Genomic DNA, 115,343 nt, shown 5'->3' on the forward strand with positions numbered 1-115,343 from the left:
CCATGTTAAAAATGACGCCAGCCATTCCGTCGCCAACAATCACAGCCATTATGCGGGCGGCAATGAGTTGTATCGGGTCGAAACCAACCGCGTCCACGGCGTAAAAGGGGGCGAAGAGCGGCTGACCGGTAAAGGCAAGCTTGATGCGGTAGTCGATACCTATGTTGTGGGTTCGGGCACTAAACTTCGCCTTGAATGCGGAGAGAGCGCTATCGAACTCAATGCGAATGGCCAGATTAATATTGTGGGTAAAGGCTTCAATATTTTCGTGCAGGGCGATGGTCATATCACCACCTCTGGCGGCAAACTGAACCTGAACACAGATGGTGCGAAGCCAGGCACTAGCGCACCGGGCTCCAGTCATAAACAGAACATCAGCCAGGCGGTGGAGAACCTGTTCCCGCCGAAGCAAAAAGGCCAGGCCGCGCCCGCTGCACCAAAGGCTGCGGCGGCACCGGCGAAAGGGGCGGCTGCACCGTTGGCCAATTCTGCTTCTGGCGATAAGAAGAGCAAATATGACTACTCGGTAGATGAAATGGTCAAAAAGCAAAAAGGACTTAAAGCCACGCCAGTGAAATGGGATAAAACCAAAAAAGGCTTTGTAAACGCAACCGAGGATGATATTAAAAAATATGTCGATCCTGCCAACCACATGGAAGGCAAAGACAAATATCAGTTTGTGGATCTTTCCTCCTCAGCCGGGATTAGCAAAGAGGATATGAGCACTTTCCTTAAAGATAAAGGCACGCTGTCCGGTCAGGAACAAACTTACCTGGATGCAGCTAAAAAATATAATGTCAATGAGGCATACCTGGCCGCGCATTCCGCGCTGGAGACGGGAAATGGCACCAGTGAGTTAGCTAAAGGTGTCATGGTTAATGGAACCAAAGTTTACAATATGTACGGTATCGGCGCGCTTGATGGCAATGCGGTAAAAACCGGTGCTAACTATGCCTATAAGCAGGGCTGGACAACGCCGGAAAAGGCGATTGACGGCGGCGCTAAATGGATATCTGATAAGTTTGTTGGCTCTGGTCAGAATACTTTGTATAAAATGCGCTGGAATCCTGCCTCTCCGGGAACACATCAGTATGCGACAGACGTTAACTGGGCTACTGCTCAGACAACCAGCATGAAAAAAATGTTCGACAGCTTTCCGAATGCGAATCTTTCTTATGATATACCTGAGTTTAAATAAGGGACTGATAAATATGATTTCTCCTCTGAAAAATGCAGTGTTGTTGTGTGCGCTGCTGTTCCCTGCCGTTCAGGTGAATCTGGCTACTGCGGCGACAAGCCTCACAGTCCCTGCTGCATTAACCGCGGCTGATTTTAGTGTGGAAATAAACAATCATCCTTTTTCTTTAGGTGATAAATGGAGCGATGAAACTCAGAAGCAAATGGGCGCGCAGATAAGTGAAAACTTCGTTGGCGATGTGCCTGCCGGTGACACCAGTTATAAATACTACCAGCACAAGTATGATGGTTTTGAAATCTACACTGCGAACCTGTTCTGGCAAAAAGAACAGCGTGATATTGATAGCTATCTTATTGCACAAATCACTATAAATACGCCTGCTATCAAAACAGCCAGAGGCGTAGGGACCGGTGACAGTCAGGATATGCTGGTCAGTAAATATGGTCAGGGCACAGTGGATGACAGTGATAATCAGCACTGGTTATATTATGACGCTGATAACAAGCGCATGTCATTTCAGCTAGAGAATAAAAAAATCAGTCATATTATGATGACGATTAATACTGATGAATGAAAATAATCCTGCGTGACACGTCACGCAGGATTAAATTAATTTTTGAATGTTAACTCTTCATAGAAAGCTTTTAATTTTGTCATTGGCTGTTAATTTATTGATTCTGAGGTGTGTGAGTTAATAAAAAAACCACAGTTATCTGTGACAGGAACAACTGTATACAACAACTTACCATTTGGTGAGTTGAATAATCAGTTAAAAAATAGACCGGTCAGCATGGTAAAACAGCGCCACTGAATCAACTCATCAGGTAAAACTATGAAGTTATTTGTTAATGTGATGCTCTTGATTATATCTTTCATTTGCCCGATAGGCGTTGCGACATCTTCACAAGTATCTTTGACTCACTACAATAGCTTAGACAATGTTTCAAAGGTCTTTAGTGATCAGGGTGTTGTCTCCCGTTTAAAATCTGTTTTAGGTAATGATTATGATAACTTCAGCCAGAACTTTGATGTTTTTGGCGAACCACATAAAACAGATGACGGCGGTATATTCGTTGAGGGCTGGTTAAAAGATCTCTATCTTGTGCAAGCGTCTGCATTCGTCATACAGGCAGATGGCAAAATTTATGCTGCCTGGATAATGCCAGACGAAAGCAAAATTCATTATGTCACTAACGCGCCTGAAGGTAATAAGATTCAGGATGATATTGCACACTGGTCTAAGCGTTTTGATAATGAATAGTCAGCCATTCTTTGTCATGACTTTGATCGATTTTTTCGTGAAATTTATATATTCGCCAAAATTCATTGCAGGTTAAAATGTTTAAAATTTTATGCATTTTAATGTTTTCCTTTCCATTAATTGCCTTTGCAAACGATTTTTGTCAACTTAAGGCTGGAAACGCCAACGCAAAAGGCGTGCGTTTCGATAATACAGATAATGTCTACAAGGTTGGCGGGTCAGGACGGTTGCAGTTTTATTCTGCGCCTGATAGCCGTTGTGCAGAAAAAGATGTTTTTGTGGTGCCTGGCAATGAACTATATGCTTACGTCGAGTATGGAAAGTATTACAGCGTAATGTATGTGGCCAATGACGGAAACCAGGTTAATGGCTGGGTCGAGAAATTCAGATTAGTTGAAACACATACTGGTATCGCACCCAATTATGATGAAAATAAATAGTTAATTCCTCTGCTGTTAATAACATCCCGTTTTTACTTTCCCCATATGGAAATCTATTATGAATTACCAATTCAATGAGGGCGCCTTTGCGCTTTTTCCTGCTGCCTGGCAGGACACCACCATGAATATTCTCCGCGACGAAGCCAGTGGGCTGGCATGGGTTGTAAGCCGTGGTGTTATTTCTGAGGGCAGTGATGCGGAAAAAGAATTCCAGCGTCAGTGGGACACGTTGCGGAGTCAGATGGGTCACATCCAGCAGAGTGAGTTTGTACGCGTGACGGCGGGTGTAGATAACACCCTACACGCAATTGAAGTTGAAACTATGTTTGACCGTAACGGGCAGGCCGTGTGGCAGAAACAGCTGGCTACGCAGGTGCCGGACTCGAACACCTTAATGATTTTTACGCTCTCCACGATGCGCCCATTCAATGAAGAAGACGGACAGCGCTGGAGTGCTTTTAAACAAAGCCTGACTCTGAACACGCCACGGAAAGCATAACTTATGGATAATCCTGCGGCCCGCGTGGGCGATGAGATCATTCACTCCAGCATTTTTGCTGATATCACCAGCATTGTGGCAGAAGGTGCGGCGTATGCCGTCATTGGTGCCGCAGTGGGTACTGCTATCGTCTCGGCAGCGCCACTGCTGGGTACAGGGGCGGCAGCGGCGAGTGTCGCTGCCGTGGGTAACAGTTGCCTGCTCAGCGGTATTCTTGGCGGTATACTGGCCAATGCCGTGGGTCTGTCACAGGAGATCAGCAAAGCGGCCGATGGCCTGGGAAACATGATATTCCCGCCGTCACCCGCCGGTGTGATATCCAGCGGTTCAGACAACGTTTACGTAAATGGTCTTTTAGCCGTGCGCGCGGCCGGGATGCTCACGCCCGGCGAGACACCGCCACCGGAACCGCAATCACCGAAGAGCTTTGCCGACTACGGCGGCATGCTGCTCTCTGCGGTGGGCCAGTTTGGCAGTGCAATGTGGCAACCTACGGTCGCCTCCGCCGATGCGGGCACCTCTCCGCTGGAGCAGGACAAAGTGGCCTGTGAAAAACACAGTGGACCGCAATATCTGGCGCAGGGATCCAAAAGCGTCTTTATCAATGGCCAGCCTGCGGTGCGCGCAAAGGATAAAACCACCTGCGATGCAACTGTAAGCGACGATGTGTCCCCCAATGTCATCATTGGTGGTGAAACGGTCACGGTCAGAGAGATCAAAAGCGGCAAGGTGCCAGGCCTGGCTGTGATGATGATCGGCCTTTCTCTGATCCGTGGTCGCCCCAGTCAGATCCTCAAAAACATGCCCTGCGCGCTGGCCGGTGCCGTGGGCGGTATGGCAGCAGACATGGCCATCAACGCGGCTTTCTCGTCGCTGTTCCCGGTTCATGCGGCGACCGGCGTCAAAGTCCTGAATGATGATGCCGAGCGCGATTTTTCCCTTCCCGGACGTTTCCCGCTTGGTTTTCAGCGCAGCTATAACAGCCTGACTCAGCGCGCTGGCCTGTTTGGTCAGGGCTGGGCCACGGTGTTTGACAGTTACCTGACGCTGGAAGGGAATCGGGCGACCTGGTTTGATGACAACGGACGCGAACTGAGCTTTGACGTGCCCGGTGAAAAAGAGGTGCTCTACAGCATCAGCGAAGGGTTGATGGTGCGGCGCAACGAGTCAGGCGATATCGCCATTGCCGATGACGACGGTGCGGTCTGGCGTCTATACCGACGCACGGCTGCTGATCCGCAGGTGCTGCGTCTGGCTTCACTCAGCGACGAGTACGGTAATGCGCTGGAGATGGGCTGGGATGAACAGGCTCGTCTGGTGCGTATTCATGACGCGCCGCTGGCGATCGACGTTACGCTGCACTACGACAACAAACATCACGCGCGGCACCCGACATCAGCCAGCCATTTTGATGGCGATCAACACTGGCCTCTGACGCGCTGGACATACACTGAGCAGGGCCAGCTTGCCAGCGTTACTGATGCCGCTGGCGTTGTGTCGCGGCGTTTCAGGTACAACGACGACGGGTTAATGGTCTGGCATCAGCTGCCCGGCGGGCTGGAAAGCGAATATCGCTGGCAGAAGCTGGATCACTGGCGCGTAGTTGAGAACCGCACCAATACCGGTGATGGCTGCCACATGCATTACGATCTCAAGGCGGGCATCACGAGGGTTTCAACCTATGACGGTCAGCAGCGCGAACATCACTGGAATGCTGCGGGACTCATCACCTGTTTTATCGACGAGCGGGGCGAGAAGTGGCGCTACGAGTGGGATGAAAACGAACTCCTGACGCGCCGCATCGATCCGCTGGGCAATGCGGTGAGTTTCACCTATGACGATCTGGGCAACCGGATTGAAGAGAAAGATGCTGACGGCGGTGTGCAGGCTGTGCAATGGCTGTCCCACCGTTCGCTGCCGACAGTGGTTGCCGGAGCAGATGGTTCTACCACGAAGTACTATTACGATCCCCATCATGGCCTTGAGCGCGTCGTTGATGCGCTCGGGCAAAGCACGCTCTATAAACGAGATGAATTCGGACTGGTTGTCGAGGAGATCGACGCAGCGGGTAACAGCTACCGCCGGGAGTTTAACGATGCCGGCCAGGTTATCCGTGAAACCGACTGCTCAGGGCTGACCACGCGCTACCGTTATCATTCGCTGGGATGGCTCAGCTCTGTCATTGCGCCGGATGGTGAAGAAACCCGTTATCACTATGACGCAGCAGGCCGTCCTCTTCAGCTGGAACGTGCAGAGGGATGGGAAGAGCGGTTGCACTGGAGTGAAAGCGGACTGCCGCTGGCCTATGAGTCGGCTGATGGCAAGCGCAGTGAGTTCCGTTACGACAACGTCGGGCGATTGATTGCCAACCGCAATGCAGAGGGTGAGACGGTTCAGCGAAGCTGGGACAGCCGTGGCCGATTGACGGCGCTGCAAAACGAAAACGGAGAACAGTATCAGTTTGAGTGGGGCGCGGATTCTCTGTTGCTGGCTCAGGTCGGGCTGGATGGCGTTGCCACGCGATATGATTATGACGCAGCGGGCCGCACGGTATCACGTACCTTTGCCGCCGGGCATCCTCAGTCCATCACCCATCGCTATCACTGGAGCCGTGCGGGACAACTGCTGGCGCGGACCACGCCGGAAGGCCAGACGCGCTATCACTACAGTGGCGGCGGTCAGCTGGGTAAAGTGTCGCAGCATCTGCCGCTGTCTGACGCGGAGTGGAGCCAGCAGGCCGAGCAGGAGATCACCTTTAAATATGATGCGCTGGGCCGCATCGTTGCTGAACAGGGAGAGCAGGGCGAACTGGCGTGGGAGTATGACGCGCTGGGTAACTGCACAGCCTTAACCCTGCCGGATGGTCGCAATCTCAGGCAGCTTTATTATGGCAGCGGTCATTTACTGAGCATCGCGTTAGACAACCTGCCGGTCACCGAGTTTACCCGTGACACGCTGCACCGGGAACTGAGCCGGACGCAGGGCGGCCTGACCATGCGCAGTGAATATGACCGGTCAGGCAGACTGCGCCGCCGTGACGTGTTCAGGGGAGACGCGCAGCGTCCTGCGCCGCGCGTCTGGTCCCGGCGTCGCGACTTCGATTACGGCAACAACCTGATCCGTGAAGAGCGTGACGATAATCCGTTCAGCCAGACGTTATGGAACTACGATAACGCCGGCCGGCTGTTGTCCCAGGACGGCGCACAGCCGGGCAATGAACAGTGGCGCTGGGATGGCGCAGGCAACCCGCTGGATCGCCATAGTGCCGCGCACGTGATGCATAACCGTGTCACAGAACTGAACGGTATCCGCTGGCAATATGACATTCATGGCCGTACCACTGAGAAGGATGATGGTCAGACCCGCTGGCGATATCGCTACGATGGTGAGCATCGCCTGACGGACGTCATCAGCGAGCCACGGGACCGTAATAAGCCGCGCACTAAGGTGAGTTTTCGATACGATCCGCTAGGACGCCGCATCAGTAAAACCAGCCAGCCGCTGTTACAGGGAAGACCGTCTGGCAACGCCGTCACGACGCGCTTTGTGTGGGAAGGCTATCGTCTGCTGCAGGAAATCCACGACGGTACACCGCTGACCTACGTTTACAGCGACAGCCAGAGCTATGAACCGCTGGCCCGTATTGATGGTGTGGAAAGCCCGGAGATTTACTGGTTCCATAACGCGGCCAACGGGATGCCGGAACTGCTGACTGACGCTGAAGGGCAAAAAGCCTGGGAAGGCATCAACAGCCCGTGGGGCAAACTGCTGCGCGAGTCCAGCCAGCGGATGCCGTTCGTTCAGCAGAACCTGCGTATGCAGGGCCAGTACCTGGACCGGGAAACCGGACTGCACTACAATCTGTTTCGTTATTATGATCCGGACAGCGGACGGTTCACCCAGCAGGATCCGATAGGGCTGGCTGGCGGGATTAACCTTTACCAGTATGCGCCGAATGCGCTGGGATGGGTGGATCCGTGGGGGTTGATGAAGTGTAAAGACCCTGCGAAAGAAGCAACTAAGTGGCAGGGTCCAGAAAATCCCGATTATCCAGGAATTGATGTTTACAAGAACAGGAAGCTTAAAAAAGGTACAATTCTCTATGCTCTTTATCCTAACGGCGACCAAAAACCTGCATATGTAGTGACATTCCCTACTGTTAGACAATACAGAAATAATGCGTTAGGTTATCACCAAGCTTTGCAAGTTAAATTAGATCCACGCTGGCCTGTTCGTACAAAATTAAGAGCATTTTATGTAAGTGAAGATATTGATGTTGCCTATGGTAGAGCAGCAGCAAATAAAATTTATGGCGATGGTGGGGGACTTCAGTTCTTTATACCAGAAGAATTTAGACATTTGCTAACCCCAGGAAAAATCATTGATATATGAAAAAGTTAAAATTTAAACCAACTACAGGCGCATTAGTCATAGATGAAAAATATTTGGAAATTACAAGTGAAGAGCTTTTTTGTAAAAGCGAGCTTTACAAAAGATTACAAAGGTCAGGTTCTATAAAAAGCCTTATGCCTCATCATTATCTTATCGACTCAATAATTTTCCATAATAAAGAATTTGAACTTCGTATTAGGCCAATATGTTTTAATTTTCCATTCATGGTTCAACTTGTGGATAAAGGAAGTGAATATTATCATTCTTTAAATGATTGGAATAGGCGAACTGACATTGAAATGTTAAATGAATCAGTAAGAGACTTGTCTAAATGGCTTAGCTCATCTCTGGAACTAGGATGTCCTGATTTTATTGAAACTGAAGTAGTTAGATGGGGGTTTCCTTGGGGGAATGTGTCAGTTTCATACGAGACAAGATCATTTAACCATGGTATATATATAATTTGGGATGCAGGGTTATAAAATAAATTTATAATTGCAAATAGTTAGGTTGGTTAAATTGAAGTAATTTACATATTAAAAATGCAATAATTGATGGAAGTCGCAAGAATAAAAACTTTCAATACGGGCCATAGATGTTTGTTTCATGAATTATCATAAGGTTACGGGTGACAATAGTCTTTCTACAGATGATGAGATGGAAATTTGGAAGCAGTTATTTAATGTTTGGCAGTGATGCTTGAATTAATTCAAATAATTTTTGGGTTATGCTTTGCTTCACTTCACAGTGGCAATCTTACTGCCGTGTTTAGAAAGTGATTGTTTTTAAAGTTTTTTCATGTGACATGTAAACCCTATATTAGGGCTGTTGAGTCAAGAAGCGAGGGGTGGGGTAACTATTTTTCTGCAATCAAAAAACGGTAAGCTTGTTTTTATATTGCCTGCATGTTGATATATGGTTTTGGGGCAGCAATAATGGTTTTTCCATTTCGCATTTCAATATCTAAAAACTCTCTTTTTACCCTGTTGAGCCTATAAGGAGATAAAATGAACCTGCCAGGAATGAATCCCGAAAATAACTTACCGGGTTATGACATCGCGAGACTGACCGGTTATGGGGCACCTGATTTTGATTTCAAAGCGCTGGGTGCAGCAATGGATTGTACCCGGGAGTTTTATCAGGCTGGCATCATCTATGCAGATGGCGCACAGCGTTATCTTGTCCGGCCTGGTCAGCGTCATCCTAATGGCCAAAGTGGTATCGTCACACATCTTATTGTGACCAAAACGCCTAAGCAAGCCACAGCGTCTGATACGGGCAAGTCACTGAGTGAAGCAGTCAGCGCGACCTCAATGGGCACGGAGATTGCCTCGACCGTTCTTTCCTGTGGTGCCATGATTATCACCGCTGGCGTGGCGGTTATCGGTGCTTCAGCAACGCCGATAACGGCTGGCAGTAGCGGCGTGCTTGTCGCCATTGGTTATGCCGGTGCTGCGGCAACAGGTGTGCAGTGTATTAATGGTATCTACCGGGTTTATGATCTCGTCGAAAACGGTGGTGAAAACGTCGCGTGGCTGGACTCTCAGGAGTGGTACGTTGCCACTTCAACGTCTCTTGACCTTATTTCACTTGCCAGTGTGGGCGGTGCATTAAAAGAAGCCCTGGCAACATGGCGAGCGATGAAATCGGTCTCTTCTTTAAAAGCTACGGAGTGGCTCAGGAACTATCCAAGGCAGGACAGGGCGCGGCTTACTGAATTAATCATCAAAGCACAAAACCCGGGTATAACTAATAAAGAGCTCAAAGCCGCCATCCGTGCAGGACTTTATCCAAAACGTTTCCCTGTAGAGCCGGTGCAAAAAGAACTTGTTAAGCAACTCGCACAGGTCGTCACCAGTGCAGCGGCTGTGGCTGGCAGTGCTGTCAGTGGTATCATTGCTGCTCCAGGTAACGTCCCGCGTACCGGACGCTACATCGTGGGAACAATCCAGTCACTGGCGGTAATTTAATGCAATTTTTATCATGGCTTATTGGACGTAATATCACTGAACTCCTGCAACAGGGGCGCGAAATAGATCAGGCAATCGCACGGCAGGATGATTCCATACTTGCCCGATCTACTTCAGAGCTTGAGCGCTATTTTAAACAGCCTTCTGAGGCGCTGCCCCGGCAAAATGGCTTCCCCGTTGCAATTGTGCTGATGCTGTTACTGGTTGCATTTGCATTTAATCTGCTGACATTTCTGCACGCTTTACCTCCTCTGAGTCCACAGATGCATGCGTTAAGTTTTTTTGTTCCCTCCATTGTTGTTATTGGCGCGATACTCACGTCCAGTTACCTGCTTGCGCGAGGCCATACAGCGGGTGTGGCGGGACTGGCTTATGTCTGTGCAATATTGCTTATATCGACTGTTTTACTCCTGAGCTACAGCGTTGTTACTGCTAGCCACTCGGGCCTGTGGCTGATTCTGGCACTCGCTGCTTTAGTGGGTGCTCGCTGGGTACTGAATGGGCAGGGTTTCGTCCTGTTTGCCATTTACTGCCGGACACAACGCCTTGCCAGCGTCGCATGAAATAACCCATACGGGTCTGTAGTGCTGTTATCGCGGAATATCCATTCCGCGACTCTCGTCATACCATCCACTTTTCTCTCAAACCTTAGGCCTGAAACTAAAAGCCAGATGTAAGTTACTCCCTGGTGAGTATTGATGATGAGAATAGCTCTGCGATATTCAGGTTTCCCTGGCTTGATTTCGATTTAGGTAACAACCTCAACCCTGAAGAGTGCGACGATATCTTTTCAGCAGACATCATGTAACTACGATAATGCAGGTTGTTTGTTGCCTTATAATGACTTGCAGCCAGGTTTTGAGCAGTTGCGACGGGACAATGCAGGCAACCCATTGGATTGCCCCATACGGGTTCAGACATCATGCATAACCGCCGTGAACTATATCCGCTGGAAAAATGATATCCATGGTTATCACACCCGGGAAGGATGACGGTCAGACCCACTGGCACTTCCGTTACGAGGGTGAGCACCGTTTGACTGACTTTTTCAGCGAGCGGCGGGACCACAATAAGCCATGCAAGAAGGTTAACCTCCACTACAATGCACAAGTGTGTCGCATCAGTAAAACCAGCAAGCAACTTGGACTAATCTTATTTATAGTTTTAAGACTAAGTTGTCCAGGGAAATGTAATGCATGTGAGGACATAGCTCATCATTCGCACAAATAGTTCCCTTATGTCTTAATCACTAATGATGATTCGGAAGACATCTTTCGGTAGTGAGATCTCCAATGAATCCCAGAGATTTTATCATCTGTTCTAGCCCCCGTTGCCCGGTTACGGTCAGAGCAAAATCATGACTAAGCTGTATTTAATAATGTTGAAAGAAAATGGTGATTAAGGGTTTTTTGCTTATGGCAAAGCTGTCCCGTTTGCCGCAATTAATTGATCAGCTAAGAGAGATAGGTTTAAATGTATGCTATTAATGATTTAATTTTACTGGCTGATCAAGCTACTCTTAAGTGGAAATTTAAGGGTGAAGCATTGTCATTGGCTTTATCCGAGGTCGATCAGGTGTTGGTTGATGAAAGCAGAGATTTAATATTTGTTCTTGATCAGAAGAGAAGTTTGCCTGAAAGACTCATTATAATAAATGCGCAAGGAAAAATCTTATCATCTTTTTCACCGCCCGATGGTGGAGGATTTTACTACATGACGGTGGATTCAAAAAAAGAGGTCTTAATAGTCTGCGTTTTTAATGGAAAAATTGATGGCTGGAGTGACTGGTATTTCTCTTTCCATCAGAGAACTGATCAACTGGTGCGGTTATCACGGGCTTACTGATGCTGAAGAAGTAAATATTAATCATGATGGTCCCACAGAATGATGCTGGCCCTCTGCACCTGTAACGCCCGTGTTATACTAATGATTAAAAGGCCAGTTAATGCAGTCGGATGAGGGTGTGGATGTATCAGAAGTATAGCCTGTGAGGTGGGTAGTGTATTGTAAAGAAATAGCTCAAAAGTTATTAATTGAATTTCTGAATCTAAAAAATATTCTGATCAATGATGGCGAGTGTAACTGGATTAGAGGCGTTTTATCAATAATAGAAAAACTCAGGATTTCTATCCACTCTCAGGGAGTTGAATCAGCTACTTATTGTAAGGAGGCCTGCGATGCATGGAGGTTAATGTTTAGCGGAAATGGTTCTTTCTCTGATTATCATCTCTGGCATGATGATTACAATGAGAGGGTTAAACGTAATATTCCACTCGATTCAATAAAATGTAATATCGCTAAGATACTCGATTCAGAGGGAAAATATTAAAGTACTTATCTGGATATTATCAGTTCTAAACTTTTTTATCTATCATTTCATAATGCGATGGAAAACGTTTCCACTCTGTTGCGTTTTCTAAAAGTGCCATGCAGACAAGCAACACTAGCGCCGTGCATACACAGGAAAGCTTATGGAGAATCATATGGCAACCTTACATTATGACCTATGCGTTATGTGAACAACGTTGTTGAAAATAAGTCAGGTTGCGATAAGCTCTTCAATCAGGCGTTTTGCACAGGCAAGGAGAAATGCAATCAGATTCCTGACTTTTATATCAGACCTCTTTAATCATTAATAGGTGTTATATATGCAAAATAAGATCTTTTCCGGCTATGGGATAACCCTTGTAGACAGGGATGGGATTCTTATTGCTTTGTTTGATTCGGGCAAGCTTGTTACTGAATATCTTGAAGCTGAAATCAGCATGGATGAAGCGATAAAAATCAAAAAAAGCCAACAGGATGCCTATGAAGTTATAATGTCATTAGGTGACAGGATTAAAAAAGACCACCAGAAAACATGAAGTGTTTACATGTTTCTATCATAAGTTTTATTCCAACATATGAGAAGTTTTTGTTTAAGATGCTTCATTTATTTTATTATAACAGTATAATCAGGTCAGTTTAATAATATCACGTGTCGCTAAGGTAGTGATGATGGAAAAAATGATATTTAGTGGTTATGGCATGTTCATCACTGAAGAGAATGGTAAGTATTACATAAATTTTGATGAAGGTGGCGTTGTAAATAAGGATGTCAGATATGAAATAAATGAAAAGGAGGCTGTAGAAGCTTGCTGTAGTGGACAGGGTGCCTATGAAATAATGTTAATTTCTCAGTCCAGAGCAAGTAAATCTAATCTGTGATGCATTATTTTTCCTAAACTCATTTGAATACGTCAGGGTAAATTAAGACCTGCTGATTCGGCACTCGATTTATCGCATCAGAAGAGAGTAAAGAGCGGGTTTCAGAAGCATACATGATGATATGTTTTTTAAAAATTCAATTGCCGGACTATCTAAATTTTGCAGATCTCTTAACCCACTATTAAGGCATTCCTATTCCGCTCAATGCAAAATAGAGGTTAAATGAAAATCTCCAGAACAGCTGTGAAGCGTCTTCAGAATATTCCGTGGTTTACTAATACAGGTAAAGGCGGTTATTTGAACAACATAAAAAAGATAACTGCTGAATCAGATTTTATCAGCCGTATAACTAGCGACGACTAGGAAAATGTATCGCTTCAGGCGGGTAATGCGATAACCGGGTATCTGGCCATAAAGCAAAGCTTGAAATATCAGAACTGGAATGATCTTGTCAAAGAAGCAAAAGAGATTATTGATATTGAAATCATACCCTTCATGAAGAATCCCACTTCATTAGATGATGATATCCTGTTCAATAATGTGAAGTGGGATTTAGTCAGTTTTCTTGCTGAAGATGCTTATAAATCATATTTACCTAACTCGCAATTTTTTGGTCGGCTGATGATGATTTATGAAAATGGATACATACCCTGTGGATAGGAAGGGCAATGGCCTTCCGGGAGACTTGTTATCTACTGATGCAGGCTCATCTATGATGTTGCTGTGTTAGCACCAACACCAGCCTTTAAGGACGATGATCCTCCGCCAGCCCGGTTAACCCCATTAAGATGGCAAGAACGTGAAGAGGTTATCAATCCCTTATCCCTGCTGGAGAGTGTGATACCGGGAGCTATTATGATGATCAATATACGGATTAGTATGAAAAAAACGTCACATCGAAGAAAAAGTGTTCTGTTAATACTGAGTTTCTTTTTGTTTAGCAGGTTCGCAGAAGCGAAGATGCAAAATAAAGATATGTGGAGCTTTATCCCTCAGTTGAGTGCTTCACTTAAATCTCTCTCTGTGAAAGATCTCACTCAGTTTCCGCTGGCACTGACATTAGAAACCCAAAATGATTACATCAACATTTATCAGGCTAATTCGATAAAACTGGAAGATGATGCGAAAATTACTGATATTGAGTTGCGTGTCAGTAAATCATCCGGCGACGTCGCCCCTTTTCTGAGCTTTTCTCCCGATGGTAAATGCACAACCCTTAATGATGTCAGAAAACACTATCCGGAGGTTAAGTTGAGTGACTATCCTCGTGGCCAATCTGAAAATGAAGTAACTAGCTACTCATCTCCCCCGGATATGGATGGTCAGGTAATCACATTTTCTTTTGCTGTCAAAAATCCGGATTGCCTGAGTAAAGTGATCATCACGGCTAAAGAGTGAAGCTGGTGATGTTGAACATATTTCCGATTCAGCACGATAGTAATTGCAGCATAATGACGCTTAGCACCATACGTTTCAGAAGCGTACAGCCTCACAGCGGCTACACCGGGTAATGGCTCGGTCTCGTCCAGTCCAAAACCTCTAAGGCAGCGCGGTTTGTTTCTAATGCCTGGGCTGAATGCGGCATTTCCTAATTCTTCGAACATAAATATTTTAAGAGAACTATATGACCGAGATGCTATTTAGTGACTATGGGATTGATATCGTAGTAAGAGATGGAGTTTTCTATATTCAATATGATGATGGCGGTTTAGTCAGTAAAGAGATTGAGTCTGAAATAAGTAAGGACGAAGCACTCAAAGCTCAACATAGCCCGGCTGATGCTAATGAAGTCATTTTGTTAACCCAGATCAGAGATGGAATTAACATTGCTAAATTTTAAGCGTACTATACGGGCCTGATTATGTGAGTTTTGCCAGGAACATTTTATGTGCTTCTGCTCTTAATTAATCCGCCAAAACCTCTTTCAGCAATCAATGCTTATAAATGTTCAACGCCATAGAAAATGATGCTTACAAGATCAGATAAAGAATCAGACAGGCCGTGTTTATCATTATGAATTTCATTTATCACTTAGGTGTAGATACGATGACTCAGCAAGCGTTAAGGGAGCACCTGTTTTATTTAATTAATAAATATGTTCCGGAAAGCAATAGAAGTGATTTCTTCGAAAGTATTCTAAAAGATGATGTTCCTGTAAAAGGGATTCTTGCAGACCTGAACAGGGTAAAAGATGTCACTATGGATGAAAAAGATGGAGATTTATTAAGAGAGATTTATTTTAATTTTTGCTAAAAAGCGGCAAAGATCGTGCGTTTCAGCGACTTATTTTTTATAGACGTATTGGAGCGAAATCGGCTGCATGATGATGACCGGATTCCACACCAACACCAGGTCAGTGATGGAAGACTGTCTGGTCCTGCTGCAACTGAAGCTGGTTCATTTAAAACGGAGAGTGATTTTATGATGGATCTCTTTAGTGGACTGTCGTTGAAGAGGTAAGGGCAGAGTTATGATCGTGTCTCAATCTGTAATAACAAGGACGATCTTTTAAATATGAGCTTAAAATACGCAGCGGGAGAACTGGTTTTTAATGACTCGTTGATTGTAACCCCAAAAATAACTAAGCATGAGTTAATGGTAATTCCTGGGTTTATCTGGGAGCCATGGCCAGATAATGGCGGGGACACAGTTTCATATAGAAGTATTTTCCCACTTAAAAGCAATAACAGTGGCGATATTTATTTGGTTGTCAATTTTATTGAGCCCGGGAACTCAGCCGCTTTAATATCGCACTGGAGTTTTGCACCAGAAAAATTGTTGATGGGTGAGCAGAAAAGCCTGACTAGGGACGTAACTCAAAGATTAAAACGTTGGTTTAAGGAACAGGCGAGAACTTCATTACCTTTAAGCGGTGCCTGGGGCAGCATTGATTTAGCTTATGATGTTTATAACAGAACGGCTACAATCAATTGTCACTATCGTTCAGGCTGAGCTTAATATGAAGGATGATATATTCTTGTTAATGGATTTAGCAACAAAAAATGAGTACTCAATTCCAATGAAGGGCATCAGGTACAAATTTGACAGCATGGAGAAACAGCCACTTACACAAGATGACTGGCATGATATGGATACGTTAATGCACTATTTTGGTCCTTAGCGTTTGCTGAACAACGAAGAGACACGACTAAGAAACGTTGTAGCGCTTTACCACCACGCAATTGAAAAGGAATTTATATGATAGATCTAAGATTGTCAGAGTCTGAACTCAGAACATACGCCAGAAAATATGCACATCTACTCCCTGAGCTATCGCCTCAACTCATCAACCGGATGGCTTACGAACATCAGCCAATGCCTGATGAAAAGCCAGTGAAACCTGAGTGGATGCATACGCTGAAAAAAAGTATTTCTGACGTTGAAGCCTTAGATAAAGCCAAAGGTTTACTCATTGGACTGGCTGTTGGTGATGCAGTGGGGACCACTCTGGAATTCCAGACTCGCGACAGTTCTCACATTTACGATATGGTGGGCGGTGGTCCTTTCAATCTCAAGGCCGGAGAGTGGACCGATGACACCTCAATGGCACTGTGTCTGGCAGAAACGTATATTGAAAAGGAAAGCTGTGACACTGATTTATTCAGGAAAAAGTTAATTCAGTGGTACAAAACGGGGCATAATAGCGCGAATGGAGTTTGTTTCGATATCGGTAATGCGACCCGCTATGCTCTCGAACAAGTAATTAAACATGGTACTGATTGGATTGGTAACACCGCCCCTGATACAGCAGGGAACGCCTCGTTGATTCGTCATGCACCCGTAGCAATTTTTAGGCGAAAATCATTCATTGATGGCTGGCGTGATGCCAAAAGACAAAGTACAGCAACACATCGAGCACCAGAGTCAATAAATAGCTGTCAGTACTTAAACTCCATTTTACATTACCTTTTAAACGGTTTAGGTAAAAATGAAGCCTTCGCGCCTCATAAAATGTCTTTAATGGTAAGACCTCTGATCATCAATGCCGGTGAATATAAAGAAAAGCATCGTGACCAAATCCGCTCCTCCGGTTACGTTATCGACACACTGGAAGCAGCATTATGGGCTGTCTGGCATACAAACAATTTCAAAGATGCCATTTTGCTGGCGGCAAATCTTGCTGATGACGCTGATAGCGTGGCAGCCACCGCAGGCCAGTTAGCAGGCGCTTTGTATGGACTGTCAGGCATCCCTGCAGAATGGGTTGATAAAATAGTCGATAAAGACAGAATCCTTTCGATGGCAGAAAAGCTGTTTCACCTTGCACCGGAAGAAACGGATTAATTTCAGGTAGGGGATTCTTTTGTTGCGCTGATATAACCCGGAAGGGTCGCTGGCATTCGTTATGAATGCTCTCACCAGCGGCCCGGCGTTAGATACTCCGTAAGCCATTTCCTCCCCTTGCCCATATTCATCCTGCCTGCCCGAACGCAATCTTTTTCCTATGACCCACCCCTTGCTTGAACCCATTCCCTGTGCCAAACCCCCTGAAAAACCCACCTGTCATCACTATTCCCTCTGGCTATAACCTGCCGTTATACCCTCCTGCTAAACAAGCATTCGTCACCTTTCAGAACGCATGAAATAGTGGTTTCAGAACCTGATCTTTTGGCTGAAACGAGAGACAACATGCTAATCCCACAACCCTATTTACTCTTTCTTGGCGATGTTACCGATCCCCTCGCGGCAAAAACGGCGCGCGGTATTCATATCTGGCGGCCGGACCAGTGCGTTGGCGAAATTAAACTGCCGGGCTGCACGGTCAGTCTGGGTCTGGATGAACTGGATATTCCCGGCGCTAAAGTGCGCGGCGCAAAAACGCTGGTGCTGGGCACGGCGAATGCCGGCGGCTATCTGCCAGCGCACTGGCTGGAAACGATTAAAAGTGCCATTCAGGCAGGTATGAATGTGGCCAGTGGTCTGCACCACCGGCTGGTGGACGAACCGGAACTGGTCGCGCTTGCGCAGGTTGCTGGCGTTGAGCTGTTCGACCTGCGTCATATGCGTCCGGCGCTCAGTGTGGGCAGCGGTAAGAAGCGCTCAGGTAAGCGCATCCTGACCGTGGGTACGGACTGCTCTGTGGGCAAGATGTACACCTCTCTGGCGCTGGAAGCTGCGATGCGTGCGCGCGGCATGAAAGCTGATTTTCGTGCCACGGGACAGACCGGCATTCTGGTCGCAGGGGAGGGCATCGCTGTGGATGCGGTTATCGCTGACTTTATTGCCGGTGCAGCAGAGGCGCTCTCACCGGCAAATGACGAGGACCACTGGGATATCGTTGAAGGGCAGGGCTCATTGTTCCATCCCTCCTATGCGGGCGTGAGTATGGGCCTGATGCACGGTGCCCAACCGCACTGGCTGGTGATGTGTCACGAAATGGGACGTCCTCATATGCGTCATTTGCCACACCAGCCCATGGTCAGCCTGCAGGCGTGCGTGGAAGCCAATCTGCGTGCCGCGCAGGTGACCAGTGAGTCCGTTCAGCTTGCTGGCTTTGCTATCAACACCTCCAATTACAGTGAAGAAGAGGCGCTCGCTTTTTGCGCCGAAATCAGCGCTGAGTTCGGCTTACCGGCCACGGATCCGGTGCGTTTTGGTATTGATGGGATCGCCGCACTGCTTCAGGAGCGTGGCTGAAATGCGACAGTTGCAGATTGATGTGGTGGAGCTGCCGCTGGCCCGCCCCTTTGCTATCGCACGTGGTACACGTACCGCCGTGACGGTCATCCGGGTCACACTGGAGCAGGAGGGTTTCATCGGGCAGGGCGAATGTACCCCGACGGCGCGTTACGATGAGTCGCCGGAGAGCGTTCAGACTATGCTCGAAGCCGTTCGTACTGAGGTAGAGTCGGGCCTGAGCCGTCATGATCTGCAACAGCGTTTACCCGCCGGTTCTGCGCGCAACGTGCTGGACTGTGCGCTGTGGCGACTGGATGCCGCCCGGGCGAATCAGACGCTGTGGCAAATGAGTGCGTGCTCTCAGCATGAGTCAGTCATTACGGCAGAAACCCTTAGCCTGGATACGCAGGAAAATATGGCTCTCGCGGCGGCGGATGCCGTGTTACGTGGCGCCATCCTGCTCAAAATTAAGCTCGACCGCAGTGAGATTCTGGAAAAAGTGGCGGCGATTCGTGCGGCGGCACCGCATGCCACGCTCATTATCGATGCCAATGAAGCGTGGTCGGGGCTGGACCTTGAAAGCCTGCTGGTGGCATTGAAGGCCTTCAATATTGCGATGGTCGAGCAACCGCTTCCCGCCGGACAGGATCATGACCTGCAACGCTTTAAGCATCCCATACCGGTCTGTGCCGATGAGAGCTGCCATACACGGGTGGATATTGCCGGATTACGCGATCGTTACGAAATGATCAACATCAAGCTGGATAAGTGCGGTGGCCTGACGGAAGCGCTGGCGATGGCGGATGAAGCCCGGACGCTGAATATGCGCATCATGGTCGGTTGCATGCTGGGCTCGTCACTGGCCATGGATGCGGCATTGCCCGTCGCGGTTAACGCAGAGTTCGTCGATCTGGATGGCCCCATCTGGCTTGCCGCCGACAGTTCTCCTTTTTTGAGCTACTCCGAAGGCCGCATCTGGCTATAACTCTGCGAGGCGACGATGACGGACACAGAACGTACTTCCCCTGCAACCGGTGCTGCCTCGTCATCCCCCGTGCTGGCGATTCAGGATCTCAGCGTCTCGTTTCATGGACGCAGCGGTGAAAATCAGGCGCTCAAAGGCATCAGTTTTGCCATTCATCCCGGTGAAATTGTCGCTGTAGTGGGCGAAAGCGGCTCCGGTAAATCGGTCACGTCGCTGGCTGTGATGGGCCTGCTGGCAAATAACGGCTGTATCGATCACGGCAGTATGCAGTTTTGCGACCGGAGCGGAAACGTGCATGCGTTAGAAACGCTGGATGACGCTCAGCGCCGCACACTGCGTGGCCGTGAAATGGCGATGATCTTTCAGGAGCCCATGACGTCGCTGAATCCGGTGCTGCGCGTTGATGATCAGCTTACGGAGGCATTACGCGATCACCATCTGTGTGACAAAAAGCAGGCCCATGCGCGCGTGCGTGAACTGCTGCGACAGGTGCGAATCGCCGATGTGGATCGCGTCATGAAAAGCTATCCGCACTCGCTGTCAGGCGGCATGCGGCAGCGTGTGATGATTGCGCAGGCCCTTGCCTGTGACCCGCAACTCCTGATTGCTGATGAGCCGACCACTGCGCTGGATGTCACCGTTCAGGCGCGCATTCTCCATATTCTGCGTGACCTGCAACGCGAGAAACAGATGGCGGTGCTGTTTATCACCCATGATATGGGCGTGGTAGCGGAAATCGCCGATCGCGTGGTGGTCATGCTGCGAGGCGAAGTGGTCGAGCAGGGAACCGTATCTGAGATTTTTGCCGCCCCGAAGCACGCTTATACCCAGGCGTTACTGGCGGCAGTGCCAAAACTCGGCGATATGCGGGAACACGCGTGGCCACAACGCTTTCCTCTGCCGGGTGCGGGCGAGGCTGAGCAAAGCGAACAGCAAACCGCTCGCTATGATGTCGCGCCGCTGCTGGATGTGCGCGGCCTGAAAGTCTATTACCCGATCCGCAGCGGTATCTTTTCAAGCCTTACGCATCATGTGCATGCAGTGGAACAGATTGATTTCAGTCTGTGGCCGGGTGAAACCCTGGCCATCGTGGGTGAAAGCGGCTGCGGCAAATCGACCACCGGACGGGCGCTGATGCGCCTCATCAACAGTGACGCTGAAAGCATTCATTTTGAAGGAAAGGAAATTTCTGACCTGAAAGAGGCCGCGTTCCAGCCGCTGCGCCGTGAAATCCAGATGGTGTTTCAGGATCCTTATGCCTCACTGAATCCCCGCCTGACAGTGGGTTTTACCATTGCCGAGCCATTGCTATTACATGGCATGGTCTCTTCACTGGAACAGGCTTCCCCACAGATTGATGAGCTGCTGAAGAGCGTCGGTCTCCTGCCAGAGCATGCGCGTCGTTATCCGCACGAATTTTCGGGTGGTCAGCGTCAGCGTATTGCCATTGCCCGCGCTATGGCGCTGAAACCGAAAGTCATTATTGCGGATGAGGCGGTATCGGCGCTGGATGTCTCAATTCAGGCACAGGTGGTCAATCTGATGATGGACCTGCAGCAGCAAACGGGCGTGGCATGGATTTTCATCTCTCACGATATGGCGGTCGTCGAGCGTATTGCGAATCGCGTCGCGGTGATGTACCTCGGCCAGATTGTGGAGCTTGGACCACGTCAGTCGGTCTTTAATCAGCCGCAACATCCCTATACCCAACGTCTGCTGGCTTCCGTGCCAGTCGCCGATCCAGAGAACCGTCAGCCCCGTCTTTTCGATGACAGCGAAATTCCCTCGCCGCTGCGTAAGGTGGGTGAAACGGTCACTAAACCCCGTTATCGCCAGGTTGCGCCCCAGCATTGGGTCGCTGACGGCATTGCATTGTAATTATCCTCAACGACCAGGAGAATCTATGAAAACGCTGTTTCGCCGTACTTCGCTAACCCTCGCATTGACGACGACGCTGGTCATGACTGCGCAGGCACAGGATCTGCGCATTTCAATGTATGCCGATATCACGGGGCTGGATCCACATGACACCTCAGATAATGTCAGCTACTCGGTGCAGAGCGGCATCTTTGAGCGGTTGTTCCAGTTTGATCCCGCGATGAAGCTGCAGCCCTGGCTGGCGACCGGTTATACCTCTAATGACAGTGCCACCGAATTTACGCTGACGCTGCGCAAAGGTGTCACTTTCCAGGACGGTACCCCGTTTGATGCCGATGCGGTCAAAGCAAACCTTGATCGTCTGGCAGATCAGAAAAAAGGGCTGAAGCGTAATAGCCTCTACAAAATGATCGATAAGGTCACGGTAATGGCACCCGACCAGGTAAAAATCGATCTGAATCAGTCGTTCGGGGCCTTTATCAACACGCTGGCGCATCCTTCGGCGGTGATGTGGAGTCCATCCATTCTTAAGCAATACCCGGACGAAGCGCAGTTGCGACTGCATCCGGTCGGCACCGGTCCGTTTAAATTTGTTAACTGGACACCGGGCAAAGCGGTCACGCTGGCGAAGTATGACGGTTACTGGCAGAAGGGATGGCCTAAAGTTGACCATGTCATCTTCTCGCCGAGTCCGGAAGATGCGACACGCGTCGCCGCATTAAAATCGGGGCAGGTGGATGCCATCTGGCCACTGCCTTCAGACCTGATCGCCGCCGTGAAACAGGACAGCCATCTCTCCATTCAGCGCGATCCGAGCATTTATCTCTATTACATGGCGATCAACACGCAGCACAAGCCGCTGGCGGATGTTCGGGTGCGTCAGGCCATCAACTATGCGATTGACCGTAATCTGTGGCTGAAAGTGGCGTTTGCCGGTCTGGGTAAACCTGCCACATCCGCTATACCGGAAGGCGTACAGTTCTACCAGAAACAAACCGATCCTGAGTACAGTTATGCGCCGGATAAGGCCAAAGCCTTGCTGAAAGCGGCGGGCTATCCGAATGGTCTGGATCTTAAGCTCTGGGTGACCAATGCCACGGCCAGCGTCCGTGCCGCTCAGGTGCTGAAAGCGCAACTGGCCACGGCAGGCATTCGGGCCACGGTGACGCCGATGGATTCCGGCACGCGCAACGCTAAGTTGTGGGGTGTACAGGACCCGAAAAAGGCCGAGTTTGACCTCTATTATGGTGGCTGGTCGACCTCAACAGGCGATGCCGACTGGGCGCTGCGTCCGCTGTTTGCCACCGAATCCTGGGTGCCGACCTCCTATAACGTCTCCTACTTCAGTAATCCTGACGCAGACAAAGCGATTGCAGCCGGGCTGGCGACGGCCGATCCGGCAAAGCGCGGCATTGCCTATGCACAGGCGCAAAAGGTCTTGTGGAAAGAAGCGCCGGTGGCGTTCCTTGGTACGCCAGACAACCTGGTGGGCAAGCGTAGCACCCTGAGCGGCGTTTCAATGCTGCCTGATGGCAATTTCCTGTTCACTCAGGCGTCCTTTAAATAAGACGGTTCTTCTCTCGTCACCCCTCCCGAAAGGGGCGGAGACGTGAGGAGGCCAGTCACACCTCATTTCAGGGAATGGCATGTTTGCATACATCATTCGCCGATTACTGGAGATGATCCCGGTTTTGCTGGTGGTCTCGTTGCTGGTATTCGGTTTTATCAAGCTCATGCCGGGCGACCCGGCGCGCGCATATGCCGGACCGGATGCGCCCATCGAGGCCATCGAGGCGGCGCGTCAGCATCTCGGGCTTAACGATCCGCTGCCGCAACAGTATCTCCACTGGATCGGCAGCCTGTTGCAGGGCGATCTGGGCACCACCTATCGCACTCAGCAACCGGTGCGGGAGGTGATTCGACAGGGCTTTATGCCGACGCTGTGGCTGGCCTTAGCAGGTTTTACCTGGTCCGTTATTCTCGGGTTGTTATTCGGCGTGATGGCGGCCCTGAAACGGGGAAGATGGCAGGACTGGACGCTGATGAGCGTGGCGGTAGGCGGTATTTCGATGCCCGCCTTCTGGCTGGGGCTGTTGCTTATTCAGTTCGTCGCGATGCCTTTTGGGCTGTTTTCGGTCAGCGGTTTTAACCAGGCCAGTGATATTGTCCTGCCCGCCATCACGCTGGGTTCGTCGGTTGCGGCGGTCATGGCGCGCTTCACCCGTTCGGCCTTTCTTGAGGTGGCGCAGGAAGATTACGTGCGCACCGCCAAAGCCAAAGGACTGCGTAACCGGCTGGTAACGTGGAAGCATGTGATGCGCAATGCGCTCATTCCGGTGATTACCATGCTGGGTCTGCAGTTCGGTTTTCTGCTGGGTGGCTCCATCGTCGTCGAGAGTGTTTTCAACTGGCCAGGGTTAGGCTGGTTATTGATTGAGTCGATCAAAGCGCAGGATCAGCCGGTGATTCAGGCACTCGTGATGTTGTTCGTGTTTGAATTTATTGTGATTAATCTGCTGGTCGATCTGCTTTACGCGGTAGTTAACCCAGCCATTCGCCTGCGACAGGAGCCGAAATGAGTAGTCAATTGCTGACTGACAACCCGCCTCAGATCATTCGTTCGCCGTGGCGTGATTTCCTGCATGCCTTCGTGCGTAACCCTCTGGCACTGGTCTCAGGCGGCTTTGTGCTGCTGTTGATTGTGGTGGCGATCTTTGCGCCCTGGCTGGCGCCCTGGGATCCTATGGCCCCGGACTGGATGGCGCTGTCGTCACCGCCAACGGCGGCACACTGGATGGGGACCGATGAACTGGGGCGCGACCTGCTCAGTCGCATTATCTATGGCGCGCGTATTTCGCTCTATATCGGCGTGCTGTCGGTGACGATCGGCATGCTGGTCGGGGTCATGTTCGGGTTACTGGCGGGCTATTACGGCGGTTGGGTTGATATGTTGATCATGCGCGGTGCCGACGTCTTATTCGCGTTTCCCGGCATGTTGCTGGCCATTGCGGTGGTGGCGCTGCTGGGGACGGGCCTGAACAATGTCATTATCGCGGTCGCGGTATTCAGCGTGCCGGTATTTGCCCGCATCGTGCGGGCATCGACGCTCTCTCTGAAGCAGGCTGCCTATGTTGAAGCCGTACGCTGTGCCGGTGCGCCAGACCGCGTGATTATTCTGCGGCATATTCTGCCCGGCACGCTCTCCAGCGTAATTGTCTATTTTACCATGCGCATTGGTACCAGTATTCTGACTGCGGCGGGTCTGAGTTTTATCGGGCTGGGTCCGGAGCCTGATGTGCCGGAATGGGGAAATATTCTGGCGATGAGCCGCAGCATGATGATGGCCGGGTCCTGGCACATGAGCGTATTTCCAGGGCTGGCGATTTTTATCACCGTGCTGGCATTCAATCTGCTTGGCGACGCGTTGCGCGATACACTCGATCCCAAACTCAAAGGCTGACGATGGATTACCAACAACTGCAGCGTGACCTGCTGCTTGATCGCTGGCGTGACCTGCGTCAGCTTGGGCAGCCGCGAAGCGCCTGCGGACCTACTAATCGCATCAGCGATGTTGCGGGCGTGCGTGTCGGACATTACACGCTGAATGAAGGCGAAAAGCAGACTGGCGTCACCGCTATCCTGCCGCCGGGCGATAATCTGTTTCTCACGCCGCTGCCGTGTGGGGCTGAGGTGCTGAACGGCTTTGCGAAACCCGTCGGACTGGTTCAGATAGAGGAACTTGGCGTGCTTCAGACGCCGATTCTGCTCAGTAACACGCTGGCGGTTGGCACGCTGTTTACCGCGCTGGTGCGCGATGCCATCCGTCATAACCCGGAACTGGGCCGGACGTTGCCCACGGTGAATCCACTGGTGCTGGAGTGCAACGATGGCTGGCTGAATGATATCCAGGCGCTGGCAATCAGTGAGGATATGGCTAAGGCGGCGCTGCAGACGGCCTCCGCAGACTTCGCGCGTGGCAGCGTCGGCGCGGGACGCGGGATGAGCTGTTTCAGTCTGAAAGGGGGCATCGGAACCGCCTCACGGGTAATTCCTTCACTCAACGCCACGCTTGGCGTGCTGGTATTGGCCAATTTCGGCGCGCTGGAGGCACTCACACTGGATGGCGTCCGGGCGGGCGAGATGATTGCGCCGCTGCTCGCCGGAGAGGCGCCGCAGCGTGATGCCGGCTCTGTCATCATCATCATGGCAACAGATGCCCCGCTGGACACACGGCAGCTAAAGCGCATCGCGAAGCGAGCCGGTGCCGGTCTTGGAAGGCTGGGCAGTTACTGGGGACACGGCTCGGGCGATATTGCCGTGGCGTTTTCCACGCAACCGCTGCCACTGCCGCCACAGGACGACACGCTGGAGCCGCTGTTTGCTGCCGCAGCGGATGCAACGGAACAGGCTGTACTCGATGCCTTGTTGAGCGCAGAGGCTGTTACTGGCTTTCGCGGTCATCATCGTCCCTCACTGACGCAGATTCTGGATAAATTAACCTCATGAAAATTTTTATCTCGGCCGACATTGAAGGTATCGCGGGGGTCATGCGCCCGGAGCAATGTTCACCCGGCCACCCGGAGCATCAGATCGCCCGTGGTCTGATGGAGCAGGAAGTGAATGCCGCGATTGCGGGTGCGTTTGCGGGTGGGGCAACCGAAGTGGTGGTTGCAGACAGCCATGCTCAGATGACCAATTTGCGTGCGGAAAATATCGATCCCCGCGCCCGACTGGTGCAGGGCAAACCCCGCTGCCTGTCGATGGTGGAGGGGATAGAACAGCAGACGTTCGACGGGCTGTTTCTGGTGGGATTTCACAGCGCAGCAGGTGAATCTGGCGTACTGGCGCATACCATTAACGGTCGGGCATTCTGGCGTATCCATATTAATGATCTGGTGATGGGCGAAACCGATATTTATGCGGCTGCCGCTGCTGAACAGGGCACGCCATTGCTGCTGGTCACGGGTGACGATCAGTTACAGAGCTGGATAGCGGAATATTACCCAGCGGTCGATTACGTCTGTGTAAAGCGCGCCATTTCGCATACCTGCGCGGAATCGGTCAGTCCGCAGGCGGCACAGCATGCGATCGCTGCCGCGGCAAGTGCCGCACTGCAACATCTCCATCAGGTGAGCACAACCCGCCTGACGGCACCTTACACGATGCGGCTTCAGGCCACTAAACCTGTACTGGCCGATCTGTTCAGTCTTATCCCCGGCGTCACGCGCCTTGATGCCGTTACCGTGGCGTATCAGGCGGAGAAAATGGAAACGTTGATCAGCTTACTCAGTGCATTCTCCTATCTGGCGAGTACGCAGTCGTAGCAACTTTATGCCGGGGCTGCACTGGTTTTGCGGTACAGTTTTTGCAGCAGGATAATGATTGCTCTCACTCTCCGCCGGTACAGCTGGTTGAAGAGGCCTCCGTGTCCGGTATTCCATCCAGGGTAAATCATCATGCGGCTCCGCCATATAGAAGTCTTTCAGGCCATCGTACAGACCGGCAGCATCAGCGCAGCGGCGCGCCTGCTGAATGTGTCGCAGCCGAATATCAGCCGTGTGCTGAATCACGCTGAACAGCAGCTGGGATTTGCGCTGTTTGAGCGACGGCTACAGGGAATGAGTGTGACGGCAGAAGGGCGACGTCTGCTGCCTGAAATAGAGGATCTCTGCCAGCGCCTGCAATCCATTACCCAGCTCACCGAACAGCTAAGGCGTGGCGAAGGGCAACTCGTTCGCGTTGGCGCCGCTCACGCGTTTGGTCAGATGGTGATGGCTCCCGCGCTGGTCACCTGGCGGCAACAGATGGCCTCGGTCAGTGTGGAACTGGTCACCGAGCACTTCAGTACCTTATGCCAGATGATTTTGGATAATCAGCTCGATTTCGCGCTGGTCTTTGGTCAGCAGGTCGATGCGGATCTTCTGGCCGAGCCTCTGTTTCAGTCCTCCATGGTGGCGCTGCTACCGCTCACTCATCACTGGCATGAACCCGTTACGCTGGAGTGGTTGTGCAACAATAATTTACTGATGATGCAGGCGCAGGATCCGCTTGGACGCGTACTTCACCGTGCGCTGCGCGATAAGAAACTGAACCCCGCCGTGTCATTGTCGATTAAAACCTATTCGGTCATTGCAGATATGGTGCTGGCAGGCGGCGGCACGGGCGTCGTGGATCTCTTCACCGCCTGCCGCTATGCCGAACAGTTAAAGCTGCTGCCCATAGCACAACCTCTGCCGTTTGAAGTGATGCTGATCAGCCGCCGTGACCAGCCGCAGTCGCAGTCCACTCTGCAACTTAAGCAGGTCATCCGTAACAGGCTGTGGGAGATCGCCCGGCAGTGTGAGGCGCAGTTTATCCGTGGCTGAACAGGTGCCGTTTCAGGTGAAGAGAAGGGGAAGAGGGTGCGCTCAGGAAGCTTCGGATTCGTTCGCCGGGTTTTGCAGATGAAAGAGCGGAGCTAAAACAGTAAACTTCTTAGGTCATGATTCCGGCGTTGCGGGAATGTGCTGACAGACACTATTGAGACAGCGCTCAAATGAAAAATCCACGCAAAAGCGTGGATTTTAAAGATGTTCGCGTCTTGATGAGATTCAATAAAACCTCATAAGACAACAAAACTTATTTAGACGTTGAACCGTGATTTATTTTTCATATTATTGATATTAATTTTTTATTTAAATCCATGTCTTTCATGTACTCATAATTGTACTCATTTTGGAGTTGGCTCGCATTCGAAATGCGCAGTTCGTATGTTCGATTCCATAATCGGCACCATTACAAACTTTTGCCAAGTCTACCTAAATCAACTCAAAGCCCGTATATGGCTAGTTTCTAGCCCGTACCTTATCTTTTGGTGTCAACTGGACTCAACTGGAATCAAATCACTGTTGGGGGCATAAGTGGGGGGATTCTGTGTTCGGTTGGCCGACTGGGCTGAAATCCGCTACATTTGCCCGGCAGGCCGACGTCCAGAAGATGCTAATTGGATTGGCTGCTGAGATTTTTGCTGCCACTTGCTACGTGGAGGATATGCGAAAAACGATCGAACATCTCTTCGGCAATGAGGCGGTGCTTGACCGTATCAGCATGGTCGTAATAGTCGGCAACGCGTATTCAAGGAAGGGCTATCGAAGCTCAGTGATTGGACGCAGATGGCGATATCGGAGTTCACTCTTGAGTCGTCAAGTCCCGTAATCACCCGCCGTTCGTTAGACAGGGGTGAGGATCAAGAAAGGCGCTCGACGGTAGGCAAACGAAGTTCCCCGTCCCTAACAAGCGATCATCGAGAGCTGGGTGTTCGCTCAGTTATAGATATTCATCTTTGGGATCAAGCTGGTTGGAACGGAATTGCTTTCATTCATTGGGGGCCCTCGTATCCTCCAGCGATTGCGCTCATGTTTAAGCACGAGGATGCCGCGAGGAAGATCTTTTCACGTTGGCGTGAACGTTTAGGAACGGTCGATAAGCAGGACGAAATTTATTTGGCGATTCTGCGTGGAATCTCCGTTGGCGATCCGGCGCATTACCGTGTTCTTATCACTTCTAGGCTTTTTAATGATGAGGGCAAAACGTCAGGCAAGACCTTCATGATGGCATCACGTATGCAAACCATGCATGCAGAAACCGATGTCAACCTGATCCGCTTTCTTAATATTTACAGGCAGTCACGCGCGTATTTGCTTCTTCCTGCGATATTTAATGGAGGGGCTGAGCCGAAGTTTATTCCAGAGCTAGCAATCTTGAAGCGGGAGCTTAGTGTAAAGAACGCTATCGACGTGAACGAGCATTACGTTGAGGTAATGGCTTGACCTGCTCCCCGTTGATTAATACACCGCGATGTTAGTAATGTCTTCATAAGCCACATGAGGACATCCCCATGAAGAAGCGTTTTCCGGCGAACAGATCATCAGTATTCTCCGCGAGGCTGAAGCCGGAGTTTCTGCCCGTGAGCTCTGCCGCAAGCACGCCATTTCCGATGCCACTTTCTACACCTGGCGCAAGAAGTTTGGTGGCATGGAAGTTCCTGAGGTGAAGCGGCTTAAATCTCTTGAAGAGGAGAACGCACACCTCAAGAAGCTGCTTGCCGAAGCCATGCTGGATAAGGAGGCACTTCAGGTGGCTCCGGGGCGAAAGTACTGACGACAGGCCAGAAGCGGGAAGCCGTTGAATTTATGTGTGATACGACCGGTCTGTCGCAACGTCGTGCCTGCAGGCTGACAGGTTTGTCCCTGTCGACCTGCCGCTATGAGGCTCAGCGTCCGGCAGCTGATGCGCATTTATCAGGGCGCATCACTGAACTGGCACTGGAGCGCAGGCGTTTTGGCTACCGCCGCATATGGCAGTTACTGCGCCGTGAAGGGCTTCTGGTTAATCACAAGCGCGTGTACCGCCTTTATCATCTGAACGGGCTGGGCGTTAAACGCAGACGTCGTCGTAAAGGGCTTGCAACAGAACGTCTGCCGCTGCTCCGCCCGGCGGCGCCCAACATGACCTGGTCGATGGATTTCGTCATGGATGCGCTGGCTACTGGTCGCAGGATCAAGTGCCTTACCTGCGTCGATGACTTCACAAAGGAATGCCTGACGGTCACTGTTGCTTTAGGGATTTCAGGCGTGCAGGTCACGCGTATTCTCGACAGCATTGCGCTGTTTCGCGGCTATCCGGCTACGATAAGAACCCATCAGGGCCCGGTGTTTACCTGCCGCGCGCTCGATCAGTGGGCCTTTGAGCATGGAGTGGAGCTGCGACTTATCCAGCCCGGCAAGCCGACACAGAACGGATCTATTGAGAGTTTTAACGGACGCTTTCGCGATGAATGCCTGAATGAACACTGGTTCAGCGACGTCAGTCATGCCAGGAAAACCATCAGCGAATGGCGTCAGGATTATAACGAATGTCGCCCGCACTCCACGCTGAATTATCAGACGCCGTCTGAATTTGCAGCGAGCTGGAGAAAGGGTAATTCTGAGAGTGAAGGATCCGACATTACTAACTGAGCCTTGTATCTAATCCTGGGGGCAGGTCAATACCACAAAAAGTTGATTGGACGCATGAGCGTGAATGGCGGTGGCCATATCGAGGTGATATTGATAAATACCTCAATCAAATTAAAGAGTATGGTATTTCTGAGGATGTTGAAAGCACGCCTGGACTTGATCTTAGGGCAATCAATATGATAGAGGGAGGAGTGATAGTTTCATCTCGTTCTGATATTCCAGTCATAGCGCATGATATACTAACGTTAATAGATTAGGGCATTATTAATAAAGATGCTTTTAAATTTATTATAGCAATGGATAATCTGCCGTCATTGGACAGGATTTTTGAACCAGAGAGGTTGCTTTATTGTATCAATGAAAATACTTTTGAGTTCGACATTTTCTTTGATCTACCTGAGTCAGAAGTGAAAAGTTGTGCTAACTCTGTTATGCAATATGTAGATGGTTTACTTGCGGATGAAAGCTATTCTAATACTGCTTTTCCTAAAGAGTATGGTAATTATTGGGTCTGGATTCAGGATATTCAGTCTCCAACAGTTAGAGCATTAGTGCAGGCTGGTTTGATTAAAGTTAATAAGGAAGCTAGATATTTACTAGATATTAAATTAGGTGGAAGAGACTGGGAATTAAGGCAAAAAGAGGAGTTTGTTAGCCATATTGCTGATTGGCTGGTCAATCGTTTTGATTTACAAGCTACGAGTTTTTCAGTCGGAGGTTCTTACGACTATGATAGGTTGCCATATTATACTGATCCATTAGAGGAAAGAGACGCTGGCAGAAGAGTCGGCGATTCTCGGCTCTGCTATTCTCCGTTTTCTTGCCATGGGTGAGCCTGTAACCCACAAGGCGTTGATTCTTGAACTGATTAAGATGATTGAAACCACAGATAATGTGGTGCGAAGCGATGTGAGCCGCCACACGCTGGAAATTGTTGTGCATCATACAACAGACGATATTTAATGGTTTGCCTGCTGAGATAAAATCCACGCCCCGACGTGGATTTTATCTGACAAGAAATAGCGTATTCGTTTTACCGTCTATGTTTCTACCTGCTTTTCTCTTTTTCTCAGGCAGATGTCACTGGTAAAAAAGATAACCATCACTATGCCCGCCCCGGTTGCCAACGAAACCCAAAATCGCGTGTAGTCGCTTTTCTCATCAATCAACGATAACAACCAGCCAAAAAGATTATTGCCCAGTACCGCGCCAATCATAGCGGCAAAAGAAGACAGGCCAAAGAACTTACCCAGTAACCGGTGAGGTAATCTTTTCACCAGCAGGACATCCACAAACAGCATAATAAACACCTCAGCGAGGCTGAAGATAAATATGGCTGATAAAAAATAAAACACGGAAAGGGTTCCGCTACTGTTGCTGGATAATGCGGTCACCAGGAAGCTTAGCGTCATCAACATCAGTCCGGGACCGGCGAAGGGAATATTTCTTTTTATCAGCGCAGCCGCCGGAAGCTGTAAACAGACCGCCGTTATGGCATTCACGAAAAAGATGCCGCCGACCACCGAAGCGCTGAAATAATCCTTAGCGTACAGAGGAAAGGCGAGTTCCAGCGTCGTATAAAAGAAATGAAAGCTTGCCTGAAGGGTTAAAATTATCAAAACGGCAGGAGTCAGTAAATAGCGATAAAACTCAGACGAGGGCGCTGCCTCTGCGTCAGCCTGCGTTATGGCAACGTGGGCAGGCAATTTTATATAAAGCGTGACCAGAATAAGCGCGAATATGCCTGCAACAGAATAGCAAATAACAGGGAATGACAAATGGAGCAGCAAGTAACCTACTGCAGGGCCTAAGATCACGCCGAGATTCAACGCCATCGTCCGTGTCGCCAGTAATGAAGCCACATTATCAGCATCGCTTAGCAATAGCGTTTTGCCGGCGGTCTGCGCCATTGCCACACCCAGGCCGCTTAATAAAGTGGCGATAAGCAGGGCATCAAAAGAGTGGGCCATGGCGAGCAAAATAAATGAGACGATCCTCAACATAACTCCGGAGAGCATCATAAGCCTGCTGCCAAACTTATCGATGCAGATCCCTGCGAGTAGCGCCAGGCCTCGTTGTGAGAGCACATTTGCTGAAAGAAGAATACCGACCTCGATACTGGTTATCCCTAATGTTTTGGTCATATAAAAAATATAAAAAGGGATAATTGCATAGGAGCCAAGGGCCATAAAAAATATTGCCACAATCAGTAAGGCATGGATGGGCTGTTCCAGAATGACGCTACGAAAAACCATTATTTGATTATGTAAGGCATTAAAGATCTTCATTTGACACTCGCTGGAGTTTTATATCGCTTAGAAACAGGCCCAAAGGCCTGTTATGTATCAGGGCAGAAACAGCTTAGGCTGGCGTTCTTTAAAGGGGCCGATACCTGCCAGGCTTTCCGGACCAGCGGAACCTTCTTCTATAATAATATGCGCGTTACTGCCGCCGAGGCCAAAGGAACTGACTCCGCCGGTACGCGGTTTTTCACTCGTCCACGGCTGAAGCTGGCGGGCGACACTAAAAGCGTGCGCGTGCGGCGCACATTCCGCTGAAAAATGCCCGAAAGTGTTCATGGGATATACCACTTTATGCGTTAGCGCCAGCACCATTTTAATTAATCCAACCACCCCGGCTGCGGCATCAAGGTGCCCGATATTGGCCTTCACGCTGCCTAACCAGAGGGAACTTTCAGGGCGCGCGGAAAAAATAGTGGCCAGGGAGGATAGCTCAATGGCATCGCCTACTTGCGTGCCCGTACCATGCGCTTCAAGGTTCGTCACCTCTCCAGGCTCGATACCCGCTCGCGAAATCGCCTTTTGAATGACTTTTATTTGCCCCTGGGCGCTGGGAGTAGTGAACCCCATACGTTTCCCGCCGTCATTATTGATTGCTGACCCTCGCACAATGCCATGTAGGGCGCCGCCAATTCGCCCTTCGATATAATCGGCCAGACGACATAATACAACAGCGCCGCCTCCTTCACCGCGCACAGTCCCACAGGCTGACTGGCTAAATGGGCTGCACTCGCCGTTTGCTGACATGATGCTGCCCGGCACGAACAGATACCCCCGGTGTTGCGGCCAGCCGACAGATATGCCGCCTGCAACCGCGACCTCACAGTCTCCCGCCAGCAGTGACTGGCAAGCAAGATGGACAGCAACAAGCGATCCGGAACAGGCGGTTTGTAGCGTGACCGCTGGTCCTTCACAACCCAGACGATAAGCGACATTAGAGGCCAGATGCGATGCACCGTTGAAGATGTCGAGGCTAAATCGTTTAATGGATTCTTCGTCAAGATCGGCAAATGCGCCTGCGTAATCGTTCCGGCTCTGGGTGGCAAATACCCCCACGGAAGGGGCTGTTTTGCAGTCAATACCGGCATGTTCCAGCGCCAAATGCGCAATTTCGAGAAACTGACGATGTTGAGGATCGGTCAGGCGTGCTTCGGCTGGCGGGATCCGATAGAGGCTATTATCAAACATCGCTGCATTATCCAGCACGGCGCGAAAAGGCCGGTAGTCCGGATGCAGGCGCATCGAAGCCGATACGCCTGCGGCATCAAGCTCCTCTTCGATTAATTTTCGGATGGTTGAAGCGCCTGTGCGCAAAATGTGATGAAAGGCTTGGGGAGAGTCCGCCCCCGCTACGCGGCACCAGTAACCGATAATGGCGATTGCATTATCACAGCGATGAATGGTCATAACAGCTGTTCTCCTGAGCCGGACAGCGCTCTGTTTGCGGGAAGAATATTGTTAAGCAACTCTTCCTGATCGGCGATCGTCGGGTAATTAAATAAGTCCACAACGCTAAGATGAGTATTGAAATGACCGTTCAGCGCCTTCTGCAGATCGAGAAGAAGCAGAGAGTGGCCGCCTGCGTCAAAAAAGTTCATTTCTGCATCAAGAGGCTCATCTGTTTCGAGAATACGGCGCCATATTTGTTCTACGGGCCGTATAGTCTCGCTTGCCGGCGTGCTTAACTTCTGGCGCTGGTGCTGGTGGAACAAAGAAATAAGCGCTTTATTGTCTATTTTCCCGGATAGGGCCAGCGGAAACGCATCGACAACAATCATCTGTTCCGGTACGGCAAAAGCGGGCAACGCGTTACGTAATGCGCGGGTTAATGCCGCGGTATCAAACGTATCGGGCGAGAAGGGCTTGATAAACGCGACCAGCGTATCTTTGCCGTTCTCCTGCGTGGCAATAAGCGCATGGCTTGCCGATACACCCGCGAATTCATCTATTTGCGCTTCTATGGCGGGGAGTTCGAGGCGTACGCCCCGCAGCTTAACCTGCCGGTCCTGGCGGGCGATAAATTCCAGCTGACCTTCTTCATTCCATCTGACCCAGTCCCCGGTTTTGTAAGCGGCGCCGCTAAGCTCAGCAGAGAGTTGCAGCGTAATAAACCCTTTTTGATCCTCGGTACCTAAATAGCCAAGCCCGACGCAGTCGCCCATCAGGATAAGTTCGCCTGGCGCGCCGGCCGGTACCGGGCGCTGCTGTTTATCGACCACCGCAACATAGACGTTGGGGATGGGGTTGCCGATGGGAACATTTCGCGCTAGCGGTAATTCAATGGTTTGGTAGATACAACCGATAGACGCCTCGGTAGGGCCGTACGCGTTAATGATTTTGGCGTCAGGCAGCAGCGCTTTGACTCTTTTTGCCGTTGCGATTGGCAAACTCTCTGCACCGATAATAACCCAGCGCAAAGAGCGCAGTTTCCGGAGTAAAGAGGAAGAGTTTTCCAGGGCCGGAAGCAGGGCGCTAAGTACCGAAGGAACAAAATCGATGACGGTTACCTGTTCTTTTTCAATCAGCCCGGCCAACGCGACGGGATCGAAGAGTTCATTGCGGGAAGGAAGAACAGAGCGCCCGCCTGACGTCAGCGGCCAGAGAAGTTGCCAGACTGAACTGTCATAGATCCAAGGTGTGGTTTTAAGCGTGACCGGTCTGCCTTCGCCATACATCTGGCTCATCCAGGCAAAGCGATTCGCAATACCGCGCCAAGGTATCGCCGCCACTTTGGGTTCGCCTGTCGTTCCAGAGGTCGATATCGCGTACACGGGCGATAAAGGTTGCGGCGTTAAAACGGTTACCCGTTCACTCATCTCAGCCGATTTTTGAAGATGCCGGACATTCTCCAGCGCAAGAGACGCGCCAAGGTAAAAGCGGGCTGCTGTTTTGGCCGCGACCTGGGCGATTTGTCGTTTCGGCCAGTGACGACTAACCGGAACCCATGCCGCGCCGCTGAGAATTATTCCGAGGATTTCACTGACCGGGTAGCCATCGTCCTCTATACCCACCAGCACAAACTCGCCATCTTTCACCCCCGCTCCGTGAAGTGCATGAGCGAAACGGGAGGCCTCTTCCATCAGCGCAGCATAGGTCAGTTCAACCTGGCCGGAAATGGCGACGCTCTCCGGCGATGCGCTGATACTCTCCAGGATAGCAGGCAGTACGGCGGGAGTGGGTTGGCGCCGATCAATGCCTGAACGCCTCTTCAGCAGCAACGCTTGCTGCTTTGGAGGCAGCAACGATAGCGTATCGAGCCGCTCACGCGGTAGGCTGACGAGTTGCTCAGTCGCCCATGCAACGTGCTGCGCTAGGCGTTCAATAAAAGCGGCTTTGAAAAGTCGGCTATCGCCATCAATAAATATCTCCAGCGTATCGTTACTCAGCTCGCCTGTTAAGGAGAGTTCGCAACTCAACGATCCCGACCAGCTTTCTTCCTGCCGGCAGTTTTTCAGTGTCGCCAGTCCCGCTTCACGTAAATCATGAAACGAGTAAGTCGTCTGAAACAGGGGATGACGCCCTGCCAGTTTTTCCTGTGAGGCGACACGCACGATCTCCTCAAAAGGTATGGCGGAAAAATCCAGCGCTGACAGGAAACGCTGATGGAGAGCCTGACACAGCGAGTCAAACGTAACCCCGGCGGAAAGTTCGCAGCGCAGAGGCAGAATATTCAGAAAAGGCCCCACAGCCGTCTGAGCTTGCGCAACCGGGCGCAACGAAACCGGTAAACCCAGCACGACTTCATTATCGTGACTGTAGAGCGACAATACAGCGGCATAAGCAGCGGCGATGATTATTGGAAAGGTAATTTTCTGCCCGGCGGCATAGCGGTGGAGCGTGTCCAGCGACTGGCCGCTGATTTTCGCTTTGCTTCTCAACACCGCATGATGCGTCTTGCTGTCACTACCTTCCACGGGCATATTTAACGCGGTCGGGGCGCCAGAAAGCGTTTTCTGCCAGAAGGCGAGGCCGCCCTCATCAAGCTGCAATTGTTGCTCGCTGGCGATAAGTGCAGCGCTATTTGCGAAATCATCAGCCATCGTTGTCCCTGATAAGCACGAAAGGGCTTCGTCGATTTCTTTTATCACTATCTGCACTGAGAACTCATCACAGATAATATGGTGAAAGGCAAAAATAAGATAATCTGCCTCCGGCGTGCTCACCCCCTGCAGCCGCCAGGGGCGTTTATGGGGTAAATCAAACCCGCGGCCGCTATTCGCTGGCGCATTATCAGGGGTAACAGGAAGCGTTAATGCTGGTTGCTCCTGCCAGCTAATGACTACGGATATCTCAGGATAAATGCGCAATTGCGGCCAGCCACCATCATGGTTTACCAGCTCTGCTCTCAGTAGCTGATGGCGATTAAACACTTGCGTTATGATTTGATTGAGCTGCTCGCGCGCCGTGCCTTTGGCAAAACGCAGTGTCCGCAGCAGGATATTTTTACCTCCCGCCAGCGGTGATCGCTGATAGTCATACCAGAACCTGCGTTGCGAGCTAATCAGAGGCAGTGTATTTTTTTCATCGAATGCGAACGTATCAGACTGCATTTTCCACTCCTGTTTTCACCTGCTCAATAAATTCATTCAGCGTCGGGTTACGTAAAAGAGAAGAAGGGCGTAAGCGTATCTTCATTTCCTGCTGGATACGCGAGATAATCGAAATGGCCGAGAGCGAACTCCCGCCGATATCCATAAATCGTTCGCTCAACGCGGGAAGCGAGTCAGCGCCCAGGCAGGCCTGCCATACTGTTGCTACCTGGCGAGAAAAAGTGTCGTTGATAACGGCGTGTTCTGTTCTGAACGAAGGCACAGGCAGCGAGGAGAGATCGACCTTTCCATTTGGTCGGTACTGAAACCTGGCGACCGGGATAATGCGCGCAGGCACGGCTGTTTGCGGCAGGCGCAGGCGTAAGGCAGCCAGTACGCTTTCTTCATCGACACTCTCTTTCTTCGTGGTCAAAACCCATGAAACAAGCCAGCTGTATCCTTGCTCGTTAGCGATAAGGCGCGTGGCGGCATCTTCTATACCGGGTTGTTCGACCAGTAACGCGTTGATCTCTTCAAGTTCTATGCGGATCCCGGCAATTTTCACCTGGTTGTCTTTTCGCCCGATATAGATCAAACGGCCGTCGGGAAGAGGTCTTGCCAGATCGCCCGTGGCATGGCTGGTTTTTCGAGGGGCAGCTTGTAGCCGTGCGATATCCTGGGGCTGGGTGACGTAACCCATAAAAACGTTTGGACTTTCGAGCACAATTTCACCCACCACGCCGTCCGCTGTGGCGGTCTGATTAATGAGTTGTACCGCCATTTCGGCGACGGGATAGCCAATCGGCAAGCCCGGGATGTCAAGCCTCTCTCCCTGATGAAATTTTGCCTGTAGCGCAAGCGTGGATTCAGACGGTCCAAAGCCATTAATCAATATTGCTGCGGGGGAGAATGAGCGATTAAAAAGCAGCAGGTCCGAGCGTCTTGCCAGCTCTCCGCCAAGCACCACTGCTCTGATGTCATCAAAGGATGCGCCTTCATGGGCGTCATTAAAAATAAGCCGGAACACAGAAGGCGTGGAATGGAAAACCGTAATGCAACGTTGCAAGAGTTTCTGGCGGAAGCTTTTTACGGTGTGCTGAAGCAGTGTCACGGAGACCAGCGTTGCGCCGGTTAATAACGCCGCAAAAATGTCCATTAAGGCGGCATCGTAGCCAAAACTCGCCACCATAATGATGCGGTCATCAGCCTTAATATTGAGGCTCTCAATATAATGAAGCATATGCTGGCGAAGCGCCGTTTCACTCTGGGCGACACCTTTAGGTGTGCCGGTCGTCCCTGACGTAAACAGGATATAGGCGATGCCTGCATTGGCTTCTTCAGAGGTCACTGGCGGAGGGAAAAGATTGGCCTGACTGATATTATCAATATGGAGATTGACTCGCGTGCTGTCTGTATAGCTATCGGTAAGTATTAGTTCTACTGATGCCGTTAACAGAATCGCCTGAATTCTGGCTTCAGGTAAGTCGGTACTGACAGGAATAAAAATGACCTGATTGCGCAGACAGGCCAGCATTGCCGCGATCGCATTAGCATGGTTGCGGCATATGATAGCGACAGGTTTATCACGAAATCCAATTAAACGTGCGATATCCTGCGCATGGGTAAAGAGGTTCCGGTAACTGATATCACCGTTATCGCCAGAAATAGCGAGGGCCTCTGGCTTCTTCTGTGTAACGTTGTTAAAGAGAGTGAACAAAGAATCATTCGGCTTACTCATAATTCATTTTCCTTCCGTAGAATACGCGTTGACGACAGACGTAATGCTCTCCACCCAATGGCGGAGCAAAAGATTCAGCTCTGACTGGCTGTAGATGCTGGCGCGGCCATCGAGGAAAAGCTGCACGCTGTTCTCATCAAAACGTGCCTGGAAATTCAGCACAGGATGAGAATGGCCTGTATTGATCTCTTTAGCTTGGGCGACCCCCCGCTCAATGCGATCGGCAAAATGACGGATGCAGCCGAACATCATTAGCGCTGATGAAGCGGGAAGGCGACGGCGCAACTCATCCTGTAACCAGTTTGCGGAGACAAAAGCGTGCTTTCGCGTGGCACGTACGCAGCGGCGGGTCATTTCAAGGTTGGTTTGCCATGAAGACGCGGTGAGAAAGGGCAGAATTAAAGGGACCGGGGTTGCGTAAAAACCTGCCTGCCCATGTGTTGCAAGCGCATCCCTGGTAGACATTATTGTGCCAATGGTAATAGCGGTGTCGCCTGCGTTTTTTTGCAGTACTGGTACCAGGGCTGAAAGCAGAAATTCATAAAGCGTCGCGCGCGCTTGCTGACAGAGCTTCCCTATCTGCTGGTACAAAGAGGTTTGCAGCGAACAGGACGAGCGCAAGGCGCGGGTATCGAACCAGTCGATATCGTTATTGACTACGGTCAGGCTGGTGGTGGTGTATTTTATTTTTTCTAAGGCTGAAAACCACCATAAACGGTTTTGATGCTCACGATCTGTGCTGTTATCAATCCGCGCGAGCGGCACAGTTTTTACCTGTTGCCCACGGGTGAGCGCACTGTGGATAGTATGGAAAATAAGCTGTAACGACTCGTCATCAATTAAAAGATGATGGAACGTCAGGAGAACCACGGGAGCGGCATGTTGATTAAAAATGGCAGAGATACGCCAAAGCCCTGAGAGCGCGGGATCGATTATCTCATGCGCGGCTTCATGCTCGATGGCATGTAAATCTGCGGCATTAGAGCGTCCGCGAAAAAATTTAATTTGCGGTTTATCTGCCTGCAGTTCCCATTTATCCCCGGTCGGGATCATTGCGCGCATTAAGGGAAAAGCGTGGTAAAGCGTATCTATTATCGCTATTACCTCTTCTTCACTTGCGCCGGCTGCCAGGGTTACTGAAAAACAGACATTATTAGCTGAACTATTATCGGTTAGCTGTGACAGGTAATACATCTGCTGCTGCGACTCGGTAAGGTCAGGTAACGGCAAGGGTTCTTTTTTCCGGTCAGTTATGGCGCTCAGGTAATCAATCAGACCGCTGACTGTTGGATAAAGGCTAATAACAGAAGGCGGAAGCAATATGCCGAAGCGTGCCTTTATTTCCGCGGTAATTTTTAATATCGAGAGCGAATTTATGCCCAGAGAAAAAATATCTGTATGACGCTTTATTGCAGGTTCGCCTGTGAGTTGGCTAAAAAGTGAAAGCAGGAATGTTTCGGCATCGGCCTGCTTATTTGGGCGGTGACCGTTCTGCTTCAGGCGTGCTTCAGATTGCAATCGCAGCGTTTTACGATCGATTTTTCCGTTAGGCAGTTTAGGCAATGCCTCTTCGATGAAAAAACGCGCCGGTATCATATATTCCGGCAGTTTTTCTTTGAGCGACTCGCATATTTTACGCGTATCCGGCTCGGGCGAAGTGTTTACGACTAACCAGCCAATCAGCGAGACATTTTCCTCACCCGGAAATGCGGCAACCACAGCAGCTTCTGCAATCTCATCGAAATGGACGAGGGTTTCTTCGATTTGCTGCAATTCAATGCGAAATCCACGCACTTTTACCTGATCGTCAACTCTTCCTGCATAGTCAAGACGACCATCCTCACGGCTGCGTCCAATATCGCCTGTTTTATAGGCCAGAAAGGGAGAACCTTCGGGCGTGAACAAAGTAATAAACCGCTCACGCGTGATGTCAGGGCGATTGATATAACCTGCCGCAACGCCTTTACCTGAAATATATATTTCCCCTGGCGTTCCGTTGGCCACAGGCTTAAGGTTGTCGTCGAGCAGATGAATTTGCGTCTCTTTAATAGGCTTTCCAATGGTGGGCGTTTTCTCATTGCGCGGCACAATATCCCAGGTCGAGTACGTGGTGGTCTCTGATGGGCCATAAAGATTCACTACGCGGGTAACATTAGGCTGTTGGTATAGCGCGCTGACCAGTTCGCCGCTGAGGGCTTCCCCCGCAAGATTGACGACAAGCGGATCGGTATGGGGCAACGCCTGATGACGCAGGATCTCGCGCATCACTGAGGGAACGGTATTGATCAATGTTGGGCGATATGAGGCCGGTATTGACAGAATGGCGAGCGCATTACTCACCATAAAACATGTGCCGCCCGCACTGAGTGTGGCAAAAATTTCAAACAGCGAGAGGTCAAAACAAATTGAAGTGCAGCATATCACTCTCGCCAGCTCCTCTGCTGTATAAGTTTCCCGCGCCCACTCGATAAAATTGACGGTGTTTTCATGCTTAACCAGCACGCCTTTTGGTACGCCAGTGGAACCTGATGTGTAAATTATGTAGCAAATATCGTCAGGGTTAATGTTTCGCTCAAATAAGGCGGTATGTTCGGATGGCGCGCCTGCGGTAAGAACATTGATATATTTCACCATAGCAACAGGCATATCATGTGCAAGAAGTTCGTCATGTATAACAAGCCCGATATCAGCATCACGTATCACGAACTCGCGCCATTGTGCCGGGTAAGCCGGATCTAATGGAACCCAGGTGCAACCGGCACGCGACACGGCTAATAGTAAGCAGGGCAATAATGCATGGCGGGTTACGGCAATACCCACCTTTTCACCTGGGCTGAGACCCAACGCTAATATATAATTACACCAGTAGGAGGAACGGCTAAGTAAATCAGAATAGGTAAAAGCGTTACCCGCTTCATCGATAATGGCTGTTTTATCTTTATTTTCCTGCGCTTTTTCGATAATCATTTCATGTAATGCAGAATACATGTCATCCCTCCTTTAAACAGACGCCACCCCAGTGGGCAGTTCAAAAATTTTGGCCAGATAGCTATTAATTTCCGCAAGCAGAATCGAGACGTTTTCATTAATAAAGAAGTGGCCGCCGGGGAATTCCCGGTAAATCGTTTGTTGCGTTGTCTGGTTACGCCAGCTAAGTGCTTTATCACGGTGATGGGCGAAATCTTTATCGCCGGCAAGTAACAATATCGGAATATGCTCCGGTGGAGCCGGATGCCAGTTAAAGTTCTCTACAATAGTAAAGTCCGCTTTAATTGGGGGTAAGAACAGCGCCATCAGATCTGGATCATTTAAAACTCCCTCCGGCGTTCCGCCGTAGCATCGCAAGCGGGTAATAATTTCCTTATCTGACAATACTGCTTTAGTCGACGCTTTAAAAAGCGAAATACCTTTACAGCCGGAAATGATTAACGCCTGTGGTTTTATAGACAAGCGCTGGCATATTTGATAAGCAAGCAGCCCGCCCATGCTATGGCCGAAAAATGCAAAAGGCTTAGCGTTATGCTGAAATAGCGGAATCATCGCCTCTATCAGTGCTTCCATTTCATAAAAGAGATTGGCAGGATAATGCGCGCCGCGACCGGGTAACTGTATGCCAACCAGTTCAATCTCCTGATGAAGTAACGTCTGCCATCGCATAAAAGTAGTGACGTTTCCGCCAGCATACGGAAAAATATACAGGCGAAATGGCTTATCAATACTATTTCTTTGCACCAACCATTTACTGTTTATTATTTTTTGCATATCTGTTCAGCCCTGTGAAATGAACAACGACACGCGACCAGCGGCCTGACTTCGTCGGAATAATGACACTGTTATCTATTAAAGAGTCATACAGCTGCCGCTAAGGGTGGCATTCTGACGATAGGGCCAGGCTATATTATGTTTACCATGACCGAACGGACCTTCGTAAAAGATAGGTATTTTTAGCGGAGCAAGGATATCTATTATTTTCGGAATAATATCGTTTTCTCCCTGACCGCTGGCTGTACAGGCGTGAAATTCGCCCAAAATAATGGCTTTGACACCGTTAAATACGCCAGTGAAAATAAGCTGTTGTAAGCAGCGGTCGATACGATATAAGGGTTCATTAACATCTTCGAGAAGAAAAAAGCATCCCTGCGCTTTATGCTGAAGTACCGTACCGCAAAGGCTGGCAATAACCGTCAGGTTACCGCCTGTTAAGGGCGCGCGGCACGGCTGGCAGGTATGCGCTAAAGAATTACCCGGTTTAAGGCGCCAAAATATTTCGCCAGCTTTGCCGTTCACCCAGGCCATTATAGCATTTTGGCTTTGCTCATCGCTATAATACGCTAACCTTTCCACCATCGGGCCATGTACCAGCCGCCCCGAACCACGTTGATAGAGTAACTCTAATAAGAGCGTGGCATCAGAACTCCCGATAATTGTTTTGTCCGTAGCGGGGAACGAAAGCAAATCAGGCAGGCAGTGAACCAGCCCATAACCGCCGCGAGCGAGCCAAACCGTATTAACGTCGGCTTCTTCAAGCGCCCATCTTAAATCATGAGCGCGTTGCTTAGCTGAACCCGCGCAATATCCACTTCGAGCTTCTATATGGGGTCCCAAAATAACGCCATATCCCCGCGACTCGATCCAGTCAATACTCTGTTTAAGGTATTGCATATCAGGGCCGCTGGAAGGGGCAATAATAGCGACAGCGTCAGGCATGTGTCCTCTCCGGATTTTGAGTCGTTAATATATGCTTGCTAATAAGAGAGACCATTTCATCAAAACGTGTACGGCGGTAAATCTCACGTAAGGGTATTGATACCTGAAAGCGTTGATTGATGTGCCAGAGTAATTGGGTCAACAGTAATGAATTACCGCCTGCAAGGAAAAAGTCCTCATCGTCACCGCCAGAAACATCGCCGAGGATCTGTTGCCAGATAAGACGCAGCGGCTGTTTTATTTTCTCTGTGTGGGCGTGGCGCGTTCTTTCAAGGTTATTCTCCGTTTCATCTGTACAAGGCGCTGGCGTATAGGCAACAGGAATCTGATGGCGTAATGCAGAAATGATTTGACTGACCGCTATATAATGGTTTGTCGTAACCAGATCGATTAAATGCTGAAATGCGTTTAGTAAACCTGTAATAGTTTTATCACTAAAGAGCGCTTCTTCATATTCTATGGTGCAATGCAAATATGAGTTCCAGTCAGAGATGTTCATAATGATCGGAAATTTAGCGCGACCATTGTGGACATTAATAATGGGAGAAAAACGCTTGCTTAACCGGGAGTCGTGCGACATTTTTCTCGGCTGATACTGAATGTAGACATTGACCGGATCATCAATATTTTTCTGATGAACTTGTCTATTGCGCTCGATCAGTTTCTCATAGGTCATTGCACGATGCTCGAAGGATTCAATAATACTGGCTTCATTCAGCCTTAAAAGAGAGGATACGTCCTGCTCATCTGTAAATTGATGATAAATAGCGAGGGTGTTGATAAAACAGCCTAATGCCTGGCGAAATTTAACCTTTTCCCGAAAAGCAGTGGTGGTTGCAATAAAGAAGCGGTTCTGGTTTGACCATGCGCCAATTAATAATCCCCAAAGCGTCAACAGGCCCGCAAATTCCGTTGCCTGCTCCTTGCGACACCAAGTGCGAAACTGTTGCAGCCTGTCGTTTTCAACGAAAGCTATTTTCTCCCGACCCATTCTTGAACGAATGGCCTGTAATGGGGCTTCATAGGGAAGGGGAATTGGCGTAAAGCCTTTAGCTAATTGCCGATCCCAGTAGTCATACAGTTTCTGTTTTTGTTTTTCAAAACGCTGCGATTCAAAGTCTACATATTCTTTGTAAGGGGCTACCGGCGCAAGCGAGCACGCTTTGCCCTCGGCAATCTGCTGATAAATTAAATCCAGCTCCTGGATGAGGATATTAATGGAACTCTGGTCGGTCGCAATATGATGCGTTAACAGCACTAACAGACTCTTACCCTCATCCAGCGGGGCATAAAATGCTCTGAATACCGGCCCATTGTGTAAATCGACAGGATAACGCGCAATAGTGGCGGCAATGTTACTGGCCTTTTCCTCACTGTCGCCGCCAGTCACGCTAAACGCTATTTTTTCTACGCGCCAGCCTTGAGGATCAACGACTTCCTGTGCGACCCTGCCTTCTGTTAAAGGGTAACGGGTGTGCAGAATATCATGGCGTCGAACCAGAGCTTTTAATGCTTCATATAACGCAAGGCTATTAGTATCGCTTTCAAGAACCATGGGGAGCGTGATGTTATAAAAAGGGCTCTCTGGTTCAAGCTGGCTCATATACCACAGTCGTTGTTGCGCTGCGGAAAGGGCAAACTCTCCTTCAGTCATCACTATGCACTCCTCGCTAGTTTACGGGCAGAAAAGTACTCTTTTAATTTTGCAATCTCCTCAAGCGAATGTAGCGCCTGTTCTTCCGGCACACCGAAATCGATCAGGCAGGCTATTTCATCTACGCCCGTTTCAACTAATTCTTCGATGATTTTTTTGCAATGTTCAGGCGTGCCAATAAGCGACGCGTCGCGGGTATAACGTCTGGTGGCATGTTCTACCAGCGCATCCTTATCACTATCACTAAGACAGGTGATTTTATCGTAGTCAGCACGCGGCGCGGCAAAGCTCAGATGCTCTTTCAGATAGCGTTTCAGGGCTTCCACGCCATACTTTTGCACCTCGGATTCATTAGGGCTGACAAAGGTGTGCAACATCAACGTGATGCGGCCTGCATTTTTCATCGCGCCCGGAATAAAGCTCTGCCGCCATGCAGAAATACGCGCTGCGAGCGTTTTACGATCCAAAGCCAGAAGACTGGTTAAAACATTTGCCCCTGCGGCGCCGGCGCTACGGAAACTCTCTTCGCTTTCGGAAGCGGTTAGCCATAGCGGCAGCGCTTTTTGTAACGGTCTGGGTAAGGTGAGGACCCGTGTATCGCGGCCCAGGCCATCGGGCGCGATAAAGGTATCGCCTCGCCAAAGAGTCATAATATCCTGAATATTCTGACGGAAAATATCACGACGTTTCAGGTAGTTTTCAGGTTTCAGTAAAAAATCTGATGGATGAAAACCTGGCGCAACGGATAAACCGACGCGACCGTTTGAAATATTATCGATAACGCTCCATTCTTCCACCACGTTAACGGGATTATGCATCGGGAGCACGACGCTACCGGCACGAATATGTAATCGCTTCGTTGTTGCCGCAATTGCCGATGCTATAATTGCCGGCGACGGAAAGAGCCCGCCAAAAGAATGAAAGTGCCGCTCAGGTACCCATATCGCTTCGAATCCGTTATCGTCAGCAAATTTAGCCGCACGCATAACCAGACTATAAATGTTTTCGCTCGCTTGTTCTGAAGCCTCTCCTGAGAAAAAGAAAACGCTGAAACCCGGACTATGTTCACGACGACCTGCCGGATCAGAAAGAGATGAAAAAGGGTTATTATTCGTCATAATCTTCTCCGGCTATTACTGCACACGATTAAGAAAGGCGGTCAGAGCTACAGGCGTAGGTTCCTGAAGAAAATCACGTAAGGGGATTTTTTTACCCGTTTTTTCATGGATTTTATCGATGACATCAAGAGCCGTAAGCGAGCATCCGCCAATATTAAAGAAATCATCCTTTTCATTGATTTTTTCTATTTCCAGTACGTCGATAATTGATTCTTTAACAATCTCACACATCTGAGCACTATTAAGATTTTGCATGATTTATCCTTTTCAGTAATAAAATTACAGCATCATAATTGCACTAACTTGCACATCTTTATTACCATCCCGTCTGTAGCTATGAAATACAGGGTGCGTTTCACCTTGCGTGTTAATATCAACGCTACAAATTGTACAAAGCGACAGGCTATCAAAGCAGGTGATGCCAATATCCCGCAATTGATGTGCAATAACCGCTAATAAATTTAATTTTCGGGGTTGTGGGTTCAGTAATTCAGAATTTATCGGGTAGCGGTCAGAGAATGCGTCAATTAATTCCTGTGATACTTCATAGCAACATGGCATGGCACCCGGGCCTATACCAGCAACCCAATTTTCAAGGTCGTCCCCCTGGTTATTTATTAGTTCTTTTAAATTATAAATAATACCATTAAATGCGCCACGCCAGCCAACATGCAGCGCTGCGATGGCTGTGCCATCCTTACGCGAAAAAAGAACGGGGTAGCAATCCGCATTAACCAGCGTAAGCAGTATATTTCTTTTTTCCGTATACCAGCCATCAACTGGCCCCACTTGCTGGCGGTTTTCCGTCGCGATAGCAATATTAACCCCATGCACCTGGGTCTTCATCGGACGCGCGTGCCAGTGTGTTCTGGCAAAGGGTAATATAGGCTCATGCAGGGTGCCAAAACCATGCGTTATGCCTGATATCGCATTTAAAACAAAAGATTCCATATAAAGTGGCCTTTATATATTTGATTTTTAAAAATAAAAAGCTGTTGATTTCTTTATAAAAAAGAACGCTGTTATTATGGCGTGAAGAGCTTTAAGTATTTTTCTTTAAATCAGCATGTCATCTTATGCAATAGGCTGTCATAATAATCCGCGCAGCTTTGCAAACGCAGGGCTGCGCCTATTATAATTTCTCCTGCCGATGCCGGATGAGTGTTTATCAGCGGCGTAATGACGTGCTCTAACCAGCCGGAGGCGTGATCAATATCCACTTCAATATGTTCCCGATAATAAAGCGTATGTTTATTATCTATATTGAGGCGTTGACAACCTTTAACCAGTTTACTGTAATGCGGAGGGTCCAGAAGTTCTGTCATTGCCATGGCGCCAATTAACTTATAGTAATACTGGCGATTTGTTGCGCCGAGCATAAAAACATTATATCCGGTATAGCCCTGCCAGCTATACAATGAGGTAAAATGATTTTCCGCTAGTTCTATCGCGCAGCCAGAAAGTAGATGTTTATATAATTCCACATGTGTGTGTTGCGGATTACCCTGGCCTGCTTCATCCCAGAGATTTTTACAAATTTCTGCGCGTGTAGAAGGGGCTGAACCCGGCAACATTAAAGCGACGAGATCGAAAAAGAGAATATTAAGTGCGCTGTCGCTTTTAAAAAATAAACGGAATTGCTCTCCATTAGCCTCGCTCCCCAGAAAATCAAAAAGAGGGTGGTGCGAGGCGCGATGCGTATGGTAAAGCTCAAGTAAGTCAGCAATAACTGAAGGTGCATCGGCGTTTTTATCAGGCAGCTTGAAGGGATAACGCCTGAATTCATATTCCAGCCAGTGACGCTCGATTAAATTCTTTAACGTCATCAAAAAAGGGTGATGTTGATTTTTCGCTGCGGCTGACAGCGGGTCTGCTAGCAGGCAGTTGTAAATGAGAAACAGGCTGCGTTGCACTGTTTCACGGGCGGCCAGGTCTTCCTCATCATATGCCGCTGTGAACTGCTGAAGACTCAGATTAATAATTTCTTCGGTAATATGGGGCGTTGCCGCAAGTGTTTCATTTAGATGCGGATCGTTAATTAGTTTTATTAATTGATCATGCACTGCCACAACGACGGTGTTAGCTACAGGCTTCATTGATCCCTTTCCTGAAATTCATGACAATTTCAGAAAAACATACCAGAGCGATTTTTATACGCAATAGTTTTCTTAAAGAAATGTAAATAAATGGTTAAAATATTTTTATGTGTTTGTTTTTAAAGTAATAAAATTTTTAACGCGGATGGTTTTTTAAGAGTGCCGCCATTTCTGACGGCAAAATTGTACTCGTTAGTACAGTTTGTTGTGAATGAAAGCGGCGCGTTTTACCACTCGCCCCCTTGCGCGAAAATATGGGTCTTTGCCGCCATCCATGCAAGCATCGCCGGAGGGTACTCGCGCGATAAAGATGGGCTAAGTGCAAGAGATATCGCGCCATCTATAAGAATAATCATGCTTAACGTACAACGTTCGGCTGGTTCGGGCTTTAATATCTGACGTAAAATGTTAAGCAAAAGGGTATATAATTCAACTTTAAATTCATCGTTCGCTTTAACGATCAGTGAAGACGACATGCCGTTATCAGCAACAGCCCTGGCAAACATACATCCATTGAAATCATCTTCTGCGAACCATTTGCCATAATAGTCAAAAATAGATTGTAACTGCATTCGCGGCTTGCTCTGAGATGCAATGATTGCGCGTAAATCCTCGATAAATTCTTTCCGTCTGAGCGCTAGCACCTCAAGAATAATAGCTTCTTTGTCTACAAAATATTTATACAAAGTCATTTTTGAGACTTGCGCGAAACTAGCGATTTTATCCAGGCTGGAATTGACATAACCTTCGCGATTAAAAAGCGAGGAGGCGGCAATTATAATCTCTTTCTTTTTATCTCTCATACATTTCCACAGTGGCGAAAAAAAATAACTTCAAAAAAGTAAGCAGAATATATTGTATTTAATAATAATGCTTATGATTACATAAGGTTAACTGTACCGCATCCTCTACTTTAGTACAACTGTGTTATAATTCGCATCCTTAAACAAGGAGTGCTTCTACAAATAGTAAATAAATCATATTGTTGTGTGGCAGCACATTCTTCTGTTCTCATCTGATGAGATTAACCCTTAATAAGATAAAGATTTTGTCCAGCCTTTTCGTTCAGGCCGCTGGGTTATTTTATTGGTTGTGTTTTATCCGTTTTTTGGTAAAGTGCACTCAATGACGTGTAAATGAAAATGCCTGTTTAATTATTATTACTGGCAGGGATATTAAAATGTTTTCACCAACATTTCACTTTTCAGATCCGCCTTTTGTTCTTAAAGGTGCTTTAGGATATTTTCAACATCAATCGCAGCTTGCTTATTGTATGCTTGAGTATGACAGTAACTCTTTTACGGATGATTTATTTGCTATCGCCGGGATTCCTTTGCCGGATGTATTATCTGAGGCAGGCGTTAAACGTAAAGCTGAATATTTTGCCGGGCGCTACTGTTGCTCTGTATTATTAAAACAGCACAGGGTTCATTCACCCATTGTTGGCGCAAGCCGTGGCGTTCCCGTATGGCCTGCGGGGTGGCGAGGAAGTCTCTCTCATACTCACTCCCACGCCATTGCCGTATTAGTTAAGGAAACGTCGGGCTTACATCCTGGCGTTGATATTGAAAAGCATAATCCGACGCTTCTTCTTAATACGGGCGATATGTTTACCAGCATGGAAGAGCAGGCATTCTTAAGAACGCTTTCGCTGCCTTATTCGCAGGCGTTACTGCTGGTGTTTTCTGCGAAAGAAACGCTTTTCAAAGCGTTATGGCCGGAAATAAAAGGTTTTATTGATTTCAGCAGCTCATATCTATCAGAGGTTGATACAGAGCGGAAAACTTTTACATTGATGCTTACGCATACTATTAATAACACGTTATATGCAGGTAAAAACTTCACCGGTCACTACTCTTTCTTTACCGATAGTATCGTTACCTGCATCAGTTAATAAAGTCACGAAAAATATTATCCACACCGGAGTGGCCGCCTTTTGCCGCCCGTCTATCGATACGATTAGCCGCGGCCTGTCGGCGCAATACTGGCAGCAAGGTCTCGCGTCGCGCCCGGATCGTCAACACAGGTCCGGGCGCTATTAGCCTGATAACCTCGCGAGCTTTAAGAGGCAGCCAAATAAATGAATAGGGTTTCGCCAGAGAGGCATTGTTGGAGGAAGAGGCACTGCAGCAGGATACTTTTCCACCTTTAGACCTAAATGTAATCTTGACTAAATCCGATGGGAGTGACATCAGATAATTCAATTGGTTATGCTGGCTTAATTTAATTTATTGATTTTATTTATCTTACTTACCAGTACTAACACATCAATGCATCCCGGTTTATAGAATATCACCACTTCTGACATTGCAGTTTACCCATTCATCAAGCTTATCTGCCCATTCCTGCATCATCACTTTCCGTTCATCAAGATAGGTCGCATGGTTATAAGTGCGACGAACATTGTTGGTATCAGCGTGCGCAAGTTGGGCCTCAATAGCATCAGGTCGATAGCCCATTTCGTTTAAACGCGTACTTCCTGTAGTTCGGGTAGCATGGGGACTAAAAATGCCACTCCATCAGAGGCTTTTAAGTAGTTGGCGCAGCGAGTGCGATGTCATTGGTCCTAGCGGATTATCTCTACCCGGGAAAAGGTGCTGCCGATGCCCGGTTAATCCCTGTAGTGTTCTGAGCATTTTGACAGCTTGGAAGGGTAGGGGAATAACGTGTTCTCTGCGGGCTTTCATTCGCGCAGCCGGAATGGCCCATAGGGCGTTATCAAGATCGAATTCTGTCCATTCAGCTTCGGTGGCTTCGGCTGGTCGCGCTAGCGTCCACCACATAAGCCACATGCAATAGTTAACCTGGTATGAGCCGCGACTGTTGTCAAAACAGCTTAATAGCTTCCCGATTTGCTGCGGATTCAATGCCTGTTTGTGCTGCGTTTTGTTTGCCAGAATCGCCTTACGCACCGGCCAGACAGGATCGCTATCTGCTCTGAGCGTCGCCACCGCCAGCTCAAAAACGGATGAAATGGTGCGGCGGGCTTCAGCGGCAACGGTCGGAGCGCCGCGCTTAGCCGTTTCCTGAAGAATTTTAAGAATGTGGTGCGAGGTGATTTCCCTGATAGGAAGTTTGCCGATGGCGGGGAAAACTACACGCTCAAGCATATCAAGGCGGCGAGTTTTGGTGATTTCGGCCCAGTCTTTCATCTGCAACCACTCTTTGGCGATCAGCTCAAAGGCGTTGGATGCGTCGTTGACCTTGCGGATCTTATCTAACTGGCGAGCCTGTGTCGGGCTAACTCCATTCGCGACTTGTTTACGAGCTTGCTCGCATTTCTCGCGAGCTTCGGCAAGTTTGACCGTCGGGTACTCACCCAACGCGAACATGCTGGATTTACCGTTGAGTTTAAACCGATAGCGCCATACCTTTTTGCCATTGGGTTTCACTTCGAGGTAGAGACCATTGTAACCCTTGAGCCGATAGAGTTTTTTTCGGCCGGGCAGTGCGGGATTGCGTATCAGTGAGCATAGCGGGGCCTTGTTTATTTATTATACCGTTAATGTACTCACTTAAAATGAAGATAGAAGAATGTTGTACTCATCCATGTACTCATTTTTGACAGCATTGTTACGAGATGAATTGAGACATTATGAAATAAAAAAATCCACGCAAATGCGTGGATTTTATAATTTGTTTGATCTTCATGAGATTCAGTAAAAACCCATGAGACACACATTTTAATCAGACGTTGAACAGGAAGTTCATCACATCGCCATCTTTCACGATGTACTCTTTACCTTCTGAACGCATCTTGCCGGCTTCTTTCGCACCTTGCTCGCCTTTATAGGCGATAAAGTCTTCAAACGCGATGGTCTGGGCGCGGATAAAACCTTTCTCAAAGTCGGTATGGATTTTACCGGCTGCCTGTGGGGCTGTTGCGCCAACCGGGATGGTCCATGCACGCACTTCTTTCACGCCAGCGGTGAAGTAGGTCTGCAGGTTAAGCAGCGAGTAACCGGCGCGGATCACGCGGTTAAGGCCCGGTTCTTCCAGTCCCAGTTCGGCCATGAACTCGTCACGGTCTTCATCTTCCAGCTCAGCAATGTCAGACTCAACAGCGGCACACACAGGCACCACCACAGAACCTTCTGCTTCGGCGATAGCGCGCACCTGATCCAGGTACGGGTTGTTCTCGAAACCATCTTCATTGACGTTAGCAATGTACATGGTGGGTTTCAGGGTCAGGAAGCTCAGATAGCGGATGGCCGCTTTGTCGTCTGCATCCAGATCCAGTGAACGCAGCATGCCTGCATCAGAAAGATGCGGCAGGCATTTTTCCAGTGCAGCCAGCTCGGCTTTGGCATCTTTGTCGCCGCCTTTGGCTTTCTTCTGCACACGCTGAATCGCACGTTCACAGGTCTCAAGATCGGACAGGGCCAGTTCGGTGTTGATCACATCAATATCTTCAGCCGGGTTCACTTTACCCGCCACGTGGATGATGTTGTCGTTTTCAAAGCAGCGCACCACGTGGCCGATCGCTTCGGTTTCGCGGATGTTGGTCAGGAACTGGTTGCCCAGGCCTTCACCTTTTGACGCGCCTTTCACCAGGCCCGCGATATCGACGAATTCCATGGTAGTCGGCACCACGCGCTGTGGCTTAACAATCTCAGAAAGCTGGTCGAGACGCAGGTCAGGCATTGGCACCACACCGGTGTTTGGCTCAATGGTGCAGAAAGGGAAGTTAGCCGCTTCGATGCCCGCTTTAGTCAGCGCGTTGAACAGAGTGGATTTACCGACGTTCGGCAGGCCCACGATACCGCATTTGAATCCCATGGTTTGATACCCTTTATAACTGGATGGACAGCACGTCAGGCGACGGACTGTCGGAGACGAATAGAAAAATTTCGCGCATTATACACGGAATCACGACGATTCGGGCGTTTAAGCAGGCTTGAAGGCGTGCAGCCGGTTCATCGCCTTGATGCGATCCTCTTTCAGCCACAGTTCGGTGCAGCGCACCGCTTCATCAATGGCATCATCAATCAGCTTCTGCTCACTGGCAGGCGGCTTGCCCAGTACAAATCCGGTTACCTTATTGCGATCGCCGGGATGCCCGATGCCGATGCGGAGCCGATGAAAATTGTTGTTGTTGCCCAGTTTGCTGATGATGTCTTTCAGACCGTTGTGACCGCCATGGCCGCCGCCCTGCTTGAATTTCGCCACGCCGGGTGGCAGATCAAGTTCATCGTGTGCCACCAGAATCTCTTCCGGCGCGATGCGATAAAAGGTCGCCATCGCAGCAACCGCTTTACCGCTCAGGTTCATAAAGGTGGTCGGCACCAGCAGGCGCACATCCTCTCCGGCGATCATCAGGCGGGCGGTGTAGCCGTAGAATTTGCCTTCCTCTTTCAATGACTGATTGTGGCGCTCAGCCAGTAAATCCAGATACCAGGCACCCGCATTGTGGCGCGTGGCGGCATATTCAGCGCCCGGATTGGCAAGGCCCACAATCAGTTTAATGCTGCTCACAATGATTATCCTGCTGTTATTGCGAAAGGGCGTTAGTTTACTTCGCCACAGCCAGGATGACAAAGCACAAGCGCCGAAATGGTTCAGTGAAGTGATTAATCATTTTCTATCTAAATCAACAGGCTGGACTCAGGGCCAGGGAATGCTTTATGACTGATGTGTGATCCAGTCCGCAACGTAATCTTTACCCATTGCCTAAACTTATGGCACTTAACATTGTGTGCGGTCATTTTCTCATAAGGATGGGGGTGCAGCATGAAATACCAACACTGCCGTGTAGCAGGTAACAGCTTGATGGTACTGGGATTAGTGACAATGGTGCTGGGCGTCGGCTTCTCAATTATTAATCAGCTCCCCTCACTTGATCTGCCACAGCTTCTGGCTCAGGGGGCGATTTTAGGCATCTTTATTGGTGCGCTGCTATGGCTGGTGGGCGCCGGTCTGAGTGGTCGTGAAAAGGTAGAAGATCGTTATTACTGGCTGCGTCACTATGACAAACGCTGCCGCAGATCGCACAACTCACATCATTAAGTGAGTGCAGCCGGGACCGGATGCTGCGCAGTGCAGTTCCGGCCACTGGCTTTCGCGTGATAAAGCGCCGCATCTGCCAGTGCCAGTAAATCCTCAAAGCCCTGATGCGGTTGGGTCAGCGTTGCGAATCCAATGCTGACTGAATAGGTAATCTCATTGGGCTGTGACTTACAAACCGCCAGTCGTGTCGCTTCACACCAGGCTTCCGTCTCCTTTGCTCCGGCCGGGATTATCGCCGCAAACTCCTCTCCACCCAGCCTTGCAAAGCGCCCGTCAGCAGGCATCAGCTCTCTGACAATGCCGCAAAAGTGGATCAAAATCTGGTCACCCTGCTGATGCCCATACCGATCATTAATGCTCTTGAAGTGATCAAGATCGAACAGGATTGCACTATAAGGCCGGTTCTGACGGCGGCAATGCGCCACAATTTTTTCTGCTTCGTTAAATAAAGCACGGCGATTCCAGGCGCTGGTCAGCGGATCGTGCAGGGAAGTGTGTTTCAACACGCTCTGCATCCGCTCATTCACCATGGCCAGAATGGTAAATGTCAGGCCAATGACAAACAGAATGGACTCCAGAATCACGTAAACCGAGAAGTCCGATCCGCCAATGGCACCATGCCTGGTACTGGCAATGGCGCTATCCAGAAAAATGCGCGCCAGATGAAACAGCAGGTGAATCCACAGCAGCAACTGTGCAGGCCAGAAAGTCGATTTTAGCGAGTCACGAGCCAGCCAGACCAGTTGAATAAATGCTGCGGTATAGGCCATACAGGCGATACACAGCACAAATACTCGCCTGGGCAAGCTGTAATAGAAGGCCGGAAAGCAGCAGAGGAGTGCCCAGAGCAGCGCGCCCAGCAGCCAGTGGGTACCGATGGGTTTGCCACTCAAGCGCCGCAACGCATTTAACAATCCGCCATAAGCCAGCATCACTAAAACATTGCCCACCGCAATCGGCAGAAAATGCAGACCACTGCTGCGCAGGCTACTTAAGAACACGGAAATCAGGGTAAATATCAGCGACAGGCAGGTGAAGCCCAGAACGCGGTCATACTGCGATCCAATCCAGGCAAAGACCATGATGATGCTCAGAAACCCCAGTACATAAAGCTCGCAAATAAATAAGGTATAGATATCGAGGTTCATGAGGGCCGGGTTCTTATTAAAATTGCGTTGCAAATTACCACTTAACGGCATCGGGCAGAAGCGGGGAACGCAGCGTTTTACTAAAAGAGTGAGTGGCGTTGAAAATAGGGGATAATGGGGAAATTTATCGCGGAAAAATCAGAAAAAGAAGTGCGTTAGTCGGGCGACTGGCTGGCTTAAAAAAACCGGGCACAGGGCCCGGTTCCGCGAAGAATTAATGCTCGAACATCGCCGAGATCGATTCTTCGTTACTGATACGGCGAATCGCTTCGGCCAGCATGCCAGATAAAGTCAGCGTGCGCACATTCGGCAGTGACTTAATCTCGTCAGACAGTGGGATGGTATCGCAGACGATCACCTGGTCCAGAACGGATTTACGCAGGTTTTCAACCGCATTGCCGGAGAAGATCGGGTGCGTCGCGTAAGCAAACACGCGTTTAGCACCACGCTCTTTCAGCGCTTCAGCCGCTTTGCACAGCGTGCCGCCGGTGTCGATCATGTCGTCGACCAGCACACAGTCGCGGCCAGCAACGTCACCAATAATGTGCATCACCTGAGAAACGTTCGCGCGAGGGCGGCGTTTATCAATGATAGCCATATCGGTGTCGTTCAGCAGTTTAGCGATAGCACGGGCACGTACTACGCCACCAATATCGGGAGAAACAACAATCGGGTTTTCCAGACCGATCTGCATCATATCTTCCAGCAGGATCGGACTGCCAAATACGTTATCAACCGGGACGTCGAAGAAGCCCTGGATCTGCTCGGCGTGCAGGTCAACCGTCAGAACACGGTCAACACCGACGCTGGAAAGGAAGTCTGCCACTACTTTTGCGGTGATTGGCACACGCGCGGAACGCACGCGGCGATCCTGACGGGCATAACCAAAGTAGGGAATGACTGCGGTAATACGACCAGCAGAAGCACGACGCAGCGCGTCGACCATCACAACCAGTTCCATCAGATTATCGTTGGTGGGGGCACAGGTGGACTGGATGATGAAAATATCACCACCGCGTACATTTTCGTTAATCTGTACGCTCACTTCACCATCACTGAAACGTCCTACAGCGGCGTCTCCCAGGCTGGTGTAAAGGCGGTTGGCAATACGTTGTGCTAGTTCCGGGGTGGCGTTACCAGCAAATAGCTTCATATCAGGCACGAGAAGAACCTCAGGCTTTGCGTCCAGAGAATGAACGGCATGACAGTAACCGGCGCGTACAGTCATGTGCGTTCACACGGGTGTGTTGATGCGAAACGTGCAGTGTCTGGAACGTGGTGACACTGTCACGCAATCGCTAATCGCCTCGCAGGGTACGCTGTAGCGGCGAAACATTTACGCCCCGGGCTACAAATCCGCGCACCCCATTCGGGGCAAGCTCCAGCACCTGACGGGCAGCAGACTCAGTGTCGAATTCAGCAAACACACAAGCGCCCGTGCCAGTCAGGCGTGACGGCGCGTATTCTAGCAGCCAGGAAACAAGCTCATCAACCTTACGAAAACGTTTTCTTACCACTGCTTCACAATCATTGGTGAAGGGTGCAGCTAAAAGCGTCGATAAACTGCGCGATGGGGTATCACGCGTCAGTTCGGGGTCGTTGAATACCACTGGTGTGCTGATGTTCACGCCGGGATGAGCGACAAGATACCACTTTTCTTCCGGCTCTGCGGGCTGAAGTTGTTCACCCACTCCCTGCGCAAAAGCCGCGAAGCCGTGCACAAACACCGGCACATCCGCGCCCAGTTTCACGCCAATTGCTGCCAGCTCATCCGGTGTGAAGCCGGTTTGCCACAGATGATTCAGCGCCACCAGTACGGTAGCAGCATCCGATGAACCTCCACCGAGGCCGCCCCCCATGGGCAGATGCTTCTCAATGGCGATCTGTGCGCCAGCACGAGCAGGCAGGCAATGCTTATTCAGGGCTGCCTGTTTCAGCCTATTTGCGGCGCGCACAATCAGGTTATCTGCATCCGCGACGCCTGCCACCGGCGTTAACAGCTGAATGGAATCGCTGTCATCAACGGTAATCTGCAACTGGTCACCGTAATCCAGAAACTGAAACAGCGTCTGCAGGTTGTGATAGCCGTCGGGACGACGGCCAGTGATGTAGAGAAAAAGATTCAGTTTTGCCGGGGCAGGCCAGTGGGTGATCATTGAACGGTCCAGCCGTCCATACGCAGTTTAATTCGCTGATCACCCTCTTTCAGCTCCAGGCTGGACGGCAGCGGTGGGGTAACTTTGCTATCGTAACCCGCAATAGACACCTGCCAGTTCTGGCCGTCGCGGCTGTAGTTCAGGCTGCTTAGCTGATAGTTCTCGTTAAGCTGATAATCGGTGGCATCGCCAGGCAGACCCATCATCCACTGGCGCAGGTTTGCCAGCGGAATGTTCATGCCAGTAAGTTGCGAAATCATCTTCTGTGCATCATTGCTGACGTAACGCTTGCCTTTGTTATCGACGATCTGCACCACCGAGCCCTGTGCATCAAGCTGCAGTTCGGTACTGCCCAGTGGATTGGTCAGCAGCAGGCGATAGCGATCAGGCGCGGTCTGTTGCCAGTTGAAGCGGGCATAGACTTTCTGCTTGTCAGAGAGGTAGGCAAAGGCACCGCGGGTCTGATAGTGCGTAACCTTTGAGACCGCCTGCTGATGCTGTTGCCACTGTGGCGCGGTAACGCTGGGGCCCGGGCCTTGCGGTTTGTTGACGCTACAGGCCGCCAGCAGGACGCTGGCAAGGGGCAAAAGGCGCAACAGATTGCGTGGTGTATTAAGCATCAAGTGGTCATCTCCTCGGACACATGTATTTTTCGTAACGGATAACGCTAACCGTCCCGGTTTTAACCGTCAATGCTGTTATGCAGCAAATTGCGCACGATCGGGTTAATCTTATTACAGTCATAGCCTTTGTATGGCTTTTCTTGATCTGCCGCATCTTGTAGAATGCGCATCACAAAACCCTGACATTATTGGGACATCCCAACTAAAACCGCCATGACGCTGCTCGCTCTCGGAATCAATCACAAGACAGCCCCCATTGCTCTGCGCGAACGCGTCTCGTTCGGGCCGGAGACGCTTGAGCAGGCGTTAAACAGCCTGTTATCACAGCCAATGGTGCAGAGCGGCGTGGTGTTGTCCACCTGTAACCGGACTGAACTTTACCTGAGTGTAGAGCAACAGGCCGACTTACAGGCGCGTCTGGTGAGCTGGTTATGTAATTATCATCAGCTGGATGAAGAGGATGTACGCAACAGCCTCTACTGGCATCAGGATAACGAGGCGGTCAGCCATCTGATGCGCGTCGCCAGCGGACTCGACTCCCTGGTACTCGGTGAACCCCAGATCCTCGGTCAGGTAAAAAAAGCGTTTGCTGACTCCTCGCGCGGTCAGGCACTGAGCAGTGAACTGGAGCGCATGTTCCAGAAAACCTTCTCTGTGGCCAAACGCGTGCGCACAGAAACCGATATCGGTGCTAACGCGGTCTCGGTGGCGTTTGCCGCCTGTACGCTGGCCCGCCAGATCTTCGAATCTCTCTCTTCCGTCAATGTACTGCTGGTCGGCGCAGGCGAAACCATTGAGCTGGTGGCGCGTCATCTGCGTGAGCATCAGGTCAAAAATCTCATCATCGCCAACCGTACCCGCGAGCGTGCTGAAACGCTGGCGGCGGAAGTGGGTGCGGAAGTGATCACGCTGGCGGAGATCGATGCCCGTCTGGCTGAAGCTGACATCATTATTTCGTCAACCTCCAGTCCATTACCGATTATCGGCAAGGGAATGATGGAGCGCGCCCTGAAAGCGCGTCGCAACAAACCGATGCTGCTGGTCGATATTGCGGTGCCGCGCGACGTAGAGCCGGAAGTGGGCGATCTGCTGCCTAACGCTTATCTCTACAGCGTGGATGACCTGCAGGCGATCATCGAACAGAACCTGGCGCAGCGCAAAGCGGCCGCGGTTCAGGCCGAAAGCATCGTGGTTCAGGAAAGCAGCGAATTCATGGCGTGGCTGCGCTCACAGGGCGCGGTGAATACGATCCGTGAATATCGTTCTCAGGCGGATGAAATCCGCGCTGAGCTGGAAGGCCGTGCGCTGCAGGCGCTGCAGCAGGGTGCCGATCCGCAGAAAGTCATGCAGGAACTGGCGCACAAGCTGACCAACCGTTTAATACATGCTCCAACCAAATCACTTCAGCAGGCCGCCCGCGATGGCGATAATGAACGCCTGCAGATTTTACGCGACAGCCTGGGTCTCGACTAGGCACACCGCTGTCGCCACCTGTTACGGGAATCCCACATTTAAATGAAGACCTCTATAGTTGCCAAACTGGAAGCCCTGCAGGAGCGCCACGAAGAAGTGGAAGCGATGCTGGGCGATGCTGGCGTGATCGCCGATCAGGAGCGTTTCCGTGCGCTGTCACGCGAATATGCCCAACTGACCGATGTGACCCGTTGCTTCCGCGACTGGCAGCAGGTACAGGAAGATATCGAAACGGCGCAGCAGATGCTCGACGACCCTGAAATGCGTGATATGGCGCAGGAAGAGTTGCAGGAAGCGCGTGAGAAAAACGACGTGCTGGAGCAGCAGTTGCAGGTTCTGTTACTGCCGAAAGATCCCGATGATGAGCGCGCCTGCTTTATTGAAGTGCGCGCCGGCACCGGCGGCGACGAAGCCGCGATCTTCGCCGGCGATCTGTTCCGTATGTACAGCCGCTATGCCGAAGCGCGTCGCTGGCGCGTGGAGATCATCAGCGCCAACGAAGGCGAGCATGGCGGTTACAAAGAAGTCATTGCTCGCGTGACCGGCGACGGTGCCTATGGGCGCCTGAAGTTTGAGTCAGGCGGCCACCGTGTGCAGCGTGTACCGGAGACCGAATCTCAGGGCCGTATCCATACCTCAGCCTGTACCGTTGCCGTGATGCCGGAAATCCCGGAAGCGGAACTGCCGGAGATCAATGCCGGTGACCTGAAAATCGATACTTTCCGTTCTTCTGGTGCAGGCGGTCAGCACGTTAACACCACCGACTCCGCGATTCGTATTACCCACCTGCCAACCGGCATCGTGGTGGAGTGCCAGGACGAACGTTCACAGCATAAAAACAAAGCTAAAGCGCTGGCGGTGCTGGGTTCGCGTATTCACGCGGCAGAGATGGCCCGCCGTCACGCCGCTGAAGCCAGCACCCGCCGCAACCTGCTGGGCAGCGGCGATCGCTCTGACCGCAACCGTACCTATAACTTCCCGCAGGGCCGCGTGACCGATCACCGTATCAACCTGACGATCTACCGTCTGGATGAAGTGATGGAAGGCAAACTTGACAGCCTGATCGAGCCGATTGTGCAGGAATACCAGGCGGATCAGCTGGCGGCGCTGGCTGGTCAGGATTAATGGATTTTCGTCACTGGCTGAAACAGGCGGTTGCCACGCTATGTGGTGGTGACAGTCCGAAGCGTGACGCTGAGATCCTGTTGGGTTACGTGACCGGCAAGTCACGCAGCTGGTTAATTGCCTTTGATGAAACGGTGCTCAGCGATGAACAGCTGGCGCAGCTGAATAGCCTGCTGGCGCGTCGTGCCCGGGGTGAACCGGTGGCGCATCTGGTGGGAGAGCGCGAGTTCTGGTCGCTGCCCTTGCGCGTCACTGACGCCACGCTGATTCCGCGTCCGGATACCGAACTGCTGGTTGAACAGGCGCTGGCGCATCTGCCCGCGACACCTTCGACCATTCTGGATATGGGCACCGGCACCGGAGCGATTGCGCTGGCGCTGGCCAGCGAGCGGCCCGACTGTCAGGTGACCGGCGTGGATCGCATTCAGGCCGCCGTTGAGCTGGCAGGCAGTAATGCGCAGCAGCTCAGCCTCAGCAACACTCGCTTTCTGCTCAGTCACTGGTTCCAGGCTCTCACGCCGCAGCGCTTTAGTCTCATCGTCAGCAATCCGCCCTATATTGATGCCAGCGATAGTCATCTGGAGCAGGGTGACGTGCGTTTCGAACCGCGCAGCGCGCTGGTGGCCGATGAGGCGGGACTGGCGGATCTGCGCACGCTGATCGAGCAGGCACCTGCGTGGCTGCTACCCGGCGGCTGGCTGCTGCTGGAGCATGGCTGGCAGCAGGGCGAAGCGGTGGCTACGCTGATGCGGCAGAATGGCTATCACGCCGTTGAAACCGTCAACGATTACGGTGGCAATCCACGAGTCACCTTAGGTCAGTTCCCCTAATAAAAGCGCTTTAAAAAGGATTTATAATGGTCGCCTTTTATCCTCTGATTAAAAATCTGCACATCTTAACCGTCGTGCTGACCGTGACGCTGTTCCTGCTGCGGTTTTACTGGCTGCGCTGTGGTTCGGCAATGATGACGAAACGCTGGGTCCGCATTCTGCCGCACATTAATGACACGCTGTTACTGGTGACCGGCGTCTCGCTGGTGATGATTACTCACTTCTATCCCTTCACGCCGCAAGGAAGCTGGCTGACGGAGAAGCTTTTAGCGGTTATCATCTACATCGCCTTAGGATTTGTGGCATTGAGTCGCCGTCCACGCACTGATCGCACCCGCTGGATCGCTTTTCTGGTGGCGTTACTCGCCCTGGTGACCATCATTACGCTGGCGCTGACTAAAATGCCGTTATGGGGATAGTATGACCTCGACCGAACAATTAGATTTCAGCCAGACACCGCTGTGTGAAGCGGTGATTGGCGCTACGCTTGCCATCCGCGCCGATTTTCCGGCGTTGTCGGTGGAAGCGCAGCTTGCGGCGTTAGTCGCCGAAGCGCGTGACTATGTCAGCCACGCTGAAGATGCGGATATGCAGCTGGAAAAGCTGCTTGAGCTGTTTTATCGCCAGTGGGGATTTCGCGGCGCCAGCGGTGTCTACAAGCTTTCTGATGCGCTCTGGATCGACAATGTGCTGAAGACGCGTCAGGGCACGGCAGTGTCACTGGGCGTTATCCTGCTACATATTGCCGCCGAGCTGGAACTGCCGCTGATGCCGGTGATTTTCCCGACGCAGTTGATTCTGCGTGCGGACTGGATTGATGGCGACAAGTGGATGATCAATCCGTTCAATGGCGAAACCCTTGACCGGCACACGCTGGAAGTGTGGCTCAAAGGCAACATCAGCCCGACCGCGCGTCTGTATGATGATGATCTCGACGAAGCCAAGACCGTCACCGTGATGCGCAAAATGCTCGACACGCTGAAAGCGGCATTGATGGAAGAGCAGAAGATGGAACTGGCACTGAACGTCAGTCAGGTGCTGTTGCGTATTGATCCGGATGATCCCTATGAAATTCGCGACCGCGGTTTGATCTACGCGCAGCTGGAGTGCGAACATATCGCGCTGAATGATTTAACTTACTTCGTTGAGCAGTGTCCTGAAGACCCGGTCAGCGAAATGATCAAAGTTCAGATTCACGCAATCGAACAAAAACAGGTCACGCTGCACTAAGCGGACCCACTGAAAAGGAAAGGGCATGACACAGAAAGTCGTGAGTATTGGCGATATCAACGTCGCAAACGATCTGCCATTTGTACTGTTTGGCGGGATGAACGTGCTGGAGTCACGCGACCTGGCGATGCGCATCTGCGAACACTACGTCAACGTCACCACGAAACTCGGTATCCCTTACGTCTTTAAGGCGTCGTTTGATAAAGCGAACCGCTCCTCGATTCACTCTTATCGTGGCCCGGGCCTGGAAGAAGGGATGAAGATTTTCCAGGAGCTGAAGCAGACTTTTGGCGTGAAGATCATCACCGATGTTCATGAAGCGTCACAGGCGCAGCCCGTGTCAGAAGTGGTGGATGTGATTCAGTTGCCAGCTTTCCTGGCGCGTCAGACTGATCTGGTAGAAGCGATGGCAAAAACCGGCGCAGTTATCAACGTTAAGAAGCCACAGTTTGTCAGTCCGGGTCAGATGGGCAACATCGTTGATAAGTTCGCTGAAGGTGGCAACGAGCAGGTTATTCTGTGTGATCGCGGCAGCAACTTTGGCTATGACAATCTGGTTGTCGATATGCTCGGCTTTAACGTGATGAAGAAAGTCACCAAAAACAGCCCGGTGATTTTCGATGTGACCCATGCGCTGCAGACGCGCGATCCGTTCGGTGCAGCATCAGGCGGTCGTCGTGCTCAGGTGGCTGAGCTGGCGCGTGCCGGTATGGCGGTCGGCATTGCCGGTCTGTTTATCGAAGCGCATCCGGATCCGGAACACGCCCTGTGTGATGGCCCATCCGCGTTGCCGCTGGATAAGCTGGAGCCATTCCTGGTGCAGATGAAAGCGATTGACGATCTGGTGAAAAGCTTCCCGGAACTCGATACCAGCAAATAAGTTTGCTGAAAAAAAAAGAGCGATTACTCGCTCTTTTTTTTCGTCTGAAGCCCGCTGCCGTTACAGCATGATGGTCATCAGATATCCGATAAACAACGCCAGATGGGCGGCACCGTTCAATACATTGGTGCGTCCGGTCGAGAAGGAGAGCTGACAGAGAATCAGCGACGCCATCATAATCACCATCTGTGGCGGCTCCAGACCGAATATCAGCTCCTGTCCGGTCAGGGTGGCGATAATGGTTACTGCCGGTACCGTCAGGGAGATAGTCGCCAGCACCGAACCAAAGAACAGGTTCATGGCGCGCTGTACCTGATTCATCAGCACAGCCTTAATTGCGCCGAGCCCTTCCGGCGAGAGGATAAGCAACGCCACCAGGAAGCCGGTAAACTGTGCCGGTGCATTCAGGTCTGTCAGCAGGCTTTCCAGCGTATTGGCGTTCATCTTGGTCACGGCAATGACCGCAATCAAATGCACGATCAGCCAGATAGTGTGCCAGACGCTGCTGTGCGCCGAAGGTTTGCCATGATGCGGATCCCCATCATCACTCTCATCTTCATGCTCATAAACAAACAGGCTCTGGTGGGTTTTGGTCTGAATCAGCAGGAAAACGCCATACATTGCGGCTGAGATCGCCGCGATGAGCAGGGCCTGGGTGACGGAGAAATTACCGCCCGGCAGCGCGTTAGGAAATACCAGCACCAGAATCGCGAGGGGAAAGATAGCGATCAGATATTGTTTCACGCCCGCCAGATTGACGTACTGCGTCGCAAACTTATTACCACCCAGCAGCAGCGCAAAGCCGACCAGCCCGCCGGTCACAATCATCACAATCGAATAAAGCGTATCGCGCATCAGGCCGGGTGCGGCATCGCCTGTCGCCATCAGCGCCGAGATCAGACTCACTTCCAGAATGACGACAGAGAGGCTCAGAATCAGTGAGCCATAGGGTTCGCCCAGCCGGTGGGCCAGCACATCTGCATGTCTCACCACGCTAAACGCGCTGCTCAGAATGGCAATCAATGCCACTAAGTTGATACCGACGACAACGGGAAATGCGGTGTTAGCACCAAAAAAATAGAGTATACCCAGCGTGATAAGGGGAAATATCAGCGAGAATTCCTTGTGACGAGTTTTTTCATGTGAAGGCATTCACCATCCTCTCTGGTTAATGATTATCCGGACACAGCGGGGGCTGCTGTTAGAAATATAATCAGTTTTAGGGCAGTGCGCAGTTTATCTTTTCACCGGCCCTGACAGGAGAAATTTACTGGTTTTTACTTAACTGCAATAACCTTTTGAAATGATATTAACCTGATGTTATCTGGAATATTGCAATATTAATCAGGATACAACAAGTTTGACCTATGCACCTATCCTGACGATATATGTCACAAAAATGGCATTTTAATCTAAATTTCAGGGATGGGCTCATATTTTTAAACTGAAGTGACGATAAGTACAGGTTTGCGTTTTTTTACTTTTGCGCCAGGCTTAACCAGAAACACTAAACCGCGACGATAAACAGAGGAAAAATTATGCCTTACGATAAACGAACCGACTTACCCGACAACGTTAAGCACGTGCTTCCTGCGCATGCGCAGGATATCTATCAGCAGGCATTTAACAGTGCGTGGGATCAATATAAAGAGGCGGAAGATCGACGCGGCGATGATTCGCGGGAAGAAGTGGCGCATAAGGTCGCCTGGTCAGCCGTGAAAAAAGAGTATGAAAAAGGGAATGACGATAAGTGGCATCCTAAAGCGTAATCGCCTTGCTAGTCTGTTCACGTCAAAGGGCCAGGATTATCCAGCCCTTTTTTTCGACTTCGCTATCAGGTTTATCTGGTTTTTTTTAACCTGCGACCGGAATCACGCTTGAAACCCCGCGCGTAAATAGATTAATGTCAATTTAATGAACGAAACGCAGCGCCGTTTTGGAGATCATGTTACAGGAGCACTTTCGCAGGACGCCGATGACGTTGAGGAGGTCGCATTGCTTACCCGGGAATTTCTATTAAAAGCGGATTGTAAAACATCATTCGGGGATATCGATGAGACGCTACTCTGGAGTTGCGAGCAGCGCGCCGCCTCGCTGGCCGCCACGCTGGCCTGCCGTCCCGATCACAGCCCTGTCTGGATCTTTGGTTACGGCTCACTGATGTGGAACCCGATTTTTGAGGCGGATGAAGTTGCATCCGGTTCGCTGGAGGGCTGGCATCGTGCTTTCTGCCTGCGGCTGATCGCGGGACGTGGCACTGCCACGCATCCGGGGCGCATGCTGGCGCTGAAACAGGGTGGCCGCACAACCGGACTGGCATTTCGTCTGCCGGAAGCGCGCTTACATGAAGAGCTGGCGCTGCTGTGGAAGCGTGAGATGATCACCGGCTGCTATTTACCGACCTGGTGCGAATTACAGCTGGAGGATGGCCGCAGCGTGACTGCGCTGACCTTTATTATGGATCCACGTCATCCGCTTTATGAATCGGACTCCTGCCCGGAGGCGATTGCGCCGCTCATTGCTGCGGCCAGCGGCCCGCTGGGTTCGAATGCGCAGTATCTGTTTGCACTGGAAGAGGAACTCACCCGTCGTGGCATGGAGGAAGAGAGCCTGAGCCGGCTGGCGCATCAGGTGCGGACGCTGCAGCAATCCTGTCTCAAACAGGCCTGAATCAGGCCACAGGCGAATCAGCAGCGCAGAAGCCGCATAGAAAAGGGCGCGACACTGTCGCGCCCTTTTACGATCGATCCGGGGATTACTTGCCCGGATTGATAAGCCAGGTTCCAGGCTTATCAATGGTCAGGGATTGGGTATGCGTCTCACTGCCATTTTGAACGTCTATTTTGTACTGCCCGGCCGCCAGATTCAGCGCGGCAAATCCGCTGCTGCCAGGCTTCACCTCGACCTGCTGTCCGTTGAGCACTACGCTTTCACCGCTTTCCAGCTTCAGATAGACCGTCGCCAGCGCGGCAGGAACGGCTGCGGCTGGCGGCGTCGATGCAGGCGCCGGATGCGTCACGGCTGAGCTGTTGCTGACCACATCTGGCATTGCCGTGTGGCGATTAGCCAGCCAGATGGCGACGACCACCGCCAGGATAGCCACGGCCGCCAGGCTCAGCAAGACAGGTGACAATTTGCGCACCGCACGCGGGGTAACAGGCTCCGCTGCGGCGGCTGCATGATTCATCGCCATCACAACCGGCGGAGCCGCCTCAACGACCTCTTCGATCGGCATAACCGGCGGCTCGCCCGGCACCGGGAAACTGTTGACCACGGCCTCAACATCACTGACCGGCAGATCGATCAGTGCGGCAAAGGCGTCGATGGTTTGCGGGCGATCACCAGGTTTCATGGCCAGCGCGCAGTCAATGGCGTGCAGCAGCGGCAGCGAGTAGCCTTCCGGCTGGCGTTCCACCAGCGGCTGATAATTATCTTCAATGCAGCGCACCACGCTCACCGGCGGGGGATTACCGGTAATCAGGCTATGCAGCACCGCGCCCAGGGCGTAGATATCCGTCCAGGGTCCCTGTTCAACTTCACCCTCTTCGCTGTACTGTTCGATGGGTGCAAAGCCAGGCTTAAGCATGATCTCCGTTTCGTCAGAGAGGTTGCCGATCTCCTTACGCGCCGAGCCGAAGTCCAGCAGTACGGGCAGCTGATTCTCCTGAAGCTGAATGTTGTCGAGGGAGATATCGCGATGCAGATAGCCAGCCTGATGAATCGTGCTGATAGCACCCAGCAGCGGCGGCAGCAGACGGCGGATCCAGGCTTCAGAAATCGACGCCGGGCTGGTAACCTGCCACTCTTTGAGCGTCATGCCACTGTAGTAGAGCGTGCCCATATAGGCCGTGCCGTTCTGCTCCCAGAAGCGCAGCACGTGCAGCAGTCCCGGATGATTAAATCGGGCCAGCAGACGCGCCTCCTGAATAAAGCTGTTCAGTCCGGCATTAAACAGTTTCTGAAAACGCTCTCCGCGCAGTTCCAGTGACAAATCGGCGGCACGAACCGCCAGCGACACCGGCATATACTCTTTTATAGCAATTGTGCGTTCGAGCTGGTGATCCCAGGCGCGATAGACAATGCCGAAGCCACCGCCTCCGATGACTTCCTTGATCTCAAACTCATTAAAACGGTAGCCGTCAGGCAGGGCATTCGGAACAGTTTTCGTATTATCATTTGCCGACATAGTGAACTCTCTGTACACGGCCTGATTGCCAGGCTGCGCGGTAATTAATTGATGTTACGCCAGGCACCAATGGCAGGATCAACCAGATCCGCGTGCAGGGTGTCGATAAGTAACACATTCACTTTTTGCTGTGGCATGAAATAGGGCGCCCACTGGCTGCGCAAGGTATCGACTCGCGATTTCACCGCGTCAGCATTCTGCTGCGCAGCATTCTTATCCATTTTAATCAACAGTGCGCCATTGAAGCGCCAGACATGTTGTCGTGCATCAAAGGGCAGGACCAGCCAGCTATCTGAGGCGTCCGGGCGGGTCACAATCATGCGCTGATTATTAGCGGCGATGACCTCAAGCTTGCTGTCCGGAATCGCCAGGTTGGCGATGGGATAGCCCTGATAGAAGGTGACAGCGACCGGCGTGGGATGTTCCGGGGTCACCAGCGTCAGCTCACTCTTGCCCTCAGCCCAGCCATCCGGCGAGCAGTGCTGCTTGCTGACGTCCGGTATAAACAGCGTCTGAGCATTTTCATTCCAGGCGGTGCGGAAGTGACAGCCGCTGGGGAGATCAAAATGTTGCAGCGGCGTGCTATTGGCAGGCCGTGACAGGTCAAGTGGTGCGGCGTTGCTGTCACTGGCGCTAACGGTGGCATCCGCCATCACAATAGGGCGCCAGTTCTGCAACTTGCTTGCGCTGCCGCTGGCCATGACGCCACCTTCTTTGTTGGTCATCTGCCAGGGCAGTTCATCCAGTAATCCGCACTGATTGGCGAGCAGGGTGCCGACGCGCGGTAAAAAGGTGGTCAGCACGGCGGAATCCTTACTTTTACCGGAGACGATGCGCAGCGGCAGCGTCTCTTTACACCAGTCGTCGGGCGCTTTGCTCACCACATTATCGATGTAGACCTCCAGCGCCAGGCTGGGGGAGTAGACCACCCGATAATTTTCAGCCTGGGCATTAAAGGCAATCAGCAGGGTGATGATGCCGGGCAACCACAGTTTCATAAGGATCCTTGGAATCAAAAACGAGGCGGCAGAAAGCGCGCCGAATCAGCCAGTGAATAAAGCAATGTTGCTTCTTCTGGCTCACCAATCCAGACCGCCAGTGCGCTGAGATTATCTTTCTTCACGTTGCGGCTCACCGCCTGTTCCATCAAAGCCAGCCACTCTTCACACGCATTCACCATGCGCAGCGCCTGTTCCATTTCATCACTGGTCAGATTCAGCCAGAAGCCGTCGGTACAAACCAGAAAAGCATCGCCATCTTCCAGCGCAATCTCTTCTGAAAAGCTCACTAAGCGAGACGGCTCAGCGCCGAGCGCATTATAGAGTAAATTACTGTTAATACCGGTATTTTCATAGCCTGCATCTTTCAGTTGCTGGGCCAGACTGTGATCCCGTGTTACCTCATGAAGCGCGCCGCGGCGGAAGTGGTAAACCCGGCTGTCACCTGCATGCGCCCACCATGCACGTTGTTTATGGCGGTCAATAAACAGGGCCGCCAGCGTCGTACTCATGCGTGAATATTTCGGATTTTTACCCTGTGCCTCGTGCAGCGCCAGGCGGCACTGCTCAATCGCCTGACGGGTCATTTCCGGCGTAAAACCGTCATGCGCCTCTATCTGGCTGAGCAGGGTGTCGCGCACCAGCTGCGCCGCGATCTCCCCGCCAGGCAAACCGGCTACGCCATCGCAGACCACAAAACAGGCCTTATGCTCATCCAGCGCTGTGCCGGTGCGATCCTGATTTTCATCGCGTAAGCCCTGCTGGCAGCGGCTGGCAAAAACAATTTTCATGTTTCATCTACCCGCGTCTGCGAGTCCTTGTACTGATTCACCTCCATGTCATAGGCATGAAGAAAGGCCTCGCCAAACAGCGTGTGGAAATCATCTTCAATCTCCCCGGCAGTTCGCTGGTAATTACGCATGAAGTAGTCCCACAGCGCCGCCTTTTTGACGGTGGAAAATGGCAGCTTTGATACCACGCCATCGGCACGCGCCTGCTCTTCCAGACGCTGTGGATTAAAGGATTGCAGCATTGCCGCAATAATGGCGCGGATACCGGCAATCATGCCCAGCTGGTGGGCCTGCAAATCGACCAGTGCATCACGTACCGCCTGTTCCGGCGGCATAAAACCGGGCATCTGGCTCTGGTACATCTGCATCAATACAGTTTTACCGGAGGGCAGGATCTTGAACGGATTATTGGCTTCGTTCAGGATCATCGTCATGTCTGCTTTTACGCCACGCTTGAGAATGGATCGCGACGAGAGCAGTGCCACGGTGCCCTGAGAAAACAGGCTCAGCATCCGGCCAGTAATCCGCATCTGCTCTTCGTCAATCGGTGTGGCATGCACATTGCTGAGCCCCATGCCGTCCAGCAGTGCGGCGATGAGCCGATCCTGATCCACCGGCTGTGTCATGAACGCTTTCTGCGGCTCACTGGCCTGCGGATCGATGGCCAGACGCGCATCGTTGTGGCGCTCGTGGCGTAAAGGAGGAGAATCGTTGACCAGCAGCCGATCCTCAACCTCATGATGTTCGTGAATGCCCAGCGGGTTTGCAGGCTCGGCGCTGTCACCAGCAAACAGCGCCAGGGGATCGTTTCGCGCGTCATTGCAGGCGGGATCACGCACTTCCAGGGCATAGTCACCGATGCGCAACGCATCGCCATGCTTCAGAAGCACCTGCATGCCGCGCCCCAGGGCGATGCCGTTATGTTCTACCGGCGTCACGCTGCCCTGATTGGTCAGGCGACACTCTCCGTCATGTGACAGGTGAACCAGTGCCTGCAGACGCGAAATAGCCCGCGTCTCATCAGGCAGCACCAGATCGTTGTCCTGACTGCGGCCAATGGTGCCCCCAGGCGGTTGAAACGCAACGCTTTTGACCGGAAAATCCGCGGTGCTTTGCACAATGGTAAATTGCATGAGTTATCCCAGATTAAACAGCAAACGCATCCGGCCTCACTCGAACATCGGAGGATAGAGGCCATTACGTCCCGGCAGTGAACCTGCCGCCGGGTTGAACAGTAACGAAAACAGTTGCGCAGTGAGATTGCCGCTGTGCTTGTGGGTCGCATGGACAAACCCATCACTACGATTACTCCACCAGTAGCTCATGTGCTGCTGAGGGTCAAAGCGTTCAGCCACTTCACGCCAGCTCAGCGTGCAGGGCAGATCCTGAAAGCCGAGCACATCCATAATTTCAGAAGGCTTTCTGGCGGGAACCAGCAGCGGCGGCAATGCCTGAATCTGCTGCTCTAACTGCTCACCATCCAGCGGGGTCTGAACAGCCTGTAGCAGCGTCGCGCCCAGATCCTGAAACCAGTCACCAGAGATGGTCAGTTGGGCCGGATGCCACTGCGCCAGTGGAAAGCTGTGCAGTGCCAGAAGCGGCCAGGCGCGTCCAACACGGTCACAGGAGGGCAATAAACAGCCCATCTGTATCTGGGGGCGTGTCGCGGTCACCGGCAGGACAAAATTCCACACTGGTGCGTGAAGGAAGTTCGCGCTACTGGACCACGCCTGCTGATGCCAGTGCATCAATCCCTGCTGGAACCAGTGATTCCACGGGCTAATCTGTTGCTCGCTCAGCCGACGGTGCAAAAAGTCACCGGTCGATGGCAGTTTGCCATACCAGCCGGGGGCGATGTAAGCAGCCATATTCACCTCACCGTTACTCGCTTTGCGAGTGTGATGGCGGGGCCTGGTGCAGCGGCGTAACCGCCAGCATGTCACCTTTCTGGCCCGCAATGTTCAGATTCTCCGCCAGCTTACGCATCATTAATGCATTATCCCGTGCATAAGGCGATGACTGAATCTGTTGGTCCAGCAACTGGCTCAGGTGCCAGTCGAGCTGCTGCAGATCGCGGGCGCTTACTGTGTCGGGCAGTGAACGCTGTAAATTTTGCAGCAGCCAGGCCCGCAAAAATTCGCCATCGTAGTTTCGCGGCTGATAAAGCATCTGATAGGCGCGCAGCGCATTGCGGCTGTAAGCGTTATCATCACCGGGATCGTTACGCAGAATGTTAGTGATCTGCTGTGCTACCCGCGGCAGCAATAAAGACTTAAGCGCATTTTGATAAAGCACCCAGGCGGCATCGCTAACCTGACTACCGCGATATAAACCCGCCCGCATGGTAAGCGGTGGATTATCGAGAGAAAAACGTTCTGAGAGCGGTAGCTTTACCAGGTTGTTCAGAAAGGGTAGCAGATCAAAAATATTATCAGCAGGCTGATGAATCACCTGCTGACTCTGCTCGCGTATCGCCGGTACCCGCGCGGCAACCTGTTGCAGATAATGTTGATTCTGATAGTAGCTGAGGCTCCAAAGGCTGGAGGCGATCAGAAGTGCACCGGCCAGTACGCCATAGCCAATCCAGTGGAACAGCTGATTACGGTACTCCCAGCGACGATTACTGCCCGCCAGACCGCTTTCTTTGAAAATCAGATCGCTGAGCAGGTCACGAATAAAGAAGCTCTGGCCTTTGTTGCCCGGAATCGGACTGTTGCGGTTAACACTGTCCCAGGCCGCAATGGAGTGGTCGCCCGCCTGACGTAACTGCAGTTTGCGGCTCAGTTCTCCCATCACCCGGTCAAACGGCAGGCCTTCCTGCGTGCCACTGGTGAAAAACAGGCCACGCGGGCTCCAGGCGACCGCATCCTGATGCTCAGAAAAAACGATATCCAGATATTCGTTCAGGAGTGGACGCAGTGAGGCAAACTCCTGCGGGAAAAGGAAGCACTCTGCACGCGCGTTCAGATCGCGCTCCTGGGTCATCTGTCCTGACAGATGCTGCTGGAGATTCTCTTCCAGCCGCTGGAACTGCTCGCCAAAATTGCGGTGCCAGTCATCTTTGTGCGGCTTACCCGAATCCCAGTTAAAGGTGAAGCCCCAGATAGCGTCACGCCGCGCTTTATCCATAGAGCCAAAGTAGCTCATAAAACCTTTCAGCAGGTCGGTTTTAGTGACCATCACATAGACCGGGAAGTGAATGCCGGTCTGCTGATGCAGTTCCGCCATCCGCTCGCGCAGCGCGCTGGCCTGGGCGAAACGCGCCTCGGCGGAATCACTCAGCAGATCGGCAACGCTGATGGTCATGATGACACCGTTGATCGGCTGACGGGTGCGATAGCGTTTCAGCAGATTGATAAAGCTGTGCCACTCCGCAGCATCGCGCACGCGCTGGCTTTCCTGCAACGCATACCGTCCGGCGGTATCGATCAGCACTGCACTGTCAGTAAACCACCAGTCGCAGTTGCGGGTGCCGCCAACGCCACGAATCGCCTGCTGGCCCAGGGTGTCAGTGAGTGGAAACTCAAGACCGGCATTAAACAGCGCGGTGGTTTTACCGGCACCGGGCGCGCCCATCACCAGATACCAGGGGAGCTGGTAGAGATAATTGGCGTTAAAGCGAGACAGTAAACTGCCGCTGTGACGGCGTCCAAACTGCGTGCGTTTCAGCTGCAACGCGGCTTCGCTGAAGCGCTGGTTGAGCCGCTCATCTGTCATCTGACGCTCGGCAGGATCGTCGTTATCCGACAGCTGAAGTTGGGTCAGTAAGCGACTGTTAAACCAGGCACGATAAAGCGACGGAATGAGTTGAAACAGGATCCAGAGAAAATAGAGCGCACCTACGGTGAGCTGGCGGGGCAGAACCGGTTCCAGGGGGCGTGACTGGCCCCATGACCAGAACGGGCCGAGCATCCAGACCAGGCAGCTCAGCGCCGTAACGCCAATAAAACTCCACAGCAGGCGATGTGTTAACAGCAGGCGAAGTGAGGCGCGCATTATTGTGCTCCTTGATGATTACTGAGCGTTTCAGGCGCGGCAAACAGGGTAATTTCAACGCGACGGTTGCGGGTCCGGTTTTCGCTGCTGTCATTAGGCAGCAGCGGATCGCTATCGCCACGGCCTTCAGAGCGAACGGTATGACCGTCGTTCAGCTGAACCTGTAACAGCTGAGTGATCGTGCGGGCGCGGGCAAAGGAAAACTCATAGCTGGAGGCAAAGCGGCTGTTATCCACCGGATGATCGTCGGTAAACACCGAGACCAGGATGGTCCCTTTGACATCTTTCATCGCGTTTGAGACGCGGGCCAGCAGCGCCCGGCCCACCGGATTGATCACCGTACCTTGCTCAGCAAACAGTTTGTCCGCCGGAATAATCACTTTGCTGCCAAAGGCGCCGTCACTGACTTCAAGCTGTCCGGCCGCAATCACATCATTCAGGCGCTGACGGAGGTCCAGCAACGCCTGTGGCGAAGAAGGTCGGCGGCCCGCGGTGATTTGCGGCAGGGGGGTCTGATAGATGGCGCGCAGCAGGGGTTCGGCGGCATTGCCAAGCCGCCAGTTTAGTCCACTGTAGATCAGGCAGCCAATCAGCGCGACCAGCATGGCACAGGCCCAGAGCGGTACCATAGGACGGGCAAGAGTGCTCACCAGCGGATGAACTTCTACCAGTGGCGGTTGCGGCGTCTGGCGCTGAGCGCGCGTTTCATCAATCAGGCTTTTCAGGCGATTACGGATGCCGTCGCACTGGTTACGACCATTTTCGCTGCCGCGATAGCGGCCCTCATAGCCCAGTAGCAGGCAGTACTGCACGACTTCCAGCAGCCAGAGATGCTGCTGCGGGCTCTGTGAAATGCGTGACAGTAGCTGAAAGAATTTTTCACCGCCCCAGCTTTCATTGTGGAAGGTGACCAGCATGCCGTTGCCAGACCAGACCCCGCGCGTGCCCCATGGGGTCTGCGCCGCGGCTTCATCCAGCGCAGTGCAGATGCAGTAACGCGCGCCGATAATCATCTCAAAAGGCAGCCCTGCCTGTTTACAGCGTTGTTCAAACTGGCGGATTTCATCGATCAGAGACTGGCGCAGACCCGCAGGGTCGTCATGTGTGGCTGCCTGACGAATTTGTACTACCGCGTTCAGTAGTGGCGCCGCAGCCTGAAGTAATAGATTCTCATTGCCTGAGGGGGGCGCCTCACGCGCAGGGGATTCCACAGTCATTAATTAGTGATCTTCCAGCCAATGGCTAATCCCTGTACCCACAGCCCGGGACGGTGCTGCAGGCAATATGCGCCGGATTTCATATTCAGTCTAAGATCCAGGTCGCGGTATCGTTAGTCCGACAGGCTTTGCTGTCACCGCCAACGGCTACGCAGACCTGCTTGGTTTTGCGGGGACGGGGACGGTCGCTCTGCACGGTCGCATCATAACGATCGCTCGCGACGCCTGCTTTTAGCGGCACATAGCCGATCAGTGGACCGTCAGCCTGGTCGGCAATGGCCAGCCAGCTGTGTTCCACATTACCCAATACTTCAAAGGGTTTACCCGTTTCGAGATAACGAACGACTTTGCCGCCGTAGTCAGGCGAGGTCATCACTGATGCACCATAGAGCGCGCGCCAGGTCTGGTTAACGGGTTCAAATTCAGTCGGTGCCGCGACAGCGTGTCGATGGACCAGTTTGACGCCGTTAATTTCGCTGGTGACCAGCGTATCGTCAGTGACGGGCGGCGGCGGGGCCTTACAGCCTGCCAGGGTAAGGACCGCCAGCAGTGTTAACGCAAGACTCTTTTTCACCATGTTCCTCGTGATCTCATCAAAGTAACTGCATGTTGCCGGACCCGATGTCATGAGGCGCTGTTTGTCGCGCCGCATCGTGCCAAAATTCTGTGTTTCAAAAAAAGGTCAGTTTACATCGGGATAGTAACGCTTTTAGTCTACCTAAGACTTTTGAGAATTCAAACCATTGCACCCACTGCCGATGCGTGATAGTGGGCACTTTACGTGCGGGTTTTGAAGCCAGAAAAGCGCCAGCAGATATGATAGTTAAAGCTAACTGAATTATCGCGGCAACAAACTGCCTGAGAACAGTGCCGCGCATTCTGACATGCAATTAATCCGATTGGAAACTATTAAGTTTTACTAATAACTTGTTGTCGAAAAATTTTATCGATTTGCGTTAAGAATATTATCAAAATCAGAATTTACGCCCTGTTCTGGTCCGCGTTTTTACCGAAAGCGGCACGCCTTTTGCTTCTCAAAGCTTTTAACCGCACAGAGGTGAGCAATGGGTAATGCCATGACATGGCTGCAGGCATCGCGTGATAGCGATATTGCCAGTCTGCAACGGTTGCTTGAGACAGGTGAGTTGATAACCGCTATCAGTGAACTGGTTCATCGACTGCAGCGGGAACGTGGCGCAAACAACCTCTGGATCTGCTCAAATGGCGCGCTCTTCAGCGCCGAACGTCACGCCCGTCAGCAGGAGGTCAGTGCCAGCCTGCAGCATTTTTACCGGGCGCTACCGCCCGCCGTTGCGCAGCCTGGCTTTAGCCGCTTTTGCAATCTGATTGCTTCGGCCCTGCAGGCGCTGGACGGATTACCCGCGCTGCGTGAGCAGATCAGCCAGCGAGAGCATGATCAGGCTGCAGCGATGTCCGCGTTTAATCAGGTTATTCGCACCTTACTTAATCTGGTCTTTGAAGCCGCCGACACGGCAAGCTATCCCGCGATTTCCCGTGCGCTTATCGCGCTGTTCAGTTTTATGCAGGGCAAAGAGCTGGCCGGGCAGGAACGGGCAATCGGAGCTGCGGGCTTTGCGGCGCGTCATTTCACACCCGATCAGCGTAGCCAGCTGGTGGCCCTGATTGCGGCCCAGGAGCAGAGTTTTGCCACTTTCCAGGAATTTGCTGACAGCGCGACCTGCGAACGCTGGCAGCCGCTGTCTCAGGCCAGCCGGGACATTGAACGTCTGCGGCGCATCGCCTGTACCGGAGGGCCCTGTGATGAGACCGGCGCACTCCACTGGTTTTCTCTGCTCTCCAGGCGGCTCGATCAGATGAAAACCCTTGAGGATGCCCTGACGGCTACGCTGATGCAGCGCTGTCGTGAAGCGATTGATCAGGCGCACCAACAGCCGATGTTCACGATGGCACAGGGCGACAGCAACTTTTCGCTTTATGTCTCCGGCGCTGACTGGCTGCATGGTGCAGTTGCGCTCAACAGTGACGGCCTTGCCCCGCAGCTCGGGCGCTCGGTGCTGTCGCTGATTGGTGAACAGTCGCAGCGTTTGCAGCAGCAGACGAATGAGCTGGCGTCAATGCGTGCCTCACTCGACGAACGTCGGGTGATCGATCAGGCCAAGCACTGGCTGATGCAGCAGCAGGGTTTCACCGAAGAGGCGGCCTGGCAGGCGCTGCGCAAAAGTGCGATGAATCAGAATAAGCGGGTACTGGAGATCGCGCAGGCGGTGCTGGCGGTGGCGAAGACTCTGAACACCTAACCCGGATGAGGTAGCTGCACAGCGTTTGTGCGTGATCTGCGTCAGAAACGTGCAAAAACGGTTAATTTATCACCAGCCTCTTCCCGCAGATCGGCATTCACGCGGCTTCGGCGATCTGGCACACCCTTTGCTTTAACCTTACAGAGAGTACGCATTGCTCCCGCCAATGGCGGTGGGGTCAGTGCTTTGGATAAAGGCGTCCATCCGCAGGCTTCGGCTTGTCGGAGGACGCCTTTTTTTATTTCTGTTCAGGGGCAACATGATGAGCAAAACGCCTTTTTCACTGACACGACGTCAGGCGCTGATCTCCGGTGCTGCACTGGGTGCGGCCTGGATCGTTCCGGGATTACGAAATGCAGTCTGGGCGGCAGGTTCCGATGCGCCAGAAAAGCCGCAGGTGCGGGTGGGCTTTATTCCGCTTACCGACTGTGCGCCCGTGGTCATGGCGTCGGTCAAAGGCTTCGACAAGAAGTATGGCCTGACGCTGGCGGTCAGCAAAGAGGCGAGCTGGGCGGCGGTGCGCGACAAGCTGACCTCCGGTGAACTGGATGCGGCGCATGTGCTCTACGGCATGATCTATGCGCTGCAGCTGGGTGTGGCGGGACCGCAGCACGACATGGCGAACCTGATGACGCTCAATCACAACGGCCAGGCGATCACCCTCTCAAACCAGCTGAAAGCCAGTGGCGTCACCAATGCGGTTAGCCTGAAAAAAGCCGTGGATGGCAGTCCCAAAGGCAGCCTGACTTTCGCGCATACCTTTCCCACCAGCACGCACGCTATGTGGCTCTACTACTGGCTGGCTAATGCCGGCATTCATCCGTTTAACGATGTGCGCACCGTGGTCGTGCCGCCGCCGCAGATGGTGATGAACATGAAGATTGGCAACATGAGCGGCTTCTGCGTCGGTGAGCCGTGGAACCAGCGTGCCATCAGCGACAACATCGGTTTCACCGCCGCCACCAGCCAGCAGATCTGGCCGGAGCATCCGGAAAAAGTGCTCGGCACCCGCGCGCAGTGGGTGAAAGAGAATCCTAATACGGCCCGCGCGCTGACCGCCGCGGTGCTGGAGGCGGCGCGCTGGATTGATGCCTCAGACGATAACCGCCGTGAAACCGCGCAGGTGTTAGCCGGTCGGGCCTGGATCAACACCAACGTGGAGACGCTACAGGGGCGAATGCTCGGCCAGTATCAGAACGGGTTGGGGCAGTCCTGGCAGGACGCGCACCCGATGCGCTTCTTCGACAACGGCAACGTCAGTTTTCCGTGGCTCTCCGACGGCATGTGGTTCCTGACGCAGATGAAACGCTGGGGCCTGCTCGCCAGCGATCCCGACTACCTTACCGTGGCCCGCCAGATCAACCGTATCGACATCTACAAACAGGCGGCCAGCGCAGTCGGGCAGATTGCACTGCCCGCCAGTGAGATGCGCAGCAGCACCCTGATCGACGGCAAAGTCTGGGATGGCAGCAATCCTGCCGCCTACGCCGCCAGTTTCGCTATCAAACGTTAAGAGAGGTTGTTATGAGAACTGACGCGCGCGCGCTGGCTCAGCCGGAGCAAACCCCCGACAGTGCCACCGTAATTCCGTTACAGGTCACCCCGAAAGCCGCCGTTCGTCCGGCACGTCTGCGTCCGTTTTTGCAGCGCTGCATTCCGGCTGCGGGCGGCCTGCTGCTGATGTTGCTGGTGTGGCAGATCGCCGCCTTGTTTGAACCCTCGTTTCCTTCGCCTTACGCGACCTGGCAGGCTGCACAGGTTCTGTTCGCTGACCCGTTCTACAGCAATGGCCCCAACGATCAGGGCATCGGCTGGAATGTAATGGCCTCGCTGCAGCGCGTCGCCATCGGCTTCGGCCTGGCCGCGCTGGTGGGCATTCCGGCCGGTTTTCTGCTGGGACGCTTTACCTTTATGGCGCGGATGTTCAATCCGATTATCGCTCTGCTGCGCCCGGTCAGCCCGCTGGCCTGGCTGCCGATTGGACTGCTGCTGTTTCAGCGCGCCGAGCCAGCCGCCAGCTGGACCATTTTCATCTGTTCCATCTGGCCGATGATCATCAACACCGCCGAAGGGGTGCAGCGCATTCCGCAGGATTACCTCAACGTCGCGCGGGTGTTACAGCTCTCTGAATGGACGGTGATGCGCCGGATTCTGCTGCCCGCCGTGCTGCCTGCGGTGCTCACCGGCGTACGTCTCTCTATCGGCATCGCATGGCTGGTGATCGTCGCCGCCGAAATGCTGACCGGTGGTCTGGGCATCGGTTTCTGGATCTGGAACGAGTGGAACAACCTCAACGTGGCAAACATTCTGATCGCCATTCTGATTATCGGCGTGGTCGGGCTCCTGCTGGAGCAGGGTCTGATGCTGCTGGTGCGTCGTTTCAGCTGGGAAAAATAAGGAGAACATCATGCAGCAACACATTATTCGCGTTCAGCAGGTGAGCCAGCGTTTCAATACCGCCAGCGGCGAGTTCCTGGCCCTGGACAACGTCAGTTTTGATATCCGCGAAGGCGAAACCCTGAGCCTTATTGGCCATTCGGGCTGCGGCAAATCGACCCTGCTGAACCTGATTGCCGGATTAACCCGTCCCAGCAGCGGCGTACTGCTGTGTGATAACCGCGAAATCACCGGACCGGGTCCGGAGCGTGCGATGGTGTTTCAGAACCATTCGCTGCTGCCGTGGCTGACGGCATTTCAGAACGTTGAACTGGCGGTGCAGCAGGTGTTTAAAGGGCGCTTCAACAAAGCGGAGATGCGCGACTGGATCGAACACAACCTCAATCGGGTACAGATGAGCCACGCCATGCACAAGCGGCCTGGCGAAATCTCGGGTGGCATGAAGCAGCGCGTTGGCATTGCGCGTGCCCTGGCGATGAAGCCGCGCGTGCTGCTGCTGGATGAGCCGTTTGGCGCGCTGGATGCGTTAACCCGCGCCCACCTGCAGGACAGCGTGATGCGTATCCAGCAGAAGCTGAATACCACTATCGTGCTAATCACCCATGACGTGGATGAAGCGGTGCTGCTCTCCGACCGGGTACTGATGATGACTAACGGCCCGGCAGCACAGGTCGGCGAAATCCTGACTGTTGATCTGCCGCGTCCGCGCTCGCGGGTCGCGCTGGCGGATGAGCCGCGCTACCACCAGCTGCGCCAGAAAGTGCTGCATTTTCTTTATGAAAAACAGACCACGGCGGCATAAGGAGCAGACCATGAGGCAACGGTTGCTGGTGATAGGTAATGGCATGGCGGGGATGCAGATGGTGGAGAGCCTGCTGCAACGTGCGCCGCAGCGTTACGCCATCACGGTCATTGGCCGCGAGCCGCACGGCAACTACAACCGCGTGCTGTTGTCGCCGGTGCTGGCCGGTGAAAAATCCTTCAGTGACACCCTGATCCACGATCAGGCGTGGTATCAGCGGCACGGCGTCACGCTCCTGAACGGTGAAACCGTCCTGCAGGTCGATCTTGCCGCGCGTACTGTGCAGACCGATCGGCGCCAGCTCAGCTGGGATCAACTGGTGTTTGCCACCGGTTCGCAGCCTCGTCTGCCCGCGATTCCTGGCATCGATGCGGATTGCGTCCGGGTTTTTCGCAGCATTGCTGACGTCCGGCAACTGCTGGCAGGTCAGGGACCGGTGGTGGTGTTGGGCGGCGGCTTTCTGGGTATTGAAGCGGCAGCAGCACTCCGCGCCCGTGGCCGTGATGTCACGCTGGTCCACCACAAACCCTGGCTGCTGGATCGCCAGCTGGATGCAAAAGCGGGCGAGCTCTTGCTGACGGCATTAGCGCAGCGCGGCATCCGCTGTGAACTCAACAGCGGACTTGTGGCGATTGACGAGACGGGTGTGACGCTGACCAGCGGCCACCACGTTGCCGCCACACAGGTGGTCATCGCCATCGGCGTTCAGCCCGGGATAACGCTGGCGCAGGCGGCGGGTCTGCCGTGTCAGCGCGGCATTCTGGTGGATGGTCAGCTGCGCAGTGCCATTCCTGGAGTTTACGCGGTGGGTGAGTGCTGTGAAATCGCGGGCGAAACCTTTGGTCTGGTCGCGCCTTGTCTGGCGCAGGCGCAGATTCTGGCGGCGCAACTGGCCGGATCGCCGCTGGCGGATTTTGTCAGCCAGCCGCTGGCGACACGCCTCAAAGTGAGTGGCATTTCACTGTTCAGCGCGGGCGACGTCAGTGAGGCGCCCTCTATCAGCAGTTTTGACCCGATCTCTGGCGACTATCGCCGTCTTTTTCTTCGTCAGGGCCGCCTCTGTGGCGTGCTGCTTTCTGGCGACACCCGGCAAGGGCCTGCGCTGATGGAGCGTCTTCAGCACGCCGAACCTGTCACGTTCGCTGCCCTGTTCGATCACGATCAACCTGAACCGCAGCCACAGGCTGCAGAGAGTCCTGAAATGAGTAAACCGGTTTTAGCCGTGGTGGGTCACGGCATGGTCAGTCACCATTTTCTTGAGCAGCTGGTTGCCCGCGAAATGCATCAGCACTATCACATCGTGGTTTATGGCGAGGAGCGCCAGCAGGCTTACGATCGGGTGCATCTGTCGGACTATTTCAACGGCAAAACGGCCGACGACCTGTCGCTGGTCGACGGGGACTTCTTTGCCCGGCACGGTATCGAACTGCGGAGTGGCTATTCGGTTGTCGCGATCGACCGCCAGCAGCGCAGCCTGCGTGACAGCACGGGCAGTGAACTGGCCTGGGATAAGCTGGTGCTGGCGACTGGCTCACGCGCGTTTGTCCCCCCGGTGCCGGGCCACGACGGCGATCGCTGCTTTGTCTATCGCACGCTGGACGACCTTGATGCCATTGCCACCTGCGCCCGCCATAGCCAGCGCGGCATCGTGATTGGTGGCGGCCTGCTGGGTCTGGAGGCGGCGAATGCGCTGCGGCAGCTCGGGCTCGAAACGCACGTGGTGGAGTTTGCGCCGCGCCTGATGGCGGTGCAGCTTGATGAGGGCGGTGCGCTGATGCTGCGTCAGAAGATCGATGCGCTGGGCGTGACGGTTCACACCTCGAAACAGACCGAACTGATTGAGCGACAGCCTGACGGCAGCGTGGTGCTGCGCTTTGCCGACGGCAGCAGTTTACCCGGCGATCTGGTGCTGTTTTCCGCCGGTATCCGGCCGCGCGATGAGCTGGCGCGTGAGGCGGGTCTGACGCTGGGACCGCGCGGCGGCATTGAGATTAACGATCGCTGCCAGACCAGCGATGACGACGTGTTTGCCATCGGCGAATGCGCGCTGTGGAACGGTCAGATCTTTGGCCTGGTCGCGCCGGGTTATCAGATGGCGCGGGTGCTGGCCGGACATCTGGCGGCTGAACCCACCGCATTCAGCGGTGCAGACATGAGCACTAAGCTGAAACTGCTGGGCGTGGAGGTCGCCTCGTTTGGTGACGCTCACGGCCGCACGCCGGGCAGCCAGCACTATCACTGGACCGACGGGCCAAAAGGCATCTACAAGAAAATCGTGGTCTCTGCGGAGGGCACCCGGCTGCTGGGCGGCGTGCTGGTGGGTGACAGTAGCGATTACGCCACGCTGTTGCAGATGATGCTCAATGACTTACCGCTGCCGACCGCACCGGAAAGCCTGATTCTGCCTGCACTTGCCGGTGCGCCAAAAGCGCCCGGCGTCGCGGCGTTGCCGGACAGCGCCCAGGTCTGCTCCTGCCACAACGTCAGCAAGGGCGATATCTGCGCGGCGGTGAAAGGGGGCTGCGGTGAGATGAGCAGCATCAGGAGCTGCACCAAAGCGGCCACCGGCTGTGGCGGCTGTGCGGCGCTGGTGAAGCAGGTGATGGAGTTTCAGCTGGAAAATCTCGGCGTTGAGGTGAAAAAAGATGTCTGCGACCACTTCAGCTATTCACGCCAGGAGCTGTATCACCTGGTGCGGGCTGGCGAGTTTAAAACCTTCGATGCGCTGCTGGCATCGCACGGTCGGGGGAACGGCTGTGAAGTGTGCAAGCCGCTGGTGGCGTCATTGCTCGCCTCCTGCTGGAATGATTATCTGCTGAAACCGGCGCATCTGCCGCTGCAGGACACCAACGACCGCTACTTCGCCAACATCCAGAAAGATGGCACCTATTCCGTGGTGCCGCGCGTTCCGGCAGGCGAGATCACGCCGCAGGGGCTGATCGCCATTGGCGAGGTGGCGGCGCGTTACGACCTCTACACCAAAATCACCGGCGGGCAGCGTATCGACCTGTTTGGTGCGCAGCTCGACCAGTTGCCGGATATCTGGCAGACGCTGCTGGAAGCGGGTTTTGAAACCGGTCACGCCTACGGCAAATCGCTGCGAACGGTGAAGTCCTGTGTGGGATCGACCTGGTGCCGCTACGGCGTGCAGGATTCGACCGCCTTCGCCATTGCGCTGGAGAACCGCTACAAGGGGCTGCGCGCACCGCACAAGATCAAGATGGCGGTTTCGGGCTGTACCCGCGAGTGTGCAGAAGCGCAGAGCAAAGATATCGGGGTGATCGCCACTGAAAAGGGGTGGAACCTCTACGTCTGCGGGAATGGCGGGATGAAGCCGCGCCATGCTGATCTGTTCGCCAGCGATCTCGACGACGCGACGCTGCTGCGCTATGTCGATCGCCTGCTGATGTTTTACATCCGTACCGCCGATCGGCTGCAGCGTACCAGTGTCTGGATGGACAATCTGGAAGGTGGTCTGGATTATCTGCGGCAGGTCGTGATTGAGGATAGCCTCGGGCTGGGCGCGACGCTGGAGCAGGAGATGCAGCGGGTGGTTGACGCGTACCAGTGTGAGTGGCAGACCACGCTGGCGGACCCGTCGCGCCGTGCGCTGTTTACGCCAACGGTTAACAGCGACCACGCTGATGAAACCCTGCACTACAGCCGGGTACGCGGACAGCGTCAGCCTGAATCCGTGGCCGCGCGTCCGCTGCTGCAACTGCCCGCTGAGCCCTGGAGTGCTATCTGTGCGCTGGAGGCGATTCCCCCAGAGGCGGGGATTGGCGCACGACTTGGCAGTGAGCGTGTCGCGCTGTTCCGTCTGGGTGACGCGCTGTTTGCGCTGGAAGATCGCGAACCTGGCAGCGACGCCAGCGTGCTGTCGCGCGGGATCCTGGGCGATGTCGGCGGTGAGCCGGTGGTGATCTCTCCGCTTTACAAGCAGCGGATACGGTTGCGTGACGGCCAGAGTCTGGATAATCCGCAGCACCAGCTGCGCTGCTGGCCGGTGAAGCTCGAAGCGGGGCAGATCTGGCTGGCAAATCGTCCGCTCAATCAGCTGGCGCAGGCATCATGAACAGCACCTGTCCCTATTGCGGCGTCGGCTGTGGCGTCTGCGTCACGCCGCAGGGACCTCATCAGGCAACCGTGACTGGCGACCCGCAGCATCCGGCCAATGCGGGCCGGTTGTGCGTTAAGGGGGCGGCGCTGGGTGAGACGCTGACGTCGCAGGGACGTCTGCTGACCGCCGAAGTTAACGGCCGGCCGGTCAGCCTTGATGCGGCGCTGGATGCGGCGGCGGCGGGATTGCGTGCGGTGATCGATCAATATGGTCCGCAGGCAGTGGCATTTTATGGTTCTGGCCAGCTGCTGACGGAGGATTACTACGTCGCCAATAAGCTGATGAAAGGCTACATCGGTGTCGCCAACATCGACACCAATTCACGGCTCTGTATGGCATCGGCGGTGGTCGGCTATAAGCGGGCGCTGGGAGCCGATGCGGTGCCCTGCTGCTATGAGGATCTGGAGCAGACCGATCTGGTGTTGCTGGTTGGCTCCAATGCTGCCTGGGCGCATCCTGTGGTCTGGCAGCGGCTGATGCAGGCAAAGCAGCAACGACCTGCAATGCAAATTGTGGTGATTGATCCGCGCCGCACGGCAAGTTGTGACCAGGCCGATCTCCACCTGCCGCTCCGGCCCGGCAGTGATTCGGCGTTGTTCTCCGGTCTGCTGCACTGGCTGGCTCAGCACGATGGCCTTGATAGCAGCATGTTGCCTCACCTTAATGGCGTGAATGAAACGCTGGCCGCTGCTGCGCAGTGGGATGTGGCGCGGGTGGCTGATACCTGTGATTTAACGGAGCAGCAGGTCGCGCATTTTTTCCAGCTGTTCAGCCAGCATGAGCGTGTACTTACGCTGTGGTGTATGGGGATTAATCAGTCCGTCACCGGCAGCGACAATAACCAGGCGATTCTTAATCTGCATCTGCTGACGGGTAAAATAGGGCGCGTGGGCTGCGGACCTTTTTCGCTGACCGGACAGCCGAATGCGATGGGCGGACGTGAAGTGGGTGGCCTGGCAAATCAGCTGGCGGCGCACATGAGTTTTACGGCAGCAGAATGCGATCGGGTGCAGCGCTTCTGGCGCAGCCCGACGATTGCCCGCGAGCCGGGGCTGACCGCACTGGACCTTTTCAGGGCAATTGCGGCAGGCGAGGTGAAAGCGGTGTGGATTATGGGCACTAATCCGGCGGTGTCGATGCCGGAGGGGAATCGCGTAGCGCAGGCGCTGGCGGCCTGCCCGCTGGTGATTGTGTCGGATGTGATGGCGCAGACCGATACCAGCGCCTTTGCCGATATTCTGCTGCCGGCCCAAGGATGGGGTGAGAAGAACGGCACGGTGACAAATTCAGAACGGCGTATTTCGCGTCAGCGCGCTTTTGCCGCCGCGCCAGGTGATGCACGGCCTGACTGGTGGCTGCTGGCGCAGGTGGCGCAGCGGCTGGGCTTTGGTGAGGGCTTCAACTGGCAGCATCCGTCGGAGATTTTCCGCGAGCATGCCGCGCTGTCGGGCTTTGAAAATCATGGCCAGCGCGCGTTTGATATCAGCGGGCTGGCGCAGTTGAGTCAGGCTGAATGGGATGCACTGCGTCCGGTGCAGTGGCCGGTGAACTGTAATTTTCCACAGGGTTGCGCCCGACTGTTTGGCGATCGCCGCTTTTTCCATCCGGACGGTAAAGCCCGTCTGCTTGTCCCGGCCACGCCTCTCCTGCCGCGGCGAGATTCTGCTTACCCGCTGCTGATGAATAGCGGTCGGGTGCGCGATCAGTGGCATACCATGACGCGTACCGGGCTGGTGCCGCGTCTGATGCAGCATTGCGATGAGCCCTTTGTGGCGCTGCATCCTGCTGACGCCGCGCAGTATGGCGTGACGGTGGGCGTTCTGGCGCGGGTGCAGTCTGCGCAGGGCTGGATCAGCGCCCGGGTGCGTATTGATGCGGGGATGCGGCGCGGCGAGTTGTTTGTGCCGATGCACTGGAACCGGCAGTTCAGTCAGCAGAGTCACGTCGATATGCTGATCGCCGGCCAGGCCTGTTCGTTTTCAGGGCAGCCTGCGCTGAAGCAGACGCCGGTACGGATTCGTCCTCTGGCGGTGACCTGGCAGGGCTGGTTCTGGCAGCGTGAGATTGCGCCGCTCGCGGGATTACGTTACTGGTCGCGCGCGCCTTATCCGGCAGTGCAGCGCTATGCCGTGGCGGGTGCGGGATCGCCGCAGGCGTGGCTGGCAGAGCAGATTGATCTGTCAGGCTGTGACGTGCAGGTCGCCACTGGCAGCGGCGCTGATTACCGGTTGCTGGCATGGCGCGACGGTGCATTGCAGCTGGCGTTTTATGCCGGTAGCGCCTTGCCGTCGCTGGATAGTGCGTTTGTTGCGGCGGCGTTTGCGGATGCGCCGCAGGATGCAGCCGGGCGGCACAGCGTGCTGGCGGGGCAGGCGATGCAGCGGCGTGCAGCGGGACGGATTATCTGTAGCTGTATGTCGGTGGGTGAGCAGACGATTTTGCAGGCGATGGCGCAGGGGTGTCGCACTACTCAGGCGTTAGGCGAGAAGCTAAAGTGCGGCACACAGTGCGGCTCCTGTATTCCGGAGCTGAAGCAGTTATTGCTGTCCGATGTGGTTGTGGAGGAATGATGACACGAGCAATTGATTCTCTGGATAAGTTACTGGCTCCGGCCGGTGTGACAAAGCCGCAGGGTGCAGTATGGCTGGTGGGTGCAGGCCCTGGCGATGTGGAGTTGCTGACGGTGAAAGCATTGCGTTTACTGCAGCGGGCAGAGGTGGTGGTGTATGACCGGCTGGTGAGTGAAGCGGTGATGGCAGAGGTGCCGGAGAGTGCGTTATGCATTGATGTGGGTAAGCAGCCGGGGCAGCATGGGCTGAAGCAGGCGCAGATTAATCAGTTGCTGGTGGATCTGGCGCGTAGCGGGCGCAATGTGATCCGCCTGAAGGGAGGCGACCCGTTTATTTTTGGTCGGGGTGGCGAGGAGATGATGAGCCTGCAGGAGGCCGGGATTCGCTGTGAGGTGGTGCCAGGGATTACCGCGGCGGTGGGCTGTGCGGCGGCCAGCGGCATTCCGTTGACGCACCGGGATTGTGCGCAGTCTTTGCGGTTGATTACCGGTCATGGCCGGAGTGGCGAGCCGCAGCTGGATGCGGCTGCGCTGTCGGCAGAGAATCAGACACTGGTGTTTTATATGGGGTTGAGCTGGAGTGCGTCGATCAGTGCGCAGTTGCAGGCGCAGGGACGGGATGCGGAGACGCCGGTGGCGATTATTGAGAAGGGAACCCGGCCGGATCAGCGGGTGCTGATTACCACATTGGGTGGGCTGGCGGAGACGGTCGCGCGGGATCAGCCGGTGTCGCCGTCGCTGCTGGTGGTGGGTGAGGTGGTGCGGTTTTATCGGGCGGATTTGCAGGTTCGGGGTGGGGGAGTTGGGGAGAGATGCGTTGCGGAGGAAAGGCCTGCCTGATCGCAAAGGGATACCGCATCCTTGCCGTTTGTTCGGGTGAGCAGGCTGGGAGGGTATGGTGAGCGGGTGCGGCGGTGCGTCGTGCAGGAAAGGCCTGCCTGATCGCAAAGGGATCCCGCATCCCTGCGGATTGGGCTCGCCCTCCCTGGCTCGCACACTTTGCTCTTCAGGCAGGCCTTACCTGCACTGTTGGCGATGGTGCGGGGTTTTGCTGGAGCAGGTCTGCGAGTATGCGGGATTTTTCGGGTGAGCAGGCTGGGAGGGTTTGGTGAGCCGGTGCGTCGTGCAGGAAAAGCCTGCCTGATCGCAAAGGAATCCCGCATCCATGCGGATTGGGCTCGCCCTTCCTGGCTCGCACACTTTGCTCTTCAGGCAGGCCTTACCTGCACTGTTGGCGATGGTGCGGCGTTTTGCTGGAGCAGATCTGGAGAGTGTGCGGGTTAGTTCAGGTGAGCAGTTGTGTTTAATATCAACCAGGGAGGGGCTAAAGATGCGCAGTGACTATAGGTGATTAATGTCCGTTATGAGCGAAAAGCGGACGTACGACTAAAAGCTGCCATCAGACGGTTTTTATCTGGATGATCAGGTACTGATCTTAATTTACAAAGCTATCCAAAGATAAATGAAGCCGGATTGAAAAGGGGGACTATCCGCTTAATTAGGCGGAAATTCGGTTACGCAGGCCAGCATAGATTTTGGTAAAAAAATGGCCCCCATTCGGGAGCCAAATACCAGCAATGGGGGGCCATATATCCCTGGTGGAGGATTAATTATCTTGAGTGCGCAGGCTGCTTTAGCTGTGCATCCTGTACACGGGGAATAAAAAAAAGGGGCCACGGATAAAGACCCCCCGGCAGAACGGCATGCCCCTTAGCCGTCTGCCAACACAGCAAGGTTCATCAGGCGGTACGCCGTCCAAATCCCATCCTTTTCAGACGAGGAGACAGCTCTACCGACGTACGGCAGCCAAGCTTGAGCATGATATTTTTACGGTGATGGCTGATAGTTTTAACGCTCAGCTGAAGCCGGTGGCCAATGTCGGTCAGGCTGCGCTGAGTAGCGAGGAGGCGCAGTAACCCGAACTCCCGCGCTGTCAATGCCTCTTTGTTGTTTCTGACTGTCAGGGCTTGCTCCTGCGACTGAGGTCCGACTGCATAGCCGAACACTTCGCCTGCAAGCTGCAGTATGTCAGAACGCTTAGAGAGTACGCAGACACCGGGAAGGCGGCTGAGTACATGGCTGATAACTGCCTTTTCGCGCACATCCGTCAGTATAATCAGCCTGGTGTTCGGGGAAACGCGGCGAAGGCAAACCAGCAGCTCTGTTACGGCCTGTACGTCCCTGCCGAAAGCGCAGAGTTCGCTGATTACCACATTTGAGCCTGCGGCAATGCGCAGTGCAACATCAAATTCTTCCTGCTCAACCAGCCGGACCCTTATGTGCTTTTCACTGAAATAGCAGTTGATGCCCTGTGCTATCCACTGGTCGCTGTCCATCACGGTTACTGTGAACATAATATCTCCTCGCATTCTCTGAGTGTTATTACACCCCAGCCAGCAGCGTGGATGAATCAGATAGTGTCATGTATGGCTGTAGGTATTGTCCTGGTTTCAGCGAGGAGATTTGGCGTTAAAAGCAAGGGCGAAGGCTTCAAGCATATTTGCTGCCTTCAGGACGTGATGAAGGATGACATCAGGCTCTTCCCCCATTTCAGCGAGCTCCTCCAGCTTCGCGCACTGTTCGTCCAGACGGCGGATGCCGGTCACCCGCAGCGTACCGGCAATACGATGAAAAATCCGGCAGGCGCCAGGTAAATCGTTTTCCATAACGGCCTGTCTGGCGCTCTGCAGGTCGCTTCGGGTCTCACTGATGGCGGTGCGGATAAAAAGGTCCGCCTCCTGAGGGCTGTCCGGAATAAAGGCATCGAGCGCAGCGCGGTCAATCCACCCGCTCAGATCGTCATCCGGCCCTGAGCCGGGCGGCTCATACGCACTGATGGCCTGAGCCAGCCGTGAAAGCTCGACGGGTCTGAACAGACAGTCGTTCATGCCTGCGGCCAGACAGCGTTCGCGGGCGGACTCCTGTGCGTCAGCCGTAATGCCGATGATGATAACGTCCGAATCCTCCTGCCGGATGAGACGTGCCATTTCCGGACCGTCCATTTCCGGCATGCTGCAGTCGGTCAGGATGATATCCGGGTGTGACTCGCGCCAGGCCTGTATACCGGCGCGTCCGTCATAAGCGATCAGCGCCTGATGACCAAGGAGTGTGAGCTGCCGGGATATGAGCAGCCTGTTAGCCGGGTGGTCGTCTACCAACAGCACCCGGCGAGGCCGGCTGCGTGGCAGTTCGGGCATGTCTTCAGGCTCAGCCGTGTGGGGGCGGATCTGTACCGGCACGTCCAGCGTGAAAGTACTGCCGCGCCCGGGCATACTCTCAAGGGTGAGTGTGCCCCCCATCAGTGTGGCGATCTCGCGGCTGATGGCAAGGCCGAGTCCGCTGCCGCCCGGTGCCGTATCCTGTGCCTGTTCAAAAGGTGCAAAGAGCCGGACCTGGTCGCATTCCGCTATGCCGGGGCCGGTATCCTCCACGGCGACACTGAGCCTTTCTGTCATCAGGGTAACGGACACCCGTACCTGTCCCGCCTGTGTAAATTTCACTGCGTTTCCCGTGAGGTTTGCCAGCACCTGCCGCAGACGATGATCGTCGGCAAAAATGTCAGCGTCATCAGGCATATCCAGGGAAAGAACGACACCTTTCTGCCGTGCCAGGCCGCTGAATGCCTGTATCACCGGCCTGACGACCGCCCAGACCGGCGTCCAGCGGGGCTGTAGGCTCACCTTTCCAGACTCGATACGCGCGATATCCAGCACGTCACCTATCAGCGCCAGCAGGCTCAGCGAAGACTCATGGGCCACGCGGATGAGCTCCGTATCCGCCCGTTGCTCCTGCACCTGCAGTTCAAGCAGACCGATAACGGCACTAAGCGGTGTACGGATTTCATGGCTCATGGTGGCAAGAAAACGGCTCTTGGTTCTGCTCGCAAGTTCGGCATCGGCCCGAGCCTCCTGCAGTGCGGTCTGCATATTCAGGTAAGCCGTGACATCCTGCCAGCCCCCGATATATCCACCGGTTTCTCCGTCACCTTCCTGAAAGCTCGTCATCCAGTGCCGGATTGTCTGGCCAGACCCATTCCCGGCGTCAAGTTCAAACTCGGCCTCAAGCGGTATATCTCCTGAGGGCGGTGTTTGCATACACTCCGCCCATACCCTGTACAAAGGATGGCGGCTGTCCCAGAGCGGGAGGCTGAGATGACCGGCCGCATTACCGGTGAAGTAGCGTCTGAACGCCGCGTTAGTGTGGATAATATCTCCGTCGCGGCCGGTTACATAGACGGGACGGGGCGGCCCGTTAATCAGCCGATCGCGAAATGCGACTTCCTGACGTAGCAGAGACTTAGCCTGCCGGGTTCGCCGCACCTGCCTGCGCAACGATGCGGCCCAGGCGGCGGTGACAAGAATTAGCGCCAGCGCACCCGCCGCGCCTGTATAAAACTCGGTGCGATATATTTTCCATGTATCAAAACGTGCAGCCGGCGTGGACTGCCAGTGAGCGAGAATGGCGGTGACGATGTCTGGCGGGATGATTGCCAGGGTTTTATTCAGTATTGACAGTAACTCCGGATCGGCCCGGCGCACACCAAACACTACGGCTGCATCCTCCAGTGGCAGGCTCTCGCGAAGGGAAAGTCGGTCCCGGTAGAGGCCCTGAGTCAGATAGCGGGCTCCCGTGAGCGTAGTCAGGGTGGCGTCGGTGTCACCGTCGGCCACTCGCTGCATGGCAAGCCCTGGATTCCCGGTCCAGGATACCGTGGCAAGCGGCCACGTTGAGGTGAACCAGGCCGAGGCATCCTGCCCGGGCACCAGGTCGGCGCGCCGCATAGAGCCATCAAAATCACTGCGTGTCACCATCACCATTGGTGTGGACATAAACGGGGCGCTCAACAGCAGGCTTTGGCTGCGCTCCTGACTCCATATCAGGGGCGACGTCATCAGTACTTCGCCACGTACCAGCGCGTCGGGCAGGTCCCTGCTGTCACCGATATCTATGTAGCGGAACCGGATGCCCGTGCGGAGGCTCACAAGGGCGAGCAGCTCCGGGCCGATGCCGGCAGGTGCACTGCCAGAACCAGTGACGAAGAACGGTGCGTTGAAGGCTGAGCCGGCTACAGGCACCTCAGGGTGCTGGCTCAGCCATGCCTTCTCCTCACGGGTCAGGCTAAGTGGTGCGGCAACAAAGCGTGTCAGATCGTTCTGATCCCAGCGTGACGCAAGTATCTCGCCGACCTGACTGGCGCGCAGATTTTCTATCGCTGTGCGCAATGCGTCGCTGAATAATGGCTCGCGCCCGTCTGTGATAAGCCGGTAAGGGGACATGGGAGCATCCGAAAGGCGGCTGACTTCCAGGGAGTTAACGAAGTTTCGTCCGGTCAGATACCACGCCTCGCCAGCCGGCAGTATGACTGATGCTATGGCTCCCTCGTCGAGCAGAGCAAGCTGCCGCCCGGGACTGAGTTCAGACTGTACCCGGGCCGGCTTTTTAATGTTTGCAGCTCCGCGACGCGTTACCTCTACGGGAAGGGCTTCAGCTACGGTGACGAGATCACCCGCATTATAGTGTTTTGGGATAGCATCGCCGGCAGGAGTGAACACCGCATCCGCCCGTCCCGCGTCAAGCGCAGCGAAAGCCTCTTCTGCGCGGTCGTAATGCTCCACCTTCAGTGTCAGCCCCATACTACGGGCCGCGCTCCAGGCAAAGTCCGGCAGGTAACCGGTCAGGCGTCGTGACGGATCTGTTCTCACTACAGGGGGACGGGCTGGACCATATAACGCCAGCGTCATCTCGCGTTTTTGTCCCAGCCAGCGCCACTGCGCGTCGGAAAGTACCGGTGACTTAACATCCTGCAGGGCAGCAGGGGTGTAACTGAGCTTTACCGGCTCGGCACCCGCAGTCGGTAACAGTATGCACAACAGCAGAAGGCAGGCGCGCATCAGGAGATATTATTCCGGCGCGTAAAATCCAGCAGGTCGCGCTGGTTTTTAAGGCCGAGTTTCTCCATCAGCCGCGCCTTATAGGTACTTACAGTCTTGTTACTGATTTCCATTCGCGCAGCAATATTCATGATCTCCCGGCCCTCGCCCAGATAGCGCAGAACTTCGAACTCGCGCTTTGAGAGCTGGCGCAGACGGTCACTGTCAGGATCAGCCACACTTTCTGCCCAGGACTCGTGCATCCTGAGCGGAAAGTAGCCATAACCTGAAAATACCGCACTGACGGCGTGGGACAGATCGGCCAGGCTGTTCTGCTTGCTGATAAAACCATTGGCACCGGCCTTCATACTGAGCTGGGTGTAATATTCAGGATTTTTTCCACTCATAACGATGACCGGTACGCGGATGTTAGCCGCGCGTAACAGGGCAATAGCCTCCGTGCCACTTATACCCGGCAGGTCAATGTCCATTATCAGCGCCCCGGCGTCGTGCTGCCTGACAAGCTCTACGACGCGGTCAGCACTGTCAGACTCGGCCACCACATTATGTCCGTCTTTTTCTAACAGCATCCGGATAGCCAGGCGCGCCAGCGGATGGTCGTCAATGATTATAAACGCGGCCATATTCAATCTGCTCTGTTAAACATCATTCAACTATATTCTGCCGAATCATTACATGCAAAAAATATATTTATGTAGTCCCTTTCCTACGTCGTTTTTCCATTCTTCTTAGTTAAATCCGTGCTGGTTTAAAAATTAAGAATAAAAAAGTGCATCTGTAGTCCACGGCTTACAGAGCGCCTCCTGCCGTCTGATTCTTGATGTGGTCTTAAGGTGACAGAATTATCTTCGGACGTGCTCACACCTGCGCTGAGCCCCGGAGACAAGAGTAAAAAAATGAAAAAAATAGCTTCCCTGATGAATAACGAACTTCTGCGTCCTTCTGCCTGGATATTTATTACCGTTTTTTCACTGGGCTGGTGGTGCCTTGCGAGCGTCCTTATTCAATTTATTTTCTGACTTTTATTAATTAATGTGAGCACAACACCATGAATAAAATTTTTAAAGTAAAATGGAATGCCGCCTGTCAGCGATATGATGTTACTTCTGAGTTTGCGCGGGGAAAAACAAAGTCTTCGACGTCAGCAAATATCCGCACCGGCACCACAATCAGGGCACTGATTTTTTCAGCGGCCAGCCTGGCCTGTTTTTCAGCAGCAGCAGATATTGGTCTGGATGCGTTTCGACCGGACGATGGCGGACATGTCCAGAATATCACTGGTTCAGTGGAAACGATTGCCGCAACAGGATGGGGCAGCATTACAAAAGGTGATCAAGGATACAGGAACACCACCCTGAACGAGGCGCTTAGCAATGGATATCTTAGCGGCAGCGGTACAAATTACCTGGACCAGCAAATCCGGGTCGGTGACCGGGCTGGATTTGATTATTTTGATCAGCAGACGGGAACTGTAAAGACTTTCGAAGCATATGACAGCAATAGTATCCAGGAGTTTCAGGGTGGCACAGGCATCGTACCTGTTCATTATGCAGTGGGAATAGATGGCCAGTACGTTGACCGTAATCTGGTACAAATTTCTGCCGGTAGTGAGGTGACAGTACATATCGGCAGTAACTCGGCTGATTGGCTGAGCGATCCGCTGAATCAGCTGAATATGATCATGAAGGTGAGTAAATCAAACCCGGACTTTATCTCATCGGTCTTTAAGCTGACGTCTGCCAACACGTCAGCACCAGCGACACTTAACTACGATTCAAACACTCTTATTTATCTCGGTAATAACGCAAATGTGGCACGTCCTGAAACGCTGGCATATTCTTCATTTCAATCAGGATATACCGGAACGTTTAACAGTGCTATAGGCTCCCAAAATGTCAGTAATATTAATGAACTTAAAGAATATAATCAGGCCCTGATTGATGCTGTACAGAACGGTAATCTGGCCCCGGAAAACTACCTTGCGGAATTCAATAAGGCGTTCGAACAGCCCAATAAATATTTATACATTGATTACACTAACAACCCCATCCCTCAGGACGATGCGGTCTGGCAGAACGTTAGTTTTGATCGCGTGGCCTACACCCTTGCCGAGGGGTCTGGCGCCGTTGTTAATATTCTCTCCGGAGCCAATATCACCGCGCGCTATTCAGATGCTTCAATAGTCCGCCTGAAAGACAGCGCGACACTTAATAATGACGGCACAATTGAGTCGTACGCCAACACCACCCGCGGTTCAATGGGAGTGTATGCGACCAATGGTTCAGTTATCAATAACCGGGGCAGCATTAATGCGGGCAGTAACAGTGCATTGCCAAACGCCAGTCAGGGAACGAATACGGCTATTTACGCTCAAGACTCTACTGTAAACAACAGCGGTGTCATTAATGTCGGCCCACGTGGAGCGCTGGGTGGTAACCAGGGTATTACGCTTGCGGGCAACAGTACATTACGCAACACGGGAAATATCAACATTGTAACCCTCACTGAGCCCACCGCGACGACCAGCTATTCAGTTTTTACCCGCGGCGTAATGGTTCAGGACAGTGCCGTTTTTGATAATGATGGTGAGATGTATCTGGGCCGTGAAGCGCAGAAAACGCTGACGGATTCGGTAAGTGACGTCATTGTCAGAACCAGCGGTAACCGACTGGCTGACGTCACAGGCAGCAGTATCTTCCGTAATAACGCTGGCGGTAAGATTACTCTTGGCAGCCTGGTCCAGGGCGCCAGCGCGCTGGTTGCGCATGGCCCTCAGGCGAGCATATCCAATGCCGGGGACATAACCCTGCTTGGCCGTGCTCCGGGCGTGAATGGTCAGGCGCCGCTGCAGAACGCGGGCATGGTAGCAACAGAGGGTGCGGTTAACGTCATTAATACCATTACAGGTCTCATCAGCCTGAAAGGCATTAATTCTATTGCCATGCAGGCCATCAGCAGGATGACAGACCGCACGGGCTCAGCGGTTCGTAATGAGGGTACCATTGAGGTTGAGACCGGAGTCGACCCGGTGACGGGTACCGCCAACTATGGTCTGTGGGCCGAAGGACCTATGGCCACCGCCACTAATGCGGGCATCATTAATCTTGACGGCACAGGAGCTATCGCCGCACATGCGCGCAGTGGTGCGCAGCTGATTATCGAGGACGGTGCAGCCGTTAACTTCCGCGATAAAAATCAGACGGGTTACTACGTCTTCGGCGCCGGCTCACGCATCACCGACAACAGCGCCGGCAGGCAGGATGTCAGCACTGAAGGTTCCGTGCTTTACCGTATAGATGGCGGCGCTGCCTTTGACGGCGGCGGTACCGGTACACAGGTTGGAGTAAGCGGTAAAAACGCTACCGGCCTGCTGGTTACTGGCGTGAAGGGAGCAGGAAGTACTCTTAACACCGGCAACATGAACCTGAACGTCACCGGTGAAGGAGCCTCAGGCCTGCGTGTGGCGGGCGACGCCAGCGGCGTGCTCACGGCGGATACCATTATTAATCTCAGTGGTGCTGGAAGCTCGGCGGGCATCGTGGAGAACACCTACACCGACATCAGCGGCAATCAGAGTCAGGCTGAAGGGGCTACGCTCACAAGCTTTGCCACACTCAACAGCGCCAACGCAGCGCCAGGTGCGGTGGGCTACATCGCCCGCAACGGTGGCACGCTTGACCACCGTGGCACGATCGATTTTACCGCACTGGACACTACGGGCGTGCAGGTTGAGGGTGGCGTTCTTAACAACAGCGGCACCATCCGCGTAAACGGCACGGCTGTGGACGTGTCAGGCGCGGACTCATCGGTCAGCAACGCCGGGATGGTTGATGCTACCGATGGCACGGCCGCCTTCCGCGTCCGTGACGGCGCAGCACTGAACCTTAATGGTAACGGGACGGTGCGCGCGGGCGGCAGCGCCCACGGGGTGCTGCTGGACAGCGGCGCAACCGGGCTTATGGTTGACGGCGCCACTATTGAAATGTCCAGTGGCGGTACCGGGAGTGCCATCGAGAATGCTGCAGAAATCGCGGGTATTCAGCTGAAGAACACCACCATCACCGTGGGTGACGGCTACGGCGTGCGCACGGCCGCCACCCTGGCAGAGGAGAACAGCGGCACCATCACCGTCAGCGGTGCAGGCGCCGGCATCTACTTTGGTCACGCCGATGGTTCCCTGTCAGACAAGGATTTTGATACTTCAAAATCGCAGAATCTGGTCATCAACGTAGACAGCACGCAGGGCCGAGGCGTCGTCACTCATACCAGCGGCGACGTGAAGTCGGGCGCGAGCATCAACGTTAATAATGTGGCTGGCGGGGCGGCGCTGGCCGTTAGTGGCAGTACCCGCAACGTCGAACAGTCAGGTTCGCTCACCTCGCAGTCTCTGACCTCGGCGGTGGTGGATGTGTCCGGCGGCAGCGTCAGCAGCTTTATAAACAAAGGCGTGATTCAGGCGGCAGGTGCGGCCTATGACGCCCTGCGCGTGACGGCCGGCAGCTATCTTAACTTTACCAACGCACGTGGTGGTGACATCACCGGACGGGTTGCACTCGCCGATGGCAACAACAGCGTCACGCTGGAAGGCGGCAGTTCGGCTGACGACGTCACGACCGGCAGCGGCAACGACAATTTCTACCTGAGCGGAATCCGCCCCTCTGATACCGGGCTTTTCAGCTCACTCCAGGCCGGCGCGGGTGCGGATACGCTTAACCTCAGCGACTCCCTGCTGGCGGTAACCGATCCGGCGACCCTCACGGGCTTTGAGGCGGTGACGCTGACTCGTGGCTCAGAGCTCACGCTCGACGGCACGCTGCTGGCGCTCGGGGACACGAGGGATGACGCGGCGGGCACCGGCTACAGCGTCAGCGGGGATAGCACACTGCGCATCATTGGCGCGGGCGACACGGCCTTCGGCAGCTTCCTGCGTGGTGCGGGTACTCTGGCGGCGTCCGCACAGGGTAATGCCTTTGACTTTTCGTCAAACAATGCCGCAGCAGCGGGCCGGGACTTTACCGGCACCCTGATGCTGAACGACGCCACCTTCGCTCTGGGCGGCCTGAATGCACAGGCACTTGCCGCCTCCCGTCTGCTGGCAGGCTCTGGCAGCACAGTGCGCGTGGCGGACGGTGTGCAGCGCATCGGCGGACTCGCCTTTGACGGCGGCACCGTGGCCTTTGATACCGGCACGCCGGGCGAGAGCGAAGCTAAAGGCAGTGTGCAGACCGCAGGCCTGCTGAACCTGAACGGCAGCGGCACGGTGCAGGTAAATGCCGGAACCGTAGATAACTCCACGGTGCTGTCACCGGAGGCGCTGCCGCTGATGGCACAGGATGATGCAAACACCCTGCTTAAGCTGGCCGGCAGCGAGGGTACGGTCACCGGCAGCGGCGGTAACCTGGTGCTGAAGGACCAGAACGGCAACGTTATCAACGATGCGCTTTACACGCAGGTGACACAGAACGGTCAGACCGTGGCGAACGCCACTTACGACTACCGTCTGACCGGTGGCGCAGCTTCTGACGGCCTCTATGCAAGCTATGGTCTGACGGCGCTGACGCTTCTGACCTCCGGCAGTGATGCACTGGTGCTGGACGCACGCGGGCAGACCGGCAGTGCGACAGACATGAGCGCTATGCTCAGCGGTGGCGGTGACCTCGCTGTTGACACCGGTACCGGCCAGACCGTGTCGCTTTCAAATACCGGTAACACCTATACCGGTCGGACGGATGTGCGCAGTGGCACGCTGCAGATGGGGAACGATAACGTGCTCGGCCAGACGTCTGAGTTGTCACTTGCCGCAGGCACCGCGTTTGACATGAACGGGCACAGCCAGACCGTGGGAGTACTGAATGCGGCAGCAGGCTCCCTGACGGATCTTAACGGCGGCAGCCTGTCGGTCAGCCAGGGTGGCACGACGGACGGACGCCTGCAGGGTGCGGGTTCGCTTAACGTCAATGGCGGAACCCTGACGGTACATGGCAGCAATACCGGACTTACCGCCACCACCACCATTGGCAATGGTGCGGCGGCGGAGCTTGACGATGTGCAGGGACTGGGCAGCGGCAGCATCGTCAGTGATGGTCTGCTGGCCCTGAATCGTGCGACCGGACGGCTGGTCAACCGCCTGAGCGGCACCGGCTTGGTGGCACTTAACGATGCCAGCGACATTGTGGCTGAGGGTGACAACCGTGACTTCAGCGGTCGGTTCGCCATAACGGACGGTAGTACGCTGACCGCCACCGGCGAAAACAGTCTCGGAACGGCTGCGGTGGATAATGACGGCCTTCTGAACCTGAACGGTGCTGCAAGCTGGATGCTGGATAACGCCGTCACCGGAGGCGGTGCGCTGGCTCAGAACGGCGCCGGCGTGGTGACCCTGAGCAGCACGTCTGCTCAGTACACCGGTAATACGGCAGTGAACGCGGGCGGCCTGCAGCTTGGCAGCGCCGGACAGGATGTGACCCTGGCATCAGGCAGGACTGACGTGGCGGCCGGGGCGGTGTTCGGTGGCTTTGGCGGTACGGCGGGAGATGTAATCAACGCCGGTACCCTTAAGCTGGGGGGACTCGGTCCGGTGACGCGCGCAGCGGGTGGTGCCGTGCAGTTTACCATCGGCAGAGACCTGACCAGCAGCGGTACCCTGGCGGTGGCGCAGTCGGGTGTGGCAGGCAGCATGCTGCATGTGAAGGGCAACTATACGGGTAACGGCGGGCGTCTGGTGCTTAATACCGCGCTGGGCGGTGATGGCTCGCTCACTGACCGCCTGGAGGTTGACGGCAACACCAGCGGAACAACCGCGGTGACGGTGAACAATGCTGGCGGCAGCGGTGCAAAAACCATTGACGGCATTGAAGTGATAACCGTTCATGGCATGTCAGAAGGTGAGTTCACGCAGGAGGGCCGTATTGTAGCAGGTGCTTTTGAGTATCACCTGGCCCGGGGCAAGGATGCAGACAGTCCCAACTGGTACCTGCACAATACCGTGGAAGAGGCTGGTGGTAACGAAGGCAGCGAAGAGGAGAAACCCGCCGAAGAGGATGACGTTGTACGCGTTTACCGCCCGGAATCCGGTGCATATGCGTCAAATATGGCTGCAGCCAACACTCTGTTTAACACGCGTCTTCACGATCGCCTTGGTGAAACGCACTACGTGGATGCCATCACGGGTGAGACGAAGGTGACCAGCATGTGGCTGCGTAATACTGGCGGGCACACGCGCTTTGCCGACAGCAGCGGCCAGCAGAAAACACAGGCTAACCGCTATGTGATGCAACTTGGTGGTGATGTGGCGCAGTGGAGTTCTGACGGCGCTGATCGCTACCACCTTGGCGTGATGGCTGGTTATGCAAATCAGCACAGCAATACGCATAACCATTTAAGCGGGCAATCAGCGAAAGGCAGTATTAGCGGCTACAGCGCAGGTGTTTATGGTACCTGGCTTCAGGACAATGAACAGAAAACCGGCGCATACGTAGACACCTGGGCGCAGTACAGCTGGTTTAACAATAATGTGCAGGGCGATTCGCTGGCACCGGAGTCGTATAAGTCTAAGGGTATAACCGCCTCGGTTGAGAGCGGTTATACCTGGAAGCTTGGTGAGAAAAATGAGCGTGAAAGCTATTATATTCAGCCCAAGGCACAGCTGACCTGGATGGGCGTGGAGGCAGACAGTATCCGGGAAGGTAACGGAACACAGGTTCAGGGCACAGGAGATGGCAACATTCAGGCTCGCCTTGGTGTCCGGGCATTTATGAAAGGTCACAGCAAAATTGATGACGGAAAAAACCGTACGTTTGAGCCGTTTATGGAGGCCAACTGGATTGGTAATACCAAAACTTTTGGCAGCCAGCTTAACGGTGTCAAAGTTTCGCAAAAAGGCACCCGCAATATCGGGGAGCTGAAAGTGGGTGTTGAGGGCCAGATCAAGCCGGGCCTGAACCTGTGGGGGAACATCGGTCAGCAGGTGGGTAGCAGCGGCTACTCGGATACCAGCGCGCTGGTCGGTGTGAAAGTGAGTTTCTGACCGTTAACGTAAATCATAAGGCGCCTTCGGGCGCCTTTTTTATGACGCCCCTCTTCGGCAGGAAAGTCCGGGCCGCCGACGAGCACAATTGTTTATAAGGTGAGCGAAAGTGTTACGCCTGAGAATGCTCAGTGGCTGACAGTCCGGCTGACCTTTGTACGCGAACGTCAGCTTCTGGCACATAGCGGACGTTAGCCCTATCTCCCAATCGTAGTTGAAACAACTCCTTTACAATCTCACTTTTCAACAAGGGAAATACACCTGTCGCTGTTCGGGAGTACTGAGCTCTGCTTTTATCTCTGTATTACAGCTCACAGCCGAGAGTACAGCGATGTATAACAGTGAACGGATATCCCTGCGGATTGGGCTCGCCCTCCCTGGCTCGCACACGTTGCTCTTCAGGCAGGCCTTACCTGCACTGTTGGTGATGGTGCGGGTTTTTTAGTGGCTAACTGAAATGTCCGCGCTTACCTGTGCCTCACATTTTCGGGTCTCACCGCTCTGGAATCACTCACTTTAGCGGGGTACGAATTTTAAATTACATCGCCCGCTTCAGCGGCAGTGGGGCCACCAGCACTTTTACGCCCAGAGCTTCAAACGCTTTGACCTGCGCGGAGCTGATGCCGCTGTCGGTGATCAGGTAGTGGATGTTGCTCCAGTCACAGGGGAGCGCGAACATGGATACCTTGTCGATTTTGCTGGAGTCCGCCACCACATACACTGTGCTGGCGGATTTGATCATCGCCAGTTTTACTTTGATATCCGTTTCACTGGGGAAACTCAGGCCCAGACGCGGCGAGATGCAGGCGGTCGCCAGGAAGAGTTTTTCAGCCAGCACGTTTTCAAAAAAGCTGGCCGCTTTCTCGCCTGAGGTGGAGAGCGTCGGAAATTTAAAGGTGCCGCCGGTCAGCAGGATATTGATCCCCGGCTCGCCACCCAGTTTCAGGGCGATATTGACTGCCGTGGTCACCACTGACAGACGGCGGATGTGGCTGATGGCGTCAGTAATCGCGGTGGTCGTGGTACCGGAATCGAAAATCACCGTGTCGCCATTTTCGATATGCTGCGCCGCCAGCCGGCCAATTGCCTCTTTCTCTTCCAGATGGGTCTGCCGCTCCAGCAGCATCGCCCCGGTATTCTGCTTGCCCGTCATCAGCGTTGCGCCACCGTGGTAGCGCTGCACAAAGCCCTGTTTCTGCAGCATGCGCAGGTCGCTGCGTAATGTGGCTTCGGTCAGGCCAAAGGTCTCCGTCAGTGCTTTGACCGTGACCGTGCCATCCTCACGGATCATCTCCAGAATTTTCTCGCGGCGTTGCTGCATGTCAGCGAACTGCTCACTTTTGCTTTTCAATCGAAATGCTCCCTTTTCCAATAACCTGAGAGGTCGGGCAAACAAAGTCTCTGTGGCTGAGTTTAACGCGCCATTTTTATGAATGCGAGATAGCCAGATAGGTCATTGGTTTTCGAACGAAAATTAGCAATCCGCATGTTATTGAATCTCTCAGGCTTTCCCGATTGCAGCAGTGCGGCTTTATTTCGTGACTGGAAGCCAGATCACGTCTTTTCAATCAGATAAGCGGCTTTGAGAGGCAGATGGTCGAAATTTGATCTGCTCCACACATCATTTCTTTTCGATAGCATATATTTTTGTTCGAAAATGAATGAATCAACCGCATCAGCAAAAATCTGAGGGGAAGAGTGGGATGAGTGGCGAATATGACGTAAACCTGCGCTACGGCGTAGATACCGCAATGAATCTGGCTGACAAAGTGGCGGTAGTGACCGGTGGTCTGGGCGGTATCGCCATGGCGACGAATGGCATGTTGCTGGAGAAGGGTGCGCGTCTGGCTCTGCTCTATCCGCCGTTTGAAGCGGAGAAGGTTGCCAGTCTGCAGGCGGAGTTTGCGGCCGATCGGGTGCAGTTTGTCTGCTGTGATGTCACCGATCCCGCATCGGTGGAAGAGGCGTTTGACGCGGTCGTTTCACATTATGGCCGCATCGATATCCTGGTGAACTGCGCGGGCTACGTGATGCTGCAACCCGTGATTGAAACCGATTTTGCCGAGTGGCAGAAGCAGATCGCGGTGAATCTTACCGGGCCTTTTCTCTGCTCGCAGGCAGCTGCAAAGCTGATGATCCGTGCCGGTGCGGGCGGCAAAATTATTAATATCGCCTCTCAGGCGGCGTCCATCGCTATCGATAACCATGTCGCCTACACCTCCGCCAAAGCAGGTCTGCTGGGCATGACCAAAGTGATGGCCAAAGAGTTTGCGCCGCATCGCATCAACGTGAACACCCTGTCGCCCACCGTGGTGCTGACGCCTATGGGCGAGAAAGCCTGGCGCGGCGAAAAGGGCGAGCAGATGAAAAAACTGATTCCGCTGGGCCGCTTTGCCTATACCGATGAAATTGCCGCCGCCGTTCTGTTCTTCGCCAGTAACGGCAGCGACATGATTACCGGTGCCGATTTAATGATCGATGGTGGATTCACTATCTGGTAATGCCAGCCCAACATCCGGGACTTCATACCCTGCCATAACGATAAGAGAGAACATCATGAAAAAACGTACCCTGCTTTGCACTGCCGTGGCTGCCTGTCTGGTTTCGCAGGCGGCGTTTGCCGCCGAAAAAGGCACCATTATGATTCTGGTTAACTCACTCGATAATCCCTACTACGCCTCCGAAGCCAAAGGCGCCAATCTCAAAGCGCAGGAACTGGGTTACAAGACCACGGTGCTGTCGCATGGCGAAGATGTGAAGAAGCAGAGCGAACTGATTGATGCCGCTATCGGTAAGAAAGTGCAGGGTATCGTACTGGATAACGCCGACTCCACCGCCAGCGTGGCGGCAATTAAAAAGGCTAAAGATGCCGGCATTCCGGTGGTTTTAATTAACCGTGAAATCCCGGTCGATGACGTGGCACTGGCGCAGATTACCCATAACAACTTCCAGGCAGGTTCTGATGTAGCCAACGTCTTTGTTGAGAAAATGGGCGAAAAGGGCAAATACGCCGAGCTGGCCTGTAACCTGGCCGACAATAACTGCGTCACCCGCTCAAAATCGTTCCATCAGGTGCTGGATCAATATCCTGATATGCAGAGCGTGGCGCGTCAGGATGCGAAAGGTACGCTGATCGACGGCAAGCGCATTATGGACAGTATTCTGCAGGCGCATCCGGATGTAAAAGGGGTGATCTGCGGCAACGGCCCGGTTGCGCTGGGCGCGATCGCTGCGCTCAAGGCGGCCGGGCGCAACGATGTGATCGTGGTGGGCATTGATGGCAGTAACGATGAACGCGATGCAGTGAAAGCGGGCACGCTGAAAGCCACCGTGATGTTGCAGGCCCAGGCGATTGCCGCCGAAGGTGTCACCGATCTCGATAATTTCATTCAGAAGGGCGTGAAGCCGGAAAAACAGCGTGTGATGTTCCGCGGCATTCTGATTACCCCGGAAAATGCCAAAAACGTCCAGGACTTCAACTACAAGTCGTAACTAAACGCTGCCGCGCCTGCATTAGCGGGCGCCAGGGAGAAGAAGATGTCCCGAAGAGTCTGGCTGACGCTGGTGGTCTTACTGTTAAGCGGCTGCAAAATTGTGTCGCAGCAGGAGCTGGCTGACCTGAAAAATCCACCCAATCCAAAAATGGCTAACATCGACCAGCTGTGGCAGCAAAAACTGGTGCCGCAGGTCCAGGCAGAGGCGAAACCGCTGGCGACGCTGATGAAGTCGCTGCAGTCTGCCAAAGACTTTGACAGCGCCTGTCAGACTTATGGCTATCGCAGTCAGGCTGAGAATCCCTGTGTCTTTAGCGTCTCGGTTCGCGGTGAGGTGACCGCGGTAAACACAACGTCGCGCAGCGGAAAAATGACGGTGAAAGACGAATCAGGTGACAGTGTCACTATTCAGACCGGGCCGATTATTCGCGGGACCGCGTTGCGCGATGCCTATAAAGGTGCGAGCTATCAGGACTTTAATGACCAGGTGCTGTTTGGTGACTACGGTAAGGCGATCAACCAGCACGCTTCCACCCTGATGCAGCAGTTCGCGCCGAAAGTGGGCGATAAAGTGAGTGTTTCCGGTGTGTTCAGTAGCTGGGATATTCCGCAGCAGTTGCCGGATATCACCCCGGCTGCGATTACCCGGCAATAAGGAGCGGCAGATGCAAAACCCTCAACCGCAACCGTCCGGCGACGTGATTATCGAAACGCGCAATGTGTCGCGCCTCTATCCCGGTGTGACTGCGCTCGATCAGGTCAGCTATCGGGTTTACCGCAACAAAGTGAATGTCCTGATTGGTGAGAACGGGGCCGGTAAGTCCACCATGATGAAGATGCTGGCGGGGGTGGAAACACCGTCGTCGGGTGAGATTCTGCTGGATGGCAAAGTGGTTTCACTCAATTCCACACATCAGGCGGAAAAACAGGGTATCAGCATCATTTTTCAGGAGCTAAACCTGTTTCCGAACATGAACGTGATGGACAACATTTTTATCGCCAATGAGTTTTTCCAGCGCGGTGTAATCAATGAAAAGTATCAATACGCGCTGGCGAAGTCGCTGCTGGACCGGCTGAAACTGGATGTCGATCCCTATGCGCCGCTGGGCGAGCTGGGCATTGGTCATCAGCAGCTGGTGGAGATCGCCCGCGCGCTGTCGAAGGATACCCGGGTGTTGATCATGGATGAGCCGACCAGCGCCCTGAGCCAGTCGGAAGTCAAAGTGCTGTTCAGCGTTATCGACCAGCTGAAGCGGCGCGGCGTCACCATCATCTACATCTCTCACCGGCTGGAAGAGCTGATGGAGATTGGCGACCACATCACCATTTTCCGCGATGGCCGCTTCATCAGTGAGCGTGAGGTGCGCGACGCCAGCGTGCCCTGGATCATCGCTCAGATGGTGGGTGATAAGAAAAAACAGTTCGACTATCAGCCTGCGCCACAAGGGGAAACGGTGCTGGAGGTCGAGGGACTGACCGCGCTGCATCAGAACGGCGGCTACAAGCTGAATGAGGTCAGTTTTACCCTGCGCAAAGGCGAGGTGATTGGCATTTATGGACTGCTGGGGGCCGGACGTACTGAGTTGTTCAAGGGGCTGATTGGCCTGATGTCCTGTCAGTCGGGCCGGGTTCGGCTGGCCGGTAAAGATCTGGCGAAACGCAGTTTCCAGCAGCGGCTGAAAAGCGGCATCGCGCTGGTGCCTGAAGATCGCAAGGGCGAAGGGGTCATTGAACTGATGTCGGTGACGGCCAACATGACGCTTTCTGACTTCAGTCTGCGCGGTTTTCGCCGGGCGCTTGGGCTGCTGAATCCGGGCCGGGAGCATCAGCGGGTGAATGAGATGATCGGCCATCTGGCGATCAAGGTCAGCGATCCTGACCTGCCGGTGACGGCGCTGAGCGGCGGTAATCAGCAGAAGGTGGTGCTGGGTAAAGCGCTGATGACCGGACCGCAGGTGGTGTTACTCGATGAGCCAACGCGCGGCATTGATGTGGGCGCTAAAACCGACGTCTATCACCTTATTGGCAACCTGGCGCAGCAGGGGCTGGCCGTGATGTTTTCATCGTCCGAACTGGATGAGGTCATGGCGCTGGCAGACCGCATTTTAGTGATGGCCGATGGCAGGATCACGGCCGATCTGCCGCGCGCAGCGGCGACGCGGGAACATCTGATCGCGGCATCAACCCCGCAGGATTAAGCGCCTTATTTTATTTGTCAGTCTGAAGCGGGGCAGTGCTCACCATCCTCACGTACTGCGTGTACGTTTCGGTTGTTATGCGCTGTCCCTGTCCCGACTGCCTGCAACGATTACGCGAACTGGAACAGGCTCTAAGCTGGCCGGAGAATGTCATGAACCAAAAATATCTGCTTTATATGTATTTGCTTAAAGCGCGCACTTTTATTGCATTGCTGATAGTGGTCGGCTTTTTCAGCGTGATGGTGCCAAACTTTCTGACGCCCTCCAACCTGTTGATCATGACGCAGCACGTGGCGATTACCGGACTGCTGGCGATTGGTATGACGCTGGTGATCCTCACCGGCGGTATCGACCTTTCGGTGGGCGCGGTCGCGGGGATTTGCGGCATGGTGGCGGGTGCGCTGCTGACCAATGGCATTCCGTTGTGGGGCGGCAATACGCTATTTCTCAACGTGCCTGAAGTCATTCTGGTGGTGGCCATCTTTGGCGTGCTGGTGGGGCTGATTAACGGCACGGTGATCACCCGTCTGGGCGTGGCGCCCTTTATCTGCACCCTGGGAATGATGTATGTGGCGCGCGGTGCAGCGTTGCTGTTCAACGACGGCGGCACCTACGCCAACCTGATAGGGCTGCCCGCACTGGGCAACACCGGTTTTGCGCTGCTTGGCTCCGGCACTGTACTGGGTGTTTATCTGCCTATCTGGCTGATGCTCGGCTTTTTACTGCTCGGCCTCTACCTGACACGCAAAACCCCGCTGGGTCGTTATATCTATGCCATCGGCGGCAATGAGTCCGCCGCACGTCTGGCGGGCGTACCGATTATCAAAGTAAAAGTCTTCGTCTACGCCTTTTCTGGCCTTTGCGCCGGTCTGGTCGGGCTGGTAGTGGCCTCGCAATTACAGACCGCACATCCGATGACCGGCAATATGTTTGAGATGGACGCCATTGGTGCCACGGTACTCGGCGGTACGGCGCTGGCAGGCGGCCGTGGGCGGGTTTCCGGCTCGATTATTGGCGCGTTTGTTATCGTCTTTCTGGCGGATGGCATGGTGATGATGGGCGTCAGCGATTTCTGGCAGATGGTCATTAAAGGCCTGGTGATTGTTACTGCGGTGGTGATCGACCAGTTCCAGCAACGTCTGCAAAGCAAAGTGGTGCTGCTGCGTCGCCATGATAAAAAGCAGCAGGCAGCGCCTCTCACTGATGTCCGTCACACATAACAGGAGCAATTATGAGCCGCGAACAACGTGGAAAAACAGTGGTGATTACCGGTGCCTGTCGCGGCATTGGTGCCGGGATTGCGGCGCGTTTCGCCCGCGACGGGGCCAGGCTGGTGATGGTGTCAAATGCTGACCGGGTCTTCACGACCGCCGACCAGATTCAGCAGCAATACGGCAGTGAGATTCTGGCGCTGCAGGTCGATGTCACGGATGAAGCGGCGGTGCAGCAGCTCTATCAGCAGGCATCTGAGCGCTTTGGTCAGATTGACGTCTCAATACAGAATGCGGGTGTGATCACCATCGACCGCTTTGACACCATGCCGAAGAGCGACTTTGAACGGATTCTGGCGGTTAATACGACCGGCGTCTGGCTCTGTTGTCGTGAAGCGGCAAAATATATGGTGCAGCAACGCAGCGGCAGCCTGATCAACACGTCATCCGGGCAGGGACGGCAGGGCTTTATCTACACGCCGCACTATGCCGCCAGCAAAATGGGCGTGATTGGCATTACCCAGAGTCTGGCGCTGGAGCTGGCGCCGTGGAATATCACCGTCAACGCTTTCTGTCCCGGCATCATCGAAAGTGAGATGTGGGATTACAACGATCGTGTCTGGGGTGAGATCCTCAGCAGCGAGGAGAAAACCTACGGCAAAGGTGAGCTGATGGCGGAGTGGGTTAAAAACATTCCGCTGAAGCGCGCCGGTCAGCCGGAAGACGTGGCGGGACTGGTGGCCTTTCTTGCCTCGGACGATGCGCGCTATATCACCGGGCAGACCATTAACGTGGATGGCGGGTTAATCTTCTCCTGACAGAGGCTTTTCTGCGTTGGGCCTGCGTTAAATGCAGGCCTTATTGAGTGCGGATTTTTCTGTTATATGCACAATTTGCCGCTGCTGTCCTGCATCACCGTCACAATATGTTAAGGTAAGTGCTAATGATTTGTCTTTAATTACAGCAACGAACTGATCAATGTGCCGGGTGACATGATACGGAAAACAGGAGTTCTCTCTTTGATTGCGCTGTCGCTGACTGCGACGCAGAGTGCTCGCGCTTTCCAGACTGAAACAGCGGTGTCCGAAACGCCCTTCGATGATCCGGCGCGCTACAGTGAATCGCTGCCGACGCTGGGCGGTGCCAGCGATCAGGATGAAGAGTGGAGCAAAAAGCTGGCGGCCGTGGCCAAAAGTATCGGTGAAGCCAGTAACAACAGCGACAGCAATGTCACGTTTGGTCAACAGGCGGGTGTCTGGGCGTTCAATCATCTGCGGGATGAAGTGGCGGGCCGGGTTGAGAGCGAAGGGCAGTCACTGCTTTCCCCATACGGCAACGCGCAGCTGGACCTGAAAGTCGATATGAACGGGAACTTCGCGGGCACCGGTGGCGATCTCTTTAGCGCCCTGTCCGATGAGAACAGCCTGCTCACCTTCAGCCAGCTTGGCCTGCACGATACCGATGATGGTCTGGTTGGCAACGCGGGGCTGGGACAACGCTGGGACGCGGGTGACTGGCTGCTGGGCTATAACGGTTTTATTGATCGCACCTTCAGCAGCGGCCTGCAACGTGCATCGGTGGGCACAGAGGCGTGGAGCGATTCGATGCGCTTTTCTGCCAACTACTATCAGCCGCTTTCCGGCTGGAAAAACCTGAATGATTCACAGCAGCAGCGCATGGCGCGCGGCTATGACATCACCAGCCAGAGCTATCTGCCTTTTTATCGCCAACTGGGTGTCTCGGTGAGCTATCAGCAATATCTGGGTGAGAATGTCGATCTGTTTAATAGCGGCAACCGTTATCACAACCCCTCCGCCATGTCGTTTGGCCTCTCCTACACGCCGGTGCCGCTGGTCACCTTTTCAGCCACTCACAAAGCCAGTAGCGCTGGTGAAAGCCAGGATCAGCTGGGGCTTAAACTCAATTATCGCTTCGGCGTGGCGCTGAGCCGTCAGCTTGATGCCGGTAATGTCGCAGAGGCGCGCTCCCTGCGCGGCAGCCGTTATGATACCGTGACCCGCAGTGATACGCCGGTGCTCTCATTCCGTCAGCGCAAAACGCTCTCCGTATTTCTGGCAACGCCGCCATGGCAACTGAGCAGTGGCGAGAGTCTGCCGCTGAAGCTGCAGGTGCGGGCCAGCAATGACATCAGGGCGGTAAGCTGGCAGGGTGATACGCAGGCGCTGAGCCTGACGCCACCGGCCAATAATGCCGATCCGCAGGGCTGGAGTGTCATCTTACCGCAATGGGATCCCTCACCAGAGGCCAGCAATGAATACCGCCTGTCGGTAACCCTTGAGGACAGCAAGCAGCAGCGTGTGACCTCTAACTGGATTACCTTAAAAGTTGAGCCGCCCATGGGCCTGGACACGGCTCCGCAGAACGATCGCTATGATTTGATGGCGCCTGCTGGTGCAGCACTTTAGCGGGTAAGTTCTGCTAAAAGAGAGGAAGGAGGGCGGTCTGGAACGCCGTCAGGCAGAGTGATCTGATGATCAGTTAACCAGTTTTGTCACAACGCGAACGGCTTTGGCGTAAATTTCTCTCTGGCCGTTGAACGATCGCGCCTGTTGAGATTGCAGAAATGCGATGATTTCCAGTACACCCGCACTCTGGCCTGACTTCAGCAGGCTTGATACAGCATGGCCGACAACGGCATGGACATCATCCATATCCCCCGGTTTATCGCTACTCAAAAGAAACTCCAGCGGTAACTGGTTGGCTGAATTGCGCATAACGAAATACGCTGATTATTTAACATGTTCATTCGTTTATCAAAAGCACCTTTCATGGCAGAGCCCTGAGCAATTTTTCGCGCAGCATGGCGACCTGGGTTGTCAGCAGGCCGAGCTCACTACAGTCAGTATCCATTACCGACACCATATCCGCCGGGACGCCAGCCGCGTCGATTTTAAGCTGGTGGCCCTGTTCTGTCAGAAAGATGAACACCCGGCGCTCATCGTTACCGGTGTCACGCTGGCGGCAGAGGATGCCCGCACCTTCCAGCCGCTTCAGAAGCTGGCTAAGCGTGCCGGAATCGAGCCGAACGCGGGCACCAATCTCAGAGACGGTCAGGCCATCTTTTTCCCACAACACCAGCAGCACAAGATATTGCGGATAAGTGAGTCCCAGCGGTTTTAGCCGGGATTGATAGAGCTTTGTCATGGCAAGTGAGGCGGAATAGAGCGCAAAGCAGAGAAACTGATCAATGGTTTCAGGCGCTGCGCTGGCGGGAGGCGTTTCAGAGTTCCCCGCGATTTCGTCATTCATACTTTTACTCATTCTGAGTCGGGGGAGATAAAGCCCGATGACAGGCAGTTTGCCAGCCTTGAATTCTCGCTAAGTGTCTCAGGAGAAATGGCTTGTTGCAGCCTCTCTTTCCTGGTGTCAGACATCAGATGTTCAGGCGCTATCGCGACGGAGGGAGCAGGCTACAGTGCACGTCTGACTGAAAGAAAGCACAGTATTGAGTCAAACTAAATTGAAGTCAATATAACCGGATGTACCTTCCGGCTTACCTCGCGCTTATTGATGTAATACAGAGTAAATCGACTGCAAAATTTAAGCACTTTGGCGGGCTGACAGGAGCACATTGCCCGTGTAATCGACCTTCGGTGTCAGCCTTTCCGGGAATCGGGTGTGCTTTTAACGCGTCAGGGCGCGGCGTCCAGCTGCTGGCGATTTTATTATTTCCGTTAAGGACCACTGCGCACGAGTGTCCAGAGAAATGAGAGGTTTTCCGTCCCTCTGTCTCATGCGTTCACCCTGTTGTAATCGGGTGGATAGACATAAGCGGCCAATAGATTGATAAACCTGTTTTTATCGTCTGATGCCAGGGCTTGCTTTCCTCAGAATACCCGCAGGCTGTTCATACTGCTTAAGCGGTTAAAGCCGTCCGTGTTCACAAATATAACTGGACTGGCCTGTTAATTTTGCCCGCGCTGCCGATAGAACACTCAGCAGGATTGATAACGGAACCGACATGTTCGGGGCTCCGCCGATCGTTTGTCTTGCTGCCGTAAGGCTGAGAACGGGCGAATGCTATGTCCAGACATAGCGGAGGCGGGCTTATTGCAGACGGCTTAACTGATAGGGTATGAGAAGTACGCCCCGGTTTTTTTACTGATCATTAAAACAAAACTCTGATACTTGCCATCACCGGGAACTAACGCATGCGCCTGAAACTTTTCTGGCTCGCAATGCTGAATATTGCGACCATTATTTTACTCTCCACACTGTGGGAGTTTGGGCTTGAAGCGCGGATTTGCCGCCTGCTAGGCCTGGGCTACGATACAAGTTTTGAAATCAGCGAGCGATTGCGGTTTATTCTCACCTCCTCCTCGTTTGCCGGGCTGGCGATGGTTGTTCCTGCGCTGCTTATCGCGGGGCTGATTCGCAAAACCCGAAGGGCGGAAAAAAACGCACTCAGGCTAGCCGGAACCGATGAGCTGACCGGTGTTATGAACCGCCGATCCTTCAATGCACACATTGCTTCGCTTAAAGCATGCGGCGCGGCCTACACTCTGACTCTGCTGAACGTTAATCACTTCAAGAGTATCAATGATCTGAATGGCCATCGTCAGGGTGACGCGACCCTGATCGCACTGGCTGATCTGCTGACCGCTTCGGCAGGCAGCACGAGCAAGGTGTTTCGTGTGGGCGGGGATGAATTCGCCATTGTTGCCGAAGATTCACAGGCTGAGCAGGCGCAGACTTTCGCCGAAAGTTTATGCGAACAGGCAGCATCGATACGGACAGGGCCGCACACCTTTCTGAGCCTCTCAGCAGGCATTGCAAGTTCCGCCTGTACGGGGCAGGCTGATGTCATGCGGGCGGCCGACCTGGCGTTATATGAAGCGAAGCAGGATAAGTGCTCTCATCTGGCACGATTCTCCCCGGACATGGAGCTGCGCTTTCGCCAGCGTGAATGGCTGGAGCAGGAGGTGGTGGCCGCCGTCAGCGGTCACGCCATCGTTCCCTTTCTCCAGCCGCTGGTCTCTTTGCGCACCGGAAACATTACCGGTTTTGAGATACTGGCACGCTGGATCACTGCGTCAGGCCAGACGGTTTCACCCGCAGAGTTTCTGCCGGTGGTGGAGCGACTGGGGCTTATGGACAGTATGACCGTGGCGCTTCTGCAGGATGCGGTCAGTGCCACCCGTGCATGGCCCGCCGGGCTCTGCCTGTCGCTGAACATCACTCCGGAACAGCTGCTGAGACCGTCACTCACCAGCTGTCTGTCTCGCATTATGCAGCATGCCGGACCGGTAATGCTGGAACTCGAAATCACCGAACAAAATGTTATGGCCATTTCCGATGATGCCCGCGAGGCGATTCGTCAGCTGAAAGAGACAGGTATCGGCGTGGTACTGGATGATTTTGGCACCGGCTATTCCAACCTGTCGGTATTGCTGGGGCTGGGTATTACCAAAATCAAAATTGATCAGTCATTTATCGCCGGCATCGTGACCGGATCGGAGCAGCGGAAAGTCGTTGAAACGCTACTGGCGCTCTGTCAGGGGTTGAATGTGGTGATCACGGCAGAGGGGATAGAAGATGTCGCCACGCTGAGATGGCTGAGAAAACGCGGCTGTGATTACGGTCAGGGCTATCTTTTCAGTCGTCCGGTGCCTGCCGGACAGGCAACCACGCTGCTGGCGTCTGCCAATGTGGAAGAACTGATGCAGGAAGCGACGGTAGCCGTCAGCTTAGTCAGGGCACTGGGTTAACGCCGCGTGACGGTGTCTGAAGTGTGGCGTGAGACAATAAACGGGCCTGGCGTGAAGTGCCAGGCCCATAATGACATCAGAACTGGTAAATCAGACCCAGCGCGGTAATGTCGTCGGTTGCCAGACCCAGCGGATTGTTATCTTTCAGCAGGTTAATGCGGTATTCACCATAAACCGACATGTTCTTGTTGAAGTAGTAAGTCGCACCCACTGCGGTGTATTTAATGATGTCGGCATCGCCGATATTCTCAATGTCCTTGCCCTTTGATGAGACGTAACCCAGGGATGGACGGAAACCGTTCAGGAACTGGTACTGCGCCACAGCTTCAAAATTCTGCGCTTTGTTAGCGAAGCCGCCGCTAATTGGGGTGGCATTCAGGGTCTCACCGTACATGGCGGCCAGATAAACCTGGTTCGCATCATATTTGACCGACGTCGCCCAGTGCTGGGCTTTCTCGCCTTCACCACGTGCGGCTCTGTTTTGCGCGGTCGTGCGATCAAGACTGGCAAACGCGCCAGCGAAGCTCAGACCGAAATCAAAGTCATAAGACGCGGACAGGGCGAAACCATCACCGTTGGAGCGACGTACGCCATCGATATTATTGCTGCGGTCGTTTTTGCCCTGATACTGCGCTGCAAGGTTTAATCCGTCTACCAGACCAAAGAAATCACTATTACGCCAGGTGAGCACGCCGGTTGAGCGGCCAGAGAGGAAGGCATCGGTATAACCGGAGTCGCCGCCGAAGAATGGCAGCATATCCGTATAGCTCAACACGACATACACCAGGCCATAGTTGCGGCCATAATCCAGCGATCCCGCCTGGCCAAACTTCAGGCCTGCATAACCCAGACGGGTACGGTTGGTCGCCTGCGCATCACTGCCTTCGGAGTTGTGAAGGCTGTACTGATACTGCCAGAAACCATAGCCAGTGAGTTGATCAGTAATCTTTGTCTCACCTTTAAAACCAAAGCGGGCATAAGAGGAGGTATCACCGTTGTTATTATTATCATCTGAAAAAAGGTGAGATACGTTAATCTTGCCGACCAGATCCAGCTTATTGCCATCCTTGTTATAAACTTCTGCGGCCTGTGCGGAGGAGAGACCGATCAGTAACGGCATAACAACCGCCAGTGAAGTGCGCTTCATCATTTAATTATTATCCTGTCTTCATTAATTATTATTCCCCTGATGCGGGGCGAAAAGAAAATGACACAAAAAGATAAATTTACAAAGTGGAATATAAGTAACAAAATGTGATTTAGATATTCCGCAGGCAGGAAAGCGATAGAGAAGGAGATTAACTGAAAAGATAATAAGATTTTCTTCTTATATAAAATTATGGGTAATTTTAACTTAATCCTTTATAATCATGGGTTTGAT

General features: G+C 53.3%; 91 protein-coding genes and 1 pseudogene. 56 read left to right on the forward strand and 36 right to left on the reverse strand.

What is annotated here, in order from left to right; all coding sequences use genetic code 11:
• From H7K52_RS03670 to H7K52_RS03815, 30 genes are all read left to right on the forward strand, one after another.
• Nucleotides 1–1,198 (forward strand): N-acetylglucosaminidase (locus H7K52_RS03670; protein WP_182629707.1); only part of this gene is annotated, 1,198 nt, incomplete at its 5' end.
• Nucleotides 1,199–1,211: 13 nt separating this feature from the next.
• Nucleotides 1,212–1,772: a hypothetical protein gene (locus H7K52_RS03675; protein ID WP_182629708.1), complete on the forward strand. Its 561-nt coding sequence runs from the start codon at nt 1,212–1,214 to the stop codon at nt 1,770–1,772.
• 258 nt (nt 1,773–2,030) lie between these two features.
• Nucleotides 2,031–2,459 carry a hypothetical protein gene (locus H7K52_RS03680; protein WP_182629709.1) on the forward strand — a complete coding sequence of 143 codons (429 nt, stop codon included), beginning with the start codon at nt 2,031–2,033 and terminating at the stop codon, nt 2,457–2,459.
• Between the two features lie 77 nt (nt 2,460–2,536).
• A complete protein-coding gene (locus H7K52_RS03685; RefSeq protein WP_182629710.1) occupies nt 2,537–2,899 on the forward strand; it encodes a hypothetical protein in 363 nt (120 codons plus the stop codon).
• A gap of 58 nt (nt 2,900–2,957) precedes the next feature.
• Nucleotides 2,958–3,398 carry a DcrB-related protein gene (locus H7K52_RS03690; protein WP_105100173.1) on the forward strand — a complete coding sequence of 147 codons (441 nt, stop codon included), beginning with the start codon at nt 2,958–2,960 and terminating at the stop codon, nt 3,396–3,398.
• A gap of 3 nt (nt 3,399–3,401) precedes the next feature.
• A complete protein-coding gene (locus H7K52_RS03695; RefSeq protein ID WP_182629711.1) occupies nt 3,402–7,790 on the forward strand; it encodes an RHS repeat-associated core domain-containing protein in 4,389 nt (1,462 codons plus the stop codon).
• On the forward strand, nt 7,787–8,272 hold the full coding sequence (locus H7K52_RS03700; RefSeq protein WP_182629712.1) for a hypothetical protein: 486 nt from the start codon (nt 7,787–7,789) through the stop codon (nt 8,270–8,272). The genes H7K52_RS03695 and H7K52_RS03700 overlap by 4 nt, the downstream gene beginning before the upstream one ends.
• 525 nt (nt 8,273–8,797) lie before the next feature.
• Nucleotides 8,798–9,760, forward strand: coding sequence for an Ssp4 family T6SS effector (locus H7K52_RS03705; RefSeq protein WP_008926140.1), 963 nt, complete (start codon nt 8,798–8,800; stop codon nt 9,758–9,760).
• Nucleotides 9,760–10,323 (forward strand): hypothetical protein, encoded by a 564-nt coding sequence (locus H7K52_RS03710; protein ID WP_182629713.1) that lies wholly within the window; start codon nt 9,760–9,762, stop codon nt 10,321–10,323. Before H7K52_RS03705 ends, H7K52_RS03710 begins: the two co-directional genes overlap by 1 nt.
• Before the next feature lie 910 nt (nt 10,324–11,233).
• Entirely contained in the window at nt 11,234–11,605 is a 372-nt protein-coding gene (locus H7K52_RS03715; RefSeq protein ID WP_182629714.1) for a hypothetical protein, read from the forward strand.
• Nucleotides 11,606–12,408: 803 nt separating this feature from the next.
• The gene (locus tag H7K52_RS03720; RefSeq protein WP_182629715.1) at nt 12,409–12,624 is read left to right on the forward strand and encodes a hypothetical protein; all 216 of its coding nucleotides are present in this window, start codon (nt 12,409–12,411) and stop codon (nt 12,622–12,624) included.
• A gap of 130 nt (nt 12,625–12,754) precedes the next feature.
• Nucleotides 12,755–12,967 carry a hypothetical protein gene (locus H7K52_RS03725; protein WP_259400635.1) on the forward strand — a complete coding sequence of 71 codons (213 nt, stop codon included), beginning with the start codon at nt 12,755–12,757 and terminating at the stop codon, nt 12,965–12,967.
• A gap of 723 nt (nt 12,968–13,690) precedes the next feature.
• Entirely contained in the window at nt 13,691–14,365 is a 675-nt protein-coding gene (locus H7K52_RS03730; RefSeq protein ID WP_259400636.1) for a hypothetical protein, read from the forward strand.
• Between the two features lie 226 nt (nt 14,366–14,591).
• Entirely contained in the window at nt 14,592–14,807 is a 216-nt protein-coding gene (locus H7K52_RS03735; protein ID WP_182629716.1) for a hypothetical protein, read from the forward strand.
• A gap of 206 nt (nt 14,808–15,013) precedes the next feature.
• Nucleotides 15,014–15,220, forward strand: coding sequence for a hypothetical protein (locus H7K52_RS03740; protein WP_039660502.1), 207 nt, complete (start codon nt 15,014–15,016; stop codon nt 15,218–15,220).
• A gap of 261 nt (nt 15,221–15,481) precedes the next feature.
• Nucleotides 15,482–15,919, forward strand: coding sequence for a hypothetical protein (locus tag H7K52_RS03745; RefSeq protein WP_182629717.1), 438 nt, complete (start codon nt 15,482–15,484; stop codon nt 15,917–15,919).
• A gap of 246 nt (nt 15,920–16,165) precedes the next feature.
• A complete protein-coding gene (tri1, locus tag H7K52_RS03750) occupies nt 16,166–17,251 on the forward strand; it encodes an ADP-ribosylarginine hydrolase Tri1 (RefSeq protein WP_182629718.1) in 1,086 nt (361 codons plus the stop codon).
• 345 nt (nt 17,252–17,596) lie between these two features.
• On the forward strand, nt 17,597–18,604 hold the full coding sequence (gene dgcN / locus H7K52_RS03755) for an N-acetyltransferase DgcN (RefSeq protein ID WP_182629719.1): 1,008 nt from the start codon (nt 17,597–17,599) through the stop codon (nt 18,602–18,604).
• Between the two features lies 1 nt (nt 18,605).
• On the forward strand, nt 18,606–19,571 hold the full coding sequence (dgcA, locus tag H7K52_RS03760) for an N-acetyl-D-Glu racemase DgcA (RefSeq protein WP_182629720.1): 966 nt from the start codon (nt 18,606–18,608) through the stop codon (nt 19,569–19,571).
• Between the two features lie 15 nt (nt 19,572–19,586).
• Complete coding sequence (locus tag H7K52_RS03765; RefSeq protein WP_182629721.1) at nt 19,587–21,449, forward strand: ABC transporter ATP-binding protein; 1,863 nt, start codon at nt 19,587–19,589, stop codon at nt 21,447–21,449.
• A 25-nt stretch (nt 21,450–21,474) separates the two neighbouring features.
• The gene (locus H7K52_RS03770; RefSeq protein ID WP_039660406.1) at nt 21,475–23,016 is read left to right on the forward strand and encodes a glutathione ABC transporter substrate-binding protein; all 1,542 of its coding nucleotides are present in this window, start codon (nt 21,475–21,477) and stop codon (nt 23,014–23,016) included.
• A gap of 79 nt (nt 23,017–23,095) precedes the next feature.
• Entirely contained in the window at nt 23,096–24,028 is a 933-nt protein-coding gene (locus H7K52_RS03775; RefSeq protein WP_003850806.1) for an ABC transporter permease, read from the forward strand.
• Nucleotides 24,025–24,909 carry an ABC transporter permease subunit gene (locus H7K52_RS03780; RefSeq protein ID WP_008926148.1) on the forward strand — a complete coding sequence of 295 codons (885 nt, stop codon included), beginning with the start codon at nt 24,025–24,027 and terminating at the stop codon, nt 24,907–24,909. Before H7K52_RS03775 ends, H7K52_RS03780 begins: the two co-directional genes overlap by 4 nt.
• 2 nt (nt 24,910–24,911) lie before the next feature.
• Entirely contained in the window at nt 24,912–25,955 is a 1,044-nt protein-coding gene (locus H7K52_RS03785; protein ID WP_140033502.1) for a DmpA family aminopeptidase, read from the forward strand.
• Entirely contained in the window at nt 25,952–26,773 is an 822-nt protein-coding gene (locus H7K52_RS03790; protein ID WP_039660403.1) for a M55 family metallopeptidase, read from the forward strand. Before H7K52_RS03785 ends, H7K52_RS03790 begins: the two co-directional genes overlap by 4 nt.
• Before the next feature lie 132 nt (nt 26,774–26,905).
• Complete coding sequence (locus H7K52_RS03795; RefSeq protein ID WP_140033501.1) at nt 26,906–27,814, forward strand: LysR family transcriptional regulator; 909 nt, start codon at nt 26,906–26,908, stop codon at nt 27,812–27,814.
• A gap of 1,029 nt (nt 27,815–28,843) precedes the next feature.
• Nucleotides 28,844–29,257: a hypothetical protein gene (locus H7K52_RS18860; RefSeq protein WP_220486730.1), complete on the forward strand. Its 414-nt coding sequence runs from the start codon at nt 28,844–28,846 to the stop codon at nt 29,255–29,257.
• 94 nt (nt 29,258–29,351) lie between these two features.
• A protein-coding gene (locus tag H7K52_RS03805) for an IS3 family transposase (protein WP_182629868.1) occupies nt 29,352–30,445 on the forward strand; the annotation gives its coding sequence in 2 pieces (ribosomal slippage) (nt 29,352–29,571 and nt 29,571–30,445; 1,095 coding nt in all).
• A 296-nt stretch (nt 30,446–30,741) separates the two neighbouring features.
• The gene (locus H7K52_RS03810) at nt 30,742–31,278 is read left to right on the forward strand and encodes a DUF4427 domain-containing protein (protein ID WP_182629722.1); all 537 of its coding nucleotides are present in this window, start codon (nt 30,742–30,744) and stop codon (nt 31,276–31,278) included.
• A complete protein-coding gene (locus H7K52_RS03815) occupies nt 31,271–31,408 on the forward strand; it encodes a biofilm development regulator YmgB/AriR family protein (RefSeq protein ID WP_182629723.1) in 138 nt (45 codons plus the stop codon). Before H7K52_RS03810 ends, H7K52_RS03815 begins: the two co-directional genes overlap by 8 nt.
• A gap of 77 nt (nt 31,409–31,485) precedes the next feature.
• Here H7K52_RS03815 and H7K52_RS03820 read toward each other — a convergent pair whose 3' ends face one another.
• The 13 genes from H7K52_RS03820 to H7K52_RS03880 form a co-directional block, all read right to left on the reverse strand.
• Complete coding sequence (locus tag H7K52_RS03820; RefSeq protein ID WP_182629724.1) at nt 31,486–32,733, reverse strand: MFS transporter; 1,248 nt, start codon at nt 32,731–32,733, stop codon at nt 31,486–31,488.
• A gap of 57 nt (nt 32,734–32,790) precedes the next feature.
• Nucleotides 32,791–34,152 (reverse strand): polyketide synthase, encoded by a 1,362-nt coding sequence (locus H7K52_RS03825; protein WP_182629725.1) that lies wholly within the window; start codon nt 34,150–34,152, stop codon nt 32,791–32,793.
• Nucleotides 34,149–37,295: a non-ribosomal peptide synthetase gene (locus H7K52_RS03830; RefSeq protein ID WP_182629726.1), complete on the reverse strand. Its 3,147-nt coding sequence runs from the start codon at nt 37,293–37,295 to the stop codon at nt 34,149–34,151. The genes H7K52_RS03825 and H7K52_RS03830 overlap by 4 nt, the downstream gene beginning before the upstream one ends.
• The gene (locus H7K52_RS03835; RefSeq protein ID WP_182629727.1) at nt 37,285–39,012 is read right to left on the reverse strand and encodes an AMP-binding protein; all 1,728 of its coding nucleotides are present in this window, start codon (nt 39,010–39,012) and stop codon (nt 37,285–37,287) included. Before H7K52_RS03835 ends, H7K52_RS03830 begins: the two co-directional genes overlap by 11 nt.
• 3 nt (nt 39,013–39,015) lie before the next feature.
• On the reverse strand, nt 39,016–42,000 hold the full coding sequence (locus tag H7K52_RS03840) for a non-ribosomal peptide synthetase (RefSeq protein ID WP_182629728.1): 2,985 nt from the start codon (nt 41,998–42,000) through the stop codon (nt 39,016–39,018).
• A gap of 12 nt (nt 42,001–42,012) precedes the next feature.
• On the reverse strand, nt 42,013–42,774 hold the full coding sequence (locus H7K52_RS03845; RefSeq protein WP_182629729.1) for a thioesterase II family protein: 762 nt from the start codon (nt 42,772–42,774) through the stop codon (nt 42,013–42,015).
• A gap of 78 nt (nt 42,775–42,852) precedes the next feature.
• Complete coding sequence (locus tag H7K52_RS03850; protein ID WP_182629730.1) at nt 42,853–43,719, reverse strand: S66 peptidase family protein; 867 nt, start codon at nt 43,717–43,719, stop codon at nt 42,853–42,855.
• Nucleotides 43,712–45,373 (reverse strand): condensation domain-containing protein, encoded by a 1,662-nt coding sequence (locus H7K52_RS03855; RefSeq protein ID WP_259400642.1) that lies wholly within the window; start codon nt 45,371–45,373, stop codon nt 43,712–43,714. The genes H7K52_RS03850 and H7K52_RS03855 overlap by 8 nt, the downstream gene beginning before the upstream one ends.
• A 2-nt stretch (nt 45,374–45,375) precedes the next feature.
• Nucleotides 45,376–46,491 (reverse strand): MupA/Atu3671 family FMN-dependent luciferase-like monooxygenase, encoded by a 1,116-nt coding sequence (locus H7K52_RS03860; RefSeq protein ID WP_182629732.1) that lies wholly within the window; start codon nt 46,489–46,491, stop codon nt 45,376–45,378.
• A 15-nt stretch (nt 46,492–46,506) separates the two neighbouring features.
• Nucleotides 46,507–46,746 (reverse strand): phosphopantetheine-binding protein, encoded by a 240-nt coding sequence (locus tag H7K52_RS03865; RefSeq protein WP_182629733.1) that lies wholly within the window; start codon nt 46,744–46,746, stop codon nt 46,507–46,509.
• 24 nt (nt 46,747–46,770) lie between these two features.
• Nucleotides 46,771–47,442, reverse strand: a complete 672-nt coding sequence (locus H7K52_RS03870; RefSeq protein ID WP_182629734.1) for a purine nucleoside phosphorylase YfiH/LACC1 family protein — start codon at nt 47,440–47,442, stop codon at nt 46,771–46,773.
• Nucleotides 47,443–47,552: 110 nt separating this feature from the next.
• Nucleotides 47,553–48,587, reverse strand: a complete 1,035-nt coding sequence (locus H7K52_RS03875; protein WP_182629735.1) for an iron-containing redox enzyme family protein — start codon at nt 48,585–48,587, stop codon at nt 47,553–47,555.
• A gap of 227 nt (nt 48,588–48,814) precedes the next feature.
• Complete coding sequence (locus tag H7K52_RS03880; RefSeq protein ID WP_182629736.1) at nt 48,815–49,390, reverse strand: TetR/AcrR family transcriptional regulator; 576 nt, start codon at nt 49,388–49,390, stop codon at nt 48,815–48,817.
• A 377-nt stretch (nt 49,391–49,767) separates the two neighbouring features.
• On the opposite strand from H7K52_RS03880, the gene H7K52_RS03885 reads away from it, so the two are divergent.
• Nucleotides 49,768–50,481, forward strand: coding sequence for a 4'-phosphopantetheinyl transferase family protein (locus H7K52_RS03885; protein ID WP_182629737.1), 714 nt, complete (start codon nt 49,768–49,770; stop codon nt 50,479–50,481).
• A 388-nt stretch (nt 50,482–50,869) separates the two neighbouring features.
• Here H7K52_RS03885 and H7K52_RS03890 read toward each other — a convergent pair.
• The 3 genes and pseudogenes from H7K52_RS03890 to pth all read right to left on the reverse strand — a co-directional run bounded on the left by H7K52_RS03890 (nt 50,870) and on the right by pth (nt 54,062).
• Nucleotides 50,870–52,061, reverse strand: a pseudogene (locus tag H7K52_RS03890) (tyrosine-type recombinase/integrase).
• Nucleotides 52,062–52,274: 213 nt separating this feature from the next.
• Entirely contained in the window at nt 52,275–53,366 is a 1,092-nt protein-coding gene (gene ychF, locus H7K52_RS03895) for a redox-regulated ATPase YchF (protein ID WP_182629738.1), read from the reverse strand.
• A gap of 108 nt (nt 53,367–53,474) precedes the next feature.
• Entirely contained in the window at nt 53,475–54,062 is a 588-nt protein-coding gene (gene pth / locus H7K52_RS03900) for an aminoacyl-tRNA hydrolase (protein WP_003850818.1), read from the reverse strand.
• A gap of 255 nt (nt 54,063–54,317) precedes the next feature.
• Here pth and ychH point away from each other — a divergent pair, with 255 nt between their 5' ends.
• The gene (gene ychH / locus H7K52_RS03905; RefSeq protein ID WP_008926152.1) at nt 54,318–54,593 is read left to right on the forward strand and encodes a stress-induced protein YchH; all 276 of its coding nucleotides are present in this window, start codon (nt 54,318–54,320) and stop codon (nt 54,591–54,593) included.
• Here ychH and H7K52_RS03910 read toward each other — a convergent pair.
• From H7K52_RS03910 to lolB, 4 genes are all read right to left on the reverse strand, one after another.
• Nucleotides 54,590–55,741 carry a GGDEF domain-containing protein gene (locus H7K52_RS03910; protein ID WP_003850823.1) on the reverse strand — a complete coding sequence of 384 codons (1,152 nt, stop codon included), beginning with the start codon at nt 55,739–55,741 and terminating at the stop codon, nt 54,590–54,592. The two genes, ychH and H7K52_RS03910, sit on opposite strands and share 4 nt — an antisense overlap.
• A 214-nt stretch (nt 55,742–55,955) precedes the next feature.
• Nucleotides 55,956–56,903 (reverse strand): ribose-phosphate diphosphokinase, encoded by a 948-nt coding sequence (prs, locus tag H7K52_RS03915; protein ID WP_003850825.1) that lies wholly within the window; start codon nt 56,901–56,903, stop codon nt 55,956–55,958.
• 136 nt (nt 56,904–57,039) lie between these two features.
• Nucleotides 57,040–57,897: a 4-(cytidine 5'-diphospho)-2-C-methyl-D-erythritol kinase gene (ispE, locus tag H7K52_RS03920; protein ID WP_003850827.1), complete on the reverse strand. Its 858-nt coding sequence runs from the start codon at nt 57,895–57,897 to the stop codon at nt 57,040–57,042.
• A complete protein-coding gene (gene lolB / locus H7K52_RS03925) occupies nt 57,894–58,517 on the reverse strand; it encodes a lipoprotein insertase outer membrane protein LolB (protein ID WP_008926155.1) in 624 nt (207 codons plus the stop codon). Before lolB ends, ispE begins: the two co-directional genes overlap by 4 nt.
• Nucleotides 58,518–58,733: 216 nt before the next feature.
• Between lolB and hemA the strand changes: the two genes are divergently transcribed.
• From hemA to kdsA, 6 genes are read left to right on the forward strand one after another with little or no spacing between them, the layout of a single operon-like run.
• Nucleotides 58,734–59,993 carry a glutamyl-tRNA reductase gene (hemA, locus tag H7K52_RS03930; RefSeq protein ID WP_182629739.1) on the forward strand — a complete coding sequence of 420 codons (1,260 nt, stop codon included), beginning with the start codon at nt 58,734–58,736 and terminating at the stop codon, nt 59,991–59,993.
• Nucleotides 59,994–60,035: 42 nt separating this feature from the next.
• Nucleotides 60,036–61,118, forward strand: coding sequence for a peptide chain release factor 1 (gene prfA, locus H7K52_RS03935; RefSeq protein WP_003850832.1), 1,083 nt, complete (start codon nt 60,036–60,038; stop codon nt 61,116–61,118).
• A complete protein-coding gene (gene prmC / locus H7K52_RS03940) occupies nt 61,118–61,948 on the forward strand; it encodes a peptide chain release factor N(5)-glutamine methyltransferase (protein ID WP_003850834.1) in 831 nt (276 codons plus the stop codon). Before prfA ends, prmC begins: the two co-directional genes overlap by 1 nt.
• Nucleotides 61,949–61,974: 26 nt before the next feature.
• Nucleotides 61,975–62,367, forward strand: a complete 393-nt coding sequence (locus tag H7K52_RS03945; protein WP_003850837.1) for a SirB2 family protein — start codon at nt 61,975–61,977, stop codon at nt 62,365–62,367.
• A gap of 1 nt (nt 62,368) precedes the next feature.
• Nucleotides 62,369–63,178, forward strand: a complete 810-nt coding sequence (sirB1, locus tag H7K52_RS03950; RefSeq protein ID WP_003850839.1) for an invasion regulator SirB1 — start codon at nt 62,369–62,371, stop codon at nt 63,176–63,178.
• Between the two features lie 25 nt (nt 63,179–63,203).
• Nucleotides 63,204–64,058, forward strand: a complete 855-nt coding sequence (kdsA, locus tag H7K52_RS03955) for a 3-deoxy-8-phosphooctulonate synthase (protein WP_003850840.1) — start codon at nt 63,204–63,206, stop codon at nt 64,056–64,058.
• A 60-nt stretch (nt 64,059–64,118) separates the two neighbouring features.
• Here the strand turns inward: kdsA and chaA are convergent, their stop codons facing one another.
• Nucleotides 64,119–65,210: a sodium-potassium/proton antiporter ChaA gene (gene chaA, locus H7K52_RS03960; protein WP_003850842.1), complete on the reverse strand. Its 1,092-nt coding sequence runs from the start codon at nt 65,208–65,210 to the stop codon at nt 64,119–64,121.
• Nucleotides 65,211–65,596: 386 nt separating this feature from the next.
• On the opposite strand from chaA, the gene chaB reads away from it, so the two are divergent.
• Both chaB and H7K52_RS03970 read left to right on the forward strand, forming a co-directional pair.
• A complete protein-coding gene (gene chaB / locus H7K52_RS03965; protein ID WP_003850845.1) occupies nt 65,597–65,827 on the forward strand; it encodes a putative cation transport regulator ChaB in 231 nt (76 codons plus the stop codon).
• A 226-nt stretch (nt 65,828–66,053) separates the two neighbouring features.
• Nucleotides 66,054–66,728: a gamma-glutamylcyclotransferase gene (locus H7K52_RS03970; protein WP_003850848.1), complete on the forward strand. Its 675-nt coding sequence runs from the start codon at nt 66,054–66,056 to the stop codon at nt 66,726–66,728.
• Between the two features lie 85 nt (nt 66,729–66,813).
• Here H7K52_RS03970 and H7K52_RS03975 read toward each other — a convergent pair whose 3' ends face one another.
• From H7K52_RS03975 to H7K52_RS04010, 8 genes are all read right to left on the reverse strand, one after another.
• Nucleotides 66,814–68,244 (reverse strand): serine/threonine protein kinase, encoded by a 1,431-nt coding sequence (locus H7K52_RS03975; RefSeq protein ID WP_003853128.1) that lies wholly within the window; start codon nt 68,242–68,244, stop codon nt 66,814–66,816.
• 44 nt (nt 68,245–68,288) lie between these two features.
• Nucleotides 68,289–69,242 carry a hypothetical protein gene (locus H7K52_RS03980; protein WP_003853126.1) on the reverse strand — a complete coding sequence of 318 codons (954 nt, stop codon included), beginning with the start codon at nt 69,240–69,242 and terminating at the stop codon, nt 68,289–68,291.
• A 14-nt stretch (nt 69,243–69,256) separates the two neighbouring features.
• Nucleotides 69,257–70,033 carry a PP2C family protein-serine/threonine phosphatase gene (locus H7K52_RS03985; RefSeq protein ID WP_003853125.1) on the reverse strand — a complete coding sequence of 259 codons (777 nt, stop codon included), beginning with the start codon at nt 70,031–70,033 and terminating at the stop codon, nt 69,257–69,259.
• Complete coding sequence (gene tagH / locus H7K52_RS03990) at nt 70,030–71,166, reverse strand: type VI secretion system-associated FHA domain protein TagH (protein WP_003853124.1); 1,137 nt, start codon at nt 71,164–71,166, stop codon at nt 70,030–70,032. Before tagH ends, H7K52_RS03985 begins: the two co-directional genes overlap by 4 nt.
• A gap of 36 nt (nt 71,167–71,202) precedes the next feature.
• Complete coding sequence (tagF, locus tag H7K52_RS03995; RefSeq protein WP_078804338.1) at nt 71,203–71,901, reverse strand: type VI secretion system-associated protein TagF; 699 nt, start codon at nt 71,899–71,901, stop codon at nt 71,203–71,205.
• Between the two features lie 13 nt (nt 71,902–71,914).
• Nucleotides 71,915–74,029 (reverse strand): type VI secretion system membrane subunit TssM, encoded by a 2,115-nt coding sequence (gene tssM, locus H7K52_RS04000; protein WP_003853121.1) that lies wholly within the window; start codon nt 74,027–74,029, stop codon nt 71,915–71,917.
• Entirely contained in the window at nt 74,029–75,246 is a 1,218-nt protein-coding gene (gene icmH, locus H7K52_RS04005; RefSeq protein WP_003853120.1) for a type IVB secretion system protein IcmH/DotU, read from the reverse strand. The genes tssM and icmH overlap by 1 nt, the downstream gene beginning before the upstream one ends.
• 85 nt (nt 75,247–75,331) lie before the next feature.
• Nucleotides 75,332–75,823 (reverse strand): SH3 domain-containing protein, encoded by a 492-nt coding sequence (locus tag H7K52_RS04010; protein ID WP_181162208.1) that lies wholly within the window; start codon nt 75,821–75,823, stop codon nt 75,332–75,334.
• A gap of 487 nt (nt 75,824–76,310) precedes the next feature.
• Between H7K52_RS04010 and H7K52_RS04015 the strand changes: the two genes are divergently transcribed.
• The 7 genes from H7K52_RS04015 to cobA all read left to right on the forward strand — a co-directional run bounded on the left by H7K52_RS04015 (nt 76,311) and on the right by cobA (nt 88,253).
• A complete protein-coding gene (locus H7K52_RS04015; RefSeq protein WP_182629740.1) occupies nt 76,311–77,525 on the forward strand; it encodes a nitrate regulatory protein in 1,215 nt (404 codons plus the stop codon).
• 262 nt (nt 77,526–77,787) lie between these two features.
• Entirely contained in the window at nt 77,788–79,038 is a 1,251-nt protein-coding gene (locus tag H7K52_RS04020; RefSeq protein WP_182629869.1) for a CmpA/NrtA family ABC transporter substrate-binding protein, read from the forward strand.
• 11 nt (nt 79,039–79,049) lie between these two features.
• A complete protein-coding gene (gene ntrB, locus H7K52_RS04025) occupies nt 79,050–79,922 on the forward strand; it encodes a nitrate ABC transporter permease (protein WP_003853116.1) in 873 nt (290 codons plus the stop codon).
• Nucleotides 79,923–79,932: 10 nt separating this feature from the next.
• Entirely contained in the window at nt 79,933–80,724 is a 792-nt protein-coding gene (locus H7K52_RS04030) for an ABC transporter ATP-binding protein (protein ID WP_182629741.1), read from the forward strand.
• A 10-nt stretch (nt 80,725–80,734) separates the two neighbouring features.
• A complete protein-coding gene (gene nirB / locus H7K52_RS04035) occupies nt 80,735–84,799 on the forward strand; it encodes a nitrite reductase large subunit NirB (RefSeq protein WP_182629742.1) in 4,065 nt (1,354 codons plus the stop codon).
• Nucleotides 84,796–87,414, forward strand: coding sequence for a nitrate reductase (locus tag H7K52_RS04040; protein WP_182629743.1), 2,619 nt, complete (start codon nt 84,796–84,798; stop codon nt 87,412–87,414). The genes nirB and H7K52_RS04040 overlap by 4 nt, the downstream gene beginning before the upstream one ends.
• Nucleotides 87,414–88,253 (forward strand): uroporphyrinogen-III C-methyltransferase, encoded by an 840-nt coding sequence (gene cobA / locus H7K52_RS04045; RefSeq protein ID WP_182629744.1) that lies wholly within the window; start codon nt 87,414–87,416, stop codon nt 88,251–88,253. The genes H7K52_RS04040 and cobA overlap by 1 nt, the downstream gene beginning before the upstream one ends.
• Nucleotides 88,254–89,152: 899 nt before the next feature.
• On the opposite strand, the gene H7K52_RS04050 is transcribed toward cobA, so the two are convergent.
• From H7K52_RS04050 to H7K52_RS04060, 3 genes are all read right to left on the reverse strand, one after another.
• The gene (locus H7K52_RS04050) at nt 89,153–89,767 is read right to left on the reverse strand and encodes a helix-turn-helix transcriptional regulator (protein WP_182629745.1); all 615 of its coding nucleotides are present in this window, start codon (nt 89,765–89,767) and stop codon (nt 89,153–89,155) included.
• 96 nt (nt 89,768–89,863) lie between these two features.
• Nucleotides 89,864–93,046 (reverse strand): ATP-binding protein, encoded by a 3,183-nt coding sequence (locus tag H7K52_RS04055; protein ID WP_182629746.1) that lies wholly within the window; start codon nt 93,044–93,046, stop codon nt 89,864–89,866.
• A gap of 257 nt (nt 93,047–93,303) precedes the next feature.
• Nucleotides 93,304–93,927, reverse strand: a complete 624-nt coding sequence (locus H7K52_RS04060) for a response regulator (protein WP_140915558.1) — start codon at nt 93,925–93,927, stop codon at nt 93,304–93,306.
• Nucleotides 93,928–94,352: 425 nt separating this feature from the next.
• Between H7K52_RS04060 and H7K52_RS04065 the strand changes: the two genes are divergently transcribed.
• Complete coding sequence (locus tag H7K52_RS04065) at nt 94,353–101,330, forward strand: autotransporter outer membrane beta-barrel domain-containing protein (protein WP_182629747.1); 6,978 nt, start codon at nt 94,353–94,355, stop codon at nt 101,328–101,330.
• 538 nt (nt 101,331–101,868) lie between these two features.
• Here the strand turns inward: H7K52_RS04065 and H7K52_RS04070 are convergent.
• Nucleotides 101,869–102,681: a DeoR/GlpR family DNA-binding transcription regulator gene (locus tag H7K52_RS04070; RefSeq protein WP_008926167.1), complete on the reverse strand. Its 813-nt coding sequence runs from the start codon at nt 102,679–102,681 to the stop codon at nt 101,869–101,871.
• Nucleotides 102,682–103,033: 352 nt separating this feature from the next.
• Between H7K52_RS04070 and H7K52_RS04075 the strand changes: the two genes are divergently transcribed.
• The 7 genes from H7K52_RS04075 to H7K52_RS04105 all read left to right on the forward strand — a co-directional run bounded on the left by H7K52_RS04075 (nt 103,034) and on the right by H7K52_RS04105 (nt 110,659).
• A complete protein-coding gene (locus H7K52_RS04075) occupies nt 103,034–103,831 on the forward strand; it encodes a GolD/DthD family dehydrogenase (RefSeq protein ID WP_003848378.1) in 798 nt (265 codons plus the stop codon).
• Between the two features lie 55 nt (nt 103,832–103,886).
• A complete protein-coding gene (locus H7K52_RS04080) occupies nt 103,887–104,822 on the forward strand; it encodes a D-ribose ABC transporter substrate-binding protein (protein WP_003848377.1) in 936 nt (311 codons plus the stop codon).
• Nucleotides 104,823–104,867: 45 nt separating this feature from the next.
• Nucleotides 104,868–105,479, forward strand: a complete 612-nt coding sequence (locus H7K52_RS04085) for a DUF2291 family protein (RefSeq protein WP_003848375.1) — start codon at nt 104,868–104,870, stop codon at nt 105,477–105,479.
• 10 nt (nt 105,480–105,489) lie between these two features.
• Nucleotides 105,490–107,022, forward strand: coding sequence for a sugar ABC transporter ATP-binding protein (locus H7K52_RS04090; RefSeq protein WP_182629748.1), 1,533 nt, complete (start codon nt 105,490–105,492; stop codon nt 107,020–107,022).
• A 152-nt stretch (nt 107,023–107,174) separates the two neighbouring features.
• Nucleotides 107,175–108,242: an ABC transporter permease gene (locus H7K52_RS04095; RefSeq protein ID WP_008926168.1), complete on the forward strand. Its 1,068-nt coding sequence runs from the start codon at nt 107,175–107,177 to the stop codon at nt 108,240–108,242.
• An 11-nt stretch (nt 108,243–108,253) separates the two neighbouring features.
• Nucleotides 108,254–109,051 carry an SDR family oxidoreductase gene (locus tag H7K52_RS04100; protein ID WP_003848368.1) on the forward strand — a complete coding sequence of 266 codons (798 nt, stop codon included), beginning with the start codon at nt 108,254–108,256 and terminating at the stop codon, nt 109,049–109,051.
• Between the two features lie 174 nt (nt 109,052–109,225).
• Nucleotides 109,226–110,659 (forward strand): YchO/YchP family invasin, encoded by a 1,434-nt coding sequence (locus H7K52_RS04105; protein WP_181405298.1) that lies wholly within the window; start codon nt 109,226–109,228, stop codon nt 110,657–110,659.
• Between the two features lie 69 nt (nt 110,660–110,728).
• Here the strand turns inward: H7K52_RS04105 and H7K52_RS04110 are convergent, their stop codons facing one another.
• Both H7K52_RS04110 and H7K52_RS04115 read right to left on the reverse strand, forming a co-directional pair.
• The gene (locus tag H7K52_RS04110) at nt 110,729–110,929 is read right to left on the reverse strand and encodes a hypothetical protein (protein ID WP_238343213.1); all 201 of its coding nucleotides are present in this window, start codon (nt 110,927–110,929) and stop codon (nt 110,729–110,731) included.
• A 91-nt stretch (nt 110,930–111,020) separates the two neighbouring features.
• Entirely contained in the window at nt 111,021–111,503 is a 483-nt protein-coding gene (locus H7K52_RS04115; protein WP_231001597.1) for a MarR family winged helix-turn-helix transcriptional regulator, read from the reverse strand.
• Between the two features lie 902 nt (nt 111,504–112,405).
• On the opposite strand from H7K52_RS04115, the gene H7K52_RS04120 reads away from it, so the two are divergent.
• The gene (locus tag H7K52_RS04120) at nt 112,406–113,962 is read left to right on the forward strand and encodes a putative bifunctional diguanylate cyclase/phosphodiesterase (RefSeq protein ID WP_039660381.1); all 1,557 of its coding nucleotides are present in this window, start codon (nt 112,406–112,408) and stop codon (nt 113,960–113,962) included.
• A 76-nt stretch (nt 113,963–114,038) separates the two neighbouring features.
• Here the strand turns inward: H7K52_RS04120 and H7K52_RS04125 are convergent, their stop codons facing one another.
• Complete coding sequence (locus tag H7K52_RS04125) at nt 114,039–115,112, reverse strand: porin (RefSeq protein WP_310736369.1); 1,074 nt, start codon at nt 115,110–115,112, stop codon at nt 114,039–114,041.
• Nucleotides 115,113–115,343 lie beyond the last annotated feature (231 nt).

Source organism: Pantoea hericii (genome assembly GCF_014155795.1).
GTDB lineage: Bacteria > Pseudomonadota > Gammaproteobacteria > Enterobacterales > Enterobacteriaceae > Pantoea > Pantoea eucalypti.

What these genes read in the sequence shown, in the direction of transcription:
- H7K52_RS03675 (WP_182629708.1), top strand. Translation starts at nt 1,212, where the DNA reads ATGATTTCTCCTCTGAAAAATGCAGTGTTGTTGTGTGCGCTGCTGTTC.
- H7K52_RS03680 (WP_182629709.1), top strand. Translation starts at nt 2,031, where the DNA reads ATGAAGTTATTTGTTAATGTGATGCTCTTGATTATATCTTTCATTTGC.
- H7K52_RS03685 (WP_182629710.1), top strand. Translation starts at nt 2,537, where the DNA reads ATGTTTAAAATTTTATGCATTTTAATGTTTTCCTTTCCATTAATTGCC.
- H7K52_RS03690 (WP_105100173.1), top strand. Translation starts at nt 2,958, where the DNA reads ATGAATTACCAATTCAATGAGGGCGCCTTTGCGCTTTTTCCTGCTGCC.
- H7K52_RS03695 (WP_182629711.1), top strand. Translation starts at nt 3,402, where the DNA reads ATGGATAATCCTGCGGCCCGCGTGGGCGATGAGATCATTCACTCCAGC.
- H7K52_RS03700 (WP_182629712.1), top strand. Translation starts at nt 7,787, where the DNA reads ATGAAAAAGTTAAAATTTAAACCAACTACAGGCGCATTAGTCATAGAT.
- H7K52_RS03705 (WP_008926140.1), top strand. Translation starts at nt 8,798, where the DNA reads ATGAACCTGCCAGGAATGAATCCCGAAAATAACTTACCGGGTTATGAC.
- H7K52_RS03710 (WP_182629713.1), top strand. Translation starts at nt 9,760, where the DNA reads ATGCAATTTTTATCATGGCTTATTGGACGTAATATCACTGAACTCCTG.
- H7K52_RS03715 (WP_182629714.1), top strand. Translation starts at nt 11,234, where the DNA reads ATGTATGCTATTAATGATTTAATTTTACTGGCTGATCAAGCTACTCTT.
- H7K52_RS03720 (WP_182629715.1), top strand. Translation starts at nt 12,409, where the DNA reads ATGCAAAATAAGATCTTTTCCGGCTATGGGATAACCCTTGTAGACAGG.
- H7K52_RS03725 (WP_259400635.1), top strand. Translation starts at nt 12,755, where the DNA reads ATGATGGAAAAAATGATATTTAGTGGTTATGGCATGTTCATCACTGAA.
- H7K52_RS03735 (WP_182629716.1), top strand. Translation starts at nt 14,592, where the DNA reads ATGACCGAGATGCTATTTAGTGACTATGGGATTGATATCGTAGTAAGA.
- H7K52_RS03740 (WP_039660502.1), top strand. Translation starts at nt 15,014, where the DNA reads ATGACTCAGCAAGCGTTAAGGGAGCACCTGTTTTATTTAATTAATAAA.
- H7K52_RS03745 (WP_182629717.1), top strand. Translation starts at nt 15,482, where the DNA reads ATGAGCTTAAAATACGCAGCGGGAGAACTGGTTTTTAATGACTCGTTG.
- tri1 (WP_182629718.1), top strand. Translation starts at nt 16,166, where the DNA reads ATGATAGATCTAAGATTGTCAGAGTCTGAACTCAGAACATACGCCAGA.
- dgcN (WP_182629719.1), top strand. Translation starts at nt 17,597, where the DNA reads ATGCTAATCCCACAACCCTATTTACTCTTTCTTGGCGATGTTACCGAT.
- dgcA (WP_182629720.1), top strand. Translation starts at nt 18,606, where the DNA reads ATGCGACAGTTGCAGATTGATGTGGTGGAGCTGCCGCTGGCCCGCCCC.
- H7K52_RS03765 (WP_182629721.1), top strand. Translation starts at nt 19,587, where the DNA reads ATGACGGACACAGAACGTACTTCCCCTGCAACCGGTGCTGCCTCGTCA.
- H7K52_RS03770 (WP_039660406.1), top strand. Translation starts at nt 21,475, where the DNA reads ATGAAAACGCTGTTTCGCCGTACTTCGCTAACCCTCGCATTGACGACG.
- H7K52_RS03775 (WP_003850806.1), top strand. Translation starts at nt 23,096, where the DNA reads ATGTTTGCATACATCATTCGCCGATTACTGGAGATGATCCCGGTTTTG.
- H7K52_RS03780 (WP_008926148.1), top strand. Translation starts at nt 24,025, where the DNA reads ATGAGTAGTCAATTGCTGACTGACAACCCGCCTCAGATCATTCGTTCG.
- H7K52_RS03785 (WP_140033502.1), top strand. Translation starts at nt 24,912, where the DNA reads ATGGATTACCAACAACTGCAGCGTGACCTGCTGCTTGATCGCTGGCGT.
- H7K52_RS03790 (WP_039660403.1), top strand. Translation starts at nt 25,952, where the DNA reads ATGAAAATTTTTATCTCGGCCGACATTGAAGGTATCGCGGGGGTCATG.
- H7K52_RS03795 (WP_140033501.1), top strand. Translation starts at nt 26,906, where the DNA reads ATGCGGCTCCGCCATATAGAAGTCTTTCAGGCCATCGTACAGACCGGC.
- H7K52_RS18860 (WP_220486730.1), top strand. Translation starts at nt 28,844, where the DNA reads ATGTTTAAGCACGAGGATGCCGCGAGGAAGATCTTTTCACGTTGGCGT.
- H7K52_RS03810 (WP_182629722.1), top strand. Translation starts at nt 30,742, where the DNA reads ATGGATAATCTGCCGTCATTGGACAGGATTTTTGAACCAGAGAGGTTG.
- H7K52_RS03815 (WP_182629723.1), top strand. Translation starts at nt 31,271, where the DNA reads ATGGGTGAGCCTGTAACCCACAAGGCGTTGATTCTTGAACTGATTAAG.
- H7K52_RS03820 (WP_182629724.1), bottom strand. Translation starts at nt 32,733, where the DNA reads ATGAAGATCTTTAATGCCTTACATAATCAAATAATGGTTTTTCGTAGC.
- H7K52_RS03825 (WP_182629725.1), bottom strand. Translation starts at nt 34,152, where the DNA reads ATGACCATTCATCGCTGTGATAATGCAATCGCCATTATCGGTTACTGG.
- H7K52_RS03830 (WP_182629726.1), bottom strand. Translation starts at nt 37,295, where the DNA reads ATGCAGTCTGATACGTTCGCATTCGATGAAAAAAATACACTGCCTCTG.
- H7K52_RS03835 (WP_182629727.1), bottom strand. Translation starts at nt 39,012, where the DNA reads ATGAGTAAGCCGAATGATTCTTTGTTCACTCTCTTTAACAACGTTACA.
- H7K52_RS03840 (WP_182629728.1), bottom strand. Translation starts at nt 42,000, where the DNA reads ATGTATTCTGCATTACATGAAATGATTATCGAAAAAGCGCAGGAAAAT.
- H7K52_RS03845 (WP_182629729.1), bottom strand. Translation starts at nt 42,774, where the DNA reads ATGCAAAAAATAATAAACAGTAAATGGTTGGTGCAAAGAAATAGTATT.
- H7K52_RS03850 (WP_182629730.1), bottom strand. Translation starts at nt 43,719, where the DNA reads ATGCCTGACGCTGTCGCTATTATTGCCCCTTCCAGCGGCCCTGATATG.
- H7K52_RS03855 (WP_259400642.1), bottom strand. Translation starts at nt 45,373, where the DNA reads ATGACTGAAGGAGAGTTTGCCCTTTCCGCAGCGCAACAACGACTGTGG.
- H7K52_RS03860 (WP_182629732.1), bottom strand. Translation starts at nt 46,491, where the DNA reads ATGACGAATAATAACCCTTTTTCATCTCTTTCTGATCCGGCAGGTCGT.
- H7K52_RS03865 (WP_182629733.1), bottom strand. Translation starts at nt 46,746, where the DNA reads ATGCAAAATCTTAATAGTGCTCAGATGTGTGAGATTGTTAAAGAATCA.
- H7K52_RS03870 (WP_182629734.1), bottom strand. Translation starts at nt 47,442, where the DNA reads ATGGAATCTTTTGTTTTAAATGCGATATCAGGCATAACGCATGGTTTT.
- H7K52_RS03875 (WP_182629735.1), bottom strand. Translation starts at nt 48,587, where the DNA reads ATGAAGCCTGTAGCTAACACCGTCGTTGTGGCAGTGCATGATCAATTA.
- H7K52_RS03880 (WP_182629736.1), bottom strand. Translation starts at nt 49,390, where the DNA reads ATGAGAGATAAAAAGAAAGAGATTATAATTGCCGCCTCCTCGCTTTTT.
- H7K52_RS03885 (WP_182629737.1), top strand. Translation starts at nt 49,768, where the DNA reads ATGTTTTCACCAACATTTCACTTTTCAGATCCGCCTTTTGTTCTTAAA.
- ychF (WP_182629738.1), bottom strand. Translation starts at nt 53,366, where the DNA reads ATGGGATTCAAATGCGGTATCGTGGGCCTGCCGAACGTCGGTAAATCC.
- ychH (WP_008926152.1), top strand. Translation starts at nt 54,318, where the DNA reads ATGAAATACCAACACTGCCGTGTAGCAGGTAACAGCTTGATGGTACTG.
- H7K52_RS03910 (WP_003850823.1), bottom strand. Translation starts at nt 55,741, where the DNA reads ATGAACCTCGATATCTATACCTTATTTATTTGCGAGCTTTATGTACTG.
- ispE (WP_003850827.1), bottom strand. Translation starts at nt 57,897, where the DNA reads ATGATCACCCACTGGCCTGCCCCGGCAAAACTGAATCTTTTTCTCTAC.
- lolB (WP_008926155.1), bottom strand. Translation starts at nt 58,517, where the DNA reads ATGCTTAATACACCACGCAATCTGTTGCGCCTTTTGCCCCTTGCCAGC.
- hemA (WP_182629739.1), top strand. Translation starts at nt 58,734, where the DNA reads ATGACGCTGCTCGCTCTCGGAATCAATCACAAGACAGCCCCCATTGCT.
- prfA (WP_003850832.1), top strand. Translation starts at nt 60,036, where the DNA reads ATGAAGACCTCTATAGTTGCCAAACTGGAAGCCCTGCAGGAGCGCCAC.
- prmC (WP_003850834.1), top strand. Translation starts at nt 61,118, where the DNA reads ATGGATTTTCGTCACTGGCTGAAACAGGCGGTTGCCACGCTATGTGGT.
- H7K52_RS03945 (WP_003850837.1), top strand. Translation starts at nt 61,975, where the DNA reads ATGGTCGCCTTTTATCCTCTGATTAAAAATCTGCACATCTTAACCGTC.
- sirB1 (WP_003850839.1), top strand. Translation starts at nt 62,369, where the DNA reads ATGACCTCGACCGAACAATTAGATTTCAGCCAGACACCGCTGTGTGAA.
- kdsA (WP_003850840.1), top strand. Translation starts at nt 63,204, where the DNA reads ATGACACAGAAAGTCGTGAGTATTGGCGATATCAACGTCGCAAACGAT.
- chaA (WP_003850842.1), bottom strand. Translation starts at nt 65,210, where the DNA reads ATGCCTTCACATGAAAAAACTCGTCACAAGGAATTCTCGCTGATATTT.
- chaB (WP_003850845.1), top strand. Translation starts at nt 65,597, where the DNA reads ATGCCTTACGATAAACGAACCGACTTACCCGACAACGTTAAGCACGTG.
- H7K52_RS03975 (WP_003853128.1), bottom strand. Translation starts at nt 68,244, where the DNA reads ATGTCGGCAAATGATAATACGAAAACTGTTCCGAATGCCCTGCCTGAC.
- H7K52_RS03980 (WP_003853126.1), bottom strand. Translation starts at nt 69,242, where the DNA reads ATGAAACTGTGGTTGCCCGGCATCATCACCCTGCTGATTGCCTTTAAT.
- H7K52_RS03985 (WP_003853125.1), bottom strand. Translation starts at nt 70,033, where the DNA reads ATGAAAATTGTTTTTGCCAGCCGCTGCCAGCAGGGCTTACGCGATGAA.
- tagH (WP_003853124.1), bottom strand. Translation starts at nt 71,166, where the DNA reads ATGCAATTTACCATTGTGCAAAGCACCGCGGATTTTCCGGTCAAAAGC.
- tagF (WP_078804338.1), bottom strand. Translation starts at nt 71,901, where the DNA reads ATGGCTGCTTACATCGCCCCCGGCTGGTATGGCAAACTGCCATCGACC.
- tssM (WP_003853121.1), bottom strand. Translation starts at nt 74,029, where the DNA reads ATGCGCGCCTCACTTCGCCTGCTGTTAACACATCGCCTGCTGTGGAGT.
- icmH (WP_003853120.1), bottom strand. Translation starts at nt 75,246, where the DNA reads ATGACTGTGGAATCCCCTGCGCGTGAGGCGCCCCCCTCAGGCAATGAG.
- H7K52_RS04010 (WP_181162208.1), bottom strand. Translation starts at nt 75,823, where the DNA reads ATGGTGAAAAAGAGTCTTGCGTTAACACTGCTGGCGGTCCTTACCCTG.
- H7K52_RS04015 (WP_182629740.1), top strand. Translation starts at nt 76,311, where the DNA reads ATGGGTAATGCCATGACATGGCTGCAGGCATCGCGTGATAGCGATATT.
- H7K52_RS04020 (WP_182629869.1), top strand. Translation starts at nt 77,788, where the DNA reads ATGAGCAAAACGCCTTTTTCACTGACACGACGTCAGGCGCTGATCTCC.
- ntrB (WP_003853116.1), top strand. Translation starts at nt 79,050, where the DNA reads ATGAGAACTGACGCGCGCGCGCTGGCTCAGCCGGAGCAAACCCCCGAC.
- H7K52_RS04030 (WP_182629741.1), top strand. Translation starts at nt 79,933, where the DNA reads ATGCAGCAACACATTATTCGCGTTCAGCAGGTGAGCCAGCGTTTCAAT.
- nirB (WP_182629742.1), top strand. Translation starts at nt 80,735, where the DNA reads ATGAGGCAACGGTTGCTGGTGATAGGTAATGGCATGGCGGGGATGCAG.
- H7K52_RS04040 (WP_182629743.1), top strand. Translation starts at nt 84,796, where the DNA reads ATGAACAGCACCTGTCCCTATTGCGGCGTCGGCTGTGGCGTCTGCGTC.
- cobA (WP_182629744.1), top strand. Translation starts at nt 87,414, where the DNA reads ATGACACGAGCAATTGATTCTCTGGATAAGTTACTGGCTCCGGCCGGT.
- H7K52_RS04050 (WP_182629745.1), bottom strand. Translation starts at nt 89,767, where the DNA reads ATGTTCACAGTAACCGTGATGGACAGCGACCAGTGGATAGCACAGGGC.
- H7K52_RS04055 (WP_182629746.1), bottom strand. Translation starts at nt 93,046, where the DNA reads ATGGGGCTGACACTGAAGGTGGAGCATTACGACCGCGCAGAAGAGGCT.
- H7K52_RS04060 (WP_140915558.1), bottom strand. Translation starts at nt 93,927, where the DNA reads ATGGCCGCGTTTATAATCATTGACGACCATCCGCTGGCGCGCCTGGCT.
- H7K52_RS04065 (WP_182629747.1), top strand. Translation starts at nt 94,353, where the DNA reads ATGAATAAAATTTTTAAAGTAAAATGGAATGCCGCCTGTCAGCGATAT.
- H7K52_RS04075 (WP_003848378.1), top strand. Translation starts at nt 103,034, where the DNA reads ATGAGTGGCGAATATGACGTAAACCTGCGCTACGGCGTAGATACCGCA.
- H7K52_RS04080 (WP_003848377.1), top strand. Translation starts at nt 103,887, where the DNA reads ATGAAAAAACGTACCCTGCTTTGCACTGCCGTGGCTGCCTGTCTGGTT.
- H7K52_RS04085 (WP_003848375.1), top strand. Translation starts at nt 104,868, where the DNA reads ATGTCCCGAAGAGTCTGGCTGACGCTGGTGGTCTTACTGTTAAGCGGC.
- H7K52_RS04090 (WP_182629748.1), top strand. Translation starts at nt 105,490, where the DNA reads ATGCAAAACCCTCAACCGCAACCGTCCGGCGACGTGATTATCGAAACG.
- H7K52_RS04095 (WP_008926168.1), top strand. Translation starts at nt 107,175, where the DNA reads ATGAACCAAAAATATCTGCTTTATATGTATTTGCTTAAAGCGCGCACT.
- H7K52_RS04100 (WP_003848368.1), top strand. Translation starts at nt 108,254, where the DNA reads ATGAGCCGCGAACAACGTGGAAAAACAGTGGTGATTACCGGTGCCTGT.
- H7K52_RS04105 (WP_181405298.1), top strand. Translation starts at nt 109,226, where the DNA reads ATGATACGGAAAACAGGAGTTCTCTCTTTGATTGCGCTGTCGCTGACT.
- H7K52_RS04115 (WP_231001597.1), bottom strand. Translation starts at nt 111,503, where the DNA reads ATGAATGACGAAATCGCGGGGAACTCTGAAACGCCTCCCGCCAGCGCA.
- H7K52_RS04120 (WP_039660381.1), top strand. Translation starts at nt 112,406, where the DNA reads ATGCGCCTGAAACTTTTCTGGCTCGCAATGCTGAATATTGCGACCATT.
- H7K52_RS04125 (WP_310736369.1), bottom strand. Translation starts at nt 115,112, where the DNA reads ATGATGAAGCGCACTTCACTGGCGGTTGTTATGCCGTTACTGATCGGT.